This window comes from Acinetobacter sp. 'aerobic (ED)' (genome assembly GCF_904886855.1).
Taxonomy (GTDB): domain Bacteria; phylum Pseudomonadota; class Gammaproteobacteria; order Pseudomonadales; family Moraxellaceae; genus Acinetobacter; species Acinetobacter courvalinii.
The window spans coordinates 1-115,343 of the sequence record NZ_CAJHGI010000008.1 but is presented as its reverse complement, the minus strand read 5'-3'; the positions used below and the strand labels follow the sequence as shown (position 1 = coordinate 115,343).

Sequence of the window (115,343 nt, the reverse complement as noted above, 5' to 3'; positions counted from 1 at the left end):
CACCGTCCCTACAGGGACTGTATCCCCCAAAAGACAATTTGCCGCACCCAGTGGTCCACAATCAATCGGATGATCGTTCAAATACTGAGATACTTGTGAAAATGCTTCATTAAGCGTCGCTTTAGGAATATCAACATTAAATACAGGTTGAATGAAACCAATATCGATCGGATTACTAAACTCAAGCCACCAGCCATTTTGCGAAACAGATTTATTATTACTCCACTGGATATTCTGTGACTGTAAAGAAAGTGACGCTGCTGTACCATTTAGATTCGCCTTGTGGAAATAACCTAAATCTTCACTGATCGCGACATCAACTAGCAAATTCTGAATCGTACCAGTGACCTGTTTATCCAGATTCAGTCCCATTGCCTTCGCTACAATGTTTCCGCTTAAATCAATATCACGGACTGCGGCTGTAGCAGTTAAATTGGCACTGGTAATCCGCTTTCCAGTAATCGGTTGCTGACCTATAGCTAAATCCCCTTTTAAAATATTACTGCCTGTGGCTTTATCCCGAAGATTGAGCGCATAATCCGTAGTTTCAAAATCAATCGTGGGTATACAAAGAAGAGGTGTAGAGCATATCTTGCCAGTAATCGGATTATAACCATCAGATTGATTTAACGTGTTTCTGTCTGGCTCTCCTGACACCTGACTTGTTCCAAATCCATTTACATTGGCAATACCCGTTGTGGCTGCAATTTCCATATAACCACTGAGTGAGTTAATACCTGTCTTAGTGGGCCCATTCTCAAGACCAAAGGTAATTAAACCCAAAGCCTTCTCGGCACTTAAATTTAGTCCAACAATTTGACGGGTTGAAGCTTTATCTGGATTCTTGACTGCAAATTCAATGAATGGATTGGTTAAAACCGCTGATGAGCCAGCACGTGCTGCGCGATCAGCCGCACTATCGGTATTAGAGGTTTCAGAATTACCTAAACCACTCAGACTGAGGTAATCAATATCGATATCACAGCCACCTGCTCCATTGGTACCACCACAACCTAACTGAAGCTTTTTAATATTGACGTTCAACTCCATTTCAGCTTCCAATCCCAATTTATAGAAACCGATAGTTTTGTCTCCGCCATCTCGCAACGCTTCTTTATTGGCCAAATCAGTGGGAGCAATATACGAAAAACTCATCAATGCCTGACCTGTGGTTGCAGAGAGTTCCGTATCCGTCATGCTTTTTAATGTACCGGCTGTGGCATAAGCAAAATTTACGTATGAACTACCTAACAAAAGCATAGCTAAATGAAGAGATTTAAACTGTCGCATGACCGACCTCCATGTTTAAAACATCCATATTTGTTTATTTTTATAATGTTTTATCTCAGCTACAGACAGTTTTCTAATTTATATCCACACTGTGAACGGCGATAAAACAAAGCATTTTTCTAATTATATTTTAAAATAAATTAAATACAAGTTTAATTTATCTAAACAATTTAGGCCAAACATATACAGCTTATTTAAATACATCACATAAAAAAAGCTCACCATAGTTTATATGATGAGCTTTTTTTTAAATCTAATAATCAGGTCTTCGGCAAAGTCACACCAGTTTGACCTTGGTATTTACCACCACGATCCTTATATGAAGTTTCACATACTTCATCACTTTCAAAGAACAACATTTGCGCAACACCCTCACCTGCGTAAATACGTGCTGGCAAGTTGGTCGTATTCGAGAATTCCAGAGTAACGTGACCTTCCCACTCAGGTTCTAACGGGGTCACGTTTACAATAATACCGCAACGTGCATAGGTTGATTTGCCAAGGCAAACGGTTAATACGTTGCGTGGAATACGGAAATATTCAATGGTACGTGCCAAGGCAAACGAGTTTGGCGGAATGATACACACATCAGATTCGATATCGATAAAGCTTTTATCATCAAAGTTCTTAGGGTCAACAATGGCTGAGTGCACATTGGTAAACACTTTGAACTCACGCGCACAACGGACATCATAGCCATAGCTCGATACCCCGTAAGAAATCAACTTTTCACCGTTTTTATCAAAACGAACTTGATTTTCCGCATAAGGTTCAATCATGCCGTGTTTTTCGCTCATTTCACGAATCCAACGATCAGATTTTATAGCCATGACTTTTTATCCAAAGACGAAGTTAATAATTGGCGAGTACTTTAACTTAAAATGCTATTAATGAAAACAACACCTCTCATGCGTTCGCTTCAATAGAGGCGGGAATGTTATAAATTGTTGAGCGCTGAATAACTAATTGGAATCGCAAAGCTGACCAGCACCACACAGGCGGTACGTTGCAGTTTCGCTTGAGAGAGCCAGTTTACCTTCTTGCTTGCCAGCATTGCACCGACTGAAATCCAGAATAAAGCAATCGGAAGGATTAAAGCCACAAATGTCCCCATATGAGCCAGGTAAATGTCCTGACTTTTCCAGGCAGCAGCAGGGAAAATGGCTGAAGCAAACAGTAAAGCCTTAGGATTGAGCAAGGTTGCGCAGAGGAGTTCTTTAGGGCGAATGGTCGGCTGGTTTAAAACCACATCCTGATTCGCCGTACGCCATAACTTGATGGCAAGAAAAATAATATAAGCCGCACTCATTAATTTCAAAAACGTGGGTAATAAAGGAAAAGTGGCCGATACTTTACCAATCAACATCCCCCAAGCCGTAATGGCAATAATATAGCCGACCGCTTCCGCTGGAATAAGCAGTAAAGATTTACGTAATCCGACCTGAATCCCTGAAGATGCAAGTAAGGTATTAGTTGGGCCTGGTGTCAGCAGAATGGTGATTACTAAACCAATAAAAAACCATGAAATCATTGAATGACCTCACTATGAGAGATTTTCAGATTAATCCAATTACTCAGCTATAGCAAAAAAATAACTGTAAGGACTTATGACGAAAATCCTTATAAGCTTTTATTTTATTTATGTTTTTAAAATTACAAGTAGTACCAACTGCACAGTCACAGGCAGATGCCTGAGTATTTAAGATTCAAATTCTGGAGATGGCTTGATAAGTGCCCCCGCTACCCCCAGATAAATGGAGACATGATTTTAAGTTTTTGCTAAGTAATTAATGTTATTTTATAAGCTGTTTCCCCTCCTATCTCTTATTCGCTCCACATGATTTATGCCTAAGCAATTTTTTCATAAGTGGCTACCTTCTTCGGAAAAAGTCGCTCGACTAAAATTTATGAAGATTTTTGGTGAACGCACCTTAAATCCACTGCTTTGGTATGTAAATCGCCGTTCTATTGCAAAAGCCATGTTTATTGGCACCTTCTGGGGCATTTTACCGGTTCCGTTTCATAGCGTGTTTATTATCCTGACCGTGCTACTGTTTGAAGTGAACTTGCCGATTGGATTATGCATGGCATGGTTAACCAATCCCTTTACGGTTGTACCGATTCTTTATTTAGGATTCTGGTTCGGTAGCAAGATTTATCACGTCAATATGATTAATAAAGACATGTTGCTTGGTGTTCTGCATCAGATTCTAAACTGGATCAAAAATTTTGGGCATGGACATATTGATTTTAGCCTTGCCAAGATTCTGGTTTCAGGGCTGATAATTGAAGCGATTTTATTTGCGGTTTTATTTTATGCAGCGACACACTTACTCTGGCGTTGGAGTGTGATTCGAAGCTGGAGAAATCGTGAAAAAGGGAGAAAAGAAGAAACCATCTAAATGATTTCTTCTTAACAAGAATACTTATTTCGCTGCGGCTTTGGCCTTCATATATTGTTCTGCCACATCGAGTGCATATTCCTGACATGCTTCACCTGTGGCAGGGTCATAGGTACCATTATTGGTAATGTTATTGGATAACACACGGATCCCCAAGAATGGCACATTGAATTGATGGGCAATCTGGGCCACTGAAGCTGCTTCCATCTCTTCTACCGAAGTCCCATAAACCGTATGGAACTGCTTGATACGATCAAGCTCGTTATTCCAGGTATCTGCCGAACCAATCGTACCTTCCACCACTTGTCCTTTGCTGTAATTTGGTTTTGCCTTGTAAGCAGCAAGCAAGAGTTCTTTGTCACCTTCAAATTTACGGATCGCAATTGGCTCAGGATTAGACTCATCATCAGGTAAGACATCAAAGGCTTCATTCCACTCTAAAGCATTTGAACCACCACCAAGGGGTTTATTAGGTGTTTTAAATGCACCGATATTGGTGGTGTATTTACCTAACACAATATCAAATACATGCAGATCTGGATCATGACCACCGGCTGTGCCCTGATTGATAATTGCAATCGGTTTGTAATGTTGAATTGCAAGTGCAGTGGCAGCAGCAGAATTACTCATGCCCATCCGCGTCTTGGAAATCACCACAGGATAACCCTTATAGGTACCCTTCCAGAACTTCCATTCCCCAATCATTTCTACAGTCGCATTCTCTAACTGAGCAGCCATTTTTTCCGACTCGACAGGTAATGCCCCCTGAATCACGATCGGCTGGAGTTTCGCTTGTTCTTGAGGTTGAGTCGAATTTGAGTTGCTATCACCATTACATGCAGCTAAAAAAAGCGTCGTACATAGCGTGGCAATACCGATAAAAGATTTGAATTGCATCATTCACCTGTCTTAAAAAAAGAAAGTCTATACAAAGCAAGTTATGTACCTACTTTGTTTTTAAAAGTGAGTTGAGGAATGGTCTAGATCAAAAGTTGATTTCGATTAGAAAGCAAAAACCCAACATTTGCGTGTTGGGTTTTCGGTGGGCTTAGAAAATTCGTTTATCGTCTTTCTGGCGCTTTGGCAGCTTATCCATTTGTTGCAACACGGCCTGGGCAATATTGAGATAGCTTTCGGCGGCGGTATCCTTCGCGATTACACTTGGTGTGCCCTGATCGGCATGCTCACGGATTTTCGCATCTAAAGGTAAGCGTCCCAGTAATGGAATCTGGTATTGCGTTGACAATTGATCGCCACCGCCTGTACCAAAAATCTGCTCTTCGTGTCCGCAATTCGAGCAAATATGGGTCGACATATTTTCAATCACACCCAACACAGGAATATTCACTTTATTGAATAGCTCAATGCCTTTGGTCGCATCCATTAACGCCACATTTTGTGGGGTGGTGACAATCACCGCACCCGTGACCGGAATACGTTGTGCCAAGGTCAATTGAATATCGCCAGTACCAGGCGGCATATCGATCACCAGCACATCCAGATCAGGCCATAAGGTCTGGTTAAATAACTGCATCAATGCACCGGTAGCTTTGGGTCCACGCCATGCCACAGGCGTATTGTGCTCACCGATTAAATGACCAATCGACAGTACGGCCATGCCATAGGCATCTAAAGGTACAAAGTGTTCACTTTCAATCAGTGGGGTTTTACCGGCATTGCCCAACATGGTTGGAATACTTGGGCCATAGATATCGGCATCCAGCACACCTACTTTTAGGCCGAGCTGTTGTAGTGCAAGTGCAAGGTTTACTGTGGTGGTTGATTTACCCACACCGCCTTTACCTGATGACACCAGAATCACATTTTGAATACGGGGATGAGCAGCAACATCGCGCTGTTGCGGTGCCGCTTTTTGAATCGGCGGATTATTAGGATCTGCTTCTGCCTGAGGTGAAGCATCCATCACAGGCGGTAAATTGCTATTTTCTGCTTTTGGTTTGGATGAGCAGCTGTGACCTGCCTCACCATGCGCCGCATGTTTTTGCTGAATAATATGTAGATTTAATTCCTGAATGCCGCATTTTTCCAATGCTTCTGCAAGTTCGTCATGAATCTGTTGCAAGTGATCTTTTTCTTGGGGAAAGGTATTAATGGTCAGCTGTAAAATACGACCTTGTACATTGACCTGACTAATCCGATCTTTGAGCGCATTATCTGAATGCGGTAATACATAACTTTGTAGAACTGTTTGAATCTCGTCTTCCTTCACTTCTTGCGCTGGTGAAAAAACAGATTTTAAGGAAGAAAGCCACGACATTTTGTTTACTCCAAAAACAGATCAACATAGCATTGAGTTCGCTTAGTTTAGCAGTATTGAACAATTGACGCTCCTCTCAAAGCAGATAATTGCTCATTTTTTATAGCAACTTTTCTGCTTTAGATTTCTCTGCCCGACAATACACTTTTTTTGTTAGAAAAAGCTTAGATCGAACAATGCTAGACTGAATATTCAGTCTCATGTCGCCCAGACATTTTTAAACCTCTTTAAATAAAAAAATCCCCAAACATAGCGTAGATATGTTTGGGGAAGTCTTTCATCCTATTCGCAGATTAAAGGTATTAACCTTTGAATTTATTGATGGTATCCGTTGCGGCTTTCTTTAAATCATCCAGCTTGTGACTGGCCTGAGCTTTAAGATCATCAAATTTTGCTGCAGCTTCATCTTTCAATTCAGCGGCTTTGGCTTTGGCATCATCCAGTTTATGGCTGGCTTCTTCTTTCAAGTGGTCAAATTTGTCTTGAACCGCATGCTGGGTATCTTCCAGTTTTGCTTTGATATCATCCACTTTGCTCGAAGCCGCTTCTTTACCTTCAGCATTTTTTTCAGAAACATCTTTCTTTAAATCATCAACGGCTTTTTCGCCTTTCAACTTCAGTTCTGCGGCAGAATGTTTTAAGTCATCAATTGCCTTTTCACCTTGTAGCTGAGTTTCTTTTGCTTTGTGTTTTAAATCATCGCCCAATTCAGCGGCTTGGTTTTTTAATTCATCAAGTTTTTCATTTGTCATGGTATTTCCTCACTATAGGTAAAAAACATATTGTTTGGAGCAATCTTAGTTATACCGCGTTTAACGCTATTTTTTGCTGAGCGCTGCAAATTGAAACAATTGAAATACAGGAAGATTCAAAACAATGCTGAATGATAAATTATTTTATTATCAGATATAAAAAGCATATAAATGAATAACATCCTGCCTAGCGAACAAAATTCTTGGCTAATATCTCATAGAGCACGTGCCAACTGAGTGGATGATCTTTGGCTATAGCGGGATGCTGAAATTCACCAACTTTATTCATGTTTAATTTATGCATGACTCTTTGCGATTTCGCATTGTCCAAGGTAGTAAAGGCCACCACTTTATCCAGCTTTAACTGCTCAAAAGCAAATGCAAGCGCAGCTTGGGCAGCTTCAGGCGCATAACCCTGTCCCCAATAAGCCTGATCGAGTCGCCAACCGATTTCCACACACGGAGAAAATGAAAATTGTGTCGGTTGATCATGCAACCCGGTAAAGCCAATAAATTGCTGGTTATGTTTTAACTCAACCGCCCAGAACCCCCAGCCTTGCGTGTCGATAATTGATTTCATGCGCTCAATCAAGGCATCACTTTCTGCCCGTGTCAGCAGGTTTGGAAAATACTGCATTACTTGAGGATTGATACTCATGGCTGCAAAGGCTTCATTATCCTCTGCTCGCCATTGTCTGAGACGTAATCTGGCTGTTTCGATCATTTTTAGAACCAATAAATGTGTATTAAAAACTATTAACAATATAAGGAGATAGATCGGATATACTGCTGAAAATATCTCAATCATAGACCTTGTCGTCAAAATTGCCTATATGAATGAAAATGAACTTCTAGAAATTCAACAGGAACTTCAGGCCCAAGAAAAACGCTTGAAGTACATTGTTTCAAGTAAAAGAAGAATCCAGAATATGATTCTGTCTTTTGAAAAGGATTTGGCTGAACAGTTAATTCCGGTTATTGATCACATCAGTGATGATAAAGCGCCGGTTGAGAGCAGTTTGGCGCTGACCATTTGCTGGAAATTTTCGAAAGCCGAGTTTCCTAAAACGGAACATTGGTGCAGCGAACTGAGCATTACTGACCTTGAAATCAAAGATCAATTTACTGTGGTGTTAAAAGCACAGGCATGGTTAGGCACATTGGGCAGTGATGAGCTTTGGCAAACGCCGATGTTTGCTGAGATTACACTTGATCCGAAAACGGACGGCTTAAAAAGCTATTTCATCCATTTCCTGTCTAAAGGAAAAGTCATTTCGTTAAGGAAGAACTCCAAGCACAGCATCACAGTCAAGCAAATGCAAAGTATGTAATCCTTCGGGATGCATACTTTTTTCTCAACTCAATAATCAAAAATTCATAGATAAAACTATTCAAAATCGAATATGAATAAAGAAGAACTTACACTGCAAAAACAAGAAGATGAGAGGTATGCAAAGTGGTCAAAATATGTTTACTCCAGCAAAAGAAGAATTCAACGTAGAGTCTTGGCTATAGAGCGTGATATTGCCCACACTATTCTTCAATTCAAGACAAATAAACCAAGCGAAGACTTAGAAGCCTTGATTGCTTTTTTAAGTTGCTGGAAATTTTCTAAAGTAAATTTTGGTCAAAATACATTTTGGTGCGATGCAATCTATTTTGATGAATTTACAATGAAAGATGATCGTACTTTTATATTTAGTGGACATGCTTGGATCGGCTTTACTGAGAATACAGAGAAACAATGGCAAGTACCCTGTTCAGGTTATTTCATCGTCAATCGCCATCACAGTAAACTCAAAAGTTATAAGCTTTATTTTGATCACGAAAACCAAATTATTAGCTTAATTAAAATGAGTTAACTCAAAACACGTTTAAAAGACGAATGCAGGCCCAAATTGTCTCCGAACCTAGCTTGAAAAGATTTCACTGAATCCCTTGTGCAAGTCGGGGTCAAGTCATGTAAAATCATCTGCCTTGCAAATACGAATGAGAGAACAATATCCGTGCGTAAAATTTTAGTCACCAATGCCCTACCTTATGCCAATGGTCCTATCCATATGGGTCACTTACTCGGTTATATCCAAGCAGATATTTGGGTTCGTGCAATGCGTGCAATGGGCCATGATGTGACTTATGTATGTGCGGATGATGCTCACGGTACCGCGATCATGCTGCGTGCTGAAGCCAATGGCATTAGCCCGGAACAGCAAATTGCCAATGTTCAGAAAGAACATATCCGTGACTTTGATGGTTTTGGCGTACATTTCGATCACTATGATTCAACCAACAGTGATGAAAACAAAGCGCGTTCAGAAGAAATTTATATTAAAAACCGTGAAGCAGGCAATATTGCAATTCGTCCTGTTACCCAGTTATTCGACCCTGAAAAAGGCATGTTCCTGTCTGACCGTTTCATTAAAGGCACATGCCCGAAATGTAAAGCGGAAGATCAATACGGTGATGCCTGTGAAGTGTGCGGTACAACCTATAATGCCACTGAACTGGAAAACCCACGTTCAACCTTAAGTGGTGCCACCCCTGTTGAAAAATCATCAGATCACTACTTCTTTAAACTTCCGAATTTTGCAGAATACTTACAGAAATGGACCCGTGACCAAGGTCGTCTGCCAGTTTCAATTGCCAATAAATTAGACGAATGGTTTGAAGCAGGCTTATCGGATTGGGATATTTCGCGTGATGCGCCTTATTTTGGTTTTGAAATTCCAGATGCGCCAAACAAATATTTCTATGTTTGGGTCGATGCGCCGATTGGTTATATGTCGAGTTTTGAAAACTACATCAAAACTAAACGCCCTGATCTCAGCTTCGATGATTTCTGGAAAAAAGACAGCGATAAAGAAGTTTATCACTTCATCGGTAAAGACATTGTTTACTTCCATGCCCTGTTCTGGCCGGCAATGCTTGAAGGTGCCAACTACCGTACCCCATCAGGTTTATTCGTGAATGGTTTCTTGACGGTGAATGGTCAGAAGATGTCGAAATCTCGTGGGACCTTCATTAAAGCTGAAACCTATTTAGAACATTTGAATCCTGAATATCTACGTTATTACTTTGCATCTAAGCTGTCTGACAAAGTTGAAGATTCAGATTTGAATCTGGATGACTTCGTTCAGAAGGTGAATTCTGACCTTGTGGGTAAAGTGGTGAATATTGCCAGTCGTTGTGCAAAATTCATTAACAGCAACTTCAATAATACCTTGTCGAATACATGTGCAGAATCTGAACTGGTGCAAAGCTTTATTGATGCAGGTGATTCAATCGCACAAGCCTATGAAGCACGTGAATTCTCGGCTGCGATCCGTGAAATCATGGCATTGGCTGACCGCGCCAATCAGTATATCGATGAGAAAAAACCGTGGGCACTTGCGAAGCAAGAAGGTCAGGAACAGCAAGTTCATGATGTGTGCTCGGTAGGTATTAACCTGTTCCGTCAACTTGCGATTTACTTGGCTCCTGTATTGCCAACGCTTGCTGCACAGGTTCAAGCCTTCTTACAACTTGAAAGCTTCGACTTTGCATCACGTCAGCAGATCTTGGTTGGACATGAAATTGCGCAATTCCAACCATTGATGCAGCGTGTTGATGCCAAAGCTGTGGCTGCAATGGTGGATGCATCTAAAGATTCTTTAGCTGCGGCGGCGGAAGTGCCAAAAGCAGAGAAGAAAAAAGAAAAGAAATCCGAGAAGAAGCCTGAGCCAAAAGTAGGTGAAGCTGACATCATTGGTATTGAAGACTTCATGAAAATTGATCTTCGTGTGGCAAAAGTATTGGAAGCTGCAACAGTTGAAGGTTCTGATAAATTGCTGCAATTGACTTTAGATGTCGGTGAAGCTGAACCGCGTAATGTGTTTAGTGGCATTCGTGAGTTTTATCAGCCAGAAGATCTAAAAGACAAATTAGTGGTGATGGTGGCTAACCTTGCACCGCGTAAAATGCGTTTTGGTATTTCTAACGGTATGGTTCTTGCCGCTGGTAATGGCGAAGGGGTTTGGGTGATTTCACCTGAATCTGGAGCAAAACCAGGCGATAAAGTGTCTTAATTTATAAAATATCAAGGGTTTCTTCGGAAGCCCTTTTATATTATTTTTAATTAAATCAAATAAAGCTCAAAATGAATAAAAACAACTCAGAAACAACCACATTTACACGTTATGGTTCAACTATTGGAACATTTATCATTGTAATCAGTTTCCATATCTTGATTTATCTAGACCATCCAATCCGTTTTTTACAAAGTCTAATCACACCCAGTATAGTTATTCCTATGCTTTGCTTAATGTTAATTGCGATCGCAGTCGGATATGTTGTTGGCTACATTCCTGCCTATATTACGGGTGAGTTATTTTTACATATATTCAAAGATAAGTTAGTAAATGCAAATCTATACCAAGCCATCGCTTATGGTTGTTTTACCAGTTTATTATGGGCGCCTCTTTTATTGCTACTTTCACAATTTTCTCACGAATGGTTGCTGACTTTTTTATATCTACAATTTGTTTTAATCCTGCCAATTACGACTATTTGTGCCGTTATTGAATGGAAAAAATCAAAATAATAGTTAATACTTTTAATCAAATAAATTCTCTCAAACTAAATACAAGTTGTACCTTTCTTCCAGCCCAAGCGTAACTACAAACAATAAAGCAATCGGAGATTATAGTATTTCTTCGATAATGATTATTCTCTTTTAAAGAATAGATATCCGTGCTAAAAAGTAGACAATTCAACTAAAATTGAGAATATTTATAAATGAAAAAAATAGCCCTACTTCTTTCTATCTCATTCTTGAGCAGCATCCCTTTACTGAGCCATGCAGAAACAAGCAAAACCCTGCCGATCATTGAACAACAAAAACAGGTAGCAGGCTTCTATCAACACCAAGTGGGTGATGTGCAAATCACTGCCCTGCTCGATGGCACTAACTTTATGTCACCAAGCCTGTTTAAAGATATTTCACCGCAACAAGTCCAACATATCCTGAAAAAATACTACGCAGACCAAGACAAAGGAGTGCAAACCTCCATCAATGCTTTCCTCGTCAATACAAGAAAATCATTGGTACTCGTCGATAGCGGCGCAGCCAGTTGCTTTGGCCCACACTTAGGTTCAATCCTGAAAAATCTGGTCGCTTCAGGCTACAAACCTGAACAAATCGATACCATTTTACTCACACATTTACACCCTGATCATGTCTGTGGCATCAGTAAAGATGGCGTTGCCAATTTCCCCAATGCAACCGTATATGTCTCCAATGATGAAGCCAATTACTGGTTAGATCCCAAACAGGCAGCCAAGCTTCCAAAAGACAAACAAGCGGGCTATGAAGGAACTGTGAAGCAAATTAAACAGGCGATTACTCCTTACCAAGCCAAGCAACGCTTTAAAACTTATAAAATTGGTGATGACATTCAGGGTTTTAAAGTCATTAACACGGCGGGACATACTCCAGGCCACTTTAGTTATGAACTCAAAAGCAAAGGCGAAAGCGTAGTGTTTATTGGCGATATCGTACATTCACATACCGTGCAATTTGATCAACCTAAAACTGCGATTGAATACGATATTGATCCGAAAAAAGCAGTGGCAACCCGTTTAAAACAGTTTGCTGATTTCGCTAAAAATGGCCAAACCATTGCTGCACCACATTTACCTTTCCCAGGAATGGGGCATATTTATTCAGCAGATGGTAAGAGCTATCAATGGATTCCAGTGCATTTTAAAGATTAAGCTGAATAAGTGGATTCTAGACAATAAAAAAGCGACCTTCGTGGTCGCTTTTTCTGCTGTATTATTTCATTCCAAAAATCAGCTTTAATCCCAACAGCGTCATCACGCCACCTGCGATACGGTCAAACACAGATTTGGATTTTAAATAGACTTTGCGTGGCCCTTCTGCTGACAGGGCAACCGCCACCAGCGAATACCAACCTGCGTCAATAAAGAAGCACAACATCGGTAACACCACATAGTAATAGCTTGGGATGTCTTTCGGTAATAAGGCCGTGAAAATACTGGCCAAGATAATGGCAATTTTCGGATTACTGAGCTGGGTAATTAACCCTAAACGAAAGGCTTGTGCATAGCTCATCTGATTCACAGTACCATTGACTGCTTCCATTGGCTCTTTGGCATGTTTGATAATTTTATACGCCAGCCAAAGTAAATATAGGCCACCAAATACTTTTAAAGCGATATACGCAGAAGGCACCGCCAATAAAATTGCCTGTAAGCCCATGACTGCCAGCAAACCAAACAAGGCTGCCCCCGTGCCTGTACCTAAAGCGGTAAATAGGCCATGTTTACGTGAAATCGCAATTGAATTCTTCGCCACATAAATAAATGTAGGGCCCGGGCTAATTGCACCCAACATTAAGGCCAACGCAATTGAGCCTAAAATCAATAACGATTCCAAGATAACCTCTAGATTAGAATAATTTTCAAGCAATGATTTTACTTAAAAACAGGATCAAGGTGATAGATAAATTTTGAGTTGCCCTCTTATTTTTCACGCTTGAATACAATATTTTTGAGCCTATACCTTTTATATAAAACTTAAGCCCGACTCAAAACCAGATACATCACTTCACTACGAAATGAGCCATCCGCCTGAATCTGATAATAATGGCGCGTCTGATCGGAAGCTTTGTGCTGTAAATGCCGTATGGTCTGGACTGCATAATCAGGCGTTTGCATCCGTTCTGTCCAGCTCTGAAACTCTAACTCTAAATGCTGTTTTTCAACACATTCGATTCGAAATCCTGCACATTCAGCAAAGTGCATCCATTCTTGCAAACTATAATTACGCACATGACTTGGATCGCGAATCGTTTCAATCGTCTGAAAAAAGGTATCCATGACAGGATTCGAATTTCCCAAAATATCTACCATAATCACCTTGCCTTGTGGCGCCAATACACGGCGAATTTCCGCCATCGCCTGTGCGACATTGTTCCAGTGATGCGCTGAATAACGGCTAATGACGCAATCAAAACTTTGATCGGCAAAAGGCAGTGCCTCGGCAGCCCCTTGTACGGCCATGACATGATCAAAGCCCTTTTGCTGGGCCTGCTGAGCCACCAGTTCGACCATCGATGGCGTTAAGTCATAGGCAGTCACCTGCTCTACAAAAGGTGCAACCTGGTAACTGACATGCCCACCGCCACAGCCCAAATCCAGTACTATTTTAAATTGATGTGCCTGAATCAACTGCTGCATTTTCTGAAATTCAATTCCCTGCGCATGCACGCTACTGGTTAAATAGGCCTGAGATTTATCCTGATATTGCTGTTGATTGACTTGATGCTGGGTGGTCATATTCTTATCCTTGCTGTGCCTGATTGCCTTTACAATAAACAGACACAAACAAAAATAAAAATGATCAATTTTAATTTTATTAATAAAAATAAGTTATTAATTTAATCCGATTAAACTCGCCGCGACATTGATCGCAACCGCCAGAATCACGGTATTAAAGATAAAGGCCAGTACACAATGAAAGATATTTAAGTGTCTGAGTGCAGAACTGGTAATCGACACATCTGCTGTCTGAGCCGAGGTACCAATGATGTAGCTGAAATAAATAAAATCCAGATAGTCGGGTTGATCTGTTTTAGGAAAGTCCAGTCCTGCTTCTTCATGTCGACTTTTGGCCAGATAATAGTCATGGGCATAGTGAATCGCAAATAAAGTATGCAGTAATAACCAGGTTGAAAATATGGTGCCGATGGTCAGTAGAATCAAGGCGCTTTTTAAAATAGGAAAATCTTTCGGCACATGACTAAGCTGTACCACAATTGAAATAAAACAGACCACAATCGCAATCAATACCACCGTGAGGATCACCCACTTGCCTTCATCCTGTTGCCGGGCACGTTTTAAAATGTGTGTTGCATCCAGATGCCACATCATTTTCAGGGTCAGAAACAAATACAGCCATATGGCAATATTCCAGCCTAACTGCAAACAGGTGGCCCATTTCCAGTCGGTAAAAAAGTGCAATGCCGCATAGATCAGCAACCCCAGACTAAAAGTTGCGGACAGGTAAGGACGATGTTTTATCCCTCTCGCAAAACGCTGTACAAATCCTTGCATGCTTCACCTGATTGTATTTTTTATTCATGATTCATTTCACTTTATTTTTTAACACTGTATGCACTTGGAAAAATATCTTCTACGATGGATTTTACCGAAAATAAACAAAATAAATTTTCGCTACATATTTACTTCGGACAAAAATGTCCGTTTAATTCACATTATATCTTCCACGAGTCTTGGTCATGGCAAAACGTCAGCAATTGGCGGCTCACAATCGTGATGAACTCCTCAACGCCGCAGAGGAAATTTTCCGCAAGCAAGGGGTTCATGTGCCTTTACAGGCCATCATTGATCATGCCGGTGTGGGACGGGCAACTTTTTATCGTAATTTTGCTGATCGTAAAGCCTTGATTGCAGCTTTGCTGGAACGGGCCATCACTCGTCTGGAGCAGAAGGCCAAAGAATTACGGGTCTTTAATGATGGCTTTATCCGTTTAATCGAAGGTCATATCGAACAGATTCCACAGCTGGTGGTGCTGATTGATTACTGGCGCATCATTGATCGCCAAGACCCAATCATGCTAAACATTTATGAACGACGGGATAAAGCATTACAACCGCTGATTGATCAGGCGATCCAACACCAGTTATGTCGTGCTGATCTTACCCCTCAAGATTTTGGTATGATCACCGCGATTTTGGGGTCCTCCTTTCAGGGACATCAGGCGAGCGACCAGCTACGGCTGGCGAAACGCGCAATAGAATTATTATTAAACGGCATTAAAGTGTAGTTCGAGGAAGAATATGGATAAAAACCCTCGCTATCTAGAGACTCCTCCGGATTGGTCTGCAGACGAGCGTCCAACCTTACCTGGCTCGCCTGCAGCGATTGCACATGCTCGCCCGAAACGTTTCGCCTACTTTGTTATTGGCCTGCTGATCTGTATTGCTGCCAGTCTCAGTAATGGCTTTATTGTTGCCAATTTACCGATTTTTCAGGGGGAATATGGATTAACCGCTTCACAAGCGGCCTGGCTCCCTGCAGCCTATGTCATGGCCAATGTCAGTTCAAACCTGATCCTGTTTAAGGCCCGTCAGCAATATGGCTTGCGCCTGTTTTCAGAAATCGGGTTACTGGTTTTTATTGGCGTACTGATTCTGCACATCTTTGTCAAAACCTATGAAATGGCGCTTTTTGTCCGTTTTATTGCGGGTCTGGCCGCAGCCCCCCTCAGCTCGCTCGGCATGTATTACACCATGCAGGCCTTTGGCAAGGCCGATATGGCTAAAGGTATTTATCTGGCTTTTGGCTTTCAGCAATTGGGATTGCCATTGGCCTGGATTATTTCACCGTTCCTCCTCAGTGCAAACCAGTGGGATGTGATTTATACCTTTGAGCTGGGTCTGGCCATTTGCTGTTTTGCCATGGTGGTATCGCTCAAATTGCCACGCAGCTTGCGTCTGGAAGTGTTCGAGAAGCAGGACTTCTTTACCTTTGCCCTGTTGGCACCCGGCTTTGCCTGTCTGTGTATCGTGCTCACCCAAGGACCAATTCTATGGTGGTTCGATAGTCCGTGGCTGGCTTATACCTTGATCGTTGGCTTCTGTCTGATTGTGTTGGGTCTCACCTACGAACATTACCGGACCAATCCGCTAATCATGACCCGTTGGCTGGCGGCGGGTGATTTACTCAGTTTTGTGGTCAGTGCTTTTGCATTACGCCTGCTGATGTCAGAGCAAAGTTATGCGGCCGTGAATTTCCTGAAGACCATGGGCATGGGGCCAGACCAGTTCGTGCCGTTATATGTGGTGATCTTTTGCGGAACCATTGCCGGTTCGGTTTTTAGTGCACTGACCTTCCACCGTGAACGATTAATTTTAAATTTATTCCTTGCTGAAATCCTGATTCTGATTGCCTGTGCACTGGATTATCACCTGACCAGTGATGTACGCCCGGCCAATTTCTATCGTAGTCAGTTTTTAGTGAGCTTTGCCGGTGGTGTGTTTATTGGGCCACTGTTGCTGATGGGCTTTATGCGGACCTTGCAACGCGGGCCGCAATATGTGGTGACCTTTATTGTCCTGTTCTCAGCCACACAAAACTTTGGTGGTCTGGTCGGTTCATCGTTCTTTAATACCTACCAGCAACACCATACCTATGATTATAAAGTCGAGATCAACAGCAATCTTGACCCGACCGACCCATTGGTGGCCCAACGCCTACAGGCTTATCAGCGCAGTGCCATGGCGAGTACCAATGATTCGGTCCTGCAAAATAATCAGGCCTTGCAGAACCTAAACAAAGTAGTAACCCGCGAAGCACAGGTTCGTGCCTATAACGATGTGATTGTCTTAAATGGCATTTTTGCTGTGGTTTTACTGCTATGGGGCTTATTTAAATATGTGCGTAACAAGTACATGACCCGAAAAAATCTGCAAGCAGCCAGTTAACCCTGATGGTATTTGATTGAGAAAACATTATGTCTGAACAAGATAAACCAGAAAACACCAATGCTCAGAACAACGGGCAAAACCAGACGGTTCCAGCGGAAAAGGCGCCAGAAGCGGTAGCTCAAATGCCACCGCCTCCACCACCGCCAACCAGTAAGCTGATCAAGACCAAGCGTTCAACCTTATGGTGGATGCTGCTGGTGCTTATTGTCGGGATCACGATTATTTTATGGGCATGGCGAATCGGGCCATTTCACACGGCGATTGAGCAGACCGACAACAGCTATGTGAAAGGTAAAACCACCATTCTTTCCTCACAGATTAATGGTTACATCAAGGATGTGCTGGTCAAGGACTTTGATCATGTCAAACAGGGTCAGGTACTCATGCATATCGATGCAACCACCTATGACCAGAAAGTGACTCAAGCTGTCTCTGGTGTAGAGCAGGCACAAAATAGCCTGGCCAACCAGACGCAGGCCATTGCCCAGCGTCAGGCCGATGTGGTTGCGGCGCAGGCCAAAATGGATCAGGTCAAGGCACAATACGATTTATCCGTCGCGCAACTCAAACGCTACCAACAACTTGGCGATAGTGGTGCGGCATCAAAATCAGAACAGGATAAAGCAGCAGCCGATGCACAAAATAACCTTGCCTTGCTGAAACAGGCCCAAGCCAACATTCAGGTCGCGCAAGAAGCCTTAAAAACAGCGCAAGTGGCCCAAGCCGGTTTAAAGGCTCAGGTCAATAGTGCACAGGCACAACTGGATCAGGCCAATACCACCAAGGATTACAGTACCATTGTGGCGCCGCTAGATGGTCAACTGGGCGAAGTCAATCCACGCGTGGGCCAGTACGTTGCTGCCGGTACACAATTGCTGTATTTAATTCCGCAACAAACCTGGGTGATTGCCAACTTTAAGGAAACCCAAATTGCCAATATGAAAATTGGTCAAAAAGCCTCTTTCACGGTAGACGCCCTGAATCATCAGAAGTTTACTGGGCAAGTCGAACAGATCTCGCCTGCAGCTGGCTCAGAATTCAGTGTGTTAAAGCCTGACAATGCAACGGGTAATTTCACCAAGGTGGTACAACGTATTGCGGTGCGGATCACCGTAGATCCGAATCAGCAAGGCATAGAAAATTTACGTCCCGGGATGTCGGTGATTACTTCGGTAGATACCAGTTCCTAAACGATACTGACATTCTCAATCAAATCCATTTACAATGTGGTCAAATTTATTGCTCTTATTCGAAAATGTTTGATCACATTGCTTTTCCCACTTCCTATCAAACATTAGCGCTTCCCGGTACGGTCCAACTGACCATTAAGCGTCTGGACCAGATTCATCCCTACATTTCAGGCAATAAGTTTTTTAAGCTCAAATACAACCTGCTTGCCGCACAGCAACAAGGTTTGACACAAGTACTGACCTTTGGTGGTGCATTCTCCAACCACATTGCAGCAACCGCTTATGCTGCCCAGCACTTCGGTTTGCAAAGTATTGGCATGATTCGGGGTGAAGAGCTGGCTTTGCAAGCCTTAAACCCTACCCTACAAACTGCACAAGATTTGGGTATGCAGCTGCATTTTGTGAGTCGGGCCGAATATCGGCTGCGCCATGAAGCCGCGTATTTACAGCAATTACAACAGCGCTATCCGCAAGCATTGATTATTCCAGAAGGAGGCACTAATGCACTGGCGCTACAAGGGACACAGGAAATCTTAACTGAAGATGACCGCGAAAATTATGATGTGATTTGCTGTGCAGTCGGCACCGGTGGAACCATTGCAGGGCTGATTGAAAGCAGTTCCGATCGACAGCATGTACTGGGCTTTTCTGCCTTAAAAGGGAATTTTCTAAAACAAGACATTCAACAATGGACCAATAAACAGAACTGGTCTTTAACTGATGCCTATTGTTGTGGTGGCTATGCCAAAACCAATCCAGCACTCCTGCACTTTATGCAACAGTTTGAACAGCAATACCGAATTCCTTTGGAACAGGTCTATACCGCCAAAATGATGATGGGTCTGTTTGACCTGATGCAAAGCCAGCATTTCCCACAACATACCCGTATTCTGGCGATTCACACAGGGGGTTTACAAGGAAAATTGAAAACATACTAAAAGCTGCATAAATCTTTTATAATTGCCCGCTTTTCCGCTCTTGAGTATTTCTCCCATGATTCATCAAGTTGATGTTGTTGTTTTAGGTGCAGGTGCATCAGGCTTGATGTTGGCTGCAGAAGCAGGCAAACGTGGGCGCTCGGTTGCTGTACTGGAAAAAGCCAATAAAGTCGGTAAGAAGATTTTGATGTCTGGTGGCGGTAAATGCAACTTTACCAATCTGGAGGTCGAACCTGCGAACTATCTTTCTGAAAATCCGCATTTCGTCATTTCTGCCCTGACCCGTTATACCAACTGGGATTTTATTGGTCTGGTATGCGAATACGGGATTGAATATGAAGAACGCAAGCACGGTCAGCTGTTTACCTTGAAAGGATCAAAAGAAATCCTGGAACTGTTACTGGCAGAATGTGCGAAAGCCAAGCGTGTACAGATTCAGACGCATTGCGAAGTCCTGCAAGTCAAGGCACAAGCAGAATCTGGTTTTAGCATTGAAACCAGTCAAGGGACTTATCAGTGTGAATCGCTGGTGGTTGCCACAGGCGGCTTGTCTATTCCGACTTTAGGCGGTTCAGGTTTTGGTTATGAGCTGGCACAGCAGTTCGGGCATCATGTTTACCCGACCCGTGCAGGTCTGGTTCCGTTTACCTTCTCTGACCAGTTTAAAGAAGTAACGACACGTCTAAGTGGTAATGCACTGGATGCAACGCTAATGAATGAGCGTCATCAATTTACCGAAGCCTTACTGTTTACCCATCGCGGACTTAGCGGCCCAAGTTCCTTGCAACTTTCCAACTACTGGCATGTCGGTGAAAGCTTTAAAATTGATTTCTTCCCAAGTCAGGACTTTGCTGAATTTTTCAAGGTCAAGAAAAAATCTCAACCCAAAGTGCTGCTACGGACCCTACTTAGTGAATTTACCGCCAAAAGTATCGTGCTGGAATTGCAGCAATTGATCTGGGCAGAGCAAAGTGAAACTGCGATTGGCAATATCAGCGACTTGCAACTGGAACAGATTGCAGCACAACTCCATGCCTTCTCGGTCAAACCTTCTGGAACCGAAGGTTATCGCACCGCAGAGGTAACGCTTGGTGGTGTCGACACCAGCGAAGTTTCATCCAAAACCATGGAAAGTAAAAAACAGAAAGGTCTCTATTTTATTGGCGAAGTACTGGATGTGACCGGACACTTGGGTGGTTATAACTTCCAGTGGGCATGGTCATCTGCACAGGCAGCAGCCCAATTCGTTTAAATAGGGTTTTGACGCAAACCACCTGCTTTTTCAGATGAATCAATACTTAATGTTGTTCATCTGAAGAATTAGCGGCTTCTGACGAAGGCATTTTCTGTGTTTTTTGCATTGACTTGTCTTTGCTTGGGCTTGATTTCGCCACCACAAATTTGTAGGCACTCGCCAAAAAACCGACAGTAATACCTGCAATAATAACTGGTGCAAATACACGATTTGGCCTCTTCATTCTGTTCTCCTATCGACTTTTTATTGAGAGACTAGGGCGACTTGCTCTATAAATGAATTGCTTTTTAGGCCAAATTTTACTTCGACCACCTCAAATGCCCCATCCATACTTTCGACATCACTCCGGATTTAAGTCATTTCCCATTCGGCGATATTAAGAAGCTTATGTCTTAATGTTGCTGATCTGGTTATAACCAAAGGGCCTTACTACTCTTAAAAACAAAACGACCACCCTGCTTAGAGTGGTCGAATTGCTAAAAAAAATCAAAGATTATTTTTTACGACTCATCCGAATATGGTGGAGTCGGTGGAGTTGAGTTATCCGGAGTATTTGGTGACACTGGTGTTGGGCTCACCGGATTAGTCGATGAAGCAGGTGTCGGACTCACAGGATTAGTCGATGAAGTAGATGTCGGACTCACAGGATTAGTCGATGAAGTAGATGTCGGACTCACAGGATTAACTGGAGACACTGGCGTTGGAGTCATAACATTGTTTGATCCAGCATCATCTTTGTGCAATGGGTTCGGTTGCTTCCCTTCTGTTTTTGCCTTGTCTAATAAATCACTTAACAGACGCTCTGCTGGCTGGCGACCACCTAAACCGAACGCCAGAGCAAAGGCAACTGCAACTGCACCCAGGGTTAAACCAAATGCCAGATTGACGATGGAATCGGCAATACCCATTGCTCTTAAGCCCATCGCAATCACAAGGCCCATAATTAAGACACGGACCAGATTACCTAACCAGCGTGAGCTATTATATTCACCGCGCTGAACCACATTGGCAACAACATTCGCTAGCCAGAAGCCAATCACCAGAATTACCGCACCCAGCAGGATACTTGCACCGAACTGGATGAACATGGCAATCAGCACACTCACCTGTTCCAGACCCAAACGGTCAGCCGCTTCTGACACCGCAAACAGCATGGTGAAGAAAACGATCAGATAACCGACAATGTCAGAAACACGTGTTTGACCTAGAAAACGCTGTAGATCGAGTTTCGCCGGGATTTCATCAACGCCTGCACCTGAAATCAGTTCAGCCACCAAGCGTCCAACAAAACGTGAAACGATATAAGCTACGATTAGAATCAGACCTGCTGCAATAATTTGTGGAATTGCATGCATGATTTCATTCAGCATTGAGGTTGCCGGTTGCGAAATCGCCTCAATACCCAATGCTTCAAATGCCACAATTAAAGTGGTAATAATAATGACCGCAAAAACAAACGATCCTAAAAATTTCGAGACATTTGAATTTTTAAATAGACCGACTTTTTCAGCCTGAGCCTGTAAACCGAAGCTATTACTGAGACCTTCCACAATGCCACGGACAATCTTTGCAAGAATATATCCGACAAAGATAATCACGCCTGTAATAAACAGATTCGGTAAATAAGCCACTGCTTCATTGACCATGTTCTGTACAGGAATCAGTAGACCTGTTAAACCCAGGATTGATAGCACAATCGGCAAGAACAGTAATAAAACCAACCAGTAGAAAATTTCGGCAATATTGCTACTCAGTGAACTGACACCCACCTCACCACTGAGTTTCTCATCCAGCTGGGTTCTTGCCAGAACATTGGTCAAGCCTGCACGTACCAGACGGGCAACGATCCAGCCGATAAAGCCGACTGCAACTGCAGCAAACAGATTCGGGATAAAGGCCAGAATACGCCCGACCATATTGCTGAATGGATCACTTACACCACTAATATTTAAAACATTTAATGCACCCACGACCGCCAGAATCATGATAAACCAGAACACCAGCTTGGAAATAAGATTCTCAATATTTGGGGTACGTCCAGTTGCAGACGACAATTTATGATTGGTATCAAGTTTTTGCAGTAATTTTTTCACGCCGGCAGCAATCAGCAAGGCGATAATCCAGCCCACCAGCAGGATCACGATTGCAGCTAAAATAGGGTGAAATTGATCCCAATAATACATTGCGTCAAATCCTCCACGGTTGGAGGGGTCATTAAAAAAATCATTCATGTTGTTATCCTTATGTTGTGTTTTTCAGTTTTGGTCTAAACCACCCATGCTTGCTCTATGAACTAAGAACATGATTTATGGATGCTTCCACCATAATTTTTGTCTATTTTCCAATCAATAAATGGCAGCACTAATACAACAAAAAGTGCGCAAAATATTGCAAAAAAGCTCATTGATTCACACCAATGAGCTTTTTGAAGAATTAATTCTCGGTCTTAAAATATGCTTGTCTAAGCATTCAGTACTGCCGACTGCATTTGTGACAAGATCACTTGCGCAGTTGGATTGGCCGAATGGTCAGCAACCATATAAACAAGTAATGCAACTAGAAAGATTCCCACTAGAATCAAAATATAAACGGGTAATCTTCTCTTTTTGGTAACTTCTTCTTTGCTCGCCACATGGGGTTGTGGCTTACTAAAATCATGCATGATAGCAGCCCTCTTCCTTATTACTTTTCAATATTTATATTAGCAATCCCCTATGTAGCATTGTGTGAAGAAGCTTCGGACTATCGTTGCGCCAGTTGCAGAACTCTACTTTTTTTATTTTATTTTTTGTTTAAAATATAGTCGGCTTTAGCGGACAACAAAAATAAGCTATACTATCCAGTCCCGTTTTTTAAATGTTTTGCTTTATGTTCTATAGCCAACAAAGCGTTTCTCTTGATTTGGACACTGATGTTACGCATCAATGTTTTTTACATCACACGCGCGATGAACATTTGATTGGCATTATTGAATTTAATAAGCCAAGCTATATCCTGAAATGGGGAGATCTGGAATATTTTCGTCGCCGTACAGAAGAGTTTTCGGTGATGCCCCTGCCTGACTGTATCAATGCCATGATCATTGATATTCGTAATGTACAGCCTTTCCTCGACAATGAAGTACCCATTTTACCTTGGCGCCTGCTTGAAGAAGATTGTCCAGTCCGTTTGGTCGTTCCCCAAGAACGCCTGGAGCACTATATCGGGTTATTTGAACCGACCTGGTTAACTACAGATGTAGACACCGCGATTCAAGAAATTCGTGAATTTATGGATATGTTTGTCCATTAATTTTGTATTTAATTTATGCTCTTATGGCTTTAGCTGCCTGCAAAAAACAATAATACCAACCCCACTGCCAAGCCATGTAGTCCCATAGCCCAATTTGTGAGAGACAAATCCAAGTTGGGCTGTTTCTGATAAACCACCCAAAGATACAGTGAACAAATAAAAAAGAATAAGCAATACACAGCAAAAGCCAATAAAGTTAGCCCTAGCATGATATTCCGGCTTAAATCGCCCCAGCCTCCTGCATAAACCGTCGTGTAGCTATAAATGAGCAGCACAAGCATCAACAGCAGACCGACAAAAAAAGCCATATAAGGTACTTTGCCTATTCTCTTTTTTTTATCTTGTTCTTCCATGCCATTGTTTTTCCTTATTATTGAGTAAGCTGGAAACACTCAATCCTTACTTTACCAATAATTCTCCACGGCAATATTGCCTTCACCACGGCGGTTCATAATCAGACCCCGTTGCTTCAAGGCTTCCTTGGTATCTTCCACCATCTGCGGATTACCACATAACATCACATGACTACTGTCTCGGTTAAAAGAGAGTCCTGCTGCTTTCTCCAGTTCACCATTGCCAATCAGAACCGGTAAGCGATCATGCAAGGCTGCATTCGGATCACGGGTAATAATCGGAATAAACTTAAAGCCGGTATGCCCTTCACCAAAGAGTGCTGCAATCTCCTGAATACGCTCGACATAAGCCAACTCAGATTCAGTACGAACGCTGTAAACCAGATTGATCTGCTGATATTTATTCCATGTTTCAAAATCTTGCAACATCGATAAGAATGGCGCTAGCCCCGTCCCGGTCCCCAACAACCATAAATCCTGTGGCAAAGGTTGCTGATAACGAGCAAGGGTTAAATAACCATAGGAGATCTTTTCCAGATACAGCTCATCACCCACTTTCAGATGTTGCAGATTAGAGGTAAATGCACCATCGGGGACCACAATCGAAAAGAATTCTAGCGTTTCATCAAAGGGTGAAGACACCACAGAATAAGCACGGACCACCAGTTCGCCATCCACCATTAAACCAATTCGGGCAAACTGCCCTGCAGTAAATTTAAAATGGGCTGGACGGGTCATGGTAAAACTAAACAGATTGTCAGTCCAACGCTGTACAGATAAAACCTTTTCTACGCTAAATTTTTCAATTGACATGATTTGAACGTGGCACGAAACAGTAGGCTCATGTTAGCATGATCGAATAAATGATGGATACTCAAAACATTAAGGCTATTTAACATGCGCATGACTTTACGCCAGTTGGCTGTTTTCGTGGCGGTCGCTCAAGAGGGAACTGTAACCAAAGCGAGTGATGCTGTTCGTCTCACACAAAGTGCGGCAAGTATGGCCTTAGCAGATTTAGAAGATGGTCTGGGTGCACCACTGTTTGACCGTCTCGGGAAACGCCTACAACTCAATGATTTAGGCCGCTTTCTACTTCCTCAAGCCCTTGAAATTTTAGGTCGTTGCGATGCTTTTGAGCAGGCAGCCAAAGGTGAGTTGCAAAGTATTGATTTACGTCTCGGGGCGACACTCACCATCAGTGATTATTTAATGCCTGATTTGATGGCCGATTTCCTGCAACGTCATCCACAAGCCCATTTGCAATTGCAAGTGGGTAATACCCGTCAAATGATCGAAGCGGTGAATCAGTTCCAGCTTGATCTGGCTTTAATTGAAGGTTCCTGTCATTTACCGCAACTGCAATGTATTCATTGGCGCAATGACGAACTGGCCGTGTGCTGTGCGCCGGAGCATCCGCTGGCACAACTCAACCGCCCGATTACACCGGCAGATTTTCATGAAGTGGAATGGATCTTGCGTGAAGAAGGTTCAGGCACACGTGAAGTATTTGATAATGCCATTTTACAAGATTTACCCGATGCCAATATCCGTTTAACCCTAGGCCATAACGAAGCAATTTTAAAAATCGTCGCCGGTGGTTTAGGCATGTCCTGTATCTCCAAACTGGCAATTGAACCGCTTCAGGAAAAAGGCCAGTTGGTGATTCTGGATACCCCTTATTGGGAATTAACCCGTCCGCTGTATATGCTGGTACATCGTCAGAAATATCAAGGTCCCGGTTTAAAAGCCTTTTTGCAATTCTGCGAAGCTCAGGTTTAGCTTTTTAAAATAAAAATGCTTCCAGCTGGAAGCATTTTTTATACCGTTCAATTTAGAAATCGAAGCTCACCCCGAGTTTATAAGTACGACCTGCGCCAATAATGGCATAATCATTATTAAATACCCCTGACCAATGCTTTTTATCAGCGACATTATCCACATTGACACGGAAAGTTGTATTTACGCCTCCCAGTTGAGTCGCATACTTCGCCCCTAAATCAACAATCGTATAATCAGGCAACTCTAAACTATTTGAGTTATTTAAATACTGTGTGCTCACATAGGTTGCCCGTGTATTAAAACTCAAGCCATCAATATAGGGGATCTTATAGTCTAAGCTCAGTCCCGCAGTGAAATCAGGTATGCCATAAACGGTTTTTCCCTCAAGCGCAGGCGTACCAGACTTTACATATTCCGCATCTATATAAGCCAGATGACCCAATAAGCTTAAATCCTCTGTCACATTACCGGAGAAAGACCATTCAATCCCTCGCGAACGGGTCTCAGCATCATCTTTTACGGTGGAGGAAGTCTTGTCCAGATAGATATCTGGTTTTTCAATTTGGTATAGGGCAAATGTATTGAACCATGAACCTATCTGGTATTTTGCCCCTATTTCATATTGCTTGGTTTGATAGGGAGCAAAAGTTTCACCTTTGTTTTTTGCATCTGGATAAGTGATGCTGGATACTTCAACGCCTTCAGATAAGCCCTCAACATAACTTGCATATAATGAAAGGTTGTCACCGAAAGGTTTAATCACAATACCCAGGCTTGGAGAAACCTTATCTGCTGAGTAATCGGTTTTTTTAAACAAATTTTTGGTATTAATATCCTGATAACGTGCTCCGAGAATCAATTGCAACTTGTCATCTAGCATGGAAAGCTGGTCAGTCAGGGTATAACTCACATAGCGGTTATCTGCATAAGGAACGATGTCAGGATAATTGATCGGCATTGCACCATTGTCTGCTGGGTGATACAGGTTGGTATCAAAAGCCGATACTGTTGCAGCCGCATGCTGCCAATATTTACGTGTTAAATAATCTGCCCTTAACCCGACAGTATGCTTGATGCTTTCCGTATCGAACTTTGCTTCCAGCCCCGTATTTGCAGCAACATTGTGCTCCTGTGTCCCCACTCGATAATATTGGGACTTTGCTGCCCCTGTTTCAGCATTTTGTACAATCATACGTGTACCGAAGAGATGACCGGAATATTCTTTTTCCGTATATCCCACCGCTGCGAACATTTTTAAATCTGGATTAAATTTATATTCTCCAGACAATCCAGCATATTGGCTATTCTGCTTTCCTTCAATTTTTGGGAAATAGTTATTGTTGCCGTCTGGCGCTGCAATCACCTGTTTGATCGTGCCCATTGAAACCATGGCTGGAGAACCTCCTTCCCGATGATCTCGCATCGCATAGGCATCAAAATTCAGTTTTAATTGATCTGTTGTATAGTCCAGCGCAAGCACACCTGCTGCATTGCGATCATCCATTCCATTAATCAGATGTTCTCCGCTACCATAAGTTCCGCTGGCTCGAATACCAAACTCCTGATCTGTTCCTAGACGGCGAGAGATATCAACACCAGATTTATAATATCCTCCATCTTCATAGCTGGCAGATACTTGCGTCAGATCTCGATTGGCACGTTTAGTCTGTGCCATGACCACACCACCAACACTCCCTGCTGGCGCCATACCTGCCACTAAAGCATTGGGACCTTTTAATACAGTCACAGATTCAAGAATATCTGTTGGAATACGGCCAGTCGGTGCCATCCCGAACAGTCCATTTAGATTGTAGTCTTCAAAGCCCACACTAAAACCACGAATCTGGACATTTTCATTTAAATGTCCTGCATTGGTGGTTTCACGAATACTTGGATCATTTCTTAATACTTCTGAAACAGTGGCAGCTTGTTGATCCTGAATCAGCTTATCCGAATAAGTTGTGACAGAAAACGGAGTATCAATAAGGGATTTATGGCCTAAACTGCCTAGGTTTGAATTTTTCTTAATTTTGCCATTCGCATAACTGTCTAGCTGACCGGCTTTCACCTTAATCGTTGGTAAAACTGTATTGTCTTCAGCAACGGCAAACATCGGTAATGCAATGAGAGATAAAAATAATAGATTCTTTTTCATGTAATCAGTCCCCGATAAAAATTTGATCACATTATATAAGACAAATTAACAAATGATAATAAAAATCATTAACAACATCATAACTATTATTTATTACTTCTTTTACATTCTCTCATAAGACGTTAAATTGTTTCTCCTCATCTCTAAAAATATAGCTCTAAGCGCCAATGCAGCCTCATAGATCAATGAATATCTTACCAACGGGAATCATTTTCACAAGGTATACCATCGTTATCACCATCCATTTTGGTATCAGGACAATTTTTAATAAAGAATTCAGCTTCCGCACGAGAATTCATCTGAGAACAATGTTGCCTTCCATCACAGCGAAACTGAGTGTTGGCAGCACCGCTCGAACGCGTTGCTTGCATCGGCTGCACCTGTTGATGCTGTAAAGCCCGCTCGGTCTTTTCTGAGAACTTCAGCTTAGGTAATTCACCAATTGCTTTGCGTTGTTGTTCTATAATTCTGCTTTGTTCCTCTGCCAATCGTGCGGCTTTAAATTGTTTTGATTGCTGGTAAGACTGATATTTTTGAAAAACCAAAGCACTTAAGATTGCAATTATAATCAAGCCTAAAATGGTAAAGGTTAGCCCTTTGTTCGACTGAGATCGACTACGGCCAGATAACGCAGGTACGGACAATTTTTCATTTGCCGTGACTTCAGAAATAGAACGTGATTCTTGTAAGCCCAGCCTGACAATATTGACTGCTTTAAATTTTCCACGTTCTTCAACCACTAGAAATTTGAGTCTTTCCCCAAGTTTCGGCTCACCCGTCTTCTTCGGAAAATCAGAAATATGAAAGAAAATATCTGATGCTCTTCCTTCTACCTGTATAAAACCGAAACCACGCTCAGCATTATATTTTTTAATTTTCCCCTCAAGGATCATGCTCTATACTCTATTTTTATATAGGCACTATTCTAATAAAAAAGAGGCGCTAAAGCCTCTTTTCTCATCATATTTAAATGGATAACTGAACAAAGAAATAATAAATAAAGCGCAGTTAACGGCGGAAGTTTGACAATAATGCCGATGTAATCGAATTATTGTGCTCAGCAATTTTGGTCTTCTTGGTTTTGGCAGGATTCGGATCAAGACGTTCAATCTTGGTCGCTTTGTACTTCCCGTCATTTTCAACCACGATAAATTTCACTTTTTCATTTCTTTTCGGCTCAGTATCCGCTGGATATTCGGAAATATGAAAAAATACATCCCCTTCAGAAGTGCCAATAAAACCAAAGCCTTTGTCTGGATTATATTGTTTAATTTTGCCTTGATAGAATTCTTGCTTCATGACATTTATCCTATTTTCTCAATGCGATGATGACAGTATATAAAAATAAAAAAGAGACTTTCAATCGATCCCCAAAACAGCTTCAGGATGAGATCAAGTCTCTTTTTATGAATGTGTCAAAAATTAGTCTTTTTGAACACTACCAAAGATTTTATCGCCAGCATCACCCAGACCAGGAACGATATAACCTTCTTCATTTAAACCTTGGTCAATCGATGCGGTATAAATGCGAACATCCGGATGTGCCGCTTCAACTTTAGCTACGCCCTCTGGTGCAGCCACCAGCACCATAACACGAATATCTTTACAGCCACTGGCTTTCAATACATCAATCGCAGCGATGAGTGAATTACCCGTCGCCAGCATTGGATCAATAATCATGGCCAGACGATTGGCAACATCTGGTACTAACTTTTTATAGTAAGTACGAACTTCTAAAGTTGCTTCATCACGCTCTAAACCCAAAACACTCACTTTGGCACTTGGGATCAGGCTCAATACGCCTTCCAGCATCCCAATACCCGCACGCAAGATCGGTACAATGGTGATTTTCTTCCCTGCGATACGCTGAGTTGAGACTTTCCCTGCCCACCCATCAATTTCATGCTCAACAACAGGAAGATCCTTTGTTGCTTCATAAGTCAGTAACATCGTGACTTCTTGCGCTAATTCACGAAAGTTCTTGGTACTGATGTCAGAACGACGTAGTAAACCAAGTTTATGGCGAATTAGCGGATGACGAATTTCTTGAATCGACACGAGTGAGTACCTAGGTAATGTTAATCTTTGTCTATTATAAAGCGTTTTTTTACTCGGCAATAAAAAAGCCCCCAATTTTGGAGGCTTTTTTGTACAAATCAGACGATTACTGTTGTTGAGACAACATAAAGTGCAATGGAGACAAGATCTCAGCCTTCAAAGCCAGATTAATCATCGGATCTGGATAGACACCCATCACGAACACCAGTAATGCAGCAGCAAGCACCATCAAGCCACCTACTTTAGTTCCCCAGTGTGCATCGGCATCAATACGTGGTACATCTGGTGGTGTCATGTACATCACCACCATCACACGTAAGTAGTAATACAAACCGATACCACTACCTACCACGATCATGGCAGCCAGGAACCAGTGCTGTGTGGTGACCGCAGCCATCACTACAAGGAACTTACCAATAAAGCCTGCAGTTAATGGAATACCTGCTAAAGACAGCATCATTACCGTTAATGTTGCAGTCAAGATCGGACGGCGCCAGAACAAACCACGGTAGTCGGCAAGACTTTGTGCTTCATCCACGTTGTTGTACGGGCTCGACATCAATGCAACTGCACCGAACGCACCGATAGTAGTAAGTACATAGGTAATCACGTAAACCGTTACGCTACCGAGGCTTGCATAAGTCATGCTGATCAAAGCAATCAGCAAATAACCAAAGTGTGCAATGGATGAATAACCGAGGATACGCTTCAAGTTGACTTGACGTACTGCAAGTAAGTTACCCACCACAATCGACAAGACTGCAATGATGGTAATCACTGTCACAATCGATTCAATCAGGATCGCGCCCGAAGTGAGTAAGTAACGCACAAATAAACCGATCGTTGCCACTTTCGCAGCCGTAGCCAAAAAGGTAGCCATTGGCGCTGGTGCACCAGCATATACATCTGGCGTCCATTTATGGAATGGCGCAAGTGAAAGTTTGAATGCAACAGCAAAGATAATTAAGCCTAAGCCCAATAATACCATGGGTTGTTTGATAGCAGTAAACAATGCCTGAACAGAGTCATAGAATGACAATGAACCGGTATAAGCATAGATATACGCCATACCCATCAACAACATTGCAGACGCAGTCGCTGAAAGTACTAGGTATTTAATCCCCGCTTCCAAAGACTGGCTACGTTGATAGGTATACGCCAACATGCCGTACACAGGAATCGACATCAACTCTAAGCTAATGAAGAATGCTGCATAGTGCGAACTTGCCACCAATAACATTGCACCTGCCACTGAAGATAGCAGCAAGATGTAAAGTTCTTCGCGGTTTTCCTTATAGGTCTCGATATACGCATGAGACAAAGTACAGCACGCCAAGGCAGCAATCAGAATCAGGAATTGATAGAGCATGGTAAATGGATCAACCATAAACATGCCCATCACGTTGACTGGGGCAAAGTGCCCAGTAAACATGGTGTATGCAATAAAGATTGCAGCAAGGTTTAAACCGACAACCGAAGTGGTCGCAATGAGGTTGTGATTACGCTTAATCGCGGTCAACAACATCACGACGATTGCGGTCAGTGCCACAATCATCACGGGAGCTAAAGGCATCAGCTCAGAAAAAGAAATTGTGAAGTTCATGGTTTATTGCATCTCCACATGTTCAAGTTGAGTTGCAGCCTGTTGAACAGTTTCAACAACTTCTTGTACTGGCATATAACTATTTACTAACCACTGCATGCTTGAATGTGACATATCCAGGAATGTTTGTGGGTAAATACCTAACCAAACCAGACCGATCACACAGATCATCAAAATGCTAACTTCACGCACTGATAAATCTTTCAGAGGAGTTTTGTAGTGTTGCTTTTGCTCTGGGTTTGGCTCACCAAACAATGCTTTGTGAATCAGGATCAGACCGTAAAGACCAGCAAATACCAGACTCACTGCTGCAATGATGGTGAAAGCTGGATAAGCTTTGAATGAACCCATCAAGATCAGGAATTCACCAATAAAGTTACCTAGACCTGGTACACCAACCAATGCTGCTACAAAGAACATCAGGAAGAATGGCAAGTATTGCAGCTGACCACGCAGACCGCCCATTAAACGTAAATCACGTGTGTGTAAACGCTCATACACCTGACCAGACATAATGAACAATGCAGCAGATGACAAGCCATGTGCCAACATCATGATCATGAGGCCCTGGAAGGTCAGGATATTACCTGCATAGATTGCAAGTAAGATGAAACCCATGTGCGAAATAGACGTATATGCAAGTAAGCGCTTCATATCAGTTTGCTGGTAAGCAAGGAATGCGCCGTAGAAAATACCAATCAAGCCCAGAATAATGGCGATATCAGCGAATTGTGCTGACGCTGCCGGGAAGAATGGAATAACGAAACGAAGCAAACCGTAGGCAGCTGTCTTAATCAAGATACCCGCTAAATCCACAGAACCCGCTGTTGGTGCTTGCGCATGCGCATCAGGCAACCAGCCGTGTAATGGGAATACCGGTAATTTCACCGCAAAGCCGATGAAGAAACACAGCATGAATGCATAAGCAACTTCAGGTGGTAAGTGGTTCGCAACCGCCAAGAGGTAGTTGTAATCGAAACCGATCATGCCTGTCATCATGTAGCCATAGACCACGAGGCCCAAGATACCGATCAACATGATCAAACCAGCGATTTGGGTATAGAGGAAGAATTTGGTTGCAGCGTAAACACGTGAACGACCATTCGAACCTTTATGACCCCATAACGCGATCAGGAAGTAGATTGGTACCAGCATCATCTCCCAGAAGAAGAAGAACAGGAACAGATCAATCGCCAGGAATACACCAATGACCCCACCTAAACTCCAAAGCAAGTTTAAATGGAAGAAACCAACATTCTTTTGAATCTCACCCCATGAACAGCCAACTGCAAGTACACCGAGTAATGCGGTTAACAACACCATAAGAAGAGATAAACCATCCACTGCCAAGTGAATGCTAATACCTAAAGTCTGAATCCATGGAAGATGGAATTCAGCCGCCCAAGTCGGGACTTTACCGCCCAACTCGTAGCTATATGTACCACTTTGCCAAAGTGCAATGCCCAAACCAAAAGTAATGAGCATACCAATTAAGGCAATCCAGCGCGGTAAGTGCTGGTCGAATTTATCAACCAACCAGCAAATAAAACCAGCAATGAAAGGAACTAAAATCAGTGCGGGTAAAATTAAATTGTTTTCCATTTTATTTCCCCACAACCTGAATCACGATCAAGATCATCAATAACACCACTACACCGAGTGACATGCTTGATGCGTATTCACGTAATGAACCTGTTTGACGCGAACTTGTAAAGCTATTACCGCCCTTCACAATAGCAGGGAGCACTAACCATAAACCGTCAACCGGATCACGACCTAAAATTTTCGCAATCAATAAGTAAGGTTTTACAAAGACGATGTCATACAAGGCATCAAAACCGAATGCTGTACGGCAGATATGCGCTAAACCTGAACCCAAAGAACTTTGAGCAAATGATTTAACTGCACCATACGCAAAGGCAAACAAGAAGATACCCACAGCCAGACCCACAAGGGCAACACCACTTGCTAAGTGTTCAGCATGAGAAACAGCAGCTTCTAAGCTTTCAGGAATCACAAAACTTGGAATATTTGCAGTCGTCAATAACTTGGCAACGGGTGCTTGTAAGAAGTAACCAATACCTGTTGACAATGCAGCAAGAATCGCAAGCGGACCCCAGTAAGTGACACCATGAATGGCATGTGCATGGGTTTTCTCTTCGCCGAAGAAGACCACCCAGATTAAGCGGAAGGTATAGATCGACGTTAAGAATGCGCCTGCAACACCCACCCAGTACAAGGTATTGTAAAGTGGAAGATTAGCAATGGTCGACTGAGCATATACCGCACCCAAGATCGCATCTTTAGAGAAGAAGCCCACGGTTACGATTGGAAGTGCTGCCAATGCGCCACCACCGATCACGAAACACCAGAATACGAATGGGATCTTGTGACGTAATCCACCCATTTTGAAAATGTTCTGTTCATGATGACATGCAAGAATGACTGCACCTGAAGAAAGGAACAATAATGCTTTAAAGAAGGCGTGAGCCAGCATGTGGAATAAACCTGCCTGGTACGCTTCAGCACCCACCGCCATAAACATATAACCGAGCTGACTCATGGTTGAGTAAGCCAGAATACGTTTGATATCGGTTTGAACCAATGCGGCAAAACCAGCCACAAGCAAAGTTACTGCACCCGTAATCGAGATGAACTGCATTACTTCTGGTGCCATTTCCATCACAGAGAACATACGGCAGCATAAGTACACACCCGCTGTTACCATGGTCGCAGCGTGGATCAATGCAGATACTGGTGTAGGACCCGCCATCGCATCGGCTAACCAGGTTTGCAATGGGATTTGCGCAGATTTACCTGCTGCACCCAAGAACAACATCAATGCGGTCCAGATCGACAATGATGAGCTTTGCGTCATTACGGTCGCTGCATTTTCAACAATGTACTGTGTATTCAAAGTACCAAACTGTTGATAAAGCAAGAACAATGCAATCAGTAAGAAAACGTCACCCACACGTGTTACGGTGAATGCCTTGATTGCTGCCCAGCCATTTGCAGGATTTGAGTAGTAGAAACCAATCAACAGGTATGAACACAGACCTACGCCTTCCCAACCCAGGAATAATAACGCCAGGTTATCACCGAGTACCAACAACAACATGCTGGCAACGAACAGGTTGAAATAAGAGAAGAAACGCGCATAACCTTCTTCACCACGCATATACCATGAAGCGAAGATGTGAATCAGGAAACCAACACCTGTGATCATGCCGGTCATCAATAATGACAAGCCGTCTAAATGTAAGCTGATGCCTGGCTCAAAACCGCCAACACTGAACCAGGTCCATAAATGCTGAACAAAAACGGTTTGACCGCTGCTGGTAAATGCAAGACCGGCAATTAAAGCAAATAACGCAGATAAACCAACTGAACCGACACCAATAATGGCAGCGACATTTTCAGAAAGTTTGTCACGCCCTGCCGCTAAAAGGATAAAACCAATGAGCGGGAATAAAACGGTTAAATATAATGTACTCATCCGCGCATCTCACTAGCAGCATCCACATCCAGATGATGGAAGCGATGATAAAACTGAAGGACGATCGCAAGACCGATACATGCCTCTGCTGCAGCAAGGGTCAGAATCAGGATGAACATGACTTGTCCATCTGGCTGTGCCCAAACACTACCTGCCAAAACGAATGCCAACGCAGCAGCATTCATCATGATTTCAAGGCTCATTAGCATAAATAATAGGTTGCGTCGCACCATCACACCGTAAAAACCCAGTGCAAAAAGGATGGTTGCAACGATCAAACCATGTTCTAAAGGGATGTGTCCCATTATTCTTTATCCTCTTCTGCACCTGGTTCACGTTTGCCTAAGTGGAATGCTGCAACCAGTGCTGCAAGCAATAACATCGCGGCAACTTCTACCAATAATAGATAGTGAGTAAATAGGGCTTGACCGACTGCTTTCGGGCCAACAACTTCTGTACCCATTGGCGCAGAAATTGTGGTGTATTCACCGCCTAACATCCATACCAGAATCAAGCCTAACAAGAAGCTCATCAGTGCAGGATAGGCCCAGGCATCTGAGGTCAACCATTTGCTTTCCTGTTCAATCGTATCCTGACCAAGATTCAGCATCATGACAACGAAGACGAACAAGACCATGATGGCACCTGCATACACGATGATCTCAAGCGCACCAGCAAACGGCGCGCCTACGATCATGAAAATGCCTGCAACAGCAAGAAGAGAAACGATCAAACTTAATAATGCATGTACAGGATTGGTGTTGGTCACAACACGTACTGTCGAAACAATGGCCACGAGTGCCATCAAATAAAATGGCCACATCATGGTAATAAGCTCCGTACATCAACTGGTGCACTTTCTTTTTGTGCCTGACCTTTGTCTTTACCGCTCACCGCCATACCGGTAACACGATAGAAGTTGTAGTCAGGATATTTACCCGGTCCTGAGATGAGTAAGTTTTCTTTCTCATAGACCAAGTCCTGACGTACATATTCACCGAGTTCGAAATCTGGTGTCATTTGAATCGCAGTGGTCGGACAAGCTTCTTCACACATACCGCAGAAAATGCAGCGCGAGAAGTTGATACGGAAAAATTCCGGATACCAACGTCCATCTTCTTTTTCCGCTTTCTGCAATGAAATACAGCCAACCGGGCAAGCCACCGCACAAAGGTTACATGCCACACAACGCTCTTCACCATCCGGGTCACGTGTTAACACGATACGACCACGATAGCGTGGAGGTGCAATTTGTTCACCTGGTACTTCTGGATACAAGATCGTGTCACGTTTACGCGTTACATGGCTGAACACCATCCATAACGAACGTACAATCGATCCGAAGCCAGCTAGAATTTTATACATTTTGTACTCCCTGCTGTCCTAGGCCTGATTCATCAGAATCACAGCACCAGTCACTAACAAGTTGACCAACGCCAATGGCAAACAAACTTTCCAACCAAAGTTCATCACTTGGTCATAACGCGGACGCATTAACGAACCACGTGCCAAGACAAACATCATTACAAAGAATGCTGTTTTAATCACGAACCAGAATAATGGTGGAACAAATGGAATTTCCAGGTTAAATGGTGCAAGCCATCCGCCGAAGAATAAAGTTACGATCAAGGCAGAGATCAAGACCACGTTGACGTATTCCGCAACGAAGAACATCCCCCACTTCATCCCACCGTATTCTACGTGGTAACCTTCGGCCAATTCTTGCTCAGCTTCCGGTTGGTCAAATGGATGACGATGCGTAACCGCAACACCCGCTACCACAAAGATCAGGAAGCCTAAGAATTGCGGAATGATGAACCACATATCACGTTGTGCTTCAACAATCTCACGCATGTTGAATGAGCCTGCAATCGCAACCACACCCATCAACGAGATACCCAAGAACACTTCATAAGAAATGGTTTGAGCAGCAGAACGCAGACCACCGAGTAATGAGTATTTGTTGTTAGATGCCCAACCACCAAATAGCACTGCATAAACTGCGATACCCGCCATTGCCATAAAGAACAATAGGCCGATACTCATGTCCGCAACGCCCAGTGTAGGACTTACTGGAATCACCATGAACGAAAGTACCGCAGTTGCCATCGCAACTGCTGGTGCTAAACGGAAAGTCAACTTATCCGCAAACTTTGGTGTCCAGTCTTCTTTGAACATGATCTTGAGCATGTCGGCAACGATCTGGAACATACCACCCGGACCAACACGGTTTGGACCATAACGGTCTTGCCATAATGCCAAGAGACGACGCTCAATAAATGACATTAACGCAGCAACCAAAACCACCACCAGCAAGATCACAATGGCTTGAATCACTGAATAAGCGATTGGCCAGTTCTCAGCCCAAAGTGGCGTTTGACGTATAATTTCTTGATTCATGAATTACACTCCTACCGCCACAGACACTGGCTCTGCCAATGAAACTGTTGGTGCCAGACCAATTGGATAACCGATATAACCTGTTGGTAAATATTCGATCACTTGTACAGGTAAGCTGATGCTGGTCTCGCCCGCTTGCACGGTAATACGTTGACCATCCTGAACCTTTAAACGGGTCGCATCTTGCTCGCCCACCGCAAACATCGCTTCAGGAATACGAGATTCCATTGCAGGTGTTTTAATGGTGAATTCGCCAGAACCAAAAATATGGTGCATTGGTACAAGACGGAAGCTTTCAGGATTCACAACAACTGCTGATGGCGCCACATAGCTACGTGCAGGACGTTTTGCTAAACGATCGAATAAACGCACACCCGAATCACCACCTTTTAAGTGACCGCCCACTTCATCCTGGTATTTGTTCCAGGCTTGTGGTGAGTTCCAGCCCGCAGACCATGCGAATGGGACCAGTGACGATGCGGTCTGATTCCCCACATAACCTTCCATTGAGAAGGTTAATGCCGAATCAGGATCAGTCGGTTGTTTCGGTTCGTGAACCGATAATGGCGCACGCATTGCAGTACGGCCAGAATAACGACGTGGTTCACGTGCAATCTTCAAACCATGAATACGATAGCCCGCATCCGGTGCAACATCCTGAATCGCTTCAAGCACAGGAACATTCTTCACGATGTCATCAATCACATCATCAAGAAGTGTCCAGTCTACCGCTTTGCCTTTAATACCCGTCTCAATGGCATGTAACCAGCGCCAAGATTCTTTGATCGCATATTCAGGCTTGTAGTAGCTTGGGTCATACACTTGATAGAAACGTTGTGCACGGCCTTCTTGGCTCACGACAGTACCATCACCCTCAGCAAAGCTTGCTGCTGACAGGACGATATCTGCAAGTTTCAAGGTTTCAGTTTCACTATGATCGAGTACGATCACAGTTTCAGCCTTGTCAAATGCAGCTTTCACTTGCGCTACAGGTAAACGACGAGTCAAGTCATTTTCAATGACAACCACTGCATCATAATCTTGTGCAAATGCTTGCTCCAAGCTTAATCCGCCAAATAGTGCCAAGCCCATTGAGTTCACTTCAGGAACGGTCAATGACAAGCCAGCATGTTCACCAAGGTTTTGCGCAACTTGAGCCGCAGCTTCCATGATGGCAGGATCTTGTAAGCTGGTACCCGAGATAATCAATGGCTTTTTCGCCGCTTTCAAGGTATCCGCAATGGTTTGCGCAAATGCTTTGGCATCATCCGCCAAACCAGAAAGCGCTTCGCCTTTAACCGCCGCAGCAACCGCGAAACCTAAACGTGCGATGTCATTTGGAGATGCAACCACTTCACCTGTTGCCACATCCGCTAAACGGGTTTGTGTTGCAGCAAGGATATAGATTGGTGATTTTGCATCTTGACCAATACGTTGAACAGGTTCAGCCAACCAGTCTGGAGTACGTGTTGCAGCAGCCATTTCTTTGGCTTTGTTTTTCGCAGCTTGACGAACCGATAAAGCCATACGTGGCGCAGTTTGGGTTAAGTCTTCACCCAGGATCAACACGGCGTCATAGCTTTCAATTTCACGCATGTTCGGGTTATAGATGCCCTGTGTTTGCATGATTGATGCTGCCAACTCCACCAGATTCTGGTCTTTTTGCGACATACCGGTTGAATAGTTGTCTTGGCCAACCAGTTCGCGAAGTGCGTAGTTTGATTCCAGGCTTGCGCGTGGTGAACCAATACCTAACACTTTCTTGCCTTGCAATTGGGCAATCACCTGATCCAGTGCCTGATCCACACTCACAGTTGCAACCGTTTCAGCATTGCGGAATTGCGGTTGACGTGGACGGTCTGCACGGTTCACATAGCCTGTACCAAAACGGCCTTTGTCACAAAGGAAGTACTGGTTGACTGAACCGTTGAAACGGTTTTCAACACGACGGATTTCGCCATAACGCTCACCCGGAGAGATGTTACAACCTGAAGAACAGCCATGACATACGCTTGGCGCATACTGCATATCCCATTTACGGTTGTAGCGTGCTGAGTGGGTTTTATCGGTGAATACACCGGTTGGACACACTTCAGTCAGGTTACCCGAGAATTCAGATTCTAAAGTGCCTGATTCTGGACGACCGAAATACACACGTGAAGCGTTGGCATAAACACCAAAGTCAGTACCGCCAGCATAGTCTTTGTAGTAACGCACACAACGGTAGCACGCGATACAACGGTTCATCTCATGCGCAATAAACGAACCTAACTCTTGGTTATAGTGGGTACGTTTGGTAAAGCGGTAGCGACGACGGTCGTGCTGGGTCATCACCGTCATATCTTGTAAATGACAGTGACCACCTTCTTCACAGACTGGACAGTCATGCGGGTGATTGGTCATCAAGAATTCAACGATCGACGCACGGAAATCCGTTGCTTCTTTGTCTTCAATCGAGATATAGGTATTGTCGGCAGCAGGTGTCATACATGACATCACCAAGCGTCCACGCGTGTCCTCAGGATTTGCATACTGAGTCACCGCACATTGACGACATGAACCAACAGAACCTAAGGATGGGTGCCAACAAAAATACGGGATGTCGATGCCAAGGCTGAGACATGCTTGTAGCAAGTTTTCTGAGCCGTTAACTTCATACGATTTTCCATCGACATGAATTGTAGCCATAGTCGAATTCCTTAAGCTTGTTCTACGTCTAGAGCTGGAGCATGGGTTTTAACCTTTGCTTCAAACTCGCTACGGAAATATTTAAGTGCGCCCATAAGCGGCTCCATCGCACCTGGTGCGTGAGCACAGAAAGTTTTACCGATCCACAATTTACGCGTCAGTTCTTGTAAATGGTCGATATCTTCTTTCTTACCTTCGCCTGTTTCCAGTGCTTTAAGCGCTTTCACTGCCCAAGGTAAACCATCACGGCATGGTGTACAGAAACCACATGATTCACGCGCAAAGAATTCTTCTAAATTACGTGTCGCAGAAACCATACATTGAGTTTCATCCACCACCATCAACAGACAGGTACCTAAACGTGAACCTGCTTTCATGATGCTTTCAGAATCCATTGGTAGATCAATGTGTTCAGCGGCCAGGAAGTCCGTCGATGCACCACCCGGTAACCAGGCTTTCAAGGTCAAACCGTCACGCATACCGCCCGCATGTTCTTCAATCACTTCACGCGCAGTGGTACCGAATGGCAGTTCCCAGAGACCCGGGAATTTGACTTTACCTGATGCACCATAAATCTTGGTGCCTGGATCTTTCGACTTACCTGCTGAAAGGTTGATATACCACTCAGGACCACGCAACATGATGGCTGGCAAGTTATTGTAGGTCTCAACGTTGTTGACAATCGTTGGACGGCCCCATGCACCTGCAACTTGCGGGAATGGTGGCTTGGTACGCGGATTGGCACGACGGCCTTCAAGCGAGTTAATCAATGCAGTTTCTTCACCGCAAATATAACGGCCTGCACCGGTATGAACGTGTAGATCAAAATTCCAGCCCGTTCCGAGGATGTTTTCACCTAGGTAACCTTTAGCACGGATTTGCTCTAATGCTTCATTTAAGTATTGAGCTGCTTCGATATATTCGCCACGGATGAAGATATAACCTTGAGTTGCCTCTAGGGTATAACCTGCAATCAGCATCCCTTCGATCAATTGATGTGGAAGTTTTTCCATCAACAAACGGTCTTTAAAGGTACCCGGCTCCATTTCATCGGCATTACAGATCAAATAGCGAGGACCACCATCGTTTGGCGCCATCAATGACCATTTGATCCCTGCCGGGAAACCTGCACCACCACGACCTTTTACCGTCGCAGCTTTAATCACTTCAAGTACATCTTTTGGTGGCATGCCAAGTGCTTTTTTAAAGCCTGCATAGCCTTCTAGTGTTTCGTACTCGTCAGCATTACGTACTGCATCCTGTTTGCTCAAACGCCAGGTCAGCGGATGAGTTTCTGGATTACCGTCGCCATAAATTGGTTTTGGTTCAGTATTCATACATACTTCTCCAATAACTGTTTAACTGATGACACATCCACTAAACCGTGAGTATCTTCATCAATCATTAAGGTTGGCCCTTTGTCGCAGTTGCCTAGACAGCAAATCGGGAGCAAGGTAAAACGACCATCTGCTGTGGTTTGTCCATACTGGATTCCCAACTCGCGCTGGAAGGCTTCTGCCAAAGTTTCTGCACCCATCAAGAAGCATGCAATCGAGTCACACAATAAAATCACGTGACGACCCACAGGTTGACGGTAGATACGGTTATAGAACGTTGCTACGCCTTCCAGATCCGCCACACTCATGCTGAGCAATTGTGCAATCGCATTCATTTGTGCGTCATCTACCCAGCCATTACGGCGCTGTACACACTTCAACGCATCCAGAGAGGCTGCACGTGGGTATGGATAGTGGCCAATGTGATGTTCAATTTCATGGATTTCGTCCGCAGTCAAAATCCCTTCAACATTCACACGTGGTTTTTTATCAGTCAAAATCATCATAATCGTTTACCCCTAGCGATCCACGTCAGCCATAACCACGTCAATGGTCGCCAAATAAATGATCAAGTCAGACACCAGACTGCCGTTAATCACCGATGGCATTTGCTGTAAATGCGTGAACGTTGGCGTACGAATACGGGTACGGTAACTCATGGTTGACTTGTCAGAAGTGAGGTAATAGGTACTCGCACCCTTCACTACTTCAGTCATGAATGAAGACTCGCCTGCCGGCATTACAGGACCCCAAGATACGCTTAGGAAGTGCGTAATCAAGGTTTCAATATCTTGTAATGTCTTGTCTTTTGGTGGTGGAACAGCCAATGGGTGATCCGCTTTATATGGACCAGATGGCATGTTATCCAAGCACTGTTGAATAATTTTCAATGATTCAGTGATTTCACGGAAGTGAACCAGGACACGTGCGTATGCATCGCCTTCATATTCCACTGGAATATCAAAGTCGAAATTTTCATAACCACTGTATGGACGATATTTACGAACGTCAAAATCAATACCTGTCGCACGTAAACCTGTACCGGTCACACCCCAAGCCAACGCAGATTTAGCATCGTATTGCGCAACGTTACGCGTACGACCAATAAATACCGAGTTTTTAAGTGCAGCCGTGTAGTACTCGTTCAAACGCTTCGGCATCCAATCCAGCAAATCTTTCACCAGTTTTTGCCAGTTGTTTGGAAGGTCATGTGCTGTACCACCGATACGAAACCAAGCTGGGTGCATACGGTAACCGGTAATCGCTTCAACGATGTCATAGACTTTTTGACGGTCTGCGAACATATAGAATACTGGTGTCATACCACCGGCATCCTGAATCGCGGTACCACAGAACAACAAGTGGTTATTGATACGGAATAATTCGTTCAACAACACACGAATGACTTGTGCACGCTCAGGAACTTTAATTCCTGCCATTTGCTCAACAGCCATCACGTATGGCATGTTTTGCGCACAACCACCAAGGTAGTCAACACGATCGGTATACGGAATGAATGAATGCCAGGTTTGACGTTCAGCCATCTTTTCCACACCACGGTGGTGATAACCGATATCCGGCACACAGTCTTTGACTTCTTCACCGTCCAGCTGTAATACCACACGGAAAGCACCGTGCGCAGATGGATGGTTAGGACCCAAGTTTAGGAACATGAAGTCTTCGTCGTCATTACCGCGTTTTAGACCCCAGTCTTCTGGTACAAAGCGTAAGTGTTCTTGTTCGAAGTCCTGCTTTGCCTGGTCTTGCATATACGGCGTATATTCTGTCGCACGGGCAGAATATTCTTTACGTAACGGATGACCTTCCCAATAGGTTGGCAACAAGATACGACGAAGCATTGGATGCCCGGCGAAATCGATACCAAACATATCGTAAGCTTCACGCTCGTACCAGTTGGCATTTGGCCAGATATTGGTTGCGGTTGGAATGCTTAAATCATTTTCATTCAACGCAACTTTGATACGGATGTCACTGTTACGCTCAAGCGATAACAAATGATAGAACACAGTAAAGTCAGATGCTGGCAAACCGTCACGGTGAACACGTAAACGCTCATCTACCGCAGACAAGTCAAACAGCATGACATAAGGACGTTCCACTTTACGGAGGAACATGAGGACTTCTTGCACGCGTGCGCGCTCAACCCAGACTGTTGGAAACTCTTCAAAAGTCGCCTGCACGTAAAAGTTCTCACCAAATTTGGTTTTGAGCTCTTCTACGATTGCAAATGCTGGGCGTGAATCAACTGGCGTTGATTCTGGCATAGCAATGTCAGTTTCAGCCATTGGCTTGGCTTCCTATTTAATACAAATTCTGGAAATTTTTCCGATGACCATACCCATCACGGGACATGTCAAAAACTCATCGTTAAAATTATTTAATTTCATCCATAGAGCGTAAGTTTTTCACCGCAATACGTTCAGCATTTTTACGGTCACGTTCTGGCATCATCTTTGGCTTATACACAGGCTGAAGATCATCACCAATAACCGCTGAAAGTGGACGGCGCTCTAGTTGAATTTGGTCTTGAAGTAACATCAATGCTTGGATCAATGCTTCTGGACGAGGCGGACAACCTGGGATGTACACATCAACAGGAATAATTTTGTCTACACCCTGAACCACGGAATAGATGTCGTACATACCACCTGAGTTAGCACAAGCACCCATTGAGATGACCCATTTAGGTTCAAGCATCTGTTCATACAAACGTTGAATGACAGGTGCCATTTTGACAAAGCAGGTTCCTGCAACAATCATCAAGTCTGCCTGACGCGGTGAAGCACGAATTACTTCGGCACCAAAGCGTGACAAGTCATGAACGCCTGTTAATGTAGTTGCATATTCAACGTAGCAGCATGAAGTACCAAAGTTAAATGGCCACAAAGAGTTTTTACGCCCCCAGTTCACTGCGGTATGCAACACATCTTCTAGACGCGTCATCATCACACTTTTATTCACTTCTTCCTCAAGTGGATCAGTGACGATTTGACGATCTTGTAATGGATATTGATCGGCATCCGGATTCGCACGGGTTAAAGTATATTTCATCCCGACTTACTCCTGTTCAGATGTTGAGGTAGTCGGTGTTTTAGATTTAACACGACCAGAAGACTGTGCTGGAATATGACCAGTAGGATCGACAACCAACTCTTCAATGTTATTGAATCGGGTAATGTCAGCAATGTTCATATTTGGCGAACCGATATGGGTTTTGATACCGGCAGCTTTACGGCGATCAGAAGGTGCCCAGTTCAGTGCACCAGTTGAAAGTTCGTAAATCAAACCAATTAATAAAACCAGAATAAATACGGCAGCCGTTGCAAAACCCACCCAACCCACTTCACGAACTGAAGTTGACCAAGCGTAAAGATAGAGGGCTTCCAGATCGAAGACCACAAAGAAAATTGCAACTAAATAGAACTTGGCAGACAAGCGGATACGAGCACCGCCCGCACCAACTACACCTGACTCAAACTGCTCTTGCTTCGCACGTCCCCATGCTTTACCCCCTAGGAGTAAGGGAACAGTGAGCATAAAAACGCAAAGAAATGTAACGCCGATCACGAAGGCAATAATTGCCCAATCGTATGGAGTAATGGCACTCATGCGGGGATAACTCCTGGCAGGCCTATTTTTAACAAAGAATGTATGTATTGGCCTTCAAATACACCAAACACAAAATTAATCCCGCCAATTGTACCTGATTTCTAATTTCTCATGCTAGTTGAAGCGCTTTAGTCTTTCGGATGATTTTGTCCATAAAGTTACGGATATAGACGGGATCATGCTTAATTCACCCCTAGAAATCGAATTATCTAATCAAACACCCTATATTGATCATTTTTTTCTTTATCAACGCATCAAAGACATTCTGCATTTCTGCTCAATGCACAAAAATATGGCAACATGAACCCTATGATTGCATTGCTGCAAATCTATGTTGAAAATTTAACCGTAAGCTGTATATATCCTGCGACGGATTATTTTTATCTGGTCAGAAAACAGTATTTTAATGAATCATAATTTCAACTGGCAGATCAGGCGATCGATCCAGCCTGATAACAATATCGAAACCGGGCTGCCATTTCGACATAATATGTTGCAATTCAGCTAAATACTTTAATTATCTTTATACACAGCTCTAGCAATAGATCGTTATTCTAATAGAAGCAAAGAAGGAGAAAAACATGCATCTAGAATACACACACGACTCGGATTATTTCTTTTTTTCACAACTACTGATGCGTCATATAGAAAGTTATGTTCGAAAACATCCAGATGCTGATAACGCGATTTTTGATTTAAGAGACATCTACCAGGTTTTTAGAGAGGATTTTGCCGCTACCACCACCAATTTAGACAGTATTCTCAATATTGCCGACAGTTATAAAGTCGAAACCTTAAATGGAGATCAGGCACTGATTCAGGGCTATAAAATCGACATCAAGAACAATTCGCTACTGATTGATTTCAATGCCGATGCGTTACAGGCGCTTCGCTCGGGCAAATCCTTGATCGAACCTGACCCTTCGGTACATGAATAAATACAGGTAGATGGATCAGTACTGTTCTGATCAATTGAGCCAAGGCATTTAACGCCTTGGCTTTTTTATGGGGCTAAAACAAAAAAGGAATGGTACTTGCCATTCCTTTTTTAATTATTTCTTCAAGCCTTGCTTATAACGTTTTGCCGGCCAGGTCATGATAAACCGTGCACCGCCCAGATTTGGACTCTGATCCACCTGAATCGTGCCGCCAAACCAGTAAGCAATACGACTGACAATCGACAAGCCCAGGCCATAACCACCTGAAGCACGGGTACGACTATCATCCAGACGCGCAAAGGCTTCAAAGATACGGGCACGCTCTTGCTCAGGAATCCCCGGCCCATCATCTTCAACACAGACATAGGCATTACCATCGGCACGGATACCACCACTAATGCGCACCTTATGATCACAGTAGCGCACCGCATTTCCGACCAGGTTCTGCACCACACGGTGTAGATAACGACGCTCTGCATCAACCTGCAAGGCCAATGGCGGTGCAATCAGCTCGATTTCCTTTTGCGTCTTCAACGCTTCGGTTTCCATTGCCACCTGATCCAGAACTTCAACCAGTACAATTTCTTCGAAATCCAGAGAAGGAGTGCCCTGCTCCAGTTTGGCATAAGTCATGATTTCATCGATCAGGGTATTGAGTGCTTCAATATCCTTATCGATCATGTCGACTTGCTGGATACGGTAGTTATAGTCATCTTCCTCTGCCAGCATTTCCATACCAAAACGAATCCGCGCGACAGGGGTTCTGAGCTCATGTGATACCGCACGCATCAACTCACGCTGCGCCTCAATCAGACGCTGAATATGATCTGACATATTGTTATAACTGGAAGCCAGATTGGCCATCTCATCACTTCCCTCGATCGGGACACGTAATGACAAATCACCTGACTTCATCTTGTTCAAGGCATGGCGCACCTGACGGATTTTACGTTCCAGCGGCAGAATCAGACCATAAACGCCCAGACTCAGCAAGAACAGGCTGAACAAGGTAATACCTGCGGAAAGCTGGAATGGCATCCAGTTAAACATCGGTACCGGACCCAGAATCAATACTTGCGCAGGGTGATTAGGCATTGGGGAAACAATTGAAATGGTGGTGCCACGAACGGTTGCACTGTCTTTATACAGCAGGATGCTTTGATCCTGACGTAAACGACCAATTTGCTCCGAATCCAGATTGATATCTTTAATATCGGCAATTTCAATCGGGTAATAGAAATGTTTTTTGATCCGCTCTAGATATTCGCGTTCCTGCCCCGGATAGAAAATCAGATAATCCAGCACAAAGATCGGCAGCGCTTTCATCTGGCGTTCGCCAATCTTATCGACCTTGATATACAGGAAATGCTTAGGATCGTCTTTCAGACCGATAATGATATAGCCAATGCCGTTATTGGCATCGTAACGAACTACTGACTTTTGCTCGGCAATGCGTTTTTTCTCGGTACGCGATAACTCGACCCGCTCTGCATCCACATAGTAGATCGGCAATTCCAGCAAATCAGAAGCATCGGAAATCCAGTCGAGTTTCTGCTGTTTTTCTGGCTGGCGAGATACCCCCTCACTAATGACATAGGAAATGCCATCGGTCAGAGATTCACGATATTCCTGCGCCCGTTGGTAGTTGATAATCTGGACCAGCAAATAACAAAATGCGGCAACCACAACCACCAAAACCACCAAGCCAGCATAAATACGCAAGAATATGCTGTTTTTCAGTACTCGACTTACCATAAGCTAAATAATTCCAAGCTCATTAAAACCCCACTTGAGCAGCGCTACTACGCAAGTCCTTTGTGGAAAGGAAAAAATCCCCCTGAATGCAGGGGGATTCCAGGGATTTAGATCCCGTTGGTTTCTTTAACGAATAAATAACCTTTACTGCGGACGGTTTTAATACGTTTTGGATTTTCCGGATCATCACCGATTTTTGGACGGATACGCGAGATACGTACATCAATCGAACGGTCCTGACCGTCATACTCAATACCGCGTAAACGCTCGAAGATATCTTCACGAGACAGGATGCGACCGGCATTTGAAGCAAGTAACCATAACAGGTCATATTCAGCGCTGGTGAAATCAACCAGATCACCATTTAAAGTCACTGAACGACCACCGTTATCAATTACCAGATCATCAAACTCGATACGTTGTGCGACTTCGTCTTCAACCGTTTTATCGGTACGACGTAATAAGGCACGAATACGCGCTAACAATACGCGTGGCTGAACAGGCTTGGCAACATAGTCATCTGCACCCATTTCCAGACCCAGTACCTGATCCATATCTTCGGTACGTGCAGTTAACATCAAGATCGGTTGATGGTAATGCGGACGTACTTCACGACAAACGGTTAAGCCGTCTGCACCAGGTAACATCACATCAAGCACCACTAAATCTGGCTGCTCGCTGATAATACGACGAATGGCACGATTACCATCAGTTTCAACACCAACTTCTAAACCGTTACGAATCAAATATTCTTGCGTTAAACGTGCTAAACGCTCGTCATCTTCTACAATCAAAATCTTCGGTAACTTTTCTTCTTGGCTCATTTGTTGCCCCTAAAATCTGAGTGAGTCTATCTATATAAATCTGACAGATACATTGGTTTATGAATTGCAATATACACACGTTTACATTGTAAACAAGTAGCCGTTCACCAAACTGATACACGCTTACCCTGTTTTGTTATCTTTTTATTAAAATTATGAATTTTAATATATTTTTCAGAATTGTAAGCGTTTTTTCTTCAGGATGGATATTTAGTATAGATTTTGTGCCAATCTTAAACAATTTGTTTCTTTCTTCACCTATAACAATTTAAGTGTCTGTTTTTTGAGTTATCCACAGAGTTATCTATAAGCCTTTTTTAACGGCTTTGTTATGCTATGTCCCTGTGAATTCAGCAGTTAAGACATGAAAAAAAATTTACTAAAATGTCAAGGATTGATCTACTGCTAAAAATCCCGTATCTTGTGTTGAAAATAAACTTTAACCACTAAGTATTGTGTTTATCCCTCAAACATCGTGGCATACTTTTTGCTCGATTCAAACGGTCCATGAACATAAAAATAGATGATAATGGAGCTATGCTGACATGAGCATCATCACTTCTACTCCTGGCCAACTTCAGGTCATTAAGCGCACCGGTGAGATTGCGCCATTTAATGCCGAGAAAATTTCTGTTGCGATTGGGAAAGCATTTCTGGCTGTTGAAGGTCAACAAGGTACCGACTCTAGTCGTATCCATGACCGCATCACCCAATTGACAGAAATGGTTATGAACACATTTAACCGTCGTTTACCTTCGGGTGGCACGATTCATATCGAAGAAATTCAGGATCAGGTTGAACTGGCCCTGATGCGTACTGGCGAGCAAAAAGTTGCCCGTGCCTATGTGATCTATCGTGACCAACGCGCAAGTGCCCGTCAGCAAACTGGTGCGAACCATCACCCTACCCTTCAGATTACCGACAACAATGGCCAGCTCCAGCCATTGGATCTTGATGCGTTGACTGCAACCATCCAGACGGCAAGTGAAGGCCTGGAAGGGATCGATGTTCAGGCGATCGTGGATGAGACCGTAAAGAATCTCTATAACGGCGTAAAAGAAAGCGATATCGCGACCACAATGATGATGGCGACTCGTACCCGTATCGAACAAGAGCCAAACTATACTTATGTGACTGCACGTTTATTATCAAATGAATTGGTCAGCACAGGTCTTGAATTCTTAGGTCTACCTTCAGATACACCAGAAGGCAATGCTTTAGAAACCTTCCTCAAGAAAGGTATTGAGCTTGATCTGCTTTCTGCTGACCTACTTGACTTTGACCTTGAAAAATTGGCCGCTGCAATCAAGCCTGAGCGCTCAAACCAGTTTACCTATTTAGGTCTGCAAACCTTATTTGACCGTTACTTCATTCACTCGAATGGCGTACGTTTCGAATTACCACAATTATTCTTTATGCGTGTATCGATGGGTCTTGCCCTTAATGAAGAACATAAAGAAGATCGTGCGATCGAATTCTATGACTTGCTGTCTAGCTTCGATTACATGGCGTCTACACCGACCCTGTTTAACTCAGGGACATTACGTCCACAGTTATCAAGCTGTTACTTAACCACGATTGGTGATGACCTGTATGACATTTATGGTGCAATGCGTGACAACGCCATGCTCTCAAAATGGGCAGGCGGTTTAGGTAATGACTGGACTCCTGTACGTGCCTTGAACTCTTATATCAAAGGCACCAACGGTAAATCTCAAGGTGTTGTGCCATTCCTGAAAGTTGCGAATGATACAGCGGTTGCGGTTAACCAGGGTGGTAAGCGTAAAGGTGCAGTCTGTGCGTACCTCGAAACTTGGCACTTGGATGTTGAAGAATTCCTGGAGCTACGTAAAAACACGGGTGATGACCGTCGTCGTACCCATGACATGAACACTGCAAACTGGGTTCCTGACCTGTTCATGCAACGTGTATTTGAAGATGCTGAGTGGACCCTGTTCACCCCTTCTGAAACACCAGACCTGCATGACTTGACCGGTGCTGAATTTGCTGAGCGTTATGCACACTACGAAGCAGTCGCAAAAGAACAAAACATGCTACACAAGAAAGTACGTGCCAAAGACTTATGGCGCAAAATGCTTTCGATGTTGTTCGAAACAGGTCATCCGTGGATCACGTTCAAAGATGTATGTAACTTGCGTTCACCACAACAACACGTGGGCGTGGTGCATTCATCGAACTTGTGTACAGAAATCACCTTAAACACCAACCAAGACGAAATCGCGGTATGTAACCTCGGTTCGATCAACCTTGTACAACACGTTCAAGGTGGTGTGTTAGACCGTGAGAAGCTTGCACGTACCATCAAAACAGCAGTACGTATGCTCGATAACGTCATCGACATTAACTACTACGCGGTACCACAAGCGAAAAACTCAAACATGAAACACCGCCCAGTGGGTATGGGGATCATGGGCTTCCAAGATGCATTGTATGAAATGAATCTTGCTTACGGTTCTGACGCAGCAGTTGATTTTGCTGACGAATCAATGGAAGTAATCAGCTACTACGCAATTCAAACGTCAAGCGACCTTGCAATCGAACGTGGTGCTTACTCAACATTTAAAGGTTCATTGTGGGATCAAGGTATCCTGCCAATCGACTCTTTGGAAATCGTTGCCAAATCACGTCCGGAACGCATGTTCGAAGTGGATCGTACCCAACGTTTAGACTGGGACACATTACGTGCCAAAGTTCAAAAAGACGGTATGCGTAACTCGAATGTGATGGCGATTGCACCGACTGCAACCATTTCAAACATTTGTGGCGTGTCTCAATCGATTGAGCCGACTTTCCAGAACTTGTATGTGAAGTCGAACCTGTCTGGTGAATTCACCGTGATCAACCCTTACCTGGTTCGTGCATTAAAAGAGCGCGGTCTTTGGGATAGCGTGATGGTGAATGACCTGAAACACTTTGAAGGTTCGGTGCAGAAGATTGCACGTATTCCTGAGGAATTAAAAGCCATCTTCGCAACTGCATTCGAAGTGGATACCCGCTGGATCGTTGATGCTGCTTCTCGTCGTCAAAAATGGATCGACCAGGCGCAGTCATTGAACCTGTACATCGCTGGCGCGAACGGTAAGAAACTTGACATCACCTATAAGATGGCATGGTTACGTGGTCTTAAAACCACTTATTACCTCCGAGCTTTAGGTGCAACCTCTGCCGAGAAATCAACCATCAATACCGGTGCACTGAATGCAGTAAAACCGGCATCGGTTGAAGCACCTGTGGTTGCAGCAGCACCTGCGGCGGTTGCAGAGAAAAAACCAGAAACTCCAGTTGAAGAAGATGGTTTTACGACAGCAGCCCCAGTCCCAATGGCTTGTTCGATCGACAATCCAGACTGTGAAGCTTGTCAGTAATTAAATCCGCATACGCCCTTCTCACTTTGGAAGGGCCTTGCAAGATTTAAATCTATAGAGGCATAGATCATGTTCCATCTCAGTCATAATTATCAATTTGGTGTGATAGTGCTGATTTGTGCCTTTCTAGTGTTTTATATCCCCCTCGTTTACGCGTTTTTTAAAATACGTAGACAACAGCGTAATCAAAATAAGTCTTAGGGATTGCGAGTGACGACTGGTCACTTTTAAAAAATCAATCAATAAAACTTAATTTTGCTTACACAAATTGAGCGTATAGTAAGGACATCTTCTTGATTGAGATGTCTTCATAAAAGATATAAAGCAACGAAGAGAGAATTGATATGTCTATCCTTAGTTGGGACGATTTTGAAGATGATTCGCAAAAACCGACTGCACCTGAACACAAGTCTGCGCCCATCGACACGCAAAAAACGGTTAATACGCAAGTGGTATCTGATTCAGAGCAATCATCGCCGCGCGTGGCAGCTGCACAATCCGCTGGAACCAGTACCGTGCGATCAACAGATTCAGCCGATTCGCTGGCTCGAGCATCTGCAGCCCTAGAACACCTAGACGTTGCCCCTGGCCTGGAAGAACTTGAAATGGGCGCTCAGCGCGTTCAGGTTGATGATAAAGCCATGATCAACTGTCGTGCAGACTTGAACCAGCTTGTGCCATTCAAATACGAGTGGGCTTGGCAGAAGTACCTTGACGGGTGTGCAAACCACTGGATGCCGCAAGAAGTCAACATGAACCATGACATCGCACTTTGGAAGTCTGAAAATGGCTTAACCGAAGATGAGCGTACCATCATCATGCGTTCTTTAGGTTTCTTCTCGACGGCAGACTCATTGGTTGCAAACAACCTGGTATTGGCGATTTACCGTCACATTACCAACCCTGAATGCCGTCAGTACATTTTGCGTCAGGCATTTGAAGAAGCGATTCACACCCATGCTTACCAATACTGTATCGAGTCTTTGGGCATGGACGAAGGCGAAGTCTTCAACATGTACCGTGAGATTCCAAGTGTTGCACGTAAAGCATCATGGGGCCTGAAGTATACGCAATCTTTAAGTGACCCTACGTTCCACACCGGTACACCTGAAAACGACCAGCGTTTACTTCGTAACCTGATCGCATTCTACTGTGTACTTGAAGGGATCTTCTTCTACTGTGGCTTTACTCAAATCTTGAGTATGGGCCGTCGTAACAAGATGAACGGTGTTGCCGAGCAATTCCAGTACATCTTGCGTGATGAGTCTATGCACCTGAACTTCGGTATCGACATGATCAACCAGATCAAGATCGAGAACCCGCACTTGTGGACGGCTGAGTTCCAGGAAGAAGTGATTCAAATGATTCTTGAAGGCACGATGCTTGAGATCGAATATGCGCGTGACACCATGCCACGTGGTGTATTGGGTATGAATGCAAGCATGATGGAAGAATACTTGAAGTTCATCTGTAACCGTCGTTTAGCGCAACTTGGTTTACCTGAGCAGTTTGCTGGTGTTACCAACCCGTTTGGCTGGATGTCTGAGATGATGGACTTGCGTAAAGAGAAGAACTTCTTTGAAACGCGTGTAACGGATTACCAAACTGGTGGTGCGTTAAGCTGGTAAGTTGGATTATGCCACGTTGTTATAAAATAATAGCGTGGCATAACACTATAAAAAGCGGGTTTGTAAATCTTTTATCTTGCATATCATCATTGCCATAGCAAAAATATTTTTAAATTTTAATATCCATTTACCTGACGCTTAGATTATCAATAACAAATAACGAGCTTTTGAATCCAATGTCTTACTTTCGCCTTAAATGGTTTGTTATCCTCTTAATTCTTATAATACTAGGGTTTTATCTTACGATAATAACCGCAGCAAAATACGAGTGGTTTGGTGAAAAACCCCAAAAACAAATATTTGCCAGCGTAGACACTCCTTTTCAAAGAAAAATGCAACAGTTTTGTACTGGCATAAAAGTAACACCTAGCGGTACATGGTTAGTTGCCCGAGATGATTCTCCAAATTTAAGTGATGATGAAACGAGTAAGTCTTTCAATCTAAATTCATTACTCCCTGCCAAAGAAGCTGATGAGTATAGTAATTTTATGGGAATGAATCGGGAAGAACCCATTACTTACGTCTCAAAACTCAATAATCAAGGATATTTTGAAGAAGTTGCACGCCTTCAAGGTATTGGATGCTTGGTACCGATATTAAATAGCGTCCTACTCTTAACAGATGTTAATCAAGGTCAACAGGGTTATTCAAAACAAACTGCCGTATTCCGTAGCGATGATCAAGGTCGTCATTGGAAAATTCAAAGTGAGGGCTTTTTTGCCCCAGTTCAACAACAGGCATGGACAATCCGCCCTACAGCATATAAAGACAATGCTCTTTGGGCATGGAAAGACTTTCCTTTTGAACAACCAACAGAGGGACTGGCAGCCAATCAGCCAAGTGGACTTTATTTTTCTAAAGACCAAGGTAAAAGTATAGAAACCATTATGGCTTCCGCCCCTCTTTTATTAGATATCACTTCTCTTCCAGATAAAGCCAATTTAAACCCTGACTGGAAGGCCGATGATCTTGGAGAAATAAAAGCCTTTATTACTCAGACACATGATGATCATGCAATCTTATGGGTTACACAGATTTTCAGTCAGGCTCTGACCACAGGCCCATTTCAAGTGACTACCCGAGCCAAGCTTGATCGGGTCAATGGCAAGTGGATCATGGGGGAAGTTAAACGTATTCAGGGTTTAGCAATCAAGAAGTTAGCACAGAATACTCAGGGTAAAATTATTACCATTCAGAACCAAATGGATCAAGATCAGGATGTAATTGCAGAGTTAGTCCCAGAAAATTTAAGTTGGAAAATACATGGAACTTTACCCCACCCTTTTTCACCTTTTAACGGTTCTTCATATGTTTATGATATCTGGATAACCCATGATGCACTTTTGATTACTACAATGAGTGAACACATTGCAGCGCGTATTTTGCAGCCAAGTACCTGGCGTAAACCAGCAGGCTCTGGCGGAACAGTTTCTGCAACTGCAGTCTTTTACTCAAAAGACTGGGGAACATCTTGGCAAAAATTAGCAATTCAGGGTTATCTCAAAGTATTGGGCGTTGAAGCAAACTCTGACCAAGTTTTTTGGGTAGAAGGTTCAGTGTATGAAAATAAAAAAGACACCCATATTTATAGTCATCAACTAAAATAAACAGGATTTGTTGGATTTAAGGCAGTCACCGTACTGCCTATCTAACATTTATGAAATAATATTTTTAGAGATACCCCGGCTTGAGAACTCTCTCATATTCAGAATTGATAAATTCACCTCCCCAACCCTACCAAAAATCCCTCAATCAACCGCTCTGGATCATCCACTCCATTCCTGCCGCCCAAAAGCAAAATCATCGCCCCATCGACCACAAATAAAAACATATGCGCATCCTTTTTAGATGCATGTGCCGCATCAGCGGAAAGCAATTTAAAAATTTCATTAATCAGCCATTTCCGATAATTCGCTACAATCTGATAAGCCGCCGGATAACGCTTTTCAATCTCAAAAATCGCTTTAAACGGCAAATGATAAGGTCCGTCTAGATGCGCATGTAAAAAGAATATCCGCTTCAGTTTTTCATGTAGCGTAAGCTGTTTTTGCCGATAAATCAGCGCAAACACGTCTTCTTTAAGCGCTTCGGTTTGAAAACCCAGACTCATTTCAATCAACTGTTCTTTCGATTGAAAATATTTATAAAAGGTTGCTTTGGCGATTTGAGATGACTCAATAATCAGATCAACCCCGACGCCATGAAAACCATGAGCATTAAACAACTTTCGGGAAGTCTCCAGCACCTTTAAAGCGCGAAATGAAATTTCTAAATGCGACATATAGTGTCCCTATAATTTTTTTGTTCTCACTGTACCCGCCAACTTGTAGCGACAAAAAAGGCATACAAAAGCCCGAAAAGACGGCTCAAGCACATCTCTGATTTTATTTTTGATTTGGATTTTTAAGTCATGACGACCTAATGCCTAAATACCTAAAAGCATTTAAACGCAATCAAGCCCTATTTAGGATAAATAAGAATACGATACATGGCCAACTCCTACAAAATTCGGGACGCTGCCAGGACATAAAGATTATGGTGGCAGGGTGAAAGAGGGTTGACAGACTGAACCTAAGAATCAGCACGCCCGGAGGCGTCCCCCTTTCGCCCTACCGCTACAAAAGGGGGACGAACGAGTCTACATCAAAAAAACAAGTTTTTTCAATGTACTTAGGATACGGTCTGTCAAAACCGGCTGGCATGTAGGCCAGCGTTTAAAGAATAATCGGAGTATTGATGAGTGTCAATGTTCGGATTGATTGTAAAAAACAGGTTTATTATTAATTTTCAATATCTTAACTATTTTAATTATTTAATATTTTTAATTTATGATGTAAGTATATTTTATTAATAGCTATACAGACTTTTCCCTCTAACATCCTTGAAGGTCTGCTAGGTTACTCAATCATTACTTTCATTGAACGGGCCAACAGATCGCAACGTTATTGATTATCACCACTCTACTCATCATTCATATAAACAGATCAGCAGGTAGGCCGACAAAATTGCAATGGCACTGATCAGTGGACTCAAGCGCTTAACCTTCATCAATCCATAGAGTAAATTAGAAACCAGCCCAATCAGTAAGAATAGTGTGGCACACATGCTTTGTAGAATGATTCGATGTTCCGTGCCGTTATAGTATTGCCAAAGTTTTAAGGTCTGAGGATGGTTTGAACCCGCAACAAATTGCTCTGCCAATACCAGAATACCCATCGGCATGGCATCTGCAATCACACCTACCAGCCATCCCAGTATTGCAGCCAGTACCAGACCGAGTACAGGATCAATAGAATCCTGATAACGATAGCTATTATCTAAAATATCAAATATTTGGTAGATCAGTTTTAAAAAATGTAGCAATGCACCGATGATCGCCATCATTAAAAGTAAAAAAAGAAATTGATCAAAATAAATAAGATAATTCATGGCAATTATGATCATCATCATAAAACTGCTCAAACAGACCAGCAGTGTATTCGACAAGGGAGTAGTTTTAGCACCCTTCATCCCCTCGTGATAATTTGAATAATGATACTGAACATGGTGATCATGATTTGCCGCAGTGCTTGTCTTTCTTCTACCTCTCAAAACACCCTCCTTCTGTATATCGACTAAAAATTTAACCCTCTAAAAAATCAGCAAGGATAACGAGCCCAACCATTTTAATGTTACCTCTAGCCAGCAGAAGTGGTAAGCTCGCAGCGAAATCCCAGCTTTGAATGAATATAGTAGGTAATTTTTTCGGCTTTATTTTAAATTTTGACTATAAACACTTATAAGTTAGATTTTAAAAAGTACTAAAAACCCAAAGCGCACAGATGCATATTTTCATGAAGGAATAGCCAGCAGACAACAAGCCAGCAGGCTCGTTGCCACCACCAAAACCGGAGTGAATGGTTTAAACAGGTTAAAGCTATATAATAAATTGCAGCAAAGCCCGAGAATTAGACTCAAGCTGGCACCCATATTACAAAGAATGATTTTATGTCCCAATGGCTTAAACTGCGTCCATAGTTGCCAAGCCATCTTCCAGTCACTGTCTGACTCTAAGCCAAGTTCTTCGACGATGATCAATATTTGCTGCGGCATGGCTTTCTCAGTCATGTTCACCATGACAGCCAATAATCCGGCAAAAAACAGTCCAAGAATGGAGTCGGTAATCTCCTGAAAATCCTGCTGTTTATTTATAAAGGGATAAATAATTTTAAAAACAAATAGCACTACGGTCAGCACAATAAAGAGTTTGAGAAAAAACAGAATCTGTTCAAAATAAAGCAGGTAAAACATCATGAGGGACAGTACCAAGACACCTACTCCGCCCAGAAGCGCGATACCGTTTAAAGTTGAATCTTCTGATGAATGCCCCGGACATCCACCTTGGTGGATCGTTTGCTTAAAATTATTATTATTGCCTTTCACCACACCTATATTGCTATTATTTTTCATCATTCACCTCTAAACAACTTGATCTTTAATTTACTTTTACTAAGCACTAGAGCGAATGCATATCATAATTATTTTTTAAGCTATTATTTTCACAAGTATATTAAAACATTTACAACCTGAGTTTTAAAATCCCAAACCTAGTCAAATCTGGGATATATAAAATAGGTCATCTGTATTAATCCGAAATAGCATAACCACTCATAACCCCCTGAGCATTAAAATAGATGGCGATTGAAGCAGGGTTTTCACGATAAGATTTCGGGTTGTACTTGTCAGAACCTGTCGAGCTGTTTAGCTCACCTATCGCCACGCTTGCAGGGCTGGATCGTTCTGCGTAATAACTCCATATTTCAGTGTTATCGGGATATAAGGTTTTATCTCGCGTGGTGCCATACAACGCAATAACATCGGTCTTTGTGGTTTTGCTCTTGATCAGGTGCGTTTCGGTAAAGAATTTCTCAAATCTTTCCACCGGCTTGGCACCGACCGGATTTAAACTGGATGCACAGCCACAGCACAACATCATGACAAAGATAAACAGGATTTGATTTTTGTACATACCGAATGACTTTTACTCATATAAAAGTTTCTATTATATTTTTTTAGACTTTATTCATTTTATATATACTTTTGAAATTCTTTAAAATACAGTTTTAAAATAAATAAGGTAATAGACAATATTTTAAGTTTTTCGTAGTACTGATTTAATTCAGAAGCATTCTAATTCTAGAAGATAGTCATCTGTATTGATCACAGCAGTTGAGCTGCCGATATATACAACAGGCAGGATTGAAGAGCTGGTCTCACTATTGGTATCGGACAGCAACATCAAGCGACTTTGGGATTTTGTTCAGCTTGGTCAAAATGGATGACAACCATTCCATTGGATACCGCAATCCGACCAACAAAAGTCAGGTCGATTCAGTTAAAATAACAAACTGCTTATCCATGCATTACTGTCGAGCATGACGCAATACGAATGACCCCAGCTTAGGTTTAAAAATTTTTAGATCGGCGAAGTAAACAAGGTTATTGTTATTTGATCAAAATGTGACACATTTCTCTAAACGATAAATCAGAGATTTTCCAGCATTTTATACAAATTAAATACATAAAATAATTAAAAGCCACTTGATTACTACATTTTGAAACATTGGTTAACCAAAACACTGTCTAATTTAAAGTAAAATTCATGAACTAACTCCTCTAACGTCAGTGACAAGGTCACCCCTTGACTGATGTGCCTTTAATTGCGTCTGTATCATCATTTAAATTCTTTCTCTCTATATGGTCTGTCATATAGAGCGTCATTTAATTTTTAAGGTAAATTGAATGAAAAAATTTTGGAAATATTTATTAGTACTGCTCGTGGTACTAATTATTATTGCAATTGCCTTTCTTTTTAGACCAGTTGCGTCTAAGGCAATTAAAACAGCAAATGACGAACCGACTGTTGATGTTGTACTCATCGGCGGCGGGATCATGAGTGCCACCTTGGGGACTTACCTCAACGAATTACAACCCGACTGGAACATCCGCATGTATGAGCGTCTTGATGCAGTAGCACAAGAAAGTTCAAACGGTTTCAACAATGCGGGTACAGGTCACTCTGGCTTTATGGAAATGAACTATACCGAAGAAAAAGACGGTAAAATGGACATTTCTAAAGCCATCAACGTGGCAAGCCAGTTCGAAATTGCAAAGCAGTTCTGGGCTTACCAAGTGAAGCAAGGTGTGCTTGAAACACCAAATACCTTCATTAACCCGGTGCCGCATATCGCGTTTGTCTGGGGCGATAACGTGAACTTTATGGAAAAGCGTTATGCTGCCATGGTTCAAAACCCATTATTCGCTGGCATGAAAATGAGTGAAGACAAAGCTGAAATTCAACAATGGGCACCATTGGTGATGGACGGTCGCGATCCTCAACAGAAAGTTGCTGCAACCCGTATGGACGTTGGTTCTGACGTGAACTACGGTGCAATCACCAAGCAGTTGATTGGCAACCTTGAAAAGAGTCCAAACTTCAAACTCAGCACGTCAACTGAAGTGACGGGCATCAGCAAAAACGATGACAACACCTGGTCTGTGGCTTTTAAAGATGTGAAATCTGGCAAAGTTGATCATGTGAAAACGCGTTTTGTGTTTATTGGTGCGGGCGGTGCTGCAATCAAACTCTTGCAAATGACTGGCTTACCAGAAGCGCAACAATATGCTGGCTTCCCTGTAGGTGGTGAGTTCCTTGTCACTGACAACCCAGCAGTAACAGCAAAACACACGGCTAAAGTCTATGGCCGTGCTGATCTTGGTGCGCCGCCAATGTCTGTGCCACATATTGATACCCGTTATATCGACGGTAAAAAATATGTACTGTTTGGCCCATTCGCAACCTATTCAAACAAGTTCCTGAAAAATGGTTCTCAGCTTGATTTGCTTGCATCGACCAACAAGAACAATGTGTTGCCAATGGCAGCGATTGGTCTACAAAATGCTGATCTGGTTCAGTACCTTGTAAGCCAGGTATTGATGTCGGATGCTGACCGTTTCAACGAGTTGAAAAAATACTACCCTGAAGCTGATCCAAAAGACTGGCATCTACAACAAGGTGGTCAACGCGTTCAGATCATCAAGAAAGAGCCGGGCAAACCTGCCAAATTGCAATTCGGTACGGAAATCTTTGCCTCTAAAGATAAATCTGTAACTGCATTACTTGGTGCTTCTCCAGGTGCATCGACCTCACCTTACATTATGCTTAACTTGCTTGAAAAAGCATTCCCTGAGCAAACCAAAGGTGTGTGGAATGACAAGTTGCACGAGATTGTCCGTTCTTATGGTCAAGATCTTGCCAATGATCCAGCCTTGCTTGATCAAATCCGTCATTATTCAAGCTCAACACTTGGCTTGAACTATACGACACCAGCCAATATGGTTCCTGCAAAAAAAGCGGTAAAAGCTGAAGCTGTTGCTCAGTAATTCCGTGTAGGAACATGTTAAAAGGGAGGAGTTTCGGCTCTTCCCTTTTTTTATTTTCTCGCTGTTTTTTTATTTTCTCTCTATCTTTTTAAATCTATGTCTTCTGCTACAAGCCCATCTGCTTTTGCCGCATTTGCCTGTCGTGACTTCAAGTTATTGACCATCAATCAATGCTGCCTAACTTTTGCGGTGCTGATTCAGGAAGTGCTGATTGCCTTTCATCTGTATCAGATCACCAAGAATCCGCTGCTGTTGGGGCTGGTCGGAATCATGGATTTTTTGCCTTTTCTGGCGCTTTCTTTGTGGGGCGGTTATATTGCCGACCGTTTTAACCGGCAGCGTATTTTACAGATCAGCTTTAGCATGGCCATTCCCCTTTCCATGGCCTTATGGCTGTGTTTCGACCTGTTTCAATCTGAAAAAATCACCACTACAGTGTTAGTGATTTCCAGCTTTAGCATTTTATTTTTATTCGGCTGCATTCGCGGTATTTATAGCCCGTGCTTTAACTCGTTACGACCTTTTGTGGTACCTGAACATCTTTATACCAATGCTGCAACCTGGACCAGTATGTGCTGGCAGGCCAGTGGCATCCTTGCCCCTGTGCTCGGTGGTTTTTTGCTGGCGCATTTTGATCTGGATATTAGCTTTGGCGTTATTGTCGGATTATTTGCTGCTGGCAGTATCGCGCTATGGAACTTACAAACACGAGAGTTTCCACAACTCCAGACTGAATCGATTTCCCGAAGCCTGCAACAGGCACTACAATTTATTTTTAAAACCAAAATTATTTTCTGGGCCATGTTTCTCGATCTGGGCTCGGTCTTTTTTGGCGGCATAATTGCCTTACTGCCAATTTTTGCACAGGATGTGTTACATGTCGGCGCCGACGGTTTTGGTCTATTGCGCGCTGCGCCTGCGTTTGGTGGCCTGATCATGATGATCGTTCTGGTGCGTTATCCCCCAAAACACAGACCTTGGCAAATCATGCTGCTGGCGGTAGCGGGATTTGGATGTTGCACATTGTTATTCGCTGTTACCAGACACCTCTATTTTTCTGTCGCAGTTCTCATTATTATGGGGGCTTGTGACAGTATCAACATTGTCATCCGTCAAACCATACTGCAACTTATCCCTCCCAAGGACATGCTTGGACGTATTGCGGCCATTAATGGCATCTTTGTCACGTCTAGTAATGAGCTAGGCGCCTTGCAGTCCAGTGTGATGACACGCTTTTTCAGCGTAGTCCCAGCAATGCTGATTGGCGGTACACTTTCTTTGCTCTGCGTGGCGATAACCCGAAGCAGAAGCAAAGAGTTATTTAAGTTTCGTTTTTAAATTCTTTTATATCGCTGTTTAGAAAAAATCAATGTAAGTCATATGAAACACACGTTGCCCGCGTCCTCTGGCGCATCCAGGTTTATTCTTGTTTCCATTTTTGTATGGCTGGTGCTGTTGTGCCTGCAATCGGTCTATATCGTGATTATTGGCGGCAGTGCCTATCTGTTCTGGACCGCTTTGGGCTTACTGATCTTAAATGTACTCAGCCTTCATGCAACCGTGCTAAAAAACCGGATTGCCACTGCACTGACTGCGGTGTTGTTGATTTATCTGGTGCTGAATTCATTATTCTGTACTTATCTGATTGTCGCCTTCTACTGTATTTTTTACTTATATTCCGATGAATATAAGAATAAACGCCTGATCAAACTGGCAGGTTTATTCCTGATCATGATCATCTTTGCGCTGTATCAAAGCCAGTCGCTGCATGAATTAAAACAAACATATGCACCCTATGAAACCGGTGAAACCTGGCAACAACACGGCGCTTTATAAAAACGTGCTAATAAAAAAAACCTCACATGCTGTGAGGTTTTTTTATGGATCAGACTAGTCTTGCGAGTCCGGATACAAAGGACGGTTACCGGGACTAATGCGGTTGATATGCAGGAAAGTCATGTGTCGTTCATACTTGTCCAGAATGTCATTAATCACCTGTTCTTTGGTATAACCGACCAGATCATTGTCCTGCGACCCTTCATACAGGAAGGTCTCTAAACGGTAGTAATGTTGCTTACCACGTTTGCCGCGCTCACTGAAGGTCGGCGCGATATAGCGCACAGGCCAGATCTGATACACGAAGTTATGCTCTTCTTCGATGTAAATGGTCAGATCAAGATGATACAAGGTATCGCTGTCTTCCACTTCACCTTGCGTGACTTCAACACTCATTCCACGCTTGACCAGCTCATCTGCCACAGTCTGCACCGCAGGTTTACACACGCTGTCGAGCATGCGCTGGGTCTCGCTACTGCCGGGATGGTGCATCACACGCGATAAACGTTGCTTCCAGTTCAGGATATCCACGTTACCCACTACAGGTGCGGCATTCAGGCTGCGACTGGCTTTACGATAATCTTCCAGACGCAAAGACTTATACAGCCCCGCCATCACCAGCAACATGACAAAACTAAACGGCAAGCCCATGATGACAGTGGCACTTTGCAAGGCGGTAATGCCGTTTGCCATCAGCATGGCAACCGTCAACAAGCCAATCGCCGTGGCCCAGAAAATCCGTAACCAGCGCGGCGCATCATTATCGACATTGGAGAATTTAGTAGTGAAGTTACCCAGTACCAAAGCACCAGAATCTGCCGAAGTCACATAGAACAGCAAACCTGTAATGGTGGCAATGCCCGCGATAAAAGCAAAGCCGGGATATTGCGCCAGCAAGTCATAAAAACCATGCGCAGGATCGGTCAATACCGTTTGTGCCAGTGCGGTATTACCATCAAAAATCACGCTATGTAAGGCACTATTGCCAAAAATGGATAACCAGGTAATGGTGAACAATAATGGAATGATCAAGGTACCACAGACAAATTCACGGATGGTACGACCACGCGAAATTCGCGCCAGGAACAGGCCCACAAATGGCGACCACGCCACCCACCATGCCCAGAAGAACAAGGTCCAGCTATTCATCCAGTCTTTTGGACGGTCAAAGGCAAAGCTTTCTAGCGCCAGACTCGGGAATCGGCTAATGTAATCGCCAAAGTTTTGTACCAGTGCATTGAGCAGGAATTCGGTATTGCCAAGGAACAACACAAACAGCATCAGGCCAATGGCAGCATAGATATTGATTTCAGATAGAATCTTGATGCCTTTATTAACCCCTGCTGTCACTGAAATAATGGTGACGATTACCGCAAGGCCAATCAGGGCGATCTGAATCCACAGATTCTCAGGCAGGCCAAACAGTACATGCAGACCATAATTGATCTGTACCACCGCAATACCACAGGTGGTCGCAATACCGAAAATGGTGCCGATTACGGCGGCAGTATCCACGGTATGGCCAATCGGGCCATCAATTTTATTCCCGAAAATCGGGTACAAGGCTGAACGGATGGTCAGTGGCAGGTTATAGCGATAACTAAAGTAACCTAACGCCATCCCGACCAGTGCATACATGCCCCAACCGGTTAAACCGTAATGGAACAATGTCCACACCATCCCTTGACGGGCCGCCTCAAAGGTCTGACCTTCGCCCACAGGCGGATTCATATAGTGGGAGAGCGGCTCTGCAACCGAGAAGAACATCAAGTCTGTGCCGATCCCGGCCGCAAACAGCATGGCCGACCAGCTCAGTAGACTAAACTCAGGTTTGGAATGCTTCGGGCCAAGCTTGATATCGCCATAACGCGAACAGGCAATAAACACCACAAATACCAGATAAAGTGTCGCTGCTAACAGGTAGTACCAGCTAAATTTATCACTGACCCAGGCCAGTACCACATTCAATAAGTGGTTGGAGAAGTCGTTAAAAAAAATCGTAACCAGTGCAAATGTTAAAATAAGTAGAGCTGAAACATAAAAGACCACACGATTCAAATGATCTTTATTCGCTAATGTAGAATCATCAACCGCTCTTGGATTATCTGTTGCCATACAATCCTCAGGGAGTTAGAGAACAAAAAGAAAATATTCAACCTCGTCTTTCCATTGCATTTTCAATGAAAAGACAGATCTGAATAAAAAATGAAAAATAAAAGTCATTACCCAAATTACAATGTTTCTGATTTTTCAGTTGCAAAATGTGATGGCGGAGTTACTGGTGCTATTGTTTGCGGTGGTTGAGGGCGAAAAGCATCCTGCTTCAGGGCTTTGGCCAACCCAAACATATACAGCAAAATAATAACGGAAAATGGCAAACCACAGAGTACCACCGCGCTTTGCATGGAGTGGAAACTCCCTGCCAAAAGCAGACCAATACTGACAATGGTAATCACCACCGACCAGAAAACTCTTAACCAAATTGGCGAATCACTTTCATTGCTACCCCCTTTCGAGGACAGATTTGCGATCATGAGTGTACCAGAACCCACCGGGGTCAAAAACAATACGAAACAAATCACCACAACAATGCCAGCAATATAGGGGTTGAATGGTAAATATTCGAGAAGCTTGAATAGCGATAAAGCCGCATCGGTCAGTACCATATCGCCGAGCGCCTGCTGCTTCTGGTTTAAAATCAGGTCAATCGCGGTATTTCCAAAAATCGAGATCCAGGCCAGCGTAAAGCCCAGCGGCACCAGACACACACCCAGTACCACTTCACGAATGGTACGACCCTTAGAAATACGCGCGATAAACATACCGACAAATGGCGCCCAGGCAATCCACCATGCCCAGTAAAACACCGTCCATGCACCCTGCCACTCACTTGCCTTGCCATTGTAGAGATACATATCAAAACTCTTGGCAATGAAATGATCGAGGTAATCCCCGGTGTTCTGCACCAGACCATTGAGTAAATGATTGGTTGGGCCGGTGAGGAAGACGAATAACAATAAGGCATATAGCAAACGCAGATTGATACGAGACAGCCAAGCCAGACCTTTTTCAATACCGACCACCGTGGTAATGGTCGCCACAAACATCATCAATAACACCACAGCAATCAATGTTGTATTGTTATTGGGAATATCAGGCAGCAGATAATGCAGCCCTGATACCAGCACCAAGGCACCAATGCCGAGGTTGGTGACCAGGGAAATGACAGTCGCCAATATGCCAAAACCATCGACAAAATCACCGACCAGTCCATAAATACGCTCACCAAAGATTGGATACAGCGCAGAACGTAATGCCAGCGGCAAATCCAGACGGAAGGCAAAATAACCCAGCGTTACACCGAGCAAGGCATATAGCACCCAGCCATGTATGCCCCAATGCAGGAAGCTATACATCATGGCATCGCGTGCTGCCTGTACTGTACCGCCGGTCCCTTCTGGGGGGCGCAAAAAGTGGTCCACCGGTTCAGCCACACCGTAATACAGCAAGGCAATCCCGATTCCGGCTGAAAACAGCATCGAAACCCAAGCCAGATAACCGAACTCGGGTTTGTCGTCATCGCGCCCTAATGGAATCTGTCCGACCCGCGAAAATGCCAGCCAGGCCACAAAACCGAGACACAGAATAATGACCAGCATGTAATACCAGCCAAACAGCTGGTTGGCCTGTCCTTGGACATAGGTCAGCCAGAACTGGCTTTGCTCAGGAAACAGCACAAACAACAGGCCAAAAATGCCAATACTGATTGCGGAGCTCCAAAAAACAAACAAATTTAAACGTATCGGTTCGGATGCGGATCCTTCATTACTTTTTGACACCATGTTCTTGCTCCTTGCAATTGGTGTACCTTCTTAAAAAATAACAAGATAAGTTCTATTGAACCCTTACCTGCTTATCTATAAGAAGCCTTCATTTATTACTTTAGTTCTATTCTTGCCTAGCAAAAATTCATTGATTTTTACAGATTATACTTTTTATTGATTGAACGTTCAATCAATAAAAAGTATGATAAAAAAATGTTATGATGCTCTACATTGAGAAATGTTGAATAAAAAGCACCTTGGCAGGGCTTTAAATGGATAAGCATGACAAAGCGTAGAGTAAAACCGGAACATGTGCGACGTGAAGAAATCATTAACGCCGCATTTTATGTGATTTCTGAAGTGGGGTTATCCAATACCACCATTGCACAGATTGCAAAAAAGGCCGAGCTATCAACCGGTATTGTGAGTCACTATTTTGGTGACAAACAGGGATTAATTAATACCTGTATGCAGGAAATGCTCAACGTTTTGCGTCAGAAAACTGACCAATATAAAACCGAAGCAGATCCACATCCAGAAAGCCAGATCAAGGCGATTATTGATTCCAACTTTGATATCAGTCAGGTCAACAAACAAGCCATGCGGGTCTGGTTAGACTTCTGGTCTGCCAGTATGCACCTTCCCGAACTTGGACGTTTACAACGAATTAATGATCAACGCCTGTATTCCAACCTGAAACATTATTTCCTCATGTTGGTCGATGATAAACAGCAGGCAAGCATTGCCGCCCGCGGACTGGCGGCTTTGATTGACGGATTATGGTTACGTGGCAGTTTAAGCAGTCATGATGAGTTTGACAGCCAGCTGGCCCGTTCCATTGCTTACGATTATGTAAAAACGCAATTGCAATTTGCGAACAAGCCTTTGCAGGAGAAACAGAATGAGTGATGCACAAGTTCATCAATTGTATATCCACGGACGTTATGTCGCAGCGACCAGTGGTAAAACATTTACCAGTATTAACCCTGCCAACGGTGAAGTGATCGCAACACTTCAACAAGCCTCACAACAAGACATTGAAGCGGCTGTTCAAAGCGCACAGCAAGGCCAGAAAATCTGGGCTGCCATGACCGCAATGGAGCGTTCTCGTATCCTGCGTCGTGCAGTTGATATCTTACGTGAACGTAATGATGAACTGGCTCAGTTAGAGACCCTCGATACCGGTAAAGCCTACAGCGAAACATCAACTGTAGATATCGTGACCGGTGCTGATGTACTTGAATACTATGCAGGCCTTGCAACCGCCATTCAGGGCGAACAGGTTCCCCTGCGTGAATCAAGCTTCTTCTATACCCGTCGTGAACCCCTTGGTGTCGTGGCTGGGATCGGTGCCTGGAACTATCCAATTCAAATCGCAATGTGGAAATCTGCCCCTGCCCTGGCTGCGGGAAATGCCATGATTTTCAAACCAAGCGAAACCACACCGCTGACTGCATTCAAACTTGCTGAAATCTATACTGAAGCGGGCGTGCCGGACGGCGTGTTTAACGTGGTGCAAGGTGCGGGGCGTGACATCGGCCAATGGCTGACTGAACATCCGGTGATTGAAAAAATCTCGTTCACGGGCGGTGTCGAAACCGGCAAGAAAGTCATGGCAAGTGCTGCGGGTTCAACTTTAAAAGAAGTGACCATGGAGCTTGGTGGTAAATCGCCTCTGGTCATTTGTGATGATGCCAACCTTGACCGCGCTGCAGATATTGCAGTGATGGCCAACTTCTTTAGTTCGGGTCAGGTCTGTACCAATGGTACGCGTGTATTTGTACCTAAAGCCATGCTGGCTGATTTTGAAGCAGCGATTGTGGAGCGTGTAAAACGTATCCGTATTGGTGATCCAATGGCTGAGCAAACCAATTTTGGTCCACTCACCAGCTTCCCGCATATGGAAAAAGTGTTGTCTTTCATCGAGTCTGGCAAACAGCAAGGTGCGAAAGTGCTGATCGGTGGTGGCCGTGCTACTGAAGGCGATCTAGCCAAAGGCGCATACGTATTACCAACCGTTTTCAGTGATTGCCGAGATGACATGGCAATTGTGCAAGAAGAAATCTTTGGTCCGGTGATGAGCATTCTTAGCTATGACACTGAGGAAGAAGTGATTCGCCGTGCCAATGCCACAGATTTCGGTCTGGCAGCAGGTGTGGTGACTCAGGACATTACCAAGGCACATCGCATTATTCACCAGCTTGAAGCCGGCATCTGCTGGATCAATACCTGGGGTGAATCCCCAGCGGAAATGCCGGTCGGTGGCTATAAGCAATCAGGCGTGGGCCGTGAAAATGGCTTAACCACATTGGGTCATTACACCCGTATCAAATCGATTCAAGTTGAGTTAGGTGAGTATCAAAGCATTTTCTAATGCGCTCACCCTTCCCCCTCAAGATTAATCCTATGTGCCCTGCCATCAGCTGATGGCACTGGCACTCTCCAGAATACAAAAGGGATAACGATGAATACTCAAGCATATGACTACATTATCATTGGCGCAGGATCTGCCGGAAATGTGCTCGCAACACGTCTGACTGAAGACAAAGATGTGTCTGTTTTACTGTTGGAAGCTGGTGGCCCAGACTACCGTTTAGATTTCCGCACCCAAATGCCAGCCGCTTTGGCCTTCCCATTACAAGGCCGTCGCTATAACTGGGCTTATGAAACCGATCCTGAACCACACATGAACAATCGTCGTATGGAATGTGGTCGTGGTAAAGGTTTAGGTGGTTCTTCCCTGATTAACGGGATGTGCTACATCCGTGGTAATGCCATGGATCTGGATCAGTGGGCAACAATGAAAGGTCTGGAAGACTGGACCTATGCAGACTGTTTACCCTATTACAGAAAAGCTGAAACCCGTGACATTGGTGCCAATGATTATCACGGCGGTGATGGTCCCGTTTCAGTGGCAACGCCTAAAAATGGCAACAACGTACTGTTCCATGCCATGGTTGAAGCAGGCGTACAGGCAGGTTACCCACGTACCGATGACTTAAATGGCTATCAACAGGAAGGCTTCGGTCCAATGGACCGTACCGTGACCCCAAATGGTCGTCGTTCAAGTACAGCACGCGGTTATCTGGATATGGCCAAGGGTCGTCCAAACCTGACCATCGTCACGCATGCCACCACCAACCGCATCCTGTTTAATCAAAAGCAGGCAGTAGGCGTGGAATATATTATTGGTGCAGATCAAGCCAATATGAAACAGGCACAGGCCAAACGTGAGGTCTTACTTTGCGCTGGTGCGATTGCTTCACCACAAATCTTGCAACGTTCAGGCGTAGGCGAAAGCACTTTCCTGAAATCGATGGATATTGATGTGGTACATGATCTACCGGGTGTCGGTGAAAACCTGCAAGACCATCTGGAAATGTATTTGCAATACCAATGTAAGCAACCGGTTTCACTTTACCCTGCCCTGCAATGGTATAACCAGCCTATGATTGGTGCCGAGTGGCTATTCAATGGTACCGGCGTTGGCGCGAGTAACCAGTTCGAAGCGGGTGGTTTTATCCGTAGTTCGGAAGAATTTGACTGGCCGAATATCCAGTACCACTTCTTGCCTGTGGCGATTAACTACAACGGTAGTAATGCGGTGAAAGAACACGGCTTCCAGGCGCATGTTGGTTCAATGCGTTCACCTTCGCGTGGTCGGGTCAAATTGAAATCAAAAGATCCGTTTGAGCATCCAAGTATCCTGTTCAACTATATGTCAACCGAACAGGACTGGCGCGAGTTCCGTGATGCAATCCGTATCACCCGTGAAATCATGGCGCAACCAGCGCTTGATCCATATCGCGGTGAAGAAATCAGCCCGGGTAAACATATCCAGACCGATGCCGAGCTGGATGAGTTCGTGCGTACCCATGCCGAAACCGCATTCCATCCATCATGTAGCTGTAAAATGGGTGAAGATGAGATGGCAGTGGTCGATGGTCAAGGTCGCGTTCACGGCGTACAAGGCTTACGTGTGGTCGATGCGTCCATCATGCCATTGATCATTACTGGTAACCTGAATGCCACTACCATCATGATCGCAGAAAAAATTGCCGATCAGATCCGTGGCAAAAAACTGCCGCGTTCAGAGGCAGGTTATTACAAAGCGGGTACAACCCCGGCACGCCAAGCGCCATTACGTCCAATACAATAAAAAGGAAATTCCTCTAGGGAATACCCGGGGCTTCGGCTTCGGGTTTCACTTCATTCAGGGAGAAATGATGAAAAAAACGTTGTTTGTAATTGCACCCTTGGCTTTTTATTTTCAAAGCACCCACGCCACTGAACCCACCTCACCTTACTCTGCCAATCTCACCGCTGCCAGCCAATACGTCTCACGCGGTTTCCAGCAAACCTGGGGCAAAGCGGCCTTGCAAGGGGGGCTGGACTACAACCATGACAGCGGTTTTTATGCAGGTACCTGGGCATCGACCGTAAGCGATCATTTTATTCGAGATGCATCAGTTGAGTGGGATGTGTACACGGGGTATAGCCGTACCATCGGGGATTTTACCGTCGGCACTAAAGTCGCCTATTACTATTATCCAGGCGCAAAAACCACGGCTGAAACAGGCAACACCCGTTTTGACTATGGGGAAATCATTCCTGAAATCAGCTACGGGCCGCTCAGCGTAAAATATGCGATTACCTATACACAAGATTATTTTGGCAATAATTCAGATACCTTAGGCATCGGCAATAATAAGCACTCACGTGGCTCAGGTTATCTGGATGTAAACTGGTATCAGCCCATTACTCAAGGCTGGTCAGTGAATGCCCATTACGGCAATCAGCGCATCAAAAACTTTTCGGCAGCCAACTTTCAGGATGCCAGTTTTGCAGTGAACAAAGAATTGCCCTATAACCTTTCCGGCAGCCTGATCTATAGCAAAGCCTGGGATAAAGACGGTTTTTATCAGCAATATAGCAATGGCAATCCCAATGCTAAAGTCTCCAATCCGATTGATTCCACCGTGACATTCTCACTGACCAAAACCTTTTAATCAGGTCAGTATCAATCAAAGCTCAATAAAAAAAGCCGCTATATTGACAGCGGCTTTTCTCATTTTCCCTGTTAAGACTTGATCAGTTCAATGCCTGAACCCGCCCGTTTTGGATCAATCAGAATTTTGGCATGTTGTTCTGGATCACGTAAGGCTTCAAAGGCATGGCTCACCCCTTCCAGCCCTACGACACCGGTGATCAACGGTGAACAATCGACTTTACCTTCCGCAATCATATGCAGGGTGTCACGGAATTCCAGCGGGGTATAGCCCAATACATACTGGATTTCCAGTTCCTTATTGATCGCCAACGCAGGTTCAATCTTGTCGCTTTGCATGCACACCCCCACCCCGACAATCCGTGAGAACAGCGGTGCGCCCTCCAGAATCTGCTGCATGATCCCAGCCACACCCACGCATTCAAATATCACCGGACGTTTCGGTAATACGCCGAGTTTATCGCCGACGCGCATGGCATTCACCCAAGGTAGTGAATACGTCTGAACCTTGTCAAAAATCCCCATGCCCATATTAATCGCTTCGGAGACATTGCCCAATAAGCCAAGTTCTTTCCAGTTACTAAATGGCGATTGCTGTTGAGGATCAATCAAGATATCCGCGCCACACTGCTCAGCCAGACGACGGCGGTTCGGCGAGAAGTCACTGGCAACCACGGTTTTAACGCCTGCCGCCTTGAGCATAAGAATTACCCCCAGACCCACAGGACCACAACCGATCACAATGGCAGGCTCATTTTTCTTGATCCGGCTGCGACGTACCGCATGTAAGGCAACAGCCATCGGCTCGGTCAAGGCAGCACGATCCGCGTCCAGACCATTTGGCACGGCAAACATCAAGCTGGATTGCACCAGTACCTGCTCGGCATATCCCCCGGAAGCACTCGGTGACAGCCCAGTCGGCATATAACCTTGCGGATCGACATTTAATAAAGGCATGGCACACACCAGCGTATCAGCTTTCAATTTACGTCGTGTTTTTGGGCCGTAATCCAAGACCTTGCCGCAGAACTCATGACCAAACACCAGTTTATCCGAGGACTTTGCTACCCCATTAAAACCGACGCGCGCAGCCAGATCATGCATGTGATCACAGTGATGCTGCATGTGCAAATCCGAACCACAGATACCACACCGGACCACTTCAAGTAAGACTTGTCCCTTTGCAGGAACCAATTGAAGACTGTCTTCCAGTTTTAACTCAGCGTTATGACAAATCAGAGATTTCATCGGATGCTTTCCTTTTTTGTTTTATTCACCTTGTTTACCTTGAGCACTTTGACCTGTTGCAATGCCAAGCAAACAACACACATCAATCCTGACAAGGATAATTGTCAAAAACCATGACCAAAATATCAATATCTCGCAGCAACAAAGTCAGCCCCTCGTGATCGCCAACGCATTAAAAAAATTTTAAAAATTATTCTCTTTTAACTTCAAATAGATGAATCGATATTTTTAAACAATGTGTCTGTTTTGATTAAAACGATCAAATTTAAGCCTTGCATTTAATAGTGTCATTATGCCAATATATATTTACTGGCTTTAAGCCACCATAAAAGAGAAGCTAAAAATGACGATTCAACTTATGACAGCTCAAGCCAATGTTCCCATCGAGTTTTTGCAGTTTTCAGGTGGTGAACGTCATATTCAACTACAACATGAGTTATTAAACCAATTACAGGCCAATACCCAGATCAAAGCCTCTCTACAGAACAGCGCAGATGTGATGGATTATCTATTACTAGAAAATGTGTTACTTGAACAAGGCACTCGCGTTTCGGTGGAAATCCCTTATTTTCCCTATGCACGTCAAGACCGTATCTGTGCACAAGGTCAGGCCTTTTCACTAGATTTAATGACCAGATTATTGAATAGCAACAGCGAAAAATTTGCAGGGCAACTTCAGAAAATTGTGGTGTGGGATTGTCATAGCCCCGTAGCCCTTGAACTATTACGCAAAAATACCTGCTTTCAAGAAGTGATCAACGTCGAGCCCATCGAGATCATCCAGCAAAGCCCTGCCTTGATGCAGATTTTAAGCGCTGGCAATAGCGTGTTGGTTTGTCCCGATGCTGGTGCAATACAACGTACCCAAGCCATTGCAAACGATATCAATCCGCAACGCCAACAGGACATTGAAGTGATTCACTGTGAAAAAAAACGCGATCCAAGCACTGGAAAAATTAGCACAACTGCGGTGGATAGTCCTGATTTGACAGGAAAAACAGCCGTGATCACCGATGATATTTGTGACGGTGGTGCCACTTTTATCAGGATTGCCAAGCAACTACGCAGCTTAAATTGTCAAAACATTATTTTGTATGTCACGCATGGCATTTTTAGCAAAGGTCTGGCGGTATTTGATGGCTTGGTCGATCAGGTCTTTACCAGCAATAGCCTGCCACAAGCAGAAGCAAGCAAACTCAACATCATCAATTTTCAAAATTAAGATTTAAAGCAAGAGGCCGATAACAATGAGTATTAAAATTAACCCGCTCAATGCAATTGATTTCTACAAAGCAGATCACCGTCGTCAGTATCCAGTGGGAACTGAATACGTCTATGCCAACTTTACCCCACGTTCATCACGTTTAGCCAAAATGCTGCCTGATTTTGATGACAAGATTGTATTTTTTGGTCTACAAGGCTTTATCAAACACTTTCTGATTGAAACCTGGAACGAAGGCTTCTTCAATCAACCTAAAGCCAAAGTCGTCGCAGCCTATCAACGCCGTATGGACAATGCCTTAGGTGAAGGCGCAGTGCCGGTCGAGCACATCGAGGCCTTGCACGATCTCGGCTATTTACCATTAAAAATTAAAGCTTTGCCAGAAGGCAGCCAGGTCAATATCAAAGTGCCGGTATTAACCATTATCAATACGGATCCGAATTTCTTTTGGTTAACCAACTATATTGAAACCGTGCTCAGTGCCGAGCTATGGAAAAGCTGTACCACGGCCAGCATTGCCTATGAATACAAACGCTTGCTGACCCAATATGCAGAAAAGACGGGTGCTCCTTTAGACTTTGTTCCGGTTCAAGGCCATGATTTTAGTAGCCGAGGGATGAGTGGGATCTATGATGCAGCCCAGTCAGGCGTGGGTCACTTGACCAGTTTTATCGGTACAGACTCGGTTGCTTCGATTGACTATGCCGAAGAGTACTACAATGCCACAGGTATTGTAGGCGTTTCAGTACCTGCCACAGAACACAGTGTGATGTGTATGGGCAGTGAAGAAAGTGAAATCGAGACCTTTAGACGTCTGATCTGTGAACTCTATCCTGCCGGTGTGGTCAGTATCGTGTCTGATACCTGGGATTTCTGGCGTGTCATCACTGAATTTAGCGTGGCATTAAAAACAGAGATTTTAAAACGCCAACCGAATGCGCTCGGACTTGCCAAAGTGGTGTTCCGTCCAGACTCAGGTGATCCTGTGAAAATTATCTGTGGCGATCCTGATGCAGAGCGAGATAGTCCCGCTTATAAAGGTGCGGTGCAATGTTTATGGGAAATTTTTGGCGGTACCGAAACAGCGCAAGGCTATAAAGTACTGAATGAGCGGGTTGGCTTAATCTATGGTGACTCAATTACCCTGGAGCGTGCCCAAAATATCCTAAAAGGCTTACAAGCCAAAGGCTTTGCTTCAAATAATCTGGTGTTTGGGATCGGGAGCTACACCTATAACTATTTGACTCGCGATAGCTTTGGTTTTGCCGTCAAAGCCACTTGGGGTCAGGTTAACGGTGTCGGTCGTGAACTATTCAAAGACCCAGTAACCGACTCTGGTGTTAAAAAATCAGCCAAGGGCTTATTACGGGTTGAACAAACTGAGAATGGTTTTGAGCTCTTTGATCAGCAAAGCGTTGAACAGGAGAACATGGGTGCACTGCAAACAGTATTTGAAAATGGCCAATTGTTAAGAGAATGCTCGCTTGATCAGATTCGGGAAAGATTGGTCTAAGCAAAACTCTCTATGATTAAAACACATCCAGTGATTAGATACTCGGAAAAGTCATCCGCAACCTGCATGGTATTAAAAGAATATCTGCACGACTCTCTTTATTAGAATTAAATAGATGCAAGTGGTGAACAGGTTTTGCGGATGACAATGATTTTGCCTACTTTTGCCAAAACAAAAGTAGGTCGAGCCGAAGGCTTATCCTAAAATATGATGAGAACCCAATAAGACTCCGCTATGATATTACTTTATTCCGATTTCTTAATATTTCTATGAGTAAGGAAACTATCCATACCTCCGAACAAGAATACCTTGCCCACTATCAAAAAACCGACTATGACACCCCGCTGTTTACAGTCGATATGGCAATTTTTTCTGTGGCAAAAGGTCAGTTACAGGTGTTAATGATCCAGCGTTCCAACTTCCCTGAAAAAGGTAAATGGGCCCTTCCCGGTGGTTTTGTTGATTTAAAAGCCGATCCGGATTTAATGGCAACAGCACATCGTAAACTACTGGAAAAAACAGGAATTCAATCGCCCTATCTGGAACAGGTTGAAACTATTGGCAATCAACATCGTGATCCACGCGGCTGGTCCATCACTGCTTTATATTTCGCTCTGATTGATTTTGAAAAATTTGCTATTCAAGCCACCGGCACTGCAGAACACAGTCAATGGCTTTCAATCGATCAGGCATTACAGCTGGATTTGGCCTTTGATCACAAACAGTTACTGCAGCTGGCATTTGAGCGTCTTTGCAATAAAACCCGATATACCACGCTGCCGGTCAGCTTGATGCCAGAAGTATTTACCTTGACCGAATTACAGAATATTTATGAAATTATTCTAGGGCATACTTTAGAAAAAAAATCCTTTAGACGGCGCATGCAAGAGGCTGGTGCAGTTGCAGAGACTGGCCAGCAAAAAATTGTCGGCAAGCGACCTGCGCAACTGTTTCGCTATGCACTCGAGCATTATCATTTTACATTTCCACGAATGCTGGAAACACCACGCAACCCAACCGAACATGAAAAGAGCTAAGGCAAAACCTTAGCTCTAAACGTTTATTTCCAGGTCTGGCGAATCATATCCACCGCTTTTTCAGCAATCATCACGGTCGGTGCATTGGTATTGCCATTGACCACGGTTGGCATGATCGAGGCATCGATTACACGTAGCCCTTCAACGCCATACACTTTAAGTTCAGGATCAACCACCGCCATCTCATCCACACCCATTTTACAACTGCCGACCGGATGATAAACCGTATCCACACGCTGGCGTAAAACTTCACGGATCTCATCATCGGTTTTTACATTGGCAGTAAACATATCTTCTTTGATTTTGTCTTGTAAAGCAGGCGCCTGCATCAACTTTTGCGTGACTTTATAACCATCGACCAAATCTTGAAGATCCTGTTCATCCTCAAGGAATTTAAAGTCGATCAACAATGGATCATCGACATGCTTACCGCTAAGTTTGACCGAACCGCGCGCCCGGGGATTTAACAAACAGACGTGACATGAAATCCCGTGCCCCATATGCATGGTTCGGGCATGGTTATCCACTACGGCGATCACAAAGTGTAATTGCAGGTTCGGTTTGTCTAACTCAGGACGGCTTTTTAAGAAACCACCACATTCTGCGTAGTTGGTGGTGAGCAGACCACGACGTTCTTTACGATAACGTCCCACCTGCTTGAATAGATCTAGACTGCCCCCCATCGAAACTCCAAAGGTACCATCCATCAGCTTGGTTTTATAGGCAAAGATAAAATCTGGGTGGTCATGTAGGTTTTCACCCACTCCTGCAAGCTCTTTCACCACTGGAATGCCGTGTTTTTCCAGCTCCTGACGTGGGCCTATACCAGAAAGCATCAGGATATGCGGTGACTGGAAAGCCCCCGCTGATAATAAGACTTCTTTATCGGCCTTAATCGTGGTGGTATGGCCTTTATGCTTATACTCAACGCCTACCGCACGGCCATTTTCAATCACAATGCGTGAAACTTTGGCTTGGGTGACTACATGCAGATTCGGACGTTTTCCAATATACGGGAATAAGTAGCCACGTGCCGCACTCCAGCGCTCGCCTTTCTTCTGGGTGACTTGATAGACACCCAAACCCTCTTGTTCCGCACCATTAAAATCATCATTCAGTGGATAACCGACCTGTTTTGCCGCTTCAATGAAGGTTTGCTGATAAGGATTATCTGAATGTAAGTCACTGACATTTAAGGGGCCATGCTGGCCATGATAGTCATTATGGATACGTTCGTTATGTTCTGATTTTCTAAAATACGGCAGTACGTCTTCATACGACCAGCCCGTGTTACCCAAGGCTGCCCAGTGATCATAGTCACTACGATGTCCACGGATATAAACCATGGCATTGACCGCCGAACATCCACCTAAACATTTACCGCGCGGCTGATAGCCTCGACGACCATTGAGGCCTTTTTGCGGAATGGTTTCAAATGCCCAGTTATTAATTTTCGTGGGAATGCTGATGACTGCAGCGGCAGGTGTATTCACCAGCCAGCTATTACCCTCTCCACCGGCTTCTAATAAACATACCGAAATATTCGGGTTCTCGGTTAATCGTCCAGCCAGCACCGAACCTGCCGAACCACCACCTATAATTACAAAATCAAAAGCTGTTTGTGTCATCTCAATACTCTGTTTTTTCTTTTTAAAAAGCGGCAATAGTATGCCGAACATGGCATTCCAATACTGTTGTATTTATCTAACCAATTCATATCAATATAAGCAACTTAACTGGATCATCATCAAAGCGCAATAGCCAAATCAAACTACCTCTTTACGATTGCTGAGCACTATATCTTCATCATCTTAATGAACAAATTAAGATATTAAACAAAACATAAAAGGCCAATCTTCCTTATTTATGCTAAAAATTCAATTATTTAGCAACCCTCAAAATTCACATATACAATTGATTTTTAATTAAAAAAATAAAAAACAATGTAAATTAAGAATTATTCACGTGAAATTTATTTTGAAAATATTAAGTACTATAAGCTCCTTAACTCTCACTCAGCGCATAAATTTGCTCTCTGACAATTTCAACAAGCCTTATAGAACAGGAGATATAAACAATCGAAATCTAACGATATCAAATCAAACTAATTAATCTTTTTTCACTTAGCAAAACACATGTAGGTATCTTTATGGAATTTAGTTGGCAAACAATAATCTCTATTTTAAGTATAACGGTTATTTCAACATCATTAATTCAAGTTTTTAAATATATTGCTATGCCCCACTACAGGCTCGAAATAAATAGAAAACAACATTCGGACAAAGCAAACGCTCTCTCCAACTATATTAATAATACATATAAGCCGCATAAAGATGATTTAAAGGAAACTCCAAAATCTGTAATACAAAAGCAAACTAATGCGGCATTCGCTACAACTAAATTTAATTTCGAACTTATATTTTTATTACTTAATCGAGATGTAAGAGATATTGAATTAAGAGCTAAAGATATTCAAAGCCGATGGATATTATTACACGTTGATTATGAAAGTAAAAAAATAAAGTGCTTGCTTAAAAAGACTTGGCTTCCAAAGATAATTGGTATCGCATTTATGCTTTATTTTGTTTTTTCCATTCTAATTATGGGAATTGTTTTAGGATATGAATGGTATGGTTTAAGAGGTATCAATGAGTCTTATCTTTTAATTACATTGTTTCTCTTAATTTTAATTGATGCATATATCATTTATGTAATTGGAATAATCAAAAACTTAGAGAATTTAATTAATTGGGAGGACTAAAAGTCCAAGTGCAAAAAAACCGCTAAATTAGCGGTTTTTTATCTCATCTTTAAGATGATGGTCGGAGCAGTAGGATTCGAACCTACGACCCCCTGGTCCCAAACCAGGTGCACTACCAGGCTGTGCTATGCTCCGAAATTGGGGTGAATGACGGGATTCGAACCCGCGACAACTGGAATCACAATCCAGGGCTCTACCAACTGAGCTACATCCACCATCAAAATTTAGTTCTATGTACCAAGCGACCAAATGGCGCGCCTGACAGGATTCGAACCTGTGACCATCCGCTTAGAAGGCGGATGCTCTATCCAACTGAGCTACAGGCGCATAACGATGATAATAATATCAAGCGATACTTCGCCGATCTTAAACTAATGTTTTAAAACATTATTTTAAATGGTCGGAGCAGTAGGATTCGAACCTACGACCCCCTGGTCCCAAACCAGGTGCACTACCAGGCTGTGCTATGCTCCGATTTCTCAGCTTTTAGTGTATCGCACATCGTGCGGTACGGTGTGCATTCTAGGCGCGACGCCCTAGAACGTCAACACCTATTTTTCAAAAATATTAAAAATCCTTACCAAATGTATATTTAACAAGCATCTTGATGCTTTTTAACGCTTTAATGAGGCACTAAAGTTCAACATTCGATCTAAAGGTAATTTAGCGCGTTCTGCCAAAGCTGGGTCAACGTGTATTTCTTGATCGGCATGCTGCAAGACATGCAAAATTCCATCCAGTTCGTTCATTGCCATCCACGGACAATGCGCACATGAACGGCAAGTTGCCCCCTCACCTGCAGTTGGTGCTTCAAATAATTCTTTATCAGGCACCGCTTGCTGCATTTTATAGAAAATACCCCGATCGGTTGCTACGATCATTTGCTGATGCGGTAAAGTCTGGGCAGCTTTGATCAGTTGCGAGGTACTTCCCACGGCATCGGCAATATCGACCACCGATTCAGGTGACTCTGGGTGCACCAATACCGCTGCATCTGGATAAAGCGCTTTCATTTGCGCAATGCCACGGGCACGGAATTCTTCATGCACGATACAGGCACCATCCCACAACAACATATCAGCGCCGGTTTTCTTCTGGATATAGCGGCCTAAATGCTGATCTGGTGCCCAAATAATTTTTTCACCCAAACTGTCCAGGTGCTCAATGATCTCAACCGCACAACTTGAAGTCACCACCCAGTCCGCACGTGCTTTCACTGCTGCTGAAGTATTGGCATACACCACCACGGTATGATCAGGGTGCTGATCACAGAATGCAGTGAACTCATCGACAGGACAGCCCAAATCGAGTGAACAGGTTGCTTCTAGGGTTGGCATCAACACGGTTTTTTCAGGTGATAAGATTTTTGAAGTTTCGCCCATAAACTTCACGCCTGCCACCACAAGGGTTGTTGCAGGATGATCGCGACCAAAACGCGCCATTTCCAATGAATCAGAAACACAGCCACCCGTCAGTTCTGCAAGCTCTTGCACTTCCGGATCACAGTAATAGTGCGCCACAAGCACAGCATTACGTTTTTTAAGCTCTGCTGCGATTTGAGCGAACTTTTCTTGTTTCACTTCTGGGCTGAGGCTATTGTCCTTTGGCTCGCCCAAACGATCTAAATGCGCCTGCACAATATTTTTGGCTTCGTTCGCAATTAAATTCGCATCATTCATAAAACGTCTTCTCTATCCTGCGTGCTTGCATCATTGCAAAGCTATAACGTGGGTGTCGGGGTGATCATTTGTTGAGAATCACACTGTCCACAAACCAGCTTATAAAAAAAGCCTCACTGTGGAGGCTTCATTATAACGCAAATTTATGAGCGATAATCGGCATTAATTTTCACATAGTCGTAAGAAAAATCACAGGTATAAACCGTGTCTTTTGCCGTACCACGACCAAGATCAATCCGGATGGTAATTTCTTTTTCAGCCATCACCGCAGCACCTGCTGCTTCGGTATAGTCCGGGTTTGCACCACCATCTAGGCAAATTTGCACGTCACCCAACCAGACTTGAACCTTGCTACTGTCGAGATTTGGCACGCCCGCCTTACCAATCGCCATCACAATACGACCCCAGTTTGGATCTGACGCAAATAATGCAGTTTTAATGAGTGGCGACTCGGCAACGCTATAGGCCACATCACAACATTCTTGTGTATTTGCGCCGCCCTCAACCTGAACGGTAATGAACTTGGTTGCCCCTTCACCATCACGTACGATTAATTGCGCCAGACGATCCATAATACGGGCAAGCACATCGAGCATTTGTTGATAACGTGCATCGTCTTGGTTCTGGATTTCAGCACCACCGGCCAAACCGGTTGCCACAAAGATACAAGAATCATTGGTCGAGGTATCACCATCAATGGTAATGCGGTTAAAGGAATGCTCAACCGTGGTTTGCAATAAGCGCTGTACCAGTTCTTGGCTAATCGGCGCATCGGTTGCAACGAAGCTGAGCATGGTCGCCATATTCGGACGGATCATACCTGCACCTTTGCTGATGCCAGTCATGGTATAGGTCACCCCATCCAGTTCGAACTGTTCGGATGCACCTTTCGGCGTAGTGTCAGTAGTCATAATGCCAGATGCCGCTTCAGCCCAACGATCTGCATTTAACTCATTTAATGCAGGCTGAATGCCTTGCAGTAAACGCTCAATCGGGAGCTGCTCACCAATCACACCGGTTGAAAACGGTAAAATCTGGTTAGTCTGTACACCGGTTAACTCAGCTAGTTTGGCACAAGTCGCTTCTGCATTTTGATAGCCGACTGTTCCTGTTGCAGCATTGGCATTACCCGTGTTGATAATCAGGTACCGTGGGGTATTTTCTGTTAAATGCTTTTTACTCAATTGAACAGGCGCAGCCGCAAAAGCACTCTGGGTAAACACTCCGGCGACCTTTGATCCTTCAGCAAATTCAAAAATGACTAAATCTCGTCGATTTGGATAACGTACATACGCCTCAGTTGAGCCAATTTTTACACCCTGCACCACATGCATAAGTGGCATAGTTACGTCACCAACAGCCATTTTTAAACTTCCATTCAATTTGTTATGAAAAAGAAAATGAATACATACCCTATATATGAGACTCGGAAAGGTCATCTACAACCTGCGTGGTATTTGTAATATCCCGTTTCTGCGATAGATAAAACAAATGCAACAAGTGAACAGGTTTTGTAGATGACAATGCCTTTGGTTACTTTGGGCGAAACCAAAGTAACTCGAACCGAAGGTTATTCCTAATATTGGATTACGCTAAGCAAGACACCGCCTCGCGAATAACCGAGTTACGGTTCCAGTCATAAAATATGTGGATTCATATCTGTTAAGTAGCTTATTCCAAAAAGAAATGAAAATCGAGTATTAACACTACGGATTATGGAATTTGGCTTTGCTCTAAACTGAGTAAAATCTGCTTCTTATCCAGACCACCCGCAAAACCCACCAACGCCCCACTCGAACCAATCACCCGATGACACGGCGCAATAATCGAAATCGGATTCTTGCCATTGGCAGCGCCCACCGCACGCACCGCTTTCTCGTTCCCTAGCTGTACTGCAATCTCTTTATAACTGCGTGTTTCCCCATAAGGAATACTCAATAATGCTTGCCAGACCTGTTGCTGAAAAGCCGTTCCCTGAAAATCCAGAGGCAAATCAAATTGCTGACGTTGCCCTGCAAAATACTCTTCTAATTGTTGTTTCACTTTATGCAACATTGGATGCTGGCGATCTTCAACCAGCTCGGCTAAACGAACCCGTTTATGGTCTTCGTTATCCCACATCACCGCAACCAGTGCCTGATCATGTGCAACCAGTTTTAATACGCCTACAGGCGAATCCATATACATATAAACCAGTTGCATCATGTTCTCCTTAAGTGGTTAATTTGATGACAGTTTCATCAACATCAAACCCGATACGATCAAGACTGCTGCAATCATTCGCATCGCGGTCATCGGTTCGTTTAACACCATGATCCCGACAATAAAAGATCCAATCGCACCAATCCCGGTCCAGATGGTATATGCCGTTCCTAGTGGAAGGGTGCGCATTGACATCGACAGCAACACCACACTTAAAACCATGAAAACGATGGTCACGATACTTGGCGTTAATTTGGTAAATCCTTCAGACAACTTCATCGAGTATGCCCAGATGACTTCAAAAATACCTGCCAAAATTAAAATTGCCCACGCCATTTTATTACGCTCAACTTTATCAAGGGTTGGGTCGTCCCAACGTGATTCTTTCGAGGGAGGTCGTCCTCCTAAGCCCAGCAGTGTACTGTAAAATAGACCATGATGTGATTTGTTATGTTTCAACTCGGTTGAAAGTTTGAGTAATGAACAGTGACTGCCCCTATTTCTTGCGTAAGGTTTTTAACCATTGTGCGAAACGTGCAAGGAGCTTGGACAAGAACTGTTGTAGCTGGTTTAATGCATTGTTTTCTGATGGGTTCAATTGACCAGTAGCTGTCTTGTTCTTGACAGTGGCAAGCTCTAAAGGCTCATAATGTGGCATGGTTTGCTGTAGCTCAGCCCCCAGATTGAGCCGCTGTAAAGCCGCAGTGACAGTCTCAATCGGGTCTTGATGATAAAGCGCCAAATGTCGGGCATCTACATCAATACAGTGTTCAAGTAACAGTGCTGAAAAAGGAATGAGGGCCTGTCTTACCCGCTGTTCATGTGCAACGCTACACATTGCCGGAATATGATAAAAACTGACATACATGCTACCCTCAGAGAGAATGCGTTCAGCTTGAGAAGTAGAGACGTGCTGAGGCTTTTCGCCCGACGGAGTAGCGTGAGTATTTTTATCTGTTATTGGATTGTGTTGTTGTTCTAAAGCCATTTATGCACCATGAATGACTCAAAAAAGATACTGTTAGTATAAACCAACAGTATCCCGAAAAAATGACATTTTAAACAAAATATCAAAACTTTAGCGTAAGACCTGCACCATAGATCCAACCTGTTTTAGAATCCGAAGCTTCCTGCCAGTCAGTCGCCTTGCGTCCCTTGTTATAGCCATAAGCCACATCAATAAAAGGCATTACACGGTTTTTCACAATTTCATAGCGGGTTTTAATCCCGACTTCCGCATCGGCAAGCCCGGTTTTGGCTGCATATTTGGATTGATCTCGTAGCACCCATTGCATTTCCAGATAAGGCTGCATAATCAACTTTTGTGTAAGCAAGAAATCACGTTCAGTTTCTAGCACAAAACGCCATTGCTGATCCTGTCCCGCATACAGATGGGCATCGGTTTCAAAGAAATATTGCGCCATGCCGTGCACACCCACAACACCTTCAAACTGTTCCTTATCGACTTGATGCTCAGCGTTATAACGATAATTTACGCCAGCTTGAACATCCCAAAAATCTGAAATATTACGGCTATACAGGGCAGCAATACGTTGCTCCGATTTTTCAGACTCGGCCTTGGCATAATCGGCGTTGATAAACAGTTTATTTTCATCGCTGCCCACCCAGGTTTTTAACTTAGATTTAACTGTACCCTTGCCATCTTCATCCAGCAACCATGCAGTATCCAACTGAGTCGACTGATAGATTTGCCCACCATGTTCACGGGTATGGTCGTGCTGCCCATATTCTGTTTCAGGTCGTTGCTGAACTGTTATCTGACGTTGATGTTGTGAATGATCCATTGGAGATGCAGCAGCCACTGGCATATGCTGCTGTGTGGGCATCTCCATTTGCATCATCTGATCATGTCCTTCATGCGCATAGGCAAATGCACTGAACGAAGAAACCATGCCACCGATTGCCAACAATTGTGTATATCGTTTCATTTTGCAAACTTGCTTAGTGATGTGCATGGCTCGCTCCTTGAGATGATTGAACAGGGGCTTGAACTGGCTTTTTTGAATCGTCTACATTGGCAACAATCAGCTTGCTCATCATGCCTGCAGTCATGTGATATAACAGGTGACAATGGATTGCCCACTCCCCTAATTCATCCGCAGTCAACAAGGCCGTAATCGTCTTGCCAGGCGGTACAATCACGGTATGCTTATTCGGCATATCTTGCGGTGCCTGCCCATTTTCCAGTTGCATAAACATGCCATGTAAATGCATCGGATGCGCCATCATGCTTTCATTGACGAATTTCAGGCGGATACGCTCACCATAACGCACCGTTAAAGGCTTAAAGTCAGGATCACTAAACTTCTTGCCATCAATGGTCCAGATATAACGTTCCATGGTTCCGCCCAAACGAATTACCACTTCACGTTCTGCTGGACGGCTATATTTTTCTGGCTGGGGTTGCAAAGATTGCAGATCGGCATAGGTTAAGGCTTTCTGACCTGCAGGCGTTGCCGCATTGGCCCAGCCCTGCACAGTATCCCTGCCTTCTTGTGCAGAAGAGTCTGCCATTTGATGCTGACCATGCTCCATCTCTTTCATGCTCATCTGTGCATGGGCACTATGATCCATTTGAGACATGTCCATATTTTCTTGTGAACCATGATCCATACCGACATGTTGTTTAGGAGCATCAGCCTGTTTGTCCTGAGCAATCTGATGCTGGCTATGCTCCATCTTGCTCATATTCATTTCAGCATGTGCACTATGATCAATGGCAGATTGTGAGGATGTTGCAGCCTTCTCCTGTTGCTGTGGCATCTGGTGCTGACTATGGTTCATTTCGCCCATTTTCATTTGACCATGCGAGCCATGATCCATGCCCATGTCTTCCATGGTCAATAAAGCACGCGGACGTGCTTTTGGAATCTGGACACTGGTCGGACGGGTCAGCATTTCATTCTGCAATGAGGCAATGGCAAAACCAGAACGATCGATCGACTCTGCTTCAATTTGATAATGTGCCTGTTTCGGTTCGACCAGCACATCATAAGTTTCTGCGGTACCAATACGGAACTCATCTACAGGAACAGGTTTTACTGGCTGGCCATCGGCACTGACCACGGTCATTTTCAGGTTGGGAATACGTACATCAAAAAACGACATCGCCGATGCATTGATAAACCGTAAACGGACCTTTTCTCCCGCCTTAAAAGCACCGGTCCAGTTTTGTTGCGGGGTCTGACCATTCACTAGAAAGGTATAACCCGTGACATCAGACAAGTCCGTTTTCAGCATGCGCATCTGGTTCCACATCGAACGATCTTGCCAGGTTGCTTTCAACCCTTGTTGCTTGAACTGTTTCCAGACGTCACCGACTGTTTCACGCTGGTTCTGGTAATACTCGGCTGATTTCTTCAGATTTGCCATGATCTTGTCACTTTCAGTTTCATGGAAATCAGACAACATCACCACATAATCACGCTCCGCTTGTTCATGGGCCGCGACAGGCTGTTTGCCTTTGGGATAAATCACCAAAGGACCATATAAACCATCCTGTTCCTGACCCTTGCTATGCGCGTGATACCAGTAAGTGCCATTTTGGCGAACCTTAAAACGGTACTCAAAACTGCCATTCGGCTTAATACCTTTGAAACCGTTAAAGCCTGGTACACCATCCATGAGTCCGGGTAAAAGTAGGCCATGCCAATGTAAAGAGGTATCTTGATCTTTGAGCTGGTTATGAACATGAATGACAGCTTCATCCCCCTCCTCAAACTCAAGTAATGGGGCAATAAATTTGCCATTCACGGTAATACGTTGCACCGGTTTACCCGTCACATTGACAGTACCCTGATTAATATTGAGATGATATTCCTTGATTGCAGCCACACTATAAGGTGCAAACAATAAGCTTAGGCTAGCGACAACACCAGCATATATTTTTGAGGACATGATGATTTCCTAATCTGTTAACTTTAAAAATGCTCAGCTCCCTTTTCACAAAGAGCAAGAGCCTGCAAAGACAGATCAGGTTCTAGGTGGCCGTAAGATCTCTTGCCAATAGCCTGCCAGATGCCTCGCCTGATAATCCGTATGGATATGCGTACTCAGCTCTAAAAATGGCGAAGAAGAAAGGCTTGGGGTATTGTGGTCTAAAGCGAAATTGATGCTTTGACAATGCGAGGTACTATTACAATCCTGACAATGCAGATGGTCCTGCATCTGTCCGTCATGACATTGACCGGGACTCATGCGATCTGCATGTGAGCTTTGTGCAGAATGATGTTGCATCATTTGCTGATCATGACAGGATAAGCTTGAAACCGTAGATGAATGATGAGAATGAAGCTCTTGAACTGCTGCAACGGCCGCACTGCTGCCCCCAATGAAAAAAATCATCAGGAATACAAACCACAGATGTCTGTATTGCTTGCGAAATTGCACTAAAGGTTCCTTGTTTCCATCAATTCAGGTGATCGAATATGCCTAGCATAATTTCTTTCGACTTTATGCACAATGACCTTACTGTTTAAATTCTTATCACACCATTCAAAAGCATTATGCTTTTGCTGTTTTATTGGTCACTCTAACCACTTTCACCCACTGCACAAAAATAATGCAAAATAAATAAGTTAGCGCATAAAAAAAGGACAAAAACCTGTCCTTTTTCCAATATTTTGCTGCCAATATAAACAACTGAAATCATTTTGTTTATTTTAACAACATCTTATCCACTTGGTTATCAACACGGTTATCCACCCAGTTATAAACAAAGTTATCCACAAGTCTGGGTGAAAAATAGGATGAAAACACTAAACTTCTGTTGCACCGACTTGAGCCAGCTCTGCACGCATTTGGTCAATCACGGCTTTATAGTCAGGCTGACCAAAAATTGCTGAACCTGCAACGAACATATCCGCACCCGCTTCGGCAATCTCACGGATATTGGCAGGACCCACACCGCCATCGACTTCCAGACGGATATCACGACCGCTGGCATCAATAATCTGACGCGCCTGACGTAATTTATCCAAAGTCATCGGGATGAATTTCTGTCCGCCAAAGCCAGGGTTTACGCTCATCAATAAAATCTGGTCGACTTTGTCCAGCACATAATCAAGGTAATGTAAGGGTGTCGCCGGGTTAAAGACTAAGCCCGCTTTTGCACCGCCCGCCTTGATCAGTTGCAAAGAACGGTCGATGTGATCGGTTGCTTCCGGATGGAAAGTAATGATTTCCGCACCTGCTTCAATAAAATCACCAATCATGCGATCCACAGGCGAAACCATCAGATGCACATCGATGGGTGCTTTAATCCCGTATTTTTTCAGTGCTTTACACACACCTGCACCAAACGTCAGGTTGGGTACATAGTGGTTATCCATCACATCAAAATGTACAACGTCTGCACCTGCAGCTAGAACTTTTTCTACCTCTTCACCTAAACGCGCAAAATCAGCAGATAAAATCGAAGGAGCAATCAAATAAGGCTTGGACATGGATGACCTGGCAAACTCTGAGAAAAATGATAAGGCGATTATAACAAATTCAGCCCACTTAGGGCTGTTACAAAGTCATTATTCAAGCATTGCAAACTTGCAACAACGCGTTGCATCTCAACTATTTTTATCTGCTTTATGCTTTGTTATGTTAGTCAATGAAATAAGAGGAAGAAAAGCAACATGAATAGCAGCACCAATATCACGACGACTGAAGGAAAACGCATCAGTAAACGTTTGCTTAATCACTGGAAGCATAAGTTTGAAGTTGCAGAAACGGACACAGAGACAAAAATCTTTATGCCTACTGCAACCGTTACCCTTACACCGCATGAACAGCATTTGGCGGTACTGATCGAAAACCAGCAAGAGGATGTCGCACATCTTGAACAGGTGGTGATCAATCACTTAAACCGTATGGCGCAGCAGGAATTTGTGGCTGAATGGCAGCACAATTAACAAGAAGCTCAACATGAGCTTCTTTTTTTATCCCGCTACTTTTTCAAGCTGAATGGCGTGGAACTGGAGATGATCGTCAATAAAACTTTGAATAAAGTAATAGCCGTGATCATAGCCTTTGTGTAGACGTAAAGTGAGCGGTTGCTTAGCTTCCAGACAGGCCTGTTTGAATTTCTCGGGGTTCAACTGAGCAAAGAACTGATCATCCAGTCCCTGATCAATCAGGATTTCTTCAAATAACCCACCTTTTTGCTGTACCAGCGCGGTCGCATCATGTGCCACCCACTGCTGCTGATCCGGTCCCAAATATTGGCCAAATGCCTTTTCGCCCCACGGGCAAATACTGGGTGCGCAGATTGGCGCAAAAGCCGATACCGATTTGAATTGATCCGGATATTTAAAGGCTAAGGTCAATGCACCATGTCCGCCCATGGAGTGACCAAAAATTCCGATCTGGTTTTCAGCCACCGGGAATTCTTGTAAAACATGAGTATAAAGCTCATCAACCAGATAAGACTCCATTTGATAATGCTCAGCCCAAGGTTGTTGGGTGGCATTAATATAAAAGCCAGCCCCTTGCCCAATATCCCAATGATCACCTTGTGCAACATCGTCACCACGCGGAGAAGTATCAGGTGTAATTAAAATCAGGCTGAGTCGAGCCGCCATGCGTTGTGCATGCGCTTTAATCGCAAAGGTGTCTTCGGTACAGGTTAAGCCTGCAAGATAAAATAGGGCTGAACATGCTTTGCCTTCCAGAGCAACAGGCGGCAAATAGACGCCGACTTTGGTGCTACCTTTCAGATGTTGAGAATCAAGTTGATAAATACGTTGCTCACCCTCAAAACAACGGTTTTTTTGCAGTAGCTGCATGTTCATCATCCTGTGTTTTTGTAATGTCTGTTGATGCAATATTTTGTGTCGGGAACAGATACGGTTCAAGCTGTGGCAGCATCAGTTCCATATTACGGCCCATCGACCATTGCGGTTCAGAGGGTTCAACACCTTGTGCCACTTCCCACTTGGTCACGGTCTGTTTGGCCTGCTCAAAGGCTTTCTTCATTGAAGATTGTTCGCGCATTGCCAGATCAAAAAATGCCCGACCAAAATAAGTATAGTCTGCTTCGTTATTACAGCCAAAAGAAGTTTTATCTGCAGCAGAAGCAGTAATGATTAAGGTGTCCGGTGATTGTAAAGCCGGAATAAAACTGCCCGAATAACATGCTGAGATCACAATCACACGCCAGCGAATCCCAGATTTATCCAGCGTTTCTCTTAACCATTTTGGATCAACCTGATCCAGATCCAGTGGCGCATTTTCAATTTCAAAATGATTCCGCTCACCATGCGATGTCATATACAGAAACAACACATCACTATCACGATTCATTTGCTGACCAATACGGCGTAACGCCAGTTCCATACTGGTTTTCGATGCGATTGGCACTTCTAAACGTGTAGCTGGATTATTAATCAGCATGATGGAACGGCCAAAGGTGCCAAAACGGGTATCAAACTGTTCTCTGATACGTTCAATTTCCGATTTGAATACATCCACATAGCTATCACCCGCCACCCCCATAAAATACCAGTGGCTTTGGGCAATATCGCCATACTGAATCTGATCCAGTGCCTTATCCAGCAAATGGCTTTGCGCATAAAAAGCATCTTCGGCAAAACTTGGCGGGGTCTGCTCCACTTTCCAGATCGGCTGATCCTTCACGGAAAGCTGCCATACCACCATGGTTGCAATAGTTGCCACAAAGACCAGTGCACGTTCCCACCACGGCCAGTTGAGGGCACGTGAAAACACCCAGATCACTGCCAGACTTTGCCAGACAAATAGCCCAACAAACAGCGGTGGCAAGAAACCGTTATAGATACTGTCAGGAATAAAATTCAGATAACCGTTAGAACCCAGATACTGGATAATGCATTGTAACAGCAGAATATTGGTATCAAGCACTAGCCACAATAAGGCAGGCACCAGCATCAAACGTGGCTGATTCATCCGTTGCGAAAGAAAAATACCGACAATCAGGGCAATAAAAGGCCATAGTGCATAGCCGATCAAGCCTTGGGAATTAAACTCTCCCATTTGTCCGGCCACCAGCCAGCTATACAGCGAGTTGGTACAGCCACCGAGGATACCCCAGAGAATCAGCTGGGTAATGGATGGATGGACAACCTGCAAGGAACGGCGAGACCCGAGGAACAACCACATTCCAGCAATTTGGTTACTTTTAAAATCATGCCAGAGATTAATGGACGGTTTGAGGTCTATCATAAAATTCTTCGGGAGTTTCTCTTTTCAAGCCTAAACTGAAAATATGCCATCCTAATATTTGAATGTGCAGTACTTTTCCTAAAAGACGCAATGCGTGACTGTAGTGTAAGCTCGACAAGAATTTTTTAGCAATCATGCTTTTGCACTATATCACAAAACTTTACCGAGCATTGACGCAAGCCAAACAATCATTTGAATCTGATTTTAAATTAACCTTTTGGAAAATATGCATCAAAACGGCAAGCATCACCTAGCCATTGGTGATCAGGGCTTTGATCTGCCAGATAAACCGCATGTCGGGGGCGTTTCACAATCACCCGTTTGGCAATCTGGCTGGCCAGATGCAAGAGTTGATCGCCAAGATCCATTTCCCCATCTTCCGGCAACAACAAATGTAATAACTGCATTTGCTTCTTGACCTGAGCCTGTTTTTTTACTGCTTGCTGGTTCTGATCCCGTTGCGGAAACATCGGATCCAGATACACCACATCGACCTGCTCGCCGTGCTGGACAAGCTGCTGCAAATAGCTGTTGGAATCGGCATAGATCAGTTGAATACGCGACATGAACGACTGTAAAAACGGATCTTGCTCGGCCTGTGCTTTGGTATATTCCAGTAATACAAACAGGATTGGATGGCGCTCCACCAGCCGGACTTCAGCACCCAAATAGGCCATCAGTAAACTGTCATGCCCCAAACCTGCGGTTGCATCGATCAAGCTTGGCTTTTCCCCCAGTTGGCAGGCTCTGGCAATCATCTCTGATTTTAAGCTGGCTCTTTTTAAACGGGGAATCTCGGCACGCCAGTCCGGTTGCATTTTCATGCCGTTGGCAGCTAGGCTAAGCCCATCACTATCGATGACCAAAGCCATCTCTGGATTCAAACGTAAAAAACGGGCATTGATCTTTTCAACCGCTTGACCGTTCAACTGAACCTTTAATTCAGCCAAGCGGCTTTTCAGTTGCTGAAATGCCTGTTCATATTCCGCTTGATAGTAGCACTGCATCTGCATTACCAGTGTACCCAACCTGTCCACCACGTCGCCAGGATAAACAATCCAAATACGATACGGTAATAGGCAAAAGCGGTGAAGTCATGCTTGGACACATAACGAATCAAGGCACGGATCACCACCAAGGCAGAAATGAAAGCAACAATAATACCGACGGCTAACACCAGCATGTCATTGCTATGCAATTCATGGCGCATCTTGTACATATCCAGCAAGCCAGCGCCCATCAATACAGGGATGCCCAAGAAGAATGAGAATTCGGCTGCGGCTTTACGAGATACCCCCAAGAATAATGAACCAATAATGGTTGACCCTGAACGTGAAGTTCCTGGAATCAAGGCCAGACACTGGATCAGACCAATTAAAGTCGCTTGCTTAAAACTCAGATCATCCACTTCTTTGGTAACGATCTGATGCGGGCGACGTTCCGCCCATAAAATGATAAAACCACCGACAATCAAGGCAATCGCAACAGTAATGGCATTAAATAAATAGGCTTTAACCACATCACCAAAAGTCAGGCCAATAATCACGATGGGAATAGAGGCAATGATCAGGTTCAGACTCAGACGGCGCCCCTGTTCCTGTCCTGTGAGCGCACCAATTAGCGCGCCCCACAATTTACCCCAATATTCATAAATCACCGCAGCAATTGCACCAATCTGTACGGCGACAGCAAACATATCACGCTTTTCAATGCTCCAGAAATCAAGCAGTTGACCTGATAAAATGAGATGTCCTGTGCTTGAAATGGGCAGGAACTCGGTAATCCCCTCAACCAAGCCCATAATTGCTGCTTTAAATAGCAATAAAAGATCCATAATTAACCTTAATTCGCCTTACCTTGTTCTGGAATTTTTTTCCACGCATCATCACGTAAATACACGGGTAACGCCTGTTCAGCATCAACCCATTTTTGCTGTGCCGCATATACACGGGCAATGGTCGCAATGTCCTGTGCCGTTGCCTTAATCTGTACCCATGCGGTGTTTTGAGTGGAAGCCTCAGCGGAGTCTATTCCTGTTGGCTTAATTAATTCTGAACCCGAGCCAATCGGCGTAAATTTGCAATACGCAGCTGCTTGCTCGTAATTCATTAATTTTTCTTCATCCTGCGCCTGCATTATGCCCTGCTCATCCAGACTGAAATTCGCGATATACACTTCCTGCATACGCGCATCTAAAACTGCGGTGACTTGCGCTAAACCTGTAACACGATAAGCGGCCTGTGCCAGAGCCTGTAAGCTGGATACTGGAATCACCGGTAAATCCTGTGACCAAGCCAATGCCTGCGCAACAGCAGCATTAATTCGCACCCCACTAAATGAACCCGGGCCCCGGCTAAACGCAATTGCCGACAAATCAGCAAGTTGACTTTGTGTCTGTAATAGAGCTTGTTCGATTAAGGGCAAAATAGTTTGCGTTTGTGCTTTCGGTCGGTCATCCAACTGAAAGTAGAGTTCTTGAGTATCATCAATCAATGAAACAGAACACTGCTCATTTGCAGATTCCAATGCCAGCAACTTCATGCAAAAACCTTAGCCCGAAACAGATAAAAAACGTCGAGTATCATACTCCACTCAAACGCGATAGGCGAGTTATTGGCTTTTTTATCTCCATAAAAAGCCAAGCATAAACTTGGCTACATGAAGGCTTGATTTTTAAACGTCCATTAAAAAGTAAAAGCTTCCAGATTTAAAAAGTTTTTGTAATGTTCAGCATAATGCAAGGCACTTAAACGCAAGCGTGCAGCGCCCTGTTCATCCAGTGTTTTCACCACCTTTCCTGGTGAGCCCATCACCACAGAGTTGTCCGGAATAACCTTTCCTTCGGGAATCAAGGCATTGGCGCCAATAATACAGTTCTTGCCAATCACTGCATTATTCAAAATCACTGCATTCATGCCGATCAGTGAATTATCACCAATGCGACAACCATGCAACATCACCTTATGCCCGACCGTCACATACTCGCCGATATGCAGCTCGATGCCAGTATCAGTATGTAAAACCGCATTTTCCTGAATATTCGAAAAATCACCAATCCGTATCACACAATTATCGGCACGTACCACAGCGCCAAACCAGATACTGACCTGTCGACCGAGTTCTGCCTGGCCAATAACCGTTGCGGTTGGTGCAACCCAGCCATCCCAAGGTTCATGTAAAGCTTTCGGACTCAATCCCTGATAGGTATACATCATGATAAAAAACTCTTAAAAAAATTAGAACTTTGCAATCCCAAAGTGCGGTGGATTCACCAAGAAAGGCCAGCTTTTTTGATAGCCTAATCCATACTGAAATAATGACACCAGCATCCGGGCAGTCAGCCCCCAGACCACTTCACTGTCTACCTGCATGCTCGGGAAATATAATGATTGTCGGGCTAAACGCACTTCATAAGGTAAAGGTGGAGCATCAATCAGTTCTTGCAACGGAACAAAGAAAATCCGGTCAATCTCGGTTGGTTGAGCAATTAGTTCGACCTGTGCTGGAATCAGCCCGACAATCGGTTTAACAGATAGGCCACTACGCGCCCGCTGAATCGGCAAGTCACCCAAGAGCTTTACATCGAAGGGATTCAGTGCAGTTTCTTCTTGTGCTTCACGGAGCGCCACCACAATATTACTGGTATCGCTTGGATCACGTTTCCCCCCTGGAAAGGAAACCTCCCCTGCATGTTGCGACAATTGCATCGAACGACGGGTGAGCAAGACTTTAGGCTGACTTTCTTGGGTAATCGCAATCAATACAGCAGCATCCGCCTGCTGGATTCGTTTGGAAAAACGTAACCGTTGTTGTAAAAGCGCGATTAACGATGGTTCTTCCATCTCAATTATCTCTTGTTCTCATTTTCCTTAATCAGCATCATAGCCGAATTTTTAGCTGCAATCATAGATCATGATGCGAAGTCATCAAAATTCGGTTATGCTGAGTTATCTCTACGGCTGATGATAATTATGAGCTTTTGCGTTGCGTGTGGACATCAAACTGAAGCAAAAATTCCACTGGGTGATCATAAATCACGATTGGTCTGCACACATTGCGGCAACATTCATTATGAAAATCCCAAAGTGATTTGTGGTGCATTAGCCTTATGGGATGATAAAGTCTTACTGTGCCGCCGCGCCATTGAACCCCGCTATGGCCTCTGGACCTTACCCGCAGGCTACATGGAATTATTTGAAACCATGGAACAGGGGGCAGCACGCGAAACCCGAGAAGAAGCTGAAGCCGAAGTTGAAATCGAACAATTGTATTGTATGTACAATATTCCGCGTATTGGACAGATTTATGTCCTGTTTAAAGCTCTGTTAAAACAAGGACAGTTCGGTGCCGGTGAAGAAAGTATCGAATGCCGCTTATTCGAAGAACATGAAATTCCATGGAAAGAACTGGCTTTCCCAAGTGTAGAACAAACACTCAGACATTATTTTGCTGATCGTAAAAGTGGACAATTCCCTCCGCATTTAGAAACACTTGGCACACGCCTGGACCATACCGGCTAAATAAAAAAGACCGCATTGCCGCGGTCTTTTTTATTGTGACTATCGTTTAAGATTTTATCTTAATCGCATTACAGGCTGGAATTTTTTGGTCTGCAACCTTAATACTTGCGGTACCCGTATAACGCTTAGCGATGGCACGTTCAGCATCTGTTGGTGCAATCAATTTACTCTTATCCGTGTCTTTATGGTCATATATAGTGATATAAGAGGTCAGATAAACTCCGTGCATATTCAACCATGAAACGGTCTTATCAGAGAAATTGGTCAAGTTAATTCCATTCGCTTCACCATTTAGCAAGTTAAACACGTTGATTTTTGCGCCACTAATATTTTGTTTGTTATTCAGAGAGGTAAAGTTTAAACCAAGTAAAATTCCCTCAAGTACGCCAAATTTCGGATTTGAGAAAATCATACGTACGGTTACTGACTTATCATTTGTTGAAGAGTTTGCGCCACCTGTTGTACCAATTCGATATTGTGTTACACCAAACTCATCTAAATATGTACCATCCGCCTGTGGTTCAGCTTGGGCACAATTACCCGACATATCTGTTGCGGTTGCATCTTTTTTGATATCGGTTCGGATATCTCCATGTTCATCAATCAAAATCCCTAAATCAACAGGGGCAATGCTGGCATCTTGAAATTTAAACGTTAGGGTTGCATAGAGAGGGAATGCATAACGCTGTCCAGATTTGACATTTGCTTCTGTAGTAAACACATCTTTTGATAAATAACTTGCCGAGTTAAATTTAAAGACATCAGTTACGCCTTTATAGGTGATACCATCAATATTCTGCTGCCATAAACCTAAATCTTTTGCGTTGTTAAAAGGATCGGTAGATTTAGCTTTAGTAAGTTGGCGATAAACCGCTTCAGTACTGGCAATATTTGTTCCATTAATCAACTTACCTTGTGTGATTAATAAATCTTCAGCAGAGTTGTTATTTAACATGAAACGCAAAGGTTGCCCTGGATTAATTTCCTGATTAATCAAATTAAACCAGTTTTTTTGTGGCTGAACTTGCATTTTCTCTGGTTTAGCACTTCCAATTAATGCAAGTGGTGGAGCAACCACACTATTGGTAATAATCGGGTTACCTCGCCATTGTTGACCATAACCGAGGATATAACCCTGACGATCTGTCAATAACTCAAAACGTCCCATAGAATGACGTAAGGTTGCACCTTTTCCATCTGTAGCATTCAAACAGTCCTTATAAAGGTCTCTGTTGCATCCAAACAAGCCATCTGGGAATACGCCACTTCCTTCATTTGGCGTTTCGATAACAGCTCCATTACTTCCTGCCTTAAAGAGTGGTAACTCCGCATACCATACGCCGACCTGGCTTAGATTTAGCAGCTGAGTAACGATAGCCAAGGCTTGTTCATCAGTAATTCCACTTACGTCTAGCCAAGGTTTCAGAATTTCTGCATATGCTCCGCTACTGAGTTCATTTACACCAACATCCTGAGATATTTCCGCAAGCGTATTTTTCTTTTCTTTTGTGAATTCAATCTGCTGAATATCACCAATCACATTACGATTGTCCGCAACACCCTGGCTCTGGAGAATTTTAACTAAAGCCATTGCCACGCGTATGGTTTCGTCCTCTGCACTTACACTTGCTGGTGTTTTTCCAGTGAGGCCCATTGCTAAATCAACAATACGGATACGGGAATAAGCGGCTGTTTTGAGTTTAGTAATCTTATCTAATTGCACTGAGCCCAGATTAATTTTGCGTGCACTGGTCTCACCTTGAAGATAGAAAGTAACCGTATCCCCCAACTTACAGGCACCCGTAGCAAGATTACCTTCCATTTTTGTTGCAAAATGATTAAATTTATCTGAACTACAATCAAAATTGAGACCAGCAATCGGATAATCCAGCACAAACTGTAAACAGGTATCTTCTTTCACATTACAACTGGTATTTGAAGTGACACCTTCTACCCCTTTGGTTGGGTCTTCATTAATCTTGGCACTTTCGCCACCACAACCATGTAACATCACTGCAAGCGTCGATACTGCAAAAGGTAATAATATTTTCTTATTCATACATTTTAATCCTGTTAATGCTTATTTTAAAGCAGAGATCCTTATCTGACCTTGATTTGATAGTTCGCTTTCAGGCACATCAATTGCAGAAGCAAGTGGTGTCATCATCATATACTCAGCTTTTGGAGGAATTTTTACCACCCCCTGAATTGCTGAGTGTTGCAGCAGTGTTGTGTTCACCAGATTATTTTTAAACCCACTTACGGCCTCCTGCGCACAGCCCTTTTCATCTAAGAAGACCACCAAAGGCCAATAATAAACAGGTTTCTCATTACTAGAAGCGTAAGAGGCAATTTGCATATATTCCACAGAATGATCCAGCTTAACCACCTCGTATTCAAATTTTTCTTTCAAAGGCTTCCTCGGCCAAACACCGACTTCCTTTTTAGGGGTTAGGGTCTTGATTGATTTTTTATAATCTTTTAAGAAACAGCGATCATTTTCAAACGTTGCTGCCAAATCCTCTGCAGATAAACGAATATAAGTACTGGATAAAACAATTGGTGCTTCAGGCTTAGAATTGCGATTCAACAATCTATTCAGCATCGACTGGTTTACACCTTTTTTACGCTCAATTGTTTCCATACGACCCGTCCCATCTGGCATGGTATAAAAACGTTTCTTGCCATCAAGGTTAAATTCTTGATCTTCTAAATACTCATTATTTACGTATTCCACACCATCAATTCTTGAAACAGGTGCTGTCGTAGAAGTTTCAACATTTACGGTTTCAAATGGCTGCGGGCTTTGTACTACTGCTTTTTTATTCAGCTTTTCTGCTGTCAAAAGTGGTTTAGTCGAAATAGTAGGATCAATATCAACAGATTGTGACTTCTGTGCTGATATCACCTTCGGTAGGACGGTTTCTGCTGCAGATGGCTGCGGTTGTTGTTTAATCTCTTCTACTTTTTTTACTTGTTTAGGTGATGCAGGTGCGATGACAGGAGCGTGAGAAACATTCGCCTCGGTAGCTTGTTTATGTAGTGCAGGTGCTTTAGACACTGCCATTGCAGCAGTTGGCTTGGAAGAAGCGATTACTTGATCTTGCTGCTTTTTCTCAACCACGACGGTTTCTACTTTTTCTACTTTCTCAACCTGTGCCACCTTCTCCTGTTTTTGCTGAACTGGTAGGGTTTTTACAGGCTGAGATTGTTTTTTCTGAGGAATAATCATTGGCCGACCATCTGGGCCAATGATCGTATAAAAGCCCTCTTCTGCATATACAGCTCCTCCACTTGTCAAAGCAACGAACAAGGTCACGAGCAGAGGCTGTTTAATCATTTTATACATTACCATTTTGTTCTATAGTTAATGCCAAGCAAGGTGACTTTAGTATTGGTTTTTACATTTAGGCCTGCATAAGGGTTTAACAGGATGTTACCTACCCCGGTCTGATTCGATAAGCTACTGGTATTGGCTGGAATATCATCCCGGCTGCGTAAGAAACCTAATGATAAATCTAGATCAGTATCCTGATCAAAACGATAACCAATACCTAGACCAAATAACTGCGCATTGTTAATAGGTACCATGGTATTTCGTTTGTCATCAGGAATAGAACTGGTACGAGGTTCATATCCCATTCGTAATTTCAAACGATCTGTCGCAGAATATTCAAAACCGATCCCCCAACGCCAAGAAGACTGGAAGCGTAATGGTAGGGCCAGAGAGCGGTCTGTCACATCATTAGATAACAGCTTGGCCACTTTAAGTAAGGAGATTTGTCGGTCAAATTCAAATCTAAATTTGTCCCAAGCAGAGAAGTCTGTCCAACCAACGTCAAAGTTCATTTGCAAGTCTGGGAAAATTTTATATTTGATCCCTGCTTTAAAATGCTGAGGATATTTGAAATCCATCGCAACCAGTCCAGACTCTACATCGGGTACATAGCCAGGTAAGCCCAGAATCGCAGCAAGAATCTGCCCTGTTGCAGACGAGTTTAAACCTGCAACCAGCTGTTGCGGAGCCACCGCATTATTAATTAAATATTTGCCTTTTAAGCGCATTTTGGCTTCACTTTGATAGACCATACCAAAGCTAAAGTCATCAGTTGGTTCCCAAAGTAGACCAAGGTTATAACTTGGGCTTAAGGACTGCTCTAAGGAAACATCCATGGCTCCCATTTTATTAAACGGGTTCATCCCTTCTTTGGCATTACAGATACCAAATAATAGTAAATCGGTAATGATATCGCCATTGTCTTTAAATGGCCGACAAACAACCTCATCGACCATACGTAATACGCCAATCATTTCATTCGGAAAACGTAAATCCGTTTTCAGGGCAATTGCCTGATAAGACATACCAAATGACGCGCCAAGTGATAAATGATCATTGACTTGATAACCCAAAGATGGTGATAAATAGGTAATACGTTCTAAGGCAACTTGTTGCCCCATATAGTTACTCGGGTTGCCATCTTCCGCACCAAAACCCGCAACTAAAGGTGCATACACAGCGGTTGCATAAGTTACTTTTGAACCAGGGGGTTTATATGAAATCCCTGCGGTCGGTGCAACTAAAGGCGAGTTTGGTCCTAAATCAACAATTTTCTTTAAAACAGGAACGTAAATACTGGCATATTCCACATCCCCATGCACTGTACCTTTAAAGTCTGTACAAATATTGGAATCAATTTCAGGCCCATCATTACAAACTAGCGGATCATCCGAATAACCAAAAACGTTGTAACCGGCAGGTGCAGAATAATCACGTTTGATGGCAAAATTTGCCAAAATACCTTGCACATCGGTTTGTAAGCCATCAAGTTTTGCAAGTGCTGCCGGGTTAAAATGCACTGCACTAATACCCGGTGGGTCTGCCGTTACAGCGTTCCCCAAAGCAAGCGACCTCAAGTCTACAGATAAGTCTTGTCCTAACTGTGCATTAGCAACAGTAGATAAACCAGCGAAAAATATGGCTATCGTTAAAGGACATAATTTAAGGTGTTTCACCATTACATCTCCTTAACGAATTTTTTTGCCAAAACCTATAATATCCAATGGGAAAGATAGACCAAGTGACACATCTGGTGCATCTTCAGTTAAGCCAATACCCACCGTACCATTAACAATTGTTTCAGGAGAAACACGAACTCCTAAAGCAAAAGATAGCATGGCACTACTTTGATCCCCTGACTCGTAACTCTCATCTTCTTTAAAGTAGAATTTGGCTCCTGTATTAAAGCTTTGTTGATATGACATGGTCAGTGACACATCATAGTTAAATGAGTAAGCAAAACCAAAAGCAAAGCCCCCACTCACACCAGGATCAAAACTCTCTAACGTTCTTCGGCCTCGAGCCTGATCCAACCCTGACTCTTTAAAACCATAGTTGACAGATACAGAGCTAAATAACACAACAGGATCAATATATTTACGAGTACTTGCGCCGACCCCAACTGAGTAATAGCCCTTACCAGTTGAAAGTTCATCTATCCCAATTTCATAAGGACTGTCGCCCGTTTTGGTCGATAAACTTCCGAATAGTACTAAAGGTAAGCGTCCTTGTTTTAAAGGAAATGGTTCCCAGCGTGCCCCAAAGTTAATATCCCCTAAACCTGCAGCTGTTTTATCTTTTAATAATTCTTTTTTTGCAACGAGAGGCAATGATGCAGACAACGTAAGATTGTCCAATAAGCCGTACTGTACTGTAAATGTGTTGGTTAAGGTATGATTGGCATCTTCTTCAAATCTTAGATTATTTAAGTTGCCATTATCCATAGAGGCATCGACACGGGTATCACGATAATAAGTGTAGTCAATGTCGTAGTAGGATGAAAAAACACCTTTTTTGATGAGCGAGTACTGACGTTCATTTGAGGTGAATACTTCTTGCAAATTGGTTTCTTGAGTCGCATCCGTTTCTTTTTTCTGCAATGCACTCGCAGCCTGATCAGCCTGACTGCTTTCCGCCACTGGCGCAACTGGACTCGCTGTTGTCTCTTCGGTAGGCGTGGTGGTCTCAGACTTTACAGTTGCTGCCTCATCTGTTTGAGGTACCGCTGCTTCAGCTACAGGTTGCTCTTCTGCTGCGTAAAGTGTTGATGTGATTGCGCCTAAACTCAACGCCAGCACAGTCATCTTCATCCATGTATGATTCATTTTACTTTGTATCCTATTACATTAATTTTACTGATTTTTCTTCACTATTTCCGCTTGTAATATAAGCGCATATACGTCGTAATCGGTTGATTGTAAGTATCTGATGTAGAGTTCGTATCCAGTACCCGACGCATAGTTGATCCTTTATCTGCAAGTTTCTCAAACTGTTGCGTTGGATACTGAATGTCAGCAAGGGCATATCGATTTACAGTTGCATCTTCTACATGACGCATGTCCGAATCTTGAAGTGCCAATAAATTCTTTTGGTACTGTTGAGGTATATCAACAATAAATAAAGTATTGTTATCCCAGATTTCTTTAAACCGAATCTCATCAAAGCTGATATTCCCTAAAGCTGGATCAGCGACATAGACTCTTCCATCTTTATATGCTTTATAGACTACAAAATGTTTAAAACCAGCATAGGTAATAGGAACAATTGCAGGTTGTTTTAATGCAGTTAGATCAGAGAATTCACCGCGATATCCCCCACTTGTTAACCCCAATGCTGAAACGAAACGTTTCATATCTAACAAGGAGAAACTACGACGCTCAATAATACGTTGATACTCACCATATTGAAGCAAACCGGTCATCGTCTGTTGTTCAGTCAAGCGCAAACCACCATAACCATTTAATAGCGTAGTTAAGGCAGCAGATCCGCAACTATAGTCGTAAGCTTGACGTACAATTCCCCTGAATTGATCTTCGACAGCAGGCTTAATCACCACGGCTTCGCGATGATTACGAGTAAATGAAGGATTACGGGAATCGAGAGTTTCTGTGTAATGAACAGTCCCCTCTGGCTTTTTCTCAATTTCAAAGGCTTGCGTTGTAAAGTAATACATCAATGCTGAGCCTAAAGCGATCTCTAACATAAGTCTCTTTTTCTAACTATGGCACAACTTGCCTTATTCGTTTTATTTTAGTGTTTAAAAACACTACATCCCTGTCTGTTGAAGATACCTTTTTTTATAGAAAAAAACAGCTTTTTTTTAGTTTTTTTTGACGAAATGTAATGAAAAATAGAATTAAGTAAAGTTTTAATAAATGATTGTGATTAACGCAACGTTTCTCGTTTTTTGCTTTAAGTATCGATAATTAAAATAAAAAAAAGCGCACATTGTGCGCTTTTTTGAAGGAAACTTAGTGACCAGAAATCGTGATCATAGAACCTTTTACGTTGGCTGTACCGTTGTTGTAATAAGTTTGTAACCCTTGTACTTCGACATCACCAATTGATGCAGCATCTTTACTACCTAAATGTACACCTTTGATATATGCATCAGTTGCTGGAGTTGTGTCGCCAGAACCTGTAATGATACGTAAATAACCGTTATTTGTACCTTCTTTACCCACCACACTTACTTTGGCATTTACAGTTAAGTCCGCACCTGAAGCGTCAGCAACTTTAATACTGTCAAGATAGATTTGACCAGCAGCACGGTTACCAGTAGTACCGTCACCTGTACCTTGCTTCGTTGAACTATCTACAATACCAAGATCCTTAAGCTCCAAACCACCTTGCATCGTGGTATTCAACACGATCATTGCACCTTGTGGAGCAGCACCTAGTTGGATATTCGCGCTGGTTAAACCAGTTTTAAGCGTTAAACCAGAGAGAATAGCATTGTAGTTTGCATCATCATTACCACGACGTACTGCAGTTGTGCTTGCAGCATTTGAACCAGATACACCGATTTCACCAATATAGATATCTAGACCAGACACTGCCGCAGCAACGTTCAGGAATGCACCGTTGGTACCTGTCCCCTTATCTGTATCAATCACTAAATCAGCTAGGTTATGAGATGCCAAAGCACGTGTAGTATCAAGTGCTGTGCCAGCAGCATTCATTGGTGCATTGATTACAATACCATTTGCAGCAGTCTGACCAGTACCATTTGCTTTAATGACGATCGCACCAGCTTCACCCGTACCACCAGCAGTGGTTGCTAAACCATCATTATCATGAATTAAAACTTTTTCGATTTCGACTCTAGAAATTCCTAGACCGATATTAAGACCATCTTGACCTGTTGCAGCGCTTAGTGCAGCATCATCCATTGACTGCATAGCCATTGCATTTGCGCTAATCGCCATTGAAGAAACTAAAACAAGTTTAGTAAACATTTTCATTGAGCACTCTCCCAAGAGCATTTATTTTTTGACTTTCACTACTCTAAACTGTCCACGGTCGTTTTTTTATTAATGACAACTAGAACTTCCAATCCTTGAGTAGTTCGCTTAGCAATTACTAAATTACCTGTTTGTTATTTTATGTTCAACTCCTGTTAACTGCTTTTTAAGTACAACCCGACAAACGGCATATAATTCACCCACTTTCTTATTTCGATAAATTGATTTTAAACTACTGTAAATTATATTTATTTTTTATTTTCATCTACAACAATGCAGATAAATAGATTAATCATTGGCCATTTATCCACTGATGAGGTTATGGTTACAAGTGTATACAAAAATGCGTTTTTCAGTATTTGAGTGATTATCCTATCAATCTACCTCCTAAAGCAAAAATCAGTTCGTATTCTTACCACTAAATTGCTGGTTTTTTACGTCATCAGATTATAAATGTCAGTCCAGTGTTTTTGGATGTAGTACAATTCATTCCATCAAATGTATCTGTAAGTATTTCCGTTTTTATGTCTTATTTTCAGCAAAAGCTTAACACGCAACTCACCTCTGCATTTGACCTTCTTGCACAACTGTATGAATTAACAGGTTTAGTCTACTTATATGACCACAATACGCCCATTATTGCCTTTTTACCGCAAGAATTTTTAATTTTCCAACAATCCGAATTAAAGCAATTTCAAAAAATTCAATTTAATCAATACCAAATAACATCTGAAGCGTCATTTCTTACCGTATTCTCAAAGTTTAAGTCTAGCTCTGAGACATCTGATAGCGTCGCGTTTAATGGTGGCTATATTGGCTTCTTTAGCTATGACTATAGCGCAGAGCAATTTGTCGAAGTAAATTCACGTCATCAACCTGGATTTTTCCTAGGTCAATATTCAACTTTTTTAAAGTATGAGAATGATGGCTGGTATTTTCACAGCGATGAACAGCAAGCAGCATTCATCTTTCAGCAGATCTCGGATCTGATCAATCAAGCTGTTCAAACACCTAGCCCATTTTATCTACTTGAGAAATGCCAAGCCCGTTGGTCAAAACAGCAGTATTTACAGGCCTTTCAACAGGTACAGGAATACATCAAAGCAGGTGATTGCTATCAAATTAATTTGACTCAAGAGTTTACCGCCCATGTAAAGGGTTCGCTGTTAAGCCGTGCCAATGATTTATGGAAACTGACCCATGTACCCTACGCGGGCTACCTCAAAATACAGGATTTTGAACTATTAAGTTGTTCGCCTGAATTATTTATTGAGTTTCAGACCAATCGAAAAATTAAAACGCGTCCAATCAAAGGGACCATGCCACGTTTTGATGATCCCCAACAAGATCAGATATCAAAAGATAAACTCAGTCACTCTGAAAAAGACCAAGCTGAAAATGTCATGATTGTAGATCTTTTACGTAATGATCTCAGTGTGTACGCAGAAACAGGTTCGGTTGAAACTACTAAGCTCTTTGAAATTGAAAGCTTTAATCAGGTTCACCATATGGTCAGTGAAATTACAGCGAGCTTAAAAGCAGACATCAATCCGATGCAAATGTTATTGTCGGCGCTACCTGGCGGTTCAATTACTGGCGCACCAAAGATTCGGGCCATGCAAATCATTGAAGAGCTTGAAGGTGCACCACGTGGTGCTTATTGTGGCAGCTTGGGTTACTTTAATTTCGATGGTACAGGCAGCTGGAATATCTTGATCCGTAGTATTCAGAAATATCAGGATCAATTATCTATATGGGCGGGTGGCGGCATCACCATTGCGTCTGATGCAGAAGCAGAATATCAGGAATGCTTTGATAAAATTTCTGCCATGCTGGATTTACTCAATACATGGCAGATTTCTAAACAATAAGCTTTAATATAGATTTATAAAATTTGCGTTTTAAGAGTATCCACTAAACGCTGATTTTGCTCATCGGTCCCAATCGTGATACGCAGGAATTGATTAATACGTGGTTTATTGAAATAACGCACAATAACGCCCTGCTCTCGCAATTGTTGAGCCAACTGCGCAGCTTCATGTTGTGGATGTGTGGCAAAGATAAAATTGGCTTTCGATGGCAATACCTCAAAGCCTAAAGCAGTCAGATCATCGACCAGTTTTTCCCGGCTGGCAATCACTTTGGCACATTGTGCTTCAAAATAAGCCTGATCTTCAAAGGAAGCCACCGCTGCTGCAATGGCAAAACGATCGATTGGATAAGAGTTAAAGCTGTTTTTCACGGCTTCAAGTGCTGCAATCAAATGCGCTTGCGCAATGGCAAAACCAACCCGTAAGCCAGCAAGCGAACGTGACTTGGATGTTGTTTGGCAAACCACTAAATTGTCATAGCGATTGACCAGTTGTACCGCGGATTCGGCACCAAAATCGACATATGCTTCATCAATCACCACCACTCGATCTGGATTTGCCTTCAGCACCTGCTCAATCTCATCTAAACCGAGCGCGATACTGGTTGGGGCATTTGGATTGGTGATGATAATCCCGCCATTTTCCTGCTCATAATCCGATACCTCAATTTCGAATTTTTCATTCAATGGAATCTGCTTAGTCTGCGTTGCAAAGAACTGGCTATACACCGGATAAAAACTATAGGTAATATCCGGATAAAGAATTGGCTCTTTCTGGATAAAAAAAGCTTTAAAAATATGTGCTAAAACTTCATCCGAACCATTACCAACAAATACTTGAGCCACATCAACATGCTGCTGCTTGGCAATCGCCTGCTTTAAAGCGGTTGCGTCAGGATCTGGATATAAACGCAAAGCATCGGCCTGTTCAGTTAACACAGCCTGGACCGCTTCGACTACTCTTGGGGATGGTGGATAGGGATTTTCATTGGTATTCAGTTTGAGTAAGTTCTGAATCTTAGGCTGCTCACCGGGTACATAAGGCTCTAATTCACGAACCTCGGGACTCCAAAACCGCATTTGTTCTGCTGTAAACGTCATTGTTCTACTCTCATGTATCCTAAAAAAGGGGCTAACCAGCCCCTATCAATCTTTGAATCAGTTATTGGTAACGATAACGGGCTGAGCGCGCATGAGCATCAAGATTTTCTTGCACTGCCAACACATCAGCTGCTTTTGCCAAGCTTTTTACACCCTCTTCAGAGCACATGATCAAGCTAGAGCGCTTCTGGAAATCATAAACACCGAGTGGCGAAGAAAAACGTGCTGTACCTGATGTCGGCAAGACATGGTTTGGACCCGCACAATAATCACCAATGGCTTCTGGCGTATAACGTCCCATAAAGATTGCACCCGCATGACGAATCTCCTGACTCATCAACTCGGCATCATCAAGACATAACTCCAGATGCTCAGGTGCCACCTGATTAATCAGTTCAACTGCTTCAGCTCGGTCTTTGACCAGCACCAATGCACCGCGATTTTGAATCGAGGTTCTGGCAATTTCTGCTTTTGGCAATTCACTTAAATGCTTTTCAATCGCAGCTTCAACTGCATTGAGCAACGCTTCATCTGGGGTAATAAAAATGGCTTGTGCAACGGTGTCATGCTCTGCTTGAGACAACACATCCATGGCCAACCATTCAGCATTATTTTCACCTTCGGCATAGACCAGAATTTCCGAAGGTCCTGCAATCATATCAATACCGACTTGGCCAAACACCGCACGTTTTGCGGCTGCAACAAAGCGGTTGCCAGGTCCTGTAATTTTATCCACCGCAGGAATGGTTTGTGTCCCATAAGCCAATGCCGCCACAGCTTGCGCACCACCAATGGTAAATACGCGGCTTACCCCAGCCAAATAAGCTGCAGCTAATACCAATGGATTCAGTTCACCATTTGGTGCAGGAACCACCATGATAATTTCTGGGACACCCGCGACATGTGCCGGCAAAGCATTCATTAACACCGATGAAGGATATGATGCTAAGCCACCCGGTACATAGATTCCAACACGATCCAGTGCTGTGACTTTCTGGCCTAAGGTATTACCCAGCTCATCAACATAGGTCCAACCTTCCTGCTTTTGTGCCTGATGGAACGAACGGATACGTTTTGCTGCCAGTTCCAGTGCTTCACGAATTTCAACACTTAAGCCTTCAAATGCCGTTTTGAGCTGTGCCTGAGTCAGTTCTAAATCAGAGAATTGATGCGCTGGATGTCGATCGAACTGTTGCGTTAGTTTAAGCACATGATCATCACCATGCTGACGAACATTAGCAATAATCTGATCTACAGTTTGTATAAGTTGAGGATCATTCACGGTTTCAAATGCTAAAAGTTCAGCAAATGTCTGTTTAAAATTTTGATCCTGAGTCGATAAACGTCGCATCAATTTACCCACAAGGCGAAAAAGAGAACGCTAAGTTTACTCTTTTTCAGTACGCTTGTGGGCAAGATAACATCAGCATTTCCGCAGCTTTTATAGGAAAAAACATTTAATGATAAGATATCTATAAGTTTTAAGTACTTACATCCGGATTATCCCAATCCGCATCGGCCTGTATCAGCCAGTTTAAAGCGCCATGACGCTCCAGAACTATAGAAGCATTTAAATTTGCAGGTGCATGCTGCTGTTTTAATCGCGCATCAACACATGCCCAGTCATAACGATAGATCAGATCTGCCTCATCCAAAATCTCTTCAATATTTCTTAATTTCACCTGCTGCATAAATTCCTGTAATGAATCACAGCCTGATACCACCTGAATCGCAAAATCACAATCTGCGATTTCATCTGGATATTTCAATTTTTCGACAATCCCCAACGCCCATAGCAACACCCAATAGGCTTCATACTTCCAGATCATATTGACAATCTCTTGCTGTGAAGCATTTCGATTCAATATGTTTTTTTCTTTAACAGTTAATTCATCAGTGACTGCAAATTTATTCAATAGATCAACAATAAAATCTTCTGTTTCTTGATCAAATTGGACTTGATCCAGATCACATGCCACCTGAATCATCAGTAAACATGCAATCGCACGCTTGGCAATGTGCTCAGCGGAGCGCTGGATCACGTCATCACTTGATTCAATATGCGGCAACCAATCGATATAAGGTATGGCTTTAGCTTTTAATTTTAGAATAGATTCTTGTTTACGCTGCTGTGGATTTTTCATTGTTCCTGTACATTCTCAACAGATCATTAGCTTTTTTAACATAGCCTCAGCTGAGAAACAAAGGTGTTATATCTCCCACACAATCTTCAAATGTAAAAAAACCGCTCATGAGAACGGTTTCTTAATTTGATGTACATCAATCAGTTTTGACGTGCTTTAATCGCTTCTTCAAGTTGCGTCAAAATCGGATTGAGCACTGCTTGTTTACGTTTAAAGCTGGCTTTGTTCACAATCAGACGAGAAGAAACCTTGCAAATTTCTTCTAACGGCTCCAAGCCATTGGCACGTAAAGTATTACCCGTATCTACTACATCGACAATGTAATCACCTAAACCAACCAAAGGCGCAAGTTCCATTGATCCGTATAGCTTAATCACATCCACCTGCTCACCGAGGCTTGCATAATATTGGCGAGTTAAGTTGACGTATTTGGTCGCAATCTTTAAACGGCCTTTTGGACGTTCCATACCGACTTTACCAGCTGTCATCAATTTACAATTGGCAATTTTCAGGTCAAGCAACTCATACACATGTTGGGCACCATGTTCCATCAACACATCTTTACCCGCGACACCAAAATCTGCTGCACCATTCTCAACATAAGTCGGAACATCAGAAGCACGTAAAATCAAAATACGGACTTTCTTGTGCGTGGTAGGAAAAATCAGTTTGCGTGATTTATCCGGATCTTCAAGTAAATTAATACCCGCCTTTTCAAGCAAGGGTAAAGTTTCCTTTAAGATACGACCTTTACTGAGTGCTAAAGTTAAACCATGATCAAAATTGCCCATTACGTCAAAATTTGGATCATCGTTTCTTAAGTCATTCATCCTTTTACTCGCTTAATCTGAGCACCTAAACTTTGCAATTTTTCTTCCACATGTTCGTAGCCACGATCAATGTGATAGATACGGTCAACCAGTGTTTCGCCTTCAGCAACCAAAGCCGCTAAAACCAGTGAAAATGAAGCACGTAAATCCGTCGCCATGACAGGGGCAGCTTGCAGTGTTTCCACACCTGTTACTACCGCATCATGTCCTTCCACCTGAATATTAGCACCCATACGTGAAAGTTCCGGGACATGCATGAAACGGTTTTCAAAAATCGTTTCAGAAATCGTTGCAAAACCCCGACCAATCGCATTCACTGCCATCAATTGAGCTTGCATATCGGTTGGAAATTCTGGATGTGGTAATGTTCTAAAACTCACCGCTTTCGGACGTTTACCTTGCATGTCCAGTTCGATCCAGTCATCACCACGCGTGACTTCTGCACCCATTTCTTCAAACTTATCCAATACTGCTTCGAGCAATGCAGGATCGGTATGCGTAGTTTTCACTCGGCCACCGGTAATGGCAGCTGCAGCTAAATATGAGCCGGTTTCGATACGGTCAGCAACCACGGCATATTCACAGCCATGCAGACTTTCCACACCTGTTACCACAAGTGTATCGGTATCCAGGCCTTCAATCTTGGCACCCATCTTGATCAGCATTTGCGCAAGGTCGGTAATTTCAGGTTCACGAGCAGCGTTACGAATCGTAGTCACACCATCAGCCAAGGCCGCAGCCATCAAGATGTTTTCGGTACCACCAACGGTCACCATATCAAAAACAACTTCACCGCCTTTTAAGCGACCATCTACTGAAGCATGCACATAACCATTTTCCACTTCAATATGCGCACCCAAAGCTTCTAAAGCTTTGAGATGTTGGTCGACTGGACGCGAACCGATGGCACAACCGCCCGGTAAAGACACCTTGGCGTTGCCATAGCGCGCCAACAACGGGCCAAGCACGAGGATAGATGCACGCATAGTTCGTACAAGTTCATAAGGTGCAAACTGGTTGTCTAATGTTGAAGCATCAGCACAAACCGTCTCACCTTCATAGCTCATGGTCACGCCAAGGCCAGCAATCAACTTAACCAATGTATTTACATCTTTTAAGTTCGGTACATTGGTTAACGTAATCGGAGAATCAGCAAGAATCATTGCTGCAAGTAAAGGCAATGCTGCATTTTTAGCACCCGAAATGCGCACTTCACCCTCGAGCTTAACACCGCCCGTAATTAAAAACTTATCCATTAATATTTAAGCTCCGAAAAGGCTTGCTTTGCGCCATTCGTCTTTTGTCATTGCACGAATCGTGACTGCGTGAACTGCACCACTCGCGATATAAGAATTTAGAGGTGCATAAACCGATTGTTGACGAGCAACGGTACGTTTACCTTCAAACTGATCATCAACAATACGCAGGTCAAATTTGCCAGCTTGTCCGCTCACCGCTACTTCTGCTTCAGGGAAAGCTTCTTTTAAAATTTGCGTGAGCTGCTCACTATTCATTCCAAGACCTCTTATACAACCATTGGTGTAAAACGCGCTATTTTACTATAACTTTTTCACATAATTCAGTAAGCAGTTTCTTTTTTTATCAATAAAAAAAGAGGCTTCACAAAAAGCCTCTTATATAAAAATAAAAATTAACTCAAAAGTGCCAGTTCATGCTGGTACGAACACTGGATTTTCCGATGCTTAGCAAGCTGACGTTTTAATTTATCGGTCAATTTCCGAATCGAGGTATACATATCATCGGCTGTCGCCTGGGCAAACAGTTCCACCCCTGGCAAACGTATAATTGCCTCAGCAATATGGTTTGCACTCCCTTTGTGTGAACGTTTGTCAATTTGATGATCTTTAGCCAGCTTGATTTGCATACTATTCACTTGATCCAGATGCTTGGTCATTTGACTAAACTTTTCTTTTATATTTTCTTCAATTGCTGGTGTAATGGTTAAATGGTGTCCACGAATTGTTATTTGCATAATTCTATCCCTCACCTTTTTCTCAGGATACAAGCAATCGCTCAAGCAAATTTAATGCACATCAGTGGATCAATATCCATTAAATCATTTCAGCGATTCCTCTAGTGCTCATTAAAAAAATTCATTATTCCGTAATAATGAACCAATAGAATAGTCACACCTTAAAATTTAGATCAAGACTTTTCTTTCAGAAGATGAAGGAATATGTAACGATTCACGATATTTCGCAACCGTCCGCCGAGCCACCTCAATCCCTTCTTTTTTCAGCATCTCGGCAATTACATTATCCGACAAAGGCTTACGTGGATTTTCATTGGAAACCAGCTTTTTGATCATGGCACGAATCGCAGTTGATGACGCTTCCCCGCCTGTTGTTGTCCCCACATGACTTGAAAAGAAATATTTCAATTCAAATAAACCACGTGGTGTCAGCATATATTTATTGGTCGTAACCCGGGAAACGGTAGATTCATGTAGCTCAACTTCTTCTGCTACATCACGGAGCACTAAAGGCTTCATTGCCTCTGGACCTTGCTCCAAAAAGGCGCGTTGATGCTCAACAATACAGGTTGCAACTTTTAATAAGGTTTTATGGCGTTCATCAATACTCTTAATAAAGTTTTTCGCTTCCAGCATTTGATTTCTTAAATAAACATTATCATCACTCTGATCCGCACGACGAATCATGCCTGAGTAAAATGAATTAATCCGTAATTTAGGCAGAACATCGGGATTCAATTGCACCTGCCAATGCAAATCCTTTTTAGAAACGACGACATCGGGAACCTGATATTCAGATTCCTGTTGGTTGAACTCTAATCCAGGATAAGGCTTGAGAGTCTTGAGTAAATCAACTGCACTTGTTAATTGCTCTTTGGTCAACCCTGTTTGCTTTAATAATTTATTCAAATCATTAGAGATCAATAATTCATAATATTTTAGTAAATTCTTGGCTTCTGCCACATAAGGAACTTTCTCATGCACAGTTTCAAGCTGAATTTTCAAACATTCAGCTAAGTTTCTTGAACCAACCCCGATAGGATCTAAACGTTGAATATGTTTCAAAACAACAATAACTTCATCTTCCTCAACTTCTTCATCACTTTCCATCTCCAGCAACAACCGGGAAACGGCAAGCAGAATATCTTCCAGTTCCGCATCCAGGAAACCTTTATCATCCAGAGAATCGACGATGCAATATGCAATAAGCTTATCTACAGTCGAAAAATGTAAGAGATTAACCTGATCTAAAATATGCTCTTTCAAACTCATTTGTGCTTGGCGATTGTCTTCTCTTTCTTCGTATTCTGGTGAAGCCAAAGCAGTGGATTGATGGGTATAAATATCATCCCATTCAGTATCTACAGGTAAGTCATTTGGAAGATGGTCAGCATTGAGCTCAGTCGTTAAATCCCCAGTCTCTGCCCCTTCTAGCACCGAAAGACTTTCTGTAGTCCCCATCTCTTCTATTTTTTCAAGTAAGGGATTACTGTCTAACTGGATCTGAATTTCTTGTTCGAGTTCTAAACTGGAGAGTTGTAAAAGACGTATGGCCTGTTGTAATTGAGGAGTCAACGATAAACTGTTCGCAACTTTCAATCCAACAGATAATTTCATAGTCTTTCCTTTTGTTAAAATAAGCAAAAAACATGCCTATAAAAATATTTATAACATAAAAGCAATGTTTACGCATACAAGGAAAATTACATTCTTTTTGACTGCATGAGTCATATATAGATTATGAGAAAAACGACCAGTTTGATTCTTTGTTTATTTTTAAACAATAATATATTTCGGAGCTATAAAGTAGAGCCTGTACTGCTGTCATGAAAAATCAATCCAATTTTACTATCTGGCTTCAGCTCAATGTTCGGCAAAATATCATCACTTGTATAAGGCTCTCCATCTTGCCCCACACTGAGCAGATAATAATGAGATGAATCTTTTAACTCATAATGGTAATAGCGTGGTGAACTGCTCCATGAAACATCAGTAGCATCAAACACAAAAACTGAACTATTCTCTGGCAAGGACTGATTTAATATTTCCAACGAATCAGGATAATGACCATTCTCTACTTTATAAAATTCAATTGCTTGAACTAACGATGTCATAGCTATTTGACTTGATTGAGCGCGCAATTCATCATATAAACCTCCGCGCTGAACAAAACCAAAGTAAAAGAGTGAACCATAAAGAACAATACTAAGGCCGATACCAAAAGCACCAATAATCGTGAGTACTTTACCGCCACTTTTTTTAGTTAGTACCCCCCAAATAACAGCAATAACTCCAAAGATAACACCAATACCAGGTATAAATGACATCGCTGCAATTACATAAGGGAAAACACCCAATTTATTTGACCTTTCATTTACATTAATATCAACCATTAAATTTATCTCATAGTTATCTTTATGTTTTTACTTATAAATACAATAATCTTCTCTCTCTCAAAAAAGTTAACTAATTAGATCAATATTCTTAACATTTAATGTTTTTTTTGCTCTTAATATTTATTTCACAATAAAAAACACCCCTAACCGTCAGGTTAGGGGTGTTTCGTATTTAAAAGCTGGCGATGACTTACTCTCACATGGCAAGTGCCACACTACCATCAGCGCTAAGAGGTTTCACTTCTGAGTTCGGGAAGGGATCAGGTGGTTCACTCTTGCTA

At 43.2% G+C, this 115,343-nt stretch carries 105 protein-coding genes, 4 tRNA genes, 1 rRNA gene and 1 pseudogene (1 of these 111 running past the window's edge); 33 read left to right on the top strand and 78 right to left on the bottom strand.

What is annotated here, in order from left to right; all coding sequences use genetic code 11:
- The 3 genes from JO943_RS15545 to JO943_RS15535 form a co-directional block, all read right to left on the bottom strand.
- Positions 1-1,290 carry the 5' portion of a hypothetical protein gene (locus tag JO943_RS15545; protein ID WP_202741252.1) on the bottom strand. Its footprint begins 102 nt before the window's first position, so only the first 1,290 of its 1,392 coding nucleotides appear in the window; the start codon lies at positions 1,288-1,290; its stop codon lies beyond the left edge, outside the window.
- Between the two features lie 260 nt (positions 1,291-1,550).
- Positions 1,551-2,120, bottom strand: a complete 570-nt coding sequence (gene dcd / locus JO943_RS15540; protein ID WP_002120290.1) for a dCTP deaminase — start codon at positions 2,118-2,120, stop codon at positions 1,551-1,553.
- 107 nt (positions 2,121-2,227) lie between these two features.
- The gene (locus tag JO943_RS15535; protein WP_199974425.1) at positions 2,228-2,821 is read right to left on the bottom strand and encodes a LysE family translocator; all 594 of its coding nucleotides are present in this window, start codon (positions 2,819-2,821) and stop codon (positions 2,228-2,230) included.
- 313 nt (positions 2,822-3,134) lie between these two features.
- On the opposite strand from JO943_RS15535, the gene JO943_RS15530 reads away from it, so the two are divergent.
- Positions 3,135-3,692, top strand: coding sequence for a DUF2062 domain-containing protein (locus JO943_RS15530; RefSeq protein WP_199974427.1), 558 nt, complete (start codon positions 3,135-3,137; stop codon positions 3,690-3,692).
- A 24-nt stretch (positions 3,693-3,716) separates the two neighbouring features.
- Here the strand turns inward: JO943_RS15530 and JO943_RS15525 are convergent, their stop codons facing one another.
- From JO943_RS15525 to JO943_RS15510, 4 genes are all read right to left on the bottom strand, one after another.
- On the bottom strand, positions 3,717-4,592 hold the full coding sequence (locus JO943_RS15525) for a 5'-methylthioadenosine/S-adenosylhomocysteine nucleosidase (protein ID WP_199974429.1): 876 nt from the start codon (positions 4,590-4,592) through the stop codon (positions 3,717-3,719).
- 148 nt (positions 4,593-4,740) lie between these two features.
- Entirely contained in the window at positions 4,741-5,970 is a 1,230-nt protein-coding gene (gene apbC, locus JO943_RS15520) for an iron-sulfur cluster carrier protein ApbC (protein ID WP_202741251.1), read from the bottom strand.
- Between the two features lie 302 nt (positions 5,971-6,272).
- Positions 6,273-6,722, bottom strand: a complete 450-nt coding sequence (locus JO943_RS15515) for a hypothetical protein (RefSeq protein WP_005228953.1) — start codon at positions 6,720-6,722, stop codon at positions 6,273-6,275.
- A gap of 187 nt (positions 6,723-6,909) precedes the next feature.
- Positions 6,910-7,446 (bottom strand): GNAT family N-acetyltransferase, encoded by a 537-nt coding sequence (locus JO943_RS15510; protein WP_202741250.1) that lies wholly within the window; start codon positions 7,444-7,446, stop codon positions 6,910-6,912.
- A 109-nt stretch (positions 7,447-7,555) separates the two neighbouring features.
- On the opposite strand from JO943_RS15510, the gene JO943_RS15505 reads away from it, so the two are divergent.
- The 5 genes from JO943_RS15505 to JO943_RS15485 all read left to right on the top strand — a co-directional run bounded on the left by JO943_RS15505 (position 7,556) and on the right by JO943_RS15485 (position 12,473).
- Positions 7,556-8,053 carry a hypothetical protein gene (locus JO943_RS15505; RefSeq protein ID WP_005283714.1) on the top strand — a complete coding sequence of 166 codons (498 nt, stop codon included), beginning with the start codon at positions 7,556-7,558 and terminating at the stop codon, positions 8,051-8,053.
- A 72-nt stretch (positions 8,054-8,125) separates the two neighbouring features.
- On the top strand, positions 8,126-8,584 hold the full coding sequence (locus JO943_RS15500) for a hypothetical protein (protein WP_202741249.1): 459 nt from the start codon (positions 8,126-8,128) through the stop codon (positions 8,582-8,584).
- A gap of 144 nt (positions 8,585-8,728) precedes the next feature.
- The gene (metG, locus tag JO943_RS15495; RefSeq protein ID WP_005228949.1) at positions 8,729-10,786 is read left to right on the top strand and encodes a methionine--tRNA ligase; all 2,058 of its coding nucleotides are present in this window, start codon (positions 8,729-8,731) and stop codon (positions 10,784-10,786) included.
- Positions 10,787-10,857: 71 nt separating this feature from the next.
- Positions 10,858-11,301: a hypothetical protein gene (locus JO943_RS15490; protein WP_032868049.1), complete on the top strand. Its 444-nt coding sequence runs from the start codon at positions 10,858-10,860 to the stop codon at positions 11,299-11,301.
- 194 nt (positions 11,302-11,495) lie between these two features.
- Complete coding sequence (locus tag JO943_RS15485; protein WP_202741248.1) at positions 11,496-12,473, top strand: MBL fold metallo-hydrolase; 978 nt, start codon at positions 11,496-11,498, stop codon at positions 12,471-12,473.
- 61 nt (positions 12,474-12,534) lie between these two features.
- Here the strand turns inward: JO943_RS15485 and JO943_RS15480 are convergent, their stop codons facing one another.
- The 3 genes from JO943_RS15480 to JO943_RS15470 all read right to left on the bottom strand — a co-directional run bounded on the left by JO943_RS15480 (position 12,535) and on the right by JO943_RS15470 (position 14,837).
- Complete coding sequence (locus JO943_RS15480) at positions 12,535-13,158, bottom strand: LysE family translocator (RefSeq protein WP_005228946.1); 624 nt, start codon at positions 13,156-13,158, stop codon at positions 12,535-12,537.
- A 140-nt stretch (positions 13,159-13,298) separates the two neighbouring features.
- Positions 13,299-14,060, bottom strand: coding sequence for a class I SAM-dependent methyltransferase (locus tag JO943_RS15475; protein WP_202741247.1), 762 nt, complete (start codon positions 14,058-14,060; stop codon positions 13,299-13,301).
- A 96-nt stretch (positions 14,061-14,156) separates the two neighbouring features.
- On the bottom strand, positions 14,157-14,837 hold the full coding sequence (locus tag JO943_RS15470) for a DUF1345 domain-containing protein (protein WP_202741246.1): 681 nt from the start codon (positions 14,835-14,837) through the stop codon (positions 14,157-14,159).
- A 185-nt stretch (positions 14,838-15,022) separates the two neighbouring features.
- Between JO943_RS15470 and JO943_RS15465 the strand changes: the two genes are divergently transcribed.
- The 5 genes from JO943_RS15465 (at position 15,023) to JO943_RS15445 (ending at position 20,614) form a co-directional block, all read left to right on the top strand.
- Positions 15,023-15,571, top strand: coding sequence for a TetR/AcrR family transcriptional regulator (locus JO943_RS15465; RefSeq protein ID WP_005228943.1), 549 nt, complete (start codon positions 15,023-15,025; stop codon positions 15,569-15,571).
- Between the two features lie 13 nt (positions 15,572-15,584).
- Complete coding sequence (locus JO943_RS15460; RefSeq protein ID WP_202741245.1) at positions 15,585-17,231, top strand: MFS transporter; 1,647 nt, start codon at positions 15,585-15,587, stop codon at positions 17,229-17,231.
- A 125-nt stretch (positions 17,232-17,356) separates the two neighbouring features.
- The gene (locus JO943_RS15455; RefSeq protein WP_228131918.1) at positions 17,357-18,424 is read left to right on the top strand and encodes an HlyD family secretion protein; all 1,068 of its coding nucleotides are present in this window, start codon (positions 17,357-17,359) and stop codon (positions 18,422-18,424) included.
- Between the two features lie 65 nt (positions 18,425-18,489).
- Positions 18,490-19,362 carry a 1-aminocyclopropane-1-carboxylate deaminase/D-cysteine desulfhydrase gene (locus JO943_RS15450; RefSeq protein WP_202741244.1) on the top strand — a complete coding sequence of 291 codons (873 nt, stop codon included), beginning with the start codon at positions 18,490-18,492 and terminating at the stop codon, positions 19,360-19,362.
- 55 nt (positions 19,363-19,417) lie between these two features.
- Positions 19,418-20,614 carry an NAD(P)/FAD-dependent oxidoreductase gene (locus JO943_RS15445; RefSeq protein WP_199974461.1) on the top strand — a complete coding sequence of 399 codons (1,197 nt, stop codon included), beginning with the start codon at positions 19,418-19,420 and terminating at the stop codon, positions 20,612-20,614.
- Positions 20,615-20,660: 46 nt separating this feature from the next.
- Here JO943_RS15445 and JO943_RS15440 read toward each other — a convergent pair whose 3' ends face one another.
- From JO943_RS15440 to JO943_RS15430, 3 genes are all read right to left on the bottom strand, one after another.
- Positions 20,661-20,840 carry a hypothetical protein gene (locus JO943_RS15440; RefSeq protein ID WP_005228938.1) on the bottom strand — a complete coding sequence of 60 codons (180 nt, stop codon included), beginning with the start codon at positions 20,838-20,840 and terminating at the stop codon, positions 20,661-20,663.
- Between the two features lie 277 nt (positions 20,841-21,117).
- On the bottom strand, positions 21,118-22,848 hold the full coding sequence (locus tag JO943_RS15435; protein ID WP_199974463.1) for a mechanosensitive ion channel: 1,731 nt from the start codon (positions 22,846-22,848) through the stop codon (positions 21,118-21,120).
- Positions 22,849-23,078: 230 nt separating this feature from the next.
- Complete coding sequence (locus JO943_RS15430; RefSeq protein ID WP_005228936.1) at positions 23,079-23,279, bottom strand: hypothetical protein; 201 nt, start codon at positions 23,277-23,279, stop codon at positions 23,079-23,081.
- A 206-nt stretch (positions 23,280-23,485) separates the two neighbouring features.
- Here JO943_RS15430 and JO943_RS15425 point away from each other — a divergent pair, with 206 nt between their 5' ends.
- Positions 23,486-23,908 carry a hypothetical protein gene (locus tag JO943_RS15425; protein WP_005283679.1) on the top strand — a complete coding sequence of 141 codons (423 nt, stop codon included), beginning with the start codon at positions 23,486-23,488 and terminating at the stop codon, positions 23,906-23,908.
- A gap of 29 nt (positions 23,909-23,937) precedes the next feature.
- Here JO943_RS15425 and JO943_RS15420 read toward each other — a convergent pair whose 3' ends face one another.
- Positions 23,938-24,261, bottom strand: coding sequence for a hypothetical protein (locus JO943_RS15420; protein WP_199974465.1), 324 nt, complete (start codon positions 24,259-24,261; stop codon positions 23,938-23,940).
- A 51-nt stretch (positions 24,262-24,312) separates the two neighbouring features.
- Entirely contained in the window at positions 24,313-25,074 is a 762-nt protein-coding gene (locus JO943_RS15415) for a ferredoxin--NADP reductase (RefSeq protein WP_005228934.1), read from the bottom strand.
- Between the two features lie 84 nt (positions 25,075-25,158).
- Here JO943_RS15415 and gigC point away from each other — a divergent pair, with 84 nt between their 5' ends.
- Entirely contained in the window at positions 25,159-26,043 is an 885-nt protein-coding gene (gigC, locus tag JO943_RS15410) for a LysR family transcriptional regulator GigC (protein WP_005228933.1), read from the top strand.
- A 52-nt stretch (positions 26,044-26,095) separates the two neighbouring features.
- Here the strand turns inward: gigC and JO943_RS15405 are convergent, their stop codons facing one another.
- The 17 genes from JO943_RS15405 to JO943_RS15325 all read right to left on the bottom strand — a co-directional run bounded on the left by JO943_RS15405 (position 26,096) and on the right by JO943_RS15325 (position 45,413).
- The gene (locus JO943_RS15405; protein ID WP_202741297.1) at positions 26,096-28,156 is read right to left on the bottom strand and encodes a TonB-dependent receptor; all 2,061 of its coding nucleotides are present in this window, start codon (positions 28,154-28,156) and stop codon (positions 26,096-26,098) included.
- Between the two features lie 236 nt (positions 28,157-28,392).
- On the bottom strand, positions 28,393-29,091 hold the full coding sequence (locus JO943_RS15400; RefSeq protein WP_202741243.1) for a cold shock domain-containing protein: 699 nt from the start codon (positions 29,089-29,091) through the stop codon (positions 28,393-28,395).
- A gap of 115 nt (positions 29,092-29,206) precedes the next feature.
- A complete protein-coding gene (locus JO943_RS15395) occupies positions 29,207-29,497 on the bottom strand; it encodes a cold shock domain-containing protein (RefSeq protein ID WP_005228930.1) in 291 nt (96 codons plus the stop codon).
- Positions 29,498-29,620: 123 nt separating this feature from the next.
- Positions 29,621-30,256, bottom strand: coding sequence for a uracil phosphoribosyltransferase (gene upp, locus JO943_RS15390; RefSeq protein ID WP_004770784.1), 636 nt, complete (start codon positions 30,254-30,256; stop codon positions 29,621-29,623).
- Between the two features lie 106 nt (positions 30,257-30,362).
- A complete protein-coding gene (gene nuoN / locus JO943_RS15385; RefSeq protein ID WP_005228929.1) occupies positions 30,363-31,859 on the bottom strand; it encodes an NADH-quinone oxidoreductase subunit NuoN in 1,497 nt (498 codons plus the stop codon).
- A 3-nt stretch (positions 31,860-31,862) separates the two neighbouring features.
- On the bottom strand, positions 31,863-33,461 hold the full coding sequence (gene nuoM / locus JO943_RS15380; protein WP_005228928.1) for an NADH-quinone oxidoreductase subunit M: 1,599 nt from the start codon (positions 33,459-33,461) through the stop codon (positions 31,863-31,865).
- 1 nt (position 33,462) lies between these two features.
- On the bottom strand, positions 33,463-35,358 hold the full coding sequence (gene nuoL, locus JO943_RS15375; protein WP_032868073.1) for an NADH-quinone oxidoreductase subunit L: 1,896 nt from the start codon (positions 35,356-35,358) through the stop codon (positions 33,463-33,465).
- Positions 35,355-35,663: an NADH-quinone oxidoreductase subunit NuoK gene (gene nuoK / locus JO943_RS15370; protein ID WP_004770776.1), complete on the bottom strand. Its 309-nt coding sequence runs from the start codon at positions 35,661-35,663 to the stop codon at positions 35,355-35,357. Before nuoK ends, nuoL begins: the two co-directional genes overlap by 4 nt.
- A complete protein-coding gene (gene nuoJ / locus JO943_RS15365; protein WP_171062196.1) occupies positions 35,663-36,181 on the bottom strand; it encodes an NADH-quinone oxidoreductase subunit J in 519 nt (172 codons plus the stop codon). Before nuoJ ends, nuoK begins: the two co-directional genes overlap by 1 nt.
- Positions 36,181-36,723 carry an NADH-quinone oxidoreductase subunit NuoI gene (nuoI, locus tag JO943_RS15360; protein WP_005228926.1) on the bottom strand — a complete coding sequence of 181 codons (543 nt, stop codon included), beginning with the start codon at positions 36,721-36,723 and terminating at the stop codon, positions 36,181-36,183. Before nuoI ends, nuoJ begins: the two co-directional genes overlap by 1 nt.
- A gap of 18 nt (positions 36,724-36,741) precedes the next feature.
- On the bottom strand, positions 36,742-37,758 hold the full coding sequence (gene nuoH, locus JO943_RS15355) for an NADH-quinone oxidoreductase subunit NuoH (protein WP_004655440.1): 1,017 nt from the start codon (positions 37,756-37,758) through the stop codon (positions 36,742-36,744).
- Positions 37,759-37,761: 3 nt separating this feature from the next.
- Positions 37,762-40,446, bottom strand: coding sequence for an NADH-quinone oxidoreductase subunit NuoG (nuoG, locus tag JO943_RS15350; protein WP_202741242.1), 2,685 nt, complete (start codon positions 40,444-40,446; stop codon positions 37,762-37,764).
- An 11-nt stretch (positions 40,447-40,457) separates the two neighbouring features.
- Positions 40,458-41,783: an NADH-quinone oxidoreductase subunit NuoF gene (nuoF, locus tag JO943_RS15345; RefSeq protein ID WP_005283655.1), complete on the bottom strand. Its 1,326-nt coding sequence runs from the start codon at positions 41,781-41,783 to the stop codon at positions 40,458-40,460.
- Positions 41,780-42,289 carry an NADH-quinone oxidoreductase subunit NuoE gene (nuoE, locus tag JO943_RS15340; protein ID WP_004770767.1) on the bottom strand — a complete coding sequence of 170 codons (510 nt, stop codon included), beginning with the start codon at positions 42,287-42,289 and terminating at the stop codon, positions 41,780-41,782. Before nuoE ends, nuoF begins: the two co-directional genes overlap by 4 nt.
- 12 nt (positions 42,290-42,301) lie before the next feature.
- Positions 42,302-44,089, bottom strand: coding sequence for an NADH-quinone oxidoreductase subunit C/D (gene nuoC / locus JO943_RS15335; RefSeq protein ID WP_005228923.1), 1,788 nt, complete (start codon positions 44,087-44,089; stop codon positions 42,302-42,304).
- A gap of 88 nt (positions 44,090-44,177) precedes the next feature.
- A complete protein-coding gene (locus JO943_RS15330; RefSeq protein ID WP_004638049.1) occupies positions 44,178-44,855 on the bottom strand; it encodes a NuoB/complex I 20 kDa subunit family protein in 678 nt (225 codons plus the stop codon).
- 6 nt (positions 44,856-44,861) lie between these two features.
- Entirely contained in the window at positions 44,862-45,413 is a 552-nt protein-coding gene (locus JO943_RS15325; RefSeq protein ID WP_202741241.1) for an NADH-quinone oxidoreductase subunit A, read from the bottom strand.
- A 581-nt stretch (positions 45,414-45,994) separates the two neighbouring features.
- Here JO943_RS15325 and JO943_RS15320 point away from each other — a divergent pair.
- Entirely contained in the window at positions 45,995-46,351 is a 357-nt protein-coding gene (locus JO943_RS15320; protein ID WP_005228913.1) for a hypothetical protein, read from the top strand.
- Between the two features lie 114 nt (positions 46,352-46,465).
- Here the strand turns inward: JO943_RS15320 and bfmS are convergent, their stop codons facing one another.
- Positions 46,466-48,106 carry a sensor histidine kinase BfmS gene (gene bfmS, locus JO943_RS15315; protein ID WP_005228911.1) on the bottom strand — a complete coding sequence of 547 codons (1,641 nt, stop codon included), beginning with the start codon at positions 48,104-48,106 and terminating at the stop codon, positions 46,466-46,468.
- Between the two features lie 107 nt (positions 48,107-48,213).
- A complete protein-coding gene (gene bfmR, locus JO943_RS15310) occupies positions 48,214-48,930 on the bottom strand; it encodes a response regulator transcription factor BfmR (protein WP_004770762.1) in 717 nt (238 codons plus the stop codon).
- Between the two features lie 545 nt (positions 48,931-49,475).
- Between bfmR and JO943_RS15305 the strand changes: the two genes are divergently transcribed.
- The 4 genes from JO943_RS15305 (at position 49,476) to JO943_RS15290 (ending at position 55,551) form a co-directional block, all read left to right on the top strand.
- Entirely contained in the window at positions 49,476-52,316 is a 2,841-nt protein-coding gene (locus JO943_RS15305) for a ribonucleoside-diphosphate reductase subunit alpha (RefSeq protein WP_005283648.1), read from the top strand.
- Between the two features lie 69 nt (positions 52,317-52,385).
- The gene (locus tag JO943_RS15300; RefSeq protein WP_004655460.1) at positions 52,386-52,517 is read left to right on the top strand and encodes a hypothetical protein; all 132 of its coding nucleotides are present in this window, start codon (positions 52,386-52,388) and stop codon (positions 52,515-52,517) included.
- Between the two features lie 143 nt (positions 52,518-52,660).
- Positions 52,661-53,944: a ribonucleotide-diphosphate reductase subunit beta gene (locus JO943_RS15295; RefSeq protein ID WP_005228906.1), complete on the top strand. Its 1,284-nt coding sequence runs from the start codon at positions 52,661-52,663 to the stop codon at positions 53,942-53,944.
- A gap of 176 nt (positions 53,945-54,120) precedes the next feature.
- Positions 54,121-55,551 carry a hypothetical protein gene (locus JO943_RS15290; RefSeq protein WP_227614491.1) on the top strand — a complete coding sequence of 477 codons (1,431 nt, stop codon included), beginning with the start codon at positions 54,121-54,123 and terminating at the stop codon, positions 55,549-55,551.
- Positions 55,552-55,664: 113 nt separating this feature from the next.
- Here JO943_RS15290 and JO943_RS15285 read toward each other — a convergent pair whose 3' ends face one another.
- The 4 genes from JO943_RS15285 to JO943_RS15270 all read right to left on the bottom strand — a co-directional run bounded on the left by JO943_RS15285 (position 55,665) and on the right by JO943_RS15270 (position 58,952).
- A complete protein-coding gene (locus JO943_RS15285) occupies positions 55,665-56,225 on the bottom strand; it encodes a TetR/AcrR family transcriptional regulator (protein WP_202741240.1) in 561 nt (186 codons plus the stop codon).
- A gap of 686 nt (positions 56,226-56,911) precedes the next feature.
- The gene (locus tag JO943_RS15280) at positions 56,912-57,394 is read right to left on the bottom strand and encodes a hypothetical protein (RefSeq protein ID WP_227614489.1); all 483 of its coding nucleotides are present in this window, start codon (positions 57,392-57,394) and stop codon (positions 56,912-56,914) included.
- Positions 57,395-57,775: 381 nt separating this feature from the next.
- Positions 57,776-58,396, bottom strand: a complete 621-nt coding sequence (locus tag JO943_RS15275) for a hypothetical protein (RefSeq protein ID WP_227555816.1) — start codon at positions 58,394-58,396, stop codon at positions 57,776-57,778.
- A 172-nt stretch (positions 58,397-58,568) separates the two neighbouring features.
- Entirely contained in the window at positions 58,569-58,952 is a 384-nt protein-coding gene (locus JO943_RS15270) for a hypothetical protein (RefSeq protein WP_202741238.1), read from the bottom strand.
- Between the two features lie 773 nt (positions 58,953-59,725).
- On the opposite strand from JO943_RS15270, the gene mqo reads away from it, so the two are divergent.
- From mqo to JO943_RS15255, 3 genes and pseudogenes are all read left to right on the top strand, one after another.
- Complete coding sequence (gene mqo / locus JO943_RS15265; RefSeq protein ID WP_005228893.1) at positions 59,726-61,366, top strand: malate dehydrogenase (quinone); 1,641 nt, start codon at positions 59,726-59,728, stop codon at positions 61,364-61,366.
- A gap of 63 nt (positions 61,367-61,429) precedes the next feature.
- A pseudogene (locus tag JO943_RS15260) lies at positions 61,430-62,704 on the top strand (MFS transporter); the annotation flags it as partial.
- 42 nt (positions 62,705-62,746) lie between these two features.
- Entirely contained in the window at positions 62,747-63,202 is a 456-nt protein-coding gene (locus JO943_RS15255) for a hypothetical protein (protein WP_202741236.1), read from the top strand.
- A gap of 54 nt (positions 63,203-63,256) precedes the next feature.
- Here JO943_RS15255 and JO943_RS15250 read toward each other — a convergent pair whose 3' ends face one another.
- Together JO943_RS15250 and JO943_RS15245 are read right to left on the bottom strand one after the other, a co-directional pair.
- On the bottom strand, positions 63,257-65,317 hold the full coding sequence (locus tag JO943_RS15250; protein WP_005228888.1) for a choline transporter: 2,061 nt from the start codon (positions 65,315-65,317) through the stop codon (positions 63,257-63,259).
- Positions 65,318-65,433: 116 nt separating this feature from the next.
- The gene (locus JO943_RS15245) at positions 65,434-67,044 is read right to left on the bottom strand and encodes a BCCT family transporter (RefSeq protein ID WP_005228887.1); all 1,611 of its coding nucleotides are present in this window, start codon (positions 67,042-67,044) and stop codon (positions 65,434-65,436) included.
- A 264-nt stretch (positions 67,045-67,308) separates the two neighbouring features.
- Between JO943_RS15245 and betI the strand changes: the two genes are divergently transcribed.
- The 4 genes from betI to JO943_RS15225 all read left to right on the top strand — a co-directional run bounded on the left by betI (position 67,309) and on the right by JO943_RS15225 (position 72,035).
- Complete coding sequence (gene betI / locus JO943_RS15240; RefSeq protein WP_005228886.1) at positions 67,309-67,935, top strand: transcriptional regulator BetI; 627 nt, start codon at positions 67,309-67,311, stop codon at positions 67,933-67,935.
- Positions 67,928-69,400 (top strand): betaine-aldehyde dehydrogenase, encoded by a 1,473-nt coding sequence (gene betB, locus JO943_RS15235; protein WP_202741235.1) that lies wholly within the window; start codon positions 67,928-67,930, stop codon positions 69,398-69,400. Before betI ends, betB begins: the two co-directional genes overlap by 8 nt.
- A 90-nt stretch (positions 69,401-69,490) precedes the next feature.
- Positions 69,491-71,185, top strand: coding sequence for a choline dehydrogenase (gene betA, locus JO943_RS15230; RefSeq protein ID WP_202741234.1), 1,695 nt, complete (start codon positions 69,491-69,493; stop codon positions 71,183-71,185).
- A gap of 67 nt (positions 71,186-71,252) precedes the next feature.
- A complete protein-coding gene (locus tag JO943_RS15225; RefSeq protein WP_199949738.1) occupies positions 71,253-72,035 on the top strand; it encodes a TorF family putative porin in 783 nt (260 codons plus the stop codon).
- Between the two features lie 71 nt (positions 72,036-72,106).
- Here the strand turns inward: JO943_RS15225 and JO943_RS15220 are convergent, their stop codons facing one another.
- Positions 72,107-73,282, bottom strand: coding sequence for a zinc-binding dehydrogenase (locus JO943_RS15220; RefSeq protein ID WP_005228882.1), 1,176 nt, complete (start codon positions 73,280-73,282; stop codon positions 72,107-72,109).
- Between the two features lie 343 nt (positions 73,283-73,625).
- Here JO943_RS15220 and prs point away from each other — a divergent pair, with 343 nt between their 5' ends.
- The 3 genes from prs to JO943_RS15205 all read left to right on the top strand — a co-directional run bounded on the left by prs (position 73,626) and on the right by JO943_RS15205 (position 77,054).
- Positions 73,626-74,504: a ribose-phosphate diphosphokinase gene (gene prs, locus JO943_RS15215; protein WP_202741233.1), complete on the top strand. Its 879-nt coding sequence runs from the start codon at positions 73,626-73,628 to the stop codon at positions 74,502-74,504.
- A gap of 25 nt (positions 74,505-74,529) precedes the next feature.
- Positions 74,530-76,017, top strand: a complete 1,488-nt coding sequence (locus tag JO943_RS15210; protein ID WP_202741232.1) for a nicotinate phosphoribosyltransferase — start codon at positions 74,530-74,532, stop codon at positions 76,015-76,017.
- Between the two features lie 269 nt (positions 76,018-76,286).
- Positions 76,287-77,054, top strand: a complete 768-nt coding sequence (locus JO943_RS15205) for an NUDIX hydrolase (RefSeq protein ID WP_202741231.1) — start codon at positions 76,287-76,289, stop codon at positions 77,052-77,054.
- A gap of 23 nt (positions 77,055-77,077) precedes the next feature.
- On the opposite strand, the gene JO943_RS15200 is transcribed toward JO943_RS15205, so the two are convergent.
- Entirely contained in the window at positions 77,078-78,682 is a 1,605-nt protein-coding gene (locus JO943_RS15200; protein WP_202741230.1) for a GMC family oxidoreductase, read from the bottom strand.
- Positions 78,683-79,203: 521 nt separating this feature from the next.
- Between JO943_RS15200 and JO943_RS15195 the strand changes: the two genes are divergently transcribed.
- Entirely contained in the window at positions 79,204-79,815 is a 612-nt protein-coding gene (locus JO943_RS15195) for a hypothetical protein (protein ID WP_202741229.1), read from the top strand.
- Between the two features lie 58 nt (positions 79,816-79,873).
- Here JO943_RS15195 and JO943_RS15190 read toward each other — a convergent pair.
- The 13 genes from JO943_RS15190 to rpe all read right to left on the bottom strand — a co-directional run bounded on the left by JO943_RS15190 (position 79,874) and on the right by rpe (position 89,161).
- A tRNA-Pro gene (locus JO943_RS15190) sits at positions 79,874-79,950 on the bottom strand.
- Positions 79,951-79,954: 4 nt separating this feature from the next.
- Positions 79,955-80,030 (bottom strand) — tRNA-His (locus tag JO943_RS15185).
- 35 nt (positions 80,031-80,065) lie between these two features.
- Positions 80,066-80,142, bottom strand: a tRNA-Arg gene (locus JO943_RS15180).
- 70 nt (positions 80,143-80,212) lie between these two features.
- A tRNA-Pro gene (locus tag JO943_RS15175) sits at positions 80,213-80,289 on the bottom strand.
- 140 nt (positions 80,290-80,429) lie between these two features.
- Complete coding sequence (gene nadA, locus JO943_RS15170; protein ID WP_202741228.1) at positions 80,430-81,494, bottom strand: quinolinate synthase NadA; 1,065 nt, start codon at positions 81,492-81,494, stop codon at positions 80,430-80,432.
- A 143-nt stretch (positions 81,495-81,637) separates the two neighbouring features.
- A complete protein-coding gene (gene argJ, locus JO943_RS15165) occupies positions 81,638-82,858 on the bottom strand; it encodes a bifunctional glutamate N-acetyltransferase/amino-acid acetyltransferase ArgJ (protein ID WP_202741227.1) in 1,221 nt (406 codons plus the stop codon).
- A gap of 349 nt (positions 82,859-83,207) precedes the next feature.
- A complete protein-coding gene (locus JO943_RS15160; protein ID WP_005228867.1) occupies positions 83,208-83,696 on the bottom strand; it encodes a methylated-DNA--[protein]-cysteine S-methyltransferase in 489 nt (162 codons plus the stop codon).
- A gap of 18 nt (positions 83,697-83,714) precedes the next feature.
- Positions 83,715-84,032, bottom strand: coding sequence for a DMT family transporter (locus JO943_RS15155; RefSeq protein WP_005228866.1), 318 nt, complete (start codon positions 84,030-84,032; stop codon positions 83,715-83,717).
- A 160-nt stretch (positions 84,033-84,192) separates the two neighbouring features.
- The gene (locus JO943_RS15150) at positions 84,193-84,684 is read right to left on the bottom strand and encodes a cobalt transporter (RefSeq protein WP_202741226.1); all 492 of its coding nucleotides are present in this window, start codon (positions 84,682-84,684) and stop codon (positions 84,193-84,195) included.
- Between the two features lie 82 nt (positions 84,685-84,766).
- Positions 84,767-85,672, bottom strand: a complete 906-nt coding sequence (locus tag JO943_RS15145) for a copper resistance protein B (RefSeq protein ID WP_202741225.1) — start codon at positions 85,670-85,672, stop codon at positions 84,767-84,769.
- Positions 85,659-87,614, bottom strand: coding sequence for a multicopper oxidase domain-containing protein (locus JO943_RS15140; protein ID WP_202741224.1), 1,956 nt, complete (start codon positions 87,612-87,614; stop codon positions 85,659-85,661). The genes JO943_RS15145 and JO943_RS15140 overlap by 14 nt, the downstream gene beginning before the upstream one ends.
- Before the next feature lie 75 nt (positions 87,615-87,689).
- Positions 87,690-88,106, bottom strand: coding sequence for a hypothetical protein (locus JO943_RS15135; protein WP_202741223.1), 417 nt, complete (start codon positions 88,104-88,106; stop codon positions 87,690-87,692).
- A 368-nt stretch (positions 88,107-88,474) separates the two neighbouring features.
- On the bottom strand, positions 88,475-89,161 hold the full coding sequence (gene rpe, locus JO943_RS15130) for a ribulose-phosphate 3-epimerase (RefSeq protein ID WP_032874902.1): 687 nt from the start codon (positions 89,159-89,161) through the stop codon (positions 88,475-88,477).
- On the opposite strand from rpe, the gene JO943_RS15125 reads away from it, so the two are divergent.
- Together JO943_RS15125 and JO943_RS15120 are read left to right on the top strand one after the other, a co-directional pair.
- Positions 89,160-89,348, top strand: a complete 189-nt coding sequence (locus JO943_RS15125) for a hypothetical protein (RefSeq protein WP_202741222.1) — start codon at positions 89,160-89,162, stop codon at positions 89,346-89,348. The two genes, rpe and JO943_RS15125, sit on opposite strands and share 2 nt — an antisense overlap.
- Positions 89,345-89,620 carry a DUF2218 domain-containing protein gene (locus tag JO943_RS15120; RefSeq protein WP_005228855.1) on the top strand — a complete coding sequence of 92 codons (276 nt, stop codon included), beginning with the start codon at positions 89,345-89,347 and terminating at the stop codon, positions 89,618-89,620. The genes JO943_RS15125 and JO943_RS15120 overlap by 4 nt, the downstream gene beginning before the upstream one ends.
- Positions 89,621-89,647: 27 nt before the next feature.
- On the opposite strand, the gene fghA is transcribed toward JO943_RS15120, so the two are convergent.
- From fghA to JO943_RS15085, 7 genes are all read right to left on the bottom strand, one after another.
- Positions 89,648-90,493 (bottom strand): S-formylglutathione hydrolase, encoded by an 846-nt coding sequence (gene fghA / locus JO943_RS15115; protein WP_202741221.1) that lies wholly within the window; start codon positions 90,491-90,493, stop codon positions 89,648-89,650.
- A complete protein-coding gene (locus tag JO943_RS15110; RefSeq protein WP_202741220.1) occupies positions 90,462-91,907 on the bottom strand; it encodes a C13 family peptidase in 1,446 nt (481 codons plus the stop codon). The genes fghA and JO943_RS15110 overlap by 32 nt, the downstream gene beginning before the upstream one ends.
- 209 nt (positions 91,908-92,116) lie before the next feature.
- Positions 92,117-92,920 (bottom strand): class I SAM-dependent methyltransferase, encoded by an 804-nt coding sequence (locus tag JO943_RS15105; RefSeq protein WP_032874906.1) that lies wholly within the window; start codon positions 92,918-92,920, stop codon positions 92,117-92,119.
- Positions 92,920-93,741 carry an undecaprenyl-diphosphate phosphatase gene (locus tag JO943_RS15100; RefSeq protein ID WP_032874907.1) on the bottom strand — a complete coding sequence of 274 codons (822 nt, stop codon included), beginning with the start codon at positions 93,739-93,741 and terminating at the stop codon, positions 92,920-92,922. The genes JO943_RS15105 and JO943_RS15100 overlap by 1 nt, the downstream gene beginning before the upstream one ends.
- A gap of 8 nt (positions 93,742-93,749) precedes the next feature.
- Positions 93,750-94,448, bottom strand: a complete 699-nt coding sequence (gene tsaB / locus JO943_RS15095; protein ID WP_202741219.1) for a tRNA (adenosine(37)-N6)-threonylcarbamoyltransferase complex dimerization subunit type 1 TsaB — start codon at positions 94,446-94,448, stop codon at positions 93,750-93,752.
- Between the two features lie 143 nt (positions 94,449-94,591).
- The gene (locus JO943_RS15090; RefSeq protein WP_202741296.1) at positions 94,592-95,119 is read right to left on the bottom strand and encodes a gamma carbonic anhydrase family protein; all 528 of its coding nucleotides are present in this window, start codon (positions 95,117-95,119) and stop codon (positions 94,592-94,594) included.
- Positions 95,120-95,143: 24 nt separating this feature from the next.
- Positions 95,144-95,749, bottom strand: coding sequence for a CoA pyrophosphatase (locus JO943_RS15085; protein ID WP_005228843.1), 606 nt, complete (start codon positions 95,747-95,749; stop codon positions 95,144-95,146).
- Positions 95,750-95,878: 129 nt separating this feature from the next.
- On the opposite strand from JO943_RS15085, the gene JO943_RS15080 reads away from it, so the two are divergent.
- Positions 95,879-96,427, top strand: coding sequence for an NUDIX hydrolase (locus tag JO943_RS15080; protein ID WP_004774970.1), 549 nt, complete (start codon positions 95,879-95,881; stop codon positions 96,425-96,427).
- 46 nt (positions 96,428-96,473) lie between these two features.
- Here JO943_RS15080 and JO943_RS15075 read toward each other — a convergent pair whose 3' ends face one another.
- The 6 genes from JO943_RS15075 to JO943_RS15050 form a co-directional block, all read right to left on the bottom strand.
- Positions 96,474-98,486: a hypothetical protein gene (locus JO943_RS15075; RefSeq protein ID WP_199949625.1), complete on the bottom strand. Its 2,013-nt coding sequence runs from the start codon at positions 98,484-98,486 to the stop codon at positions 96,474-96,476.
- A 21-nt stretch (positions 98,487-98,507) separates the two neighbouring features.
- Positions 98,508-99,776, bottom strand: coding sequence for a putative pilus assembly protein FilE (gene filE / locus JO943_RS15070; protein ID WP_202741218.1), 1,269 nt, complete (start codon positions 99,774-99,776; stop codon positions 98,508-98,510).
- On the bottom strand, positions 99,776-101,440 hold the full coding sequence (locus tag JO943_RS15065) for an OmpP1/FadL family transporter (protein ID WP_202741295.1): 1,665 nt from the start codon (positions 101,438-101,440) through the stop codon (positions 99,776-99,778). Before JO943_RS15065 ends, filE begins: the two co-directional genes overlap by 1 nt.
- Positions 101,441-101,452: 12 nt before the next feature.
- Positions 101,453-102,589: a hypothetical protein gene (locus JO943_RS15060; protein ID WP_199949623.1), complete on the bottom strand. Its 1,137-nt coding sequence runs from the start codon at positions 102,587-102,589 to the stop codon at positions 101,453-101,455.
- 44 nt (positions 102,590-102,633) lie between these two features.
- Positions 102,634-103,467, bottom strand: coding sequence for a C39 family peptidase (locus tag JO943_RS15055; protein WP_005256106.1), 834 nt, complete (start codon positions 103,465-103,467; stop codon positions 102,634-102,636).
- A 268-nt stretch (positions 103,468-103,735) separates the two neighbouring features.
- Positions 103,736-104,728, bottom strand: coding sequence for a DUF6160 family protein (locus JO943_RS15050; protein ID WP_005283501.1), 993 nt, complete (start codon positions 104,726-104,728; stop codon positions 103,736-103,738).
- Positions 104,729-105,252: 524 nt separating this feature from the next.
- Here JO943_RS15050 and JO943_RS15045 point away from each other — a divergent pair.
- Positions 105,253-106,599 carry an anthranilate synthase component I family protein gene (locus tag JO943_RS15045; RefSeq protein ID WP_202741217.1) on the top strand — a complete coding sequence of 449 codons (1,347 nt, stop codon included), beginning with the start codon at positions 105,253-105,255 and terminating at the stop codon, positions 106,597-106,599.
- A 14-nt stretch (positions 106,600-106,613) separates the two neighbouring features.
- Here JO943_RS15045 and hisC read toward each other — a convergent pair whose 3' ends face one another.
- The 10 genes from hisC to rrf all read right to left on the bottom strand — a co-directional run.
- Positions 106,614-107,699, bottom strand: coding sequence for a histidinol-phosphate transaminase (gene hisC, locus JO943_RS15040; protein ID WP_202741216.1), 1,086 nt, complete (start codon positions 107,697-107,699; stop codon positions 106,614-106,616).
- A 61-nt stretch (positions 107,700-107,760) separates the two neighbouring features.
- Positions 107,761-109,050: a histidinol dehydrogenase gene (hisD, locus tag JO943_RS15035; protein ID WP_202741215.1), complete on the bottom strand. Its 1,290-nt coding sequence runs from the start codon at positions 109,048-109,050 to the stop codon at positions 107,761-107,763.
- A 130-nt stretch (positions 109,051-109,180) separates the two neighbouring features.
- Entirely contained in the window at positions 109,181-109,843 is a 663-nt protein-coding gene (locus JO943_RS15030; RefSeq protein WP_202741214.1) for a DUF4272 domain-containing protein, read from the bottom strand.
- A gap of 140 nt (positions 109,844-109,983) precedes the next feature.
- Positions 109,984-110,673 (bottom strand): ATP phosphoribosyltransferase, encoded by a 690-nt coding sequence (hisG, locus tag JO943_RS15025; RefSeq protein WP_005283487.1) that lies wholly within the window; start codon positions 110,671-110,673, stop codon positions 109,984-109,986.
- Positions 110,670-111,929 carry a UDP-N-acetylglucosamine 1-carboxyvinyltransferase gene (gene murA / locus JO943_RS15020; protein ID WP_004774988.1) on the bottom strand — a complete coding sequence of 420 codons (1,260 nt, stop codon included), beginning with the start codon at positions 111,927-111,929 and terminating at the stop codon, positions 110,670-110,672. The genes hisG and murA overlap by 4 nt, the downstream gene beginning before the upstream one ends.
- Positions 111,930-111,935: 6 nt before the next feature.
- Complete coding sequence (gene ibaG, locus JO943_RS15015; RefSeq protein WP_005228821.1) at positions 111,936-112,187, bottom strand: BolA family iron metabolism protein IbaG; 252 nt, start codon at positions 112,185-112,187, stop codon at positions 111,936-111,938.
- Positions 112,188-112,324: 137 nt separating this feature from the next.
- Positions 112,325-112,666 (bottom strand): ribosome hibernation-promoting factor, HPF/YfiA family, encoded by a 342-nt coding sequence (gene hpf / locus JO943_RS15010; RefSeq protein ID WP_004655596.1) that lies wholly within the window; start codon positions 112,664-112,666, stop codon positions 112,325-112,327.
- A gap of 168 nt (positions 112,667-112,834) precedes the next feature.
- Positions 112,835-114,283: an RNA polymerase factor sigma-54 gene (locus JO943_RS15005; RefSeq protein WP_202741213.1), complete on the bottom strand. Its 1,449-nt coding sequence runs from the start codon at positions 114,281-114,283 to the stop codon at positions 112,835-112,837.
- A 182-nt stretch (positions 114,284-114,465) separates the two neighbouring features.
- Complete coding sequence (locus JO943_RS15000; protein ID WP_202741212.1) at positions 114,466-115,059, bottom strand: type II secretion system protein GspG; 594 nt, start codon at positions 115,057-115,059, stop codon at positions 114,466-114,468.
- A 180-nt stretch (positions 115,060-115,239) separates the two neighbouring features.
- Positions 115,240-115,343 (bottom strand): 5S ribosomal RNA (gene rrf / locus JO943_RS14995); the annotation flags it as partial.

Bases quoted from the DNA above. Each gene is read 5' to 3' on its own strand.
- nuoH (WP_004655440.1), bottom strand. From the start codon at position 37,758: ATGAATCAAGAAATTATACGTCAAACGCCACTTTGGGCTGAGAACTGG.
- JO943_RS15030 (WP_202741214.1), bottom strand. From the start codon at position 109,843: ATGAAAAATCCACAGCAGCGTAAACAAGAATCTATTCTAAAATTAAAA.
- JO943_RS15395 (WP_005228930.1), bottom strand. From the start codon at position 29,497: ATGAAGCAAGAATTCTATCAAGGCAAAATTAAACAATATAATCCAGAC.
- JO943_RS15120 (WP_005228855.1), top strand. From the start codon at position 89,345: ATGAATAGCAGCACCAATATCACGACGACTGAAGGAAAACGCATCAGT.
- nuoG (WP_202741242.1), bottom strand. From the start codon at position 40,446: ATGGCTACAATTCATGTCGATGGAAAATCGTATGAAGTTAACGGCTCA.
- JO943_RS15455 (WP_228131918.1), top strand. From the start codon at position 17,357: ATGCCACCGCCTCCACCACCGCCAACCAGTAAGCTGATCAAGACCAAG.
- nuoC (WP_005228923.1), bottom strand. From the start codon at position 44,089: ATGGCTGAAACTGACATTGCTATGCCAGAATCAACGCCAGTTGATTCA.
- JO943_RS15150 (WP_202741226.1), bottom strand. From the start codon at position 84,684: ATGGCTTTAGAACAACAACACAATCCAATAACAGATAAAAATACTCAC.
- JO943_RS15400 (WP_202741243.1), bottom strand. From the start codon at position 29,091: ATGATCCTTGAGGGGAAAATTAAAAAATATAATGCTGAGCGTGGTTTC.
- JO943_RS15505 (WP_005283714.1), top strand. From the start codon at position 7,556: ATGAATGAAAATGAACTTCTAGAAATTCAACAGGAACTTCAGGCCCAA.
- hpf (WP_004655596.1), bottom strand. From the start codon at position 112,666: ATGCAAATAACAATTCGTGGACACCATTTAACCATTACACCAGCAATT.
- JO943_RS15125 (WP_202741222.1), top strand. From the start codon at position 89,160: ATGGATGACCTGGCAAACTCTGAGAAAAATGATAAGGCGATTATAACA.
- JO943_RS15140 (WP_202741224.1), bottom strand. From the start codon at position 87,614: ATGTCCTCAAAAATATATGCTGGTGTTGTCGCTAGCCTAAGCTTATTG.
- gigC (WP_005228933.1), top strand. From the start codon at position 25,159: ATGCGCATGACTTTACGCCAGTTGGCTGTTTTCGTGGCGGTCGCTCAA.
- rpe (WP_032874902.1), bottom strand. From the start codon at position 89,161: ATGTCCAAGCCTTATTTGATTGCTCCTTCGATTTTATCTGCTGATTTT.
- bfmR (WP_004770762.1), bottom strand. From the start codon at position 48,930: ATGAGCCAAGAAGAAAAGTTACCGAAGATTTTGATTGTAGAAGATGAC.
- JO943_RS15500 (WP_202741249.1), top strand. From the start codon at position 8,126: ATGAATAAAGAAGAACTTACACTGCAAAAACAAGAAGATGAGAGGTAT.
- JO943_RS15285 (WP_202741240.1), bottom strand. From the start codon at position 56,225: ATGTCGCATTTAGAAATTTCATTTCGCGCTTTAAAGGTGCTGGAGACT.
- JO943_RS15485 (WP_202741248.1), top strand. From the start codon at position 11,496: ATGAAAAAAATAGCCCTACTTCTTTCTATCTCATTCTTGAGCAGCATC.
- JO943_RS15270 (WP_202741238.1), bottom strand. From the start codon at position 58,952: ATGTACAAAAATCAAATCCTGTTTATCTTTGTCATGATGTTGTGCTGT.
- JO943_RS15440 (WP_005228938.1), bottom strand. From the start codon at position 20,840: ATGAAGAGGCCAAATCGTGTATTTGCACCAGTTATTATTGCAGGTATT.
- JO943_RS15195 (WP_202741229.1), top strand. From the start codon at position 79,204: ATGGAATTTAGTTGGCAAACAATAATCTCTATTTTAAGTATAACGGTT.
- JO943_RS15445 (WP_199974461.1), top strand. From the start codon at position 19,418: ATGATTCATCAAGTTGATGTTGTTGTTTTAGGTGCAGGTGCATCAGGC.
- JO943_RS15060 (WP_199949623.1), bottom strand. From the start codon at position 102,589: ATGAATCATACATGGATGAAGATGACTGTGCTGGCGTTGAGTTTAGGC.
- hisD (WP_202741215.1), bottom strand. From the start codon at position 109,050: ATGCGACGTTTATCGACTCAGGATCAAAATTTTAAACAGACATTTGCT.
- apbC (WP_202741251.1), bottom strand. From the start codon at position 5,970: ATGTCGTGGCTTTCTTCCTTAAAATCTGTTTTTTCACCAGCGCAAGAA.
- JO943_RS15415 (WP_005228934.1), bottom strand. From the start codon at position 25,074: ATGTCAATTGAAAAATTTAGCGTAGAAAAGGTTTTATCTGTACAGCGT.
- JO943_RS15145 (WP_202741225.1), bottom strand. From the start codon at position 85,672: ATGCACATCACTAAGCAAGTTTGCAAAATGAAACGATATACACAATTG.
- nuoM (WP_005228928.1), bottom strand. From the start codon at position 33,461: ATGGAAAACAATTTAATTTTACCCGCACTGATTTTAGTTCCTTTCATT.
- JO943_RS15295 (WP_005228906.1), top strand. From the start codon at position 52,661: ATGTCTATCCTTAGTTGGGACGATTTTGAAGATGATTCGCAAAAACCG.
- nadA (WP_202741228.1), bottom strand. From the start codon at position 81,494: ATGAATGATGCGAATTTAATTGCGAACGAAGCCAAAAATATTGTGCAG.
- JO943_RS15450 (WP_202741244.1), top strand. From the start codon at position 18,490: ATGTTTGATCACATTGCTTTTCCCACTTCCTATCAAACATTAGCGCTT.
- bfmS (WP_005228911.1), bottom strand. From the start codon at position 48,106: ATGGTAAGTCGAGTACTGAAAAACAGCATATTCTTGCGTATTTATGCT.
- JO943_RS15155 (WP_005228866.1), bottom strand. From the start codon at position 84,032: ATGGCGTGGGCAATTTTAATTTTGGCAGGTATTTTTGAAGTCATCTGG.
- murA (WP_004774988.1), bottom strand. From the start codon at position 111,929: ATGGATAAGTTTTTAATTACGGGCGGTGTTAAGCTCGAGGGTGAAGTG.
- JO943_RS15205 (WP_202741231.1), top strand. From the start codon at position 76,287: ATGAGTAAGGAAACTATCCATACCTCCGAACAAGAATACCTTGCCCAC.
- nuoI (WP_005228926.1), bottom strand. From the start codon at position 36,723: ATGTATAAAATTCTAGCTGGCTTCGGATCGATTGTACGTTCGTTATGG.
- JO943_RS15055 (WP_005256106.1), bottom strand. From the start codon at position 103,467: ATGTTAGAGATCGCTTTAGGCTCAGCATTGATGTATTACTTTACAACG.
- JO943_RS15100 (WP_032874907.1), bottom strand. From the start codon at position 93,741: ATGGATCTTTTATTGCTATTTAAAGCAGCAATTATGGGCTTGGTTGAG.
- JO943_RS15250 (WP_005228888.1), bottom strand. From the start codon at position 65,317: ATGGCAACAGATAATCCAAGAGCGGTTGATGATTCTACATTAGCGAAT.
- JO943_RS15530 (WP_199974427.1), top strand. From the start codon at position 3,135: ATGCCTAAGCAATTTTTTCATAAGTGGCTACCTTCTTCGGAAAAAGTC.
- JO943_RS15005 (WP_202741213.1), bottom strand. From the start codon at position 114,283: ATGAAATTATCTGTTGGATTGAAAGTTGCGAACAGTTTATCGTTGACT.
- JO943_RS15420 (WP_199974465.1), bottom strand. From the start codon at position 24,261: ATGGAAGAACAAGATAAAAAAAAGAGAATAGGCAAAGTACCTTATATG.
- betI (WP_005228886.1), top strand. From the start codon at position 67,309: ATGACAAAGCGTAGAGTAAAACCGGAACATGTGCGACGTGAAGAAATC.
- JO943_RS15080 (WP_004774970.1), top strand. From the start codon at position 95,879: ATGAGCTTTTGCGTTGCGTGTGGACATCAAACTGAAGCAAAAATTCCA.
- betA (WP_202741234.1), top strand. From the start codon at position 69,491: ATGAATACTCAAGCATATGACTACATTATCATTGGCGCAGGATCTGCC.
- betB (WP_202741235.1), top strand. From the start codon at position 67,928: ATGAGTGATGCACAAGTTCATCAATTGTATATCCACGGACGTTATGTC.
- JO943_RS15255 (WP_202741236.1), top strand. From the start codon at position 62,747: ATGAAACACACGTTGCCCGCGTCCTCTGGCGCATCCAGGTTTATTCTT.
- nuoK (WP_004770776.1), bottom strand. From the start codon at position 35,663: ATGGGACACATCCCTTTAGAACATGGTTTGATCGTTGCAACCATCCTT.
- nuoL (WP_032868073.1), bottom strand. From the start codon at position 35,358: ATGAGTACATTATATTTAACCGTTTTATTCCCGCTCATTGGTTTTATC.
- JO943_RS15305 (WP_005283648.1), top strand. From the start codon at position 49,476: ATGAGCATCATCACTTCTACTCCTGGCCAACTTCAGGTCATTAAGCGC.
- JO943_RS15290 (WP_227614491.1), top strand. From the start codon at position 54,121: ATGTCTTACTTTCGCCTTAAATGGTTTGTTATCCTCTTAATTCTTATA.
- JO943_RS15330 (WP_004638049.1), bottom strand. From the start codon at position 44,855: ATGAAATATACTTTAACCCGTGCGAATCCGGATGCCGATCAATATCCA.
- JO943_RS15000 (WP_202741212.1), bottom strand. From the start codon at position 115,059: ATGGTTGATATTAATGTAAATGAAAGGTCAAATAAATTGGGTGTTTTC.
- JO943_RS15110 (WP_202741220.1), bottom strand. From the start codon at position 91,907: ATGATAGACCTCAAACCGTCCATTAATCTCTGGCATGATTTTAAAAGT.
- argJ (WP_202741227.1), bottom strand. From the start codon at position 82,858: ATGGCTGTTGGTGACGTAACTATGCCACTTATGCATGTGGTGCAGGGT.
- nuoN (WP_005228929.1), bottom strand. From the start codon at position 31,859: ATGAACTTCACAATTTCTTTTTCTGAGCTGATGCCTTTAGCTCCCGTG.
- tsaB (WP_202741219.1), bottom strand. From the start codon at position 94,448: ATGAAGTTGCTGGCATTGGAATCTGCAAATGAGCAGTGTTCTGTTTCA.
- ibaG (WP_005228821.1), bottom strand. From the start codon at position 112,187: ATGAATAGTGAGCAGCTCACGCAAATTTTAAAAGAAGCTTTCCCTGAA.
- JO943_RS15220 (WP_005228882.1), bottom strand. From the start codon at position 73,282: ATGAAATCTCTGATTTGTCATAACGCTGAGTTAAAACTGGAAGACAGT.
- fghA (WP_202741221.1), bottom strand. From the start codon at position 90,493: ATGCAGCTACTGCAAAAAAACCGTTGTTTTGAGGGTGAGCAACGTATT.
- hisG (WP_005283487.1), bottom strand. From the start codon at position 110,673: ATGAATGACTTAAGAAACGATGATCCAAATTTTGACGTAATGGGCAAT.
- JO943_RS15200 (WP_202741230.1), bottom strand. From the start codon at position 78,682: ATGACACAAACAGCTTTTGATTTTGTAATTATAGGTGGTGGTTCGGCA.
- JO943_RS15085 (WP_005228843.1), bottom strand. From the start codon at position 95,749: ATGGAAGAACCATCGTTAATCGCGCTTTTACAACAACGGTTACGTTTT.
- JO943_RS15275 (WP_227555816.1), bottom strand. From the start codon at position 58,396: ATGATGAAAAATAATAGCAATATAGGTGTGGTGAAAGGCAATAATAAT.
- JO943_RS15465 (WP_005228943.1), top strand. From the start codon at position 15,023: ATGGCAAAACGTCAGCAATTGGCGGCTCACAATCGTGATGAACTCCTC.
- JO943_RS15320 (WP_005228913.1), top strand. From the start codon at position 45,995: ATGCATCTAGAATACACACACGACTCGGATTATTTCTTTTTTTCACAA.
- JO943_RS15425 (WP_005283679.1), top strand. From the start codon at position 23,486: ATGTTCTATAGCCAACAAAGCGTTTCTCTTGATTTGGACACTGATGTT.
- hisC (WP_202741216.1), bottom strand. From the start codon at position 107,699: ATGACGTTTACAGCAGAACAAATGCGGTTTTGGAGTCCCGAGGTTCGT.
- JO943_RS15300 (WP_004655460.1), top strand. From the start codon at position 52,386: ATGTTCCATCTCAGTCATAATTATCAATTTGGTGTGATAGTGCTGATT.
- JO943_RS15490 (WP_032868049.1), top strand. From the start codon at position 10,858: ATGAATAAAAACAACTCAGAAACAACCACATTTACACGTTATGGTTCA.
- JO943_RS15535 (WP_199974425.1), bottom strand. From the start codon at position 2,821: ATGATTTCATGGTTTTTTATTGGTTTAGTAATCACCATTCTGCTGACA.
- JO943_RS15050 (WP_005283501.1), bottom strand. From the start codon at position 104,728: ATGAAAATGTTTACTAAACTTGTTTTAGTTTCTTCAATGGCGATTAGC.
- dcd (WP_002120290.1), bottom strand. From the start codon at position 2,120: ATGGCTATAAAATCTGATCGTTGGATTCGTGAAATGAGCGAAAAACAC.
- JO943_RS15210 (WP_202741232.1), top strand. From the start codon at position 74,530: ATGAGTATTAAAATTAACCCGCTCAATGCAATTGATTTCTACAAAGCA.
- JO943_RS15245 (WP_005228887.1), bottom strand. From the start codon at position 67,044: ATGGTGTCAAAAAGTAATGAAGGATCCGCATCCGAACCGATACGTTTA.
- JO943_RS15160 (WP_005228867.1), bottom strand. From the start codon at position 83,696: ATGCAACTGGTTTATATGTATATGGATTCGCCTGTAGGCGTATTAAAA.
- mqo (WP_005228893.1), top strand. From the start codon at position 59,726: ATGAAAAAATTTTGGAAATATTTATTAGTACTGCTCGTGGTACTAATT.
- JO943_RS15515 (WP_005228953.1), bottom strand. From the start codon at position 6,722: ATGACAAATGAAAAACTTGATGAATTAAAAAACCAAGCCGCTGAATTG.
- nuoE (WP_004770767.1), bottom strand. From the start codon at position 42,289: ATGATGATTTTGACTGATAAAAAACCACGTGTGAATGTTGAAGGGATT.
- JO943_RS15325 (WP_202741241.1), bottom strand. From the start codon at position 45,413: ATGAGTGCCATTACTCCATACGATTGGGCAATTATTGCCTTCGTGATC.
- JO943_RS15510 (WP_202741250.1), bottom strand. From the start codon at position 7,446: ATGATCGAAACAGCCAGATTACGTCTCAGACAATGGCGAGCAGAGGAT.
- JO943_RS15045 (WP_202741217.1), top strand. From the start codon at position 105,253: ATGTCTTATTTTCAGCAAAAGCTTAACACGCAACTCACCTCTGCATTT.
- JO943_RS15090 (WP_202741296.1), bottom strand. From the start codon at position 95,119: ATGTATACCTATCAGGGATTGAGTCCGAAAGCTTTACATGAACCTTGG.
- JO943_RS15435 (WP_199974463.1), bottom strand. From the start codon at position 22,848: ATGAATGATTTTTTTAATGACCCCTCCAACCGTGGAGGATTTGACGCA.
- filE (WP_202741218.1), bottom strand. From the start codon at position 99,776: ATGTATAAAATGATTAAACAGCCTCTGCTCGTGACCTTGTTCGTTGCT.
- JO943_RS15525 (WP_199974429.1), bottom strand. From the start codon at position 4,592: ATGATGCAATTCAAATCTTTTATCGGTATTGCCACGCTATGTACGACG.
- JO943_RS15475 (WP_202741247.1), bottom strand. From the start codon at position 14,060: ATGACCACCCAGCATCAAGTCAATCAACAGCAATATCAGGATAAATCT.
- JO943_RS15280 (WP_227614489.1), bottom strand. From the start codon at position 57,394: ATGATGATGATCATAATTGCCATGAATTATCTTATTTATTTTGATCAA.
- prs (WP_202741233.1), top strand. From the start codon at position 73,626: ATGACGATTCAACTTATGACAGCTCAAGCCAATGTTCCCATCGAGTTT.
- JO943_RS15075 (WP_199949625.1), bottom strand. From the start codon at position 98,486: ATGAATAAGAAAATATTATTACCTTTTGCAGTATCGACGCTTGCAGTG.
- JO943_RS15225 (WP_199949738.1), top strand. From the start codon at position 71,253: ATGAAAAAAACGTTGTTTGTAATTGCACCCTTGGCTTTTTATTTTCAA.
- JO943_RS15460 (WP_202741245.1), top strand. From the start codon at position 15,585: ATGGATAAAAACCCTCGCTATCTAGAGACTCCTCCGGATTGGTCTGCA.
- JO943_RS15105 (WP_032874906.1), bottom strand. From the start codon at position 92,920: ATGCAGATGCAGTGCTACTATCAAGCGGAATATGAACAGGCATTTCAG.
- JO943_RS15405 (WP_202741297.1), bottom strand. From the start codon at position 28,156: ATGTTTGCCGTTGCTGAAGACAATACAGTTTTACCAACGATTAAGGTG.
- nuoJ (WP_171062196.1), bottom strand. From the start codon at position 36,181: ATGTGGCCATTTTATTTGATGGCACTCGTGGCCATTGTTTCGACAGTA.
- JO943_RS15470 (WP_202741246.1), bottom strand. From the start codon at position 14,837: ATGCAAGGATTTGTACAGCGTTTTGCGAGAGGGATAAAACATCGTCCT.
- JO943_RS15430 (WP_005228936.1), bottom strand. From the start codon at position 23,279: ATGCATGATTTTAGTAAGCCACAACCCCATGTGGCGAGCAAAGAAGAA.
- nuoF (WP_005283655.1), bottom strand. From the start codon at position 41,783: ATGAATACTGAACCAAAACCAATTTATGGCGACGGTAATCCAGAAACT.